Raw genomic sequence first — 84,906 nt, forward strand, 5'->3', positions numbered from 1 at the left:
CCCCCTGGACACGGCCGAAAACCGTGACGGAAACCCTGATATTCATACGGTATCCCCCTTGGATACTGAACAGATCCCAACCGATCCACAGGACAATCCCATGGTGCAACAACCAACGAAAACGGCCGCGGACAAGACGGCCATGCCGGACATGCAGAAACGTCCCGACCACCGCAGGATACCCATCGCCAAGGTCGGCGTCAAGGACATCTCCTACCCCATCGTGGTGATGGACAAGAACCATTCGCTCCAGCATACCGTGGCGCGGATCAACATGTACGTGGACCTGCCCCACCACTTCAAGGGGACCCACATGAGCCGCTTCGTGGAGATCCTCAACCGCCACCGTGAGCATATCGGCCTGGACAAGCTCGAACCGATCCTGGACGAGGTGAAGGCCCGGCTCGGCTCCGCCAGTGCCCACGTGGAGATCCAGTTTCCCTATTTCATCGAAAAAAAGGCGCCGGTCTCGGGCGCCAAAAGCCTGATGGAATACAGCTGCGAGTTCAAGGCGTCCATGACCGATATTCTGGATTTCGTGCTGGTAGTCAAGGTCCCGCTCACCTCGCTCTGCCCGTGCAGCAAGGAGCTTTCCCGCGCCGGCGCCCACAACCAGCGCAGCGTCATGACCGTGCGGGTGCGCTACCGGGAGTTCATCTGGATCGAGGATCTGGTGGAGTTGATCGAGCAATGCGGCAGCAGTCCGCTCTACTCCCTGCTCAAGCGGGAGGACGAGAAGTACGTCACCGAGCAGGCCTACGACAATCCGCGTTTTGTGGAGGACATGGTCCGGGAGGCCTATTCCCGGCTGGCAGCCGTGGAAAACATCACCTGGTTCTCGGTGGAGGCGGAAAACTTCGAGTCGATCCACAACCATTCGGCCTATGCTGCCGTGGAGCTCGACCGCCGGGCATGACCAGAGGACTAATCATCTTTGCCCGGGAACCGCTCGTCGGCACGGTAAAAACCCGGCTGGCCCAGGATCTGGGCAGCCATCGGAGCGCAACGGACCTGTATGCAGCCATGCTGGCCGATGTGCTGGCCACCGCCGCCACCCTGGACGACACTCGTCTACTGATCTTCTGGGCGTTGAAAAACGGATCTGCTCCCTCTGTTCCGGCCCTGCCCCAGGCGGTGATGTTCGAACAGCAGGGGGGAGACCTGGGCGAACGCATGGCCAACGCCTTTGAAAAGGCCCTGGCGAGCGGTTGCGAAACATGCTGCATCATCGGCAGCGATGCGCCCGACCTTCCCCCGGAGTACATCCGCCGGGCGTTTGCCATCCTGGAGCAGGGGGAAGCCGAGGCGGTTTTCGGTCCGGCCGAGGACGGGGGCTATTATCTGCTCGGCCTGCGGTGCTTCCAGAAGCGGCTGTTCGAGGAGATTGCCTGGAGCAGTTCGGAGGTTCTGCAAACCAGCCTGGAACGGGCCCGGCTCTGCGGGATCGGGACCGCCCTCCTGCCGCCGTGGCGGGATATCGACACACGTGAGGACCTGAAGGCGTTTCTGGAGCGGCCGACGCGGGATACTGCGCCCCGGACCCTGGCCTTGGCGCAACGCCTAAAAGGAAGTGCGACCTTATGTCCGACTATCTGATGGCAATACTGGTCGAGTTTACCGGCGGGGACTTTGCACCCGATCATTTCGTTCGCCTCGGCACGGCTGCCCTGTTCTGGGGCCTACTCATCTGGGCGGCCATGCGCCAGCGCCGCCACGACCCACAGCGCAACAGGCTGCTGCTGATTGGCTTCACCCTCGGTCTGGTGCGGGAACTCTTCATGTTCGCCGTCCTGTCCCTCTCCTTCAGCAAGACGATTCCAAACGCGCTCATGCAGCCGTTCACCAAACCGGTGGAACAGCTTTTGACCGGTGTTTCCCTGGTATGGATCGCCTCCGCCTATCTGGACAGCCTGCTCGACGCCCGCCTGGCGGGGCGCTACCTCAAAGGAGGGGTGGCCTGTCTGCTTGCCGCCTATCTGGCAACCTTCCGGGGCTGGGCATCCTTCAGCGGCAGCCTTCCAGAGGCGAACTTCCATGCCAGCGGATATGGCGTAACATTCCACCTCGCCGGGGCCATGGTGCTGGCTGCCGCCCTCGTCTTCCTCTGGCGTGTATCGGGATGGCGCCGAACGGCGCTCCTGGTCGCCTTCGGCGTTTTTTTTCTGGATGACGCCCTGGGCCTGGCATACGGCATCTCATCCGAAAGCGCCATCACCGTTCTCGGGTCGATCCGCCACGGCCTGCACATGTTCGGCATCCCGGTCTTCGGCTATATCTACGGCCGCGAATTGTGGGAACATCACCTGACAGCGGAACGGGAGGCGCTCCGCTCCCGGGAACGCTACCAGAAACTGGTGGATACGATCGAGGGGATCGTCTGGGAGGCGACCGCGGATACCCTCCGTTTCACGTTTGTCAGCGCCCAGGCCGAACGGCTGCTGGGCTACCCGGTGTCGGCCTGGCTGTCCGATCCGGACTTCTGCCATGACCGCATCCACCCGGAGGATCGCGGCTGGGTGCTGAATATCTGCCGCGGAATGGGGTACGACGGCGCATCACGACAGTTCGAATTCCGTATGATCGATGCCGGCGGCGGCACCCTGTGGCTGCGCAATGCCGTCTCGGTGATTGCCGAGGAGGGCCAGCCGCCGATCCTGCGAGGGCAGATGTTCGATATTACCGAACGGCGAAAAATGATTGACTCCCTGCGGGAAAGCGAGGCCAAGTTCCGTTCGTATATCGAGTTTGCGCCCATCGGCGCATTCGTTGTCGACCATTTGGGACGGTACGTCGAAACAAACCGCACCGGGGCCGCGATGCTGGGGTATGCCGAAGCCGAACTGCTCGACATGTCCATCGCGGATGTGCTGCCCCCCGAATACCGGGAAACGGGACGGCAAAATTTCGAGCGGCTGAAGGAAGTGGGTTCTGCCAGCCGGGAGTCGCTCCTGGTGCGGAAAGACGGGGGCTTGCTCTGGGTCTCCCTCCAGGCCGTCAAGCTCGGCCACGACCGCTACATCGGTTTTTTTCAGGACATTACCGAACGGAAAGAGACGGAACAGGCCCTGATCTCGGCCAAGGACGCAGCCGATGCGGCCAATGCCGCCAAGAGCCAGTTTCTGGCCAACATGAGCCACGAACTCCGCACGCCCTTGAACGGTATCATCGGCATGAGCGGGCTTCTGATGGATACGGATCTGACCCCCGAGCAGCTCGAATACGCCGGGATCGCCCTCAAAAGCAGCAAGGATCTGCTGGACCTCATCGATGAACTTCTCGACTTCGCCCGCATCGAGGCAGGAAAACTCCTGTTTGAAAAACGCGACTTCAATCTCCAGACCGTCCTCAAGGACACCATACAGATACTGTCACTGCAGGCCGAGGAAAAGAGGCTGCAGTTGGACTGGGAGGTGGAACCGGATGTGCCGCTGCACCTCAAGGGCGATCCGGGCCGCTTGGCCCAGATCATCAGGAACATCGTGGGCAACGCTATCAAATTCACCCGGCAGGGTGGTGTGGCGGTCCACGTATCCCGCGAGGCGGAGGAGGGGGGGCTGGTGACGCTCCAGCTTGCCGTAACCGATACCGGCATCGGCATCCCCCAGGAGTACCTGGGCCGCATCTTCACCCCCTTCGTCCAGGTCGACGGCTCAAGCACGCGCAAATACAGCGGCACGGGACTGGGACTGGCCATCAGCAACCAACTGGCCGAACTCATGGGCGGCTCCATCAATGTGGTAAGCGCTGTGGGCTCGGGCTCAATCTTCCGCATCGTCCTGCCGTTCGAGAAACAGGAGCAGAAGCCAATGAAGAATCAGGAAGGCGAAAACCGGACCGTCTTCTTCAACCGTGACGCCGACGCCCCCCAACGCGCCCGCATCCTGCTGGCCGAGGACCATACGACCAACCGGCGGGTGATCAGGATGATGCTCAACAAGCTGGGCTACGAGGCCGACGCCGTGGCCAACGGCCGCGACGCGATCAAGGCCCTGGAAAGCACCTCCTACGACTTGGTGTTGATGGACTGCCAGATGCCGGAAATGAACGGCTACGACGCCACCGCCGTCATCCGTGACCCCGCATCCCACGTCCTCGATCATGCAACGCCGGTGATCGCCCTGACGGCCAACGCCATGGCCGGCGAACGGGATAAGTGCATCGAAGCGGGCATGAACGATTACCTCTCAAAACCGGTGCTGGTCCAGGACCTGGAAACGGTCCTGAGCAAATGGCTTGAAAAGCGATAGACCAGTAAACAGAGAAAGGCTACTCCCATAGATATGCAACCGATTCTCATCATGACGGCAGTGCCGCAGGAAATGGCCCTGCTGGAACACGCCCTGACCAACGCAGTCCGACAGACAGCAACCGCTTTCGAGTATGCCGAGGGGACCATCGGTACGCTCCCCGTACTACTCTGCGCGGGTGGCGTCGGCAAGATCAACGCCGCTGCCGCCACGGCTACCCTGATCGAACGCTGCCGGCCTCACCTGGTGATCAATACCGGCTGCGCGGGCGCCTATCCCGGGAGCGGGCTTTCCATCGGCCACCTCGCCGTTGCCAGCAACGAAATTCTGGGGGATGAGGGGGTCCTGACGACCGGCGGGTGGAGGGATCTGCGCTTCATGGAGTTACCATCCTTCATGCAGGGCAAGCGGGCCTATCACAATGAAATCCCCCTGTCCAAGCACGCCGCCGAAAAGGCCATGCAGCTTGCCGATTATTATGGAGTGTTCCTGATGCGGGGGCGGTTCGTGACCGTTTCCACCTGTAGCGGGACGCGTCAGCGCGGCGAGACCTTGGCGCGGCACTTCAACGCCATTGCCGAAAGCATGGAGGGGGCGGCCGTGGCCCAGATATGCCTGCGATCGGGCGTGGACTGCCTGGAGATCCGCGGCATCAGCAATCTGGTGGTCGACCGGGATATGAGCGCCTGGGATATCCCGCGGGCTGCGGAATCGGCACAACGCTTCGTGCTCAAATACCTGGAAGACCTGGACCGGCCGGAGTTGAGCGCTTTTATGCAGGTGGCGCCCGAACGGTAAGACAAAAGCCGGCTCATGTACACAACAAAGGCCCTGGAGGGATACTCCCAAGGGCCTTTGTTTATTGTGGTGTATTCATGTGGCCGTCAGGGGACCATTTCCGCAAAACGTTTGCTGCGCCGGGGAAACCCGGAACGGTCCACGGAAGGGACGCCCGCCTCGCGCACATTTTCGAGGCGCTCGTCGGTTCCGGGATGGGTGGCCAGGATGCCCCCCTTCGACCCTCTGCCCGCCTCCTGAAGCCGATCCAGATACCCCACCAGCCCCTGGGGGTCGTAGCCGGCGGCGACAAGATACCCGAGGGCGGCCAGGTCGGCCTTTTTCTCCTGATCCCGGCCGTAGCCGTTCACCACGAGGGTCTTGACCACATCGTCGATGGAGCCCTGGAACAGGGAGACCAGTTGCGCGGTATCCTTGGAACTGAACTCCCGGGCCGCCTGGCTGCCGATGATCAGCAGCGCCTGGCTCCAGCGGGAGGACTGGATGGCCGCAATGCCGTCGCGATGGATGACATGACCCAATTCGTGGGCCAGTACGGCGGCCAGTTCATCCTCGTTCTTCACCGAGGCGACCATCCCACGGGTGATCAGGACGGTGCCGCCGGGACAGGCGAAGGCGTTGATCTCCGGGGTGTCCAGAACGGCAAAATGGTAGCCGCCGAAGGTTGTCGGTTGTTCGGTGTGGAGCGCCAGCGTCTGCCCCACAAGGTTCAGGTACTCAGTGAGGCGCTTGTTGCGGTAGAGGGGATAGGTGGCGGTGAGTTGGGCCGCCACGGCCCGGCCGATGTAGTATTCCTCTTCGTCGGAGACGGGGCGCGACGCCTTGCCGATGGTCTGCACCGACGAGGCGATCATGCCGATCTGCTGGGGGGTGAGATCCTCCAGCCGGCAGCCGGCCAGGGAAAGGCAGGCCAGCAGGAGGCAGATCATACGGCGGGCGGCCGATGGCGACGGGAACATCATGGCTGGAGCAATCCTCCCTGCTGGATGAACGTCTCCAGGCTCTTCTCGCCCACGGCGAGGCGCTCGATCTCGTCCACCGTCCCGTAGTTCAGCTTTTTGTTGGCGTTGCGATACCCCGCCTCGACCTGGGGATTGAACCCCTTGCCGGCCAGGGAGACCTCGTCGGCGGACACCCCGCCCGCGGAGCGCCCCCGGCCGGATACCGAGTAGGAGCGGGACTCCACGGCGCTCTTGTGGACCCAGCCGTTCACCCCCTTGGCACTCACCTGGTACCAATCCCCTTTGCGGCCCGTAACGGTCAAGCGGTCGCCGTAACGCACCTTGGCCCTGACCGGGGCGAAGAAACGACTCTCGGAACGGATGGCGTTGTCCCGGGTGACCACGCTCACCGTCTCGGCGGCGGCATCCACGGTCCAAAGCAGGCAGATCAGCAGTATGTAACGGGCTAATGGTCTCATTTCTCTTTCATATGTATCACATTCCAGTCATCAGTCAATGGGGGAGTTTCAAGGCAGCGCCGGCACCAGTCCAGGTAAAAGAGGGCCGGGCCGTCCTGGGGCCGTTGAGAGAGGGCCTCCTCGAACAGCGCTGCGGCGGCCTGCCACTCCCGGTGGTGAAAGGCGTCAACCGCCCGGCCGTACAATGCCACCCACGCCGCCAGTTCTACCGGAGCGCCGTCCCGTTCCGCCAGCAGTTCATGGATGCGCACCGGCAACTCCTTCCCCTTGACGGCGATCAGCCCCAGTTCCCGCGCCAGGAAGCCATCCCCGGCCTCCCGCAGGGTGGCTTCGCTGAGCATGATGCGCGTGGCAAAGAATTTGTTGGCCGACTCCAGCCGGGAAGCCAGGTTGACCGTATCCCCCACCACGGTGTAGTCGAAGAGCCGGTCGCTCCCCAGGTTGCCCACGATGGCGTCGCCCGTATGGAGCCCGATGCGCAGGGAGATCGTCCCCAACCCGCGGTTTTTGAATGAGGCGTTGACCCGTTCCAGGGCGGTCTGGGCGGCCAGGGCCGCGCGGCAGGCGTTACGTCCCACATCCGGCCGGGCCAGGGGCGCCCCCCAGAAGGCCATCACGCAGTCGCCGATATACTTGTCGATCACCCCCTCGTGGCCGATGACCTCTTCGCTCACCGCGTTCAGCACATCGTGCAGCATGAGGGCCGTCTCCTCCGGCGGAAACTGTTCAGCAATAGTGGTAAAACCGGCGATATCGGCAAAGAAGACCGTCACCCGCCGGCGTTGCCCACCCGGCTTGATCAGGTCGGGATGCTTCAGCAGGTGGGCCACGACGGTCTCGTCCATGTACTGGGAGAAGGCGCGCCGCACGAAGCGGCGCTCCCGCCCCTCGGTGGCATAGCTGTAGGTGGAGGCGGCGGCAAAGGCAACCGCCAGGGCGGCCAGGGGAGGGATGAGCGGCAGGTAGAACCCCTGGCTGAACAGGAGCGCCGGCACCCCCAGGGAGGCCAGCAGCAGGCCGGCCAGCAATGCCAGGTTCGCGGCGATGGAGGTGTGGGTCAGGATGAAGGCGCAGGCCGCCGCCGCGATGGCGGCCATGAAGACGATGGAGAGGGCGTCCGGCACCCGCTGGAGAAACGCGCCGTGCAGCAGGGCGTCCAGGGTGGCGGCGTGGACCTGCACGCCGGAGGTTACCGCCGATACGGCCGTGGGCTTCAAGTCATAGAGGCCGGCAGCGGTCAGCCCGAGAAAGACCTTTTTCCCCTTGAACCATGAGGCCGGATAGGCGCTCCGGCCATCGTCCCGGATCAGCTCCTGGATCGATACGGCCCGGTACGGTTGCGGGCCGCGGGGGAAACGGGGCAGCAGGGCACCCCCATCCAGGGGGAGCGGTGCAGTGCCGCGCACCAGCCGGCCCTCGCGCACGGAGACCACCCGACGTTCCAGAAGATGCCCCAGCACGAAATGCGGCAGGGTGCGGCCGGCGGCCTGGAACAGGAGCGGCAGGCGGCGGTAGACGCCGTCCCGGTCCGGCTTGATCATGACGTTGCCGCCGCCGTGGGCGCCACGGGCCAGGGGTGCGATGGGGGTGATGGCCGACGGCAGGGCCGGGGCCGGGGCCGGCACCCCGTTGACGGTCATGCGGTCGAGGAACGCCTGTCCCGCAGCGTCGTTTTCCCGCCGGTTGGCGGTGGCGAAGACCGGGAGGATGACGTTGCCGGCCCTGGCCACGGCGGCAGCCAGGAGTTGGTCGTCCTCCTCGCCGTAGGAGGAGGGCTCGGTGAACAGGATATCCACGAAGACCGCATCGGCCTGGGCGAGCCGTTCGAAGACCGGGGCGTAGACCTGGCGCGGCCAGGGCCAGGTGACCCCCTCGGCGGCCAGGGCGTCCAGGCTCGGCTGGTCCACCTGGACGATGACGATATCGGAGCCTCCCCGGTCAGGGTTGAGCAGGCGCGACAACAGGTCGTAGGATTTCAGTTCAAAGGAGGAAAAAAGCGGGGTAAGGGTAAGGCTGGCGAGGAGGAGCGCCGCCAACGACAGAAGGACGATCCGCAGGGATTTCGCCGAGACGGTTCGGGGCGCCGGGGCGGGCATCAGCGTTTACCGAAGATGGCGGTGCCGACCCGCACCAGGGTCGCCCCTTCCTGGATGGCGGCCTCGAAGTCGCCGGACATGCCCATGGAAAGCTCCGCCATCTCCACCCCCGGAATGGCTGCGGCGGCGATCAGTTCCGACAACCGCTTCAGCTCCGCGAAATAGGGGCGAGCTCCCTCGGGGTCGTCGAAGAGGGGGGGCATGGTCATCAAGCCCCGCACCCTAACGTTGGGGAGTTGGGCGATGGCACGCACCAGGTGGAGCGCCCCGGCCTCGGTCGTTCCCGACTTCGTGGCCTCGCCGGCGATGTTCACCTGCACCAGCACGTCGCACGAGCGCCCCAACCGGCCCCACTGGCGGCTGATCTCCTCGGCCAGGGAGAGGCGGTCGACCGAGTGGATGAGCGTCACCAGCCCGGCTAGGTATTTGGCCTTGTTGCTCTGGAGATGGCCGATGAAGTGCCATTCCAAGGGTTCCGTTATCGCGGCCGTCTTGGCGGTCAGTTCCTGGACGTAGTTCTCGCCGAAGACGACCTGCCCGGCCCGGTAAGCGGCCAAAAGGTCCTCCGGGGGGCGGGTCTTGGAGACCGCCACCAGGCGCACCGTCTGCGGGTCACGGCCGGCCTTGACGGCCGCATCCGTGATCCGCGACCGTATCTGATTGAGGCGTTCTGCAATGGACATTGTGGTTTTTCCCGTTCTTGATGGTGTTCTGCCGGGGCGGGCGTCAGGGGAGCGCCTCGACCGTCTGCAGCACCTCGTACAGCTCCGCCATGGGCAGACCGACCACATTGGTGTACGACCCGCTGATGGAGCGGACGAAATGCACGGCCCCCCCCTGGATGGCGTAGGCCCCGGCCTTGTCCCTGGGGCAGCCGCTGGCGATGTAGTCCCGGATCTCTTTCTCGCTGATGGTGCGGAAGGTCACGTCGGTATGCACGCTCCGGCTGAGATGGATGCCGCTCACCGCGTCAAAGACCGTAAAGCCGGTAATCACCTCGTGGTTCCTGCCGGACAGGGCGGTCAGCATGCGGAAGGCATCGGCATCGTCGGCGGGTTTCCCCATGATGGTGTCGTCCAGGACCACCACGGTGTCGGCACCGATGAAAAACCGTCCGGCAGTCTTGTGCGCCACGGCGTCGGCCTTCTCCCGCGACAGGCGGATGACATGCTCGGACGGTTTCTCGCCGGGCAGCGCATCCTCGCAGATATCCGCCGCAACCACCGTGAATTCGATGCCTGCCAGGGCCATCAGCTCGGTGCGGCGCGGCGAGGCAGAGGCCAGAACGATTGCTCCATGTTTCATATCAATCACTTCTCCCGAGGCGGGTCTGAAGGGGGATTTTTCTGACCGCCGTGGGCCTTCTGCTCCGCCTCCAGATCCTGCCAATGTTTTTGCCAATCCTTCTTGCGGACCTTCATCAGGATGAAAACGCCGGGGATGATGACGACCCCCCAGAGGATGCTGGTCTCCACGCCGTTGACGATGCCGTAGACGAGCGATGCCACCCCCATGAGGAGCAGCATGGTCTCCAGCGACAGGATCCGCCCGACGAGCGAGACCTCCTGGCGTCCCTTACCGCTATCCTGCTGCATGCGTCCCCTCCCCCCCGGGAAACATCTTGCCCGGATTCAGGATGTTGTTCGGATCGAGGGCGTGCTTGACGGCCTTCATGGCCCCGATCTGGTCCGGTGACAGCTCCAGCTCGATATAGGGTGCCTTGGAAAGCCCCACGCCGTGCTCACCCGACATGGTCCCCCCCAGATTCAGGGCGGCCTGGAAGATCTCCTTCACCGCCCCCTCGGCCCGCTCCGGCATGCCGGGAATCTGCTTGTCGATCATGACGTTGACGTGGATGTTGCCGTCCCCGGCATGGCCGAAATTGACGATGGGCACGTCGTACTTCTGCTGGATGGCCTCGATCCGCCTGATCACATCCGGGACCTTGCTGCGGGGCACGACGATGTCCTCGTTGGTCTTGTCGGGATTGATGTCCCGCAGGGACGGCGACACCAGACGGCGTACCTTCCAGAGCTGCTCCGACTCGGCGGCGTTCTCGGCGGCGCGGAACTGGACCAACCCCAGCGGCTTGATGATCGCGTGGATCTGCCCGGCCTGTTTCTCGATCAGATCGCGATCCCCGTCCACTTCGATCAGCAGCACGGCACGCCCTTCGGGGGGGATGCCCAGGTTGAAACGGCGCTCGACGCATTGCAGGGTGGCGTAATCCATGAACTCCAGGGTGGTGGGGATGATCTTGCCGCCGATGATGGCCGAAACCGCCTTGGCCGCCCCATCGATGGAGTCGAAGATGGTCAGCATCGTCTTCTTGGCGTCGGGATAAGGGAGCAGCTTGAAGATGATGCGGGTGATGATCCCCAGGGTCCCTTCACTGCCGCACAGGAGCTTGGTCAGATCATACCCGACCACCCCCTTGTAGGTCTCGCCGCCGGTGCGGATGATGGCGCCGCTCGGCAGGACCACCTCCAGCCCCATGACGAAATCCTTGGTGCAGCCGTACTTCACGGCCCGGGGTCCGCCGGCGTTCTCGGCCACGTTCCCCCCCAGGGTGGAGAACTTGAGGGAGGCCGGGTCGGGCGGGTAGAACAGGCCCAGCTTTTCCACCTCCTGCTGAAACAGTTCCGTGACGACTCCCGGCTCCACCTCGGCTATCAGGTTTTCGGTATCGATGCGCAGGATGCGGTTCATGCGGGTGGTGACCAGCACGATACCGCCCGCCTTGGGAAGCGCACCGCCCGAGAACCCGCTGCCGGCGCCGCGGGGGAACACCGGGAAGCCTTCGCGGTTGGCCAGCTTGAGCACGGCGGACACCTCCTGGGCATTCGCCGGGTGGACAACGGCAGAAGGAAGGAACTCCATCTGGGTGGCATCGTAGGAGTAGCAGAGCATATCTTGTTTTTCGGTCAGGACGTTGTCAGCCCCGACTATGGCGGCGAGTTCGCCGAGAATCCGTGAATCGAGCATCGGCATACCTTTCGAGTTAGTTTCCATCCGGGGTCTACGATACATGATTACCCCGGTCCGGCGCAAGGCACATTTGCGGCGCTACGGCCAACAATCATGTTGATTACGCATAGTTCATGCCGTAGAATGGATTCTATTTACCGTTATTGGAGGAAACCTACGTGACCGACCTGCTGCTGATAACCGATGTACCGCGCCTCAGGAAGATCTTCAACCGGCTCGCGGACGACAAGGGCATCACGCTGCGTACGGCATCCAGCCTTGAAAAAGGGGTCGAGGAGCTGATCGCCAGGAAACCGGCCATGGTCTTTGTCCAGACCCATCTCTCCGGGCTTTCCGCCGACATCCTGCTGATGCACCTCAAAAAACAGCTCGGCAGGAAGCGCAGCCGCTTCGTGCTGCTCTGCACCCCCACCCAGGTCAGCCCCGAAACCATCAAGCTCTACCAGGGGCATATCGATACCTCGCTGGACGAAAAGGCGCTGTTGGACGCTATCCGAAGCACGATCGCCACCCCCGCCCGGAAAGGCCAAAACAGCCTGGAAGCGGCCCTGACGGTGGAGGACATCGTTTCAACCACGGCCGCAGCACAACCGCCCCCACCCCCGGAACCGGCAGCCGCCGAACCGGAACAGGAACCGGCCGTTGCGCCGGTCACTCGGGACATCCTGGCCATCGCCGCACCACTGACCGCCCCCCCCGAACCGTCACTGGAGGATCAGGGCATCACCTATGCCCCCCGCTCACGGGTCACGGTCTACTCGGAGTTTACCAGTTCCTTCGACAGCGCCGTGGAGAGCATGCAGGAGCAGGAGCCGCCCGTGGAACCGGTGCGGCAACAGTTCTCCGGATGGGATGTGGAACAGCTGGAGACCATCGAACCGGAAAAGAAGCTCTCCAAGCGCTCCTCCTTCCTGCTCTGGCTGGCGCCGGTCCTGATCGCCGCCGTGGTCGTTACGGTGATCCAGAACCGCAAGCCGGAGGAGCAGAAACAGGTCGCGATCATCACCGAACCGCCGGTGCAGCAGGCGAAGCCGGCCCCCCAAACGGCCGCCCCTGCACGGCCCCCGGTTGCCGCCGTACCGAAGCCGGCCGCTGCGCCCGCCCCCCCGGTTGCCGCCGCGCCTCCCACGGCGGGTGGCGGGGCCACGCCCCAATTGAGCGACAAGGCCATCCTGTCCGACATCGCCGGGAACCGCGGCCCCAAGGAGCAGTCCGCCCCGGCCCGGGCAGGCGCGCGCCCCAGCAAGTTGCCGGACTTCATCCCCCGCTACGGCGCGGACAAGACCTTTGGTGCCGCCAATCCGGGCTGGGAACGCTACAAAGGGCAGGTTACCGAGTTCAAGGTGTTCCGGGAAAAGGAGACTATCAAGGCCATTCAGGTGATCGACCGGGGCGGGCAGGGGGTCCCCGAATCTTTCATGAAGGGGGTGCTCCACCAGGTGGTTAAGAAACCTGCCTTTGTCCTCGAAGCGACCGAGAAAAAGGATGGCTACGAGATCCAGCGCGGCCGCATAGCCGACAATCTCAAGGTGGTCTATTACCGGGACGAACGTGGGGGCCGCTTGCGCGCCTTCGTCATGACGTGGCAGTAATATACGTTTGAATTAGTACATTGGGCTGGGATCAAAAAAACCGCCGCCGGCAAGGGAGCCGACGGCGGTTTTGTATTGTTCCATGAGTGACGCTGCTACTGGCTGGAGAGCTTCAGATAACACTCCGCCTTGTAGAGGCTGGCATCGGCCGCCAGGGGTGAGTCGGGGTTCTTTGCCAGGAAGCGGTCGAACAGTTCCAGGGCCCCGCGAAAGTCGTCCTGGCGGTAGGCCTTGACCGCTTGGGCAAACAGCTTCTGACCGGCGTCCTCGCCCGTTGCCGCCGGGACAGATGCCGCCGGGGCGTTTGTGATAACCCGCTCCTCGCCAACCGGCTGTTTGGCCTTCTGCCGCCCTTCCACACCACGCTTACGCGCCTCGGGCGCGGCCTTTTTCCGTACCTCAGCCTTCTTCTCCCGGCCGCTGTCCAACCGTTTCAGGTCGCTGGGGGAAAGCTCCATGGAGTGGTCGCCAGGGGCCTTGCCGGTTGCCGACTGTTGCTTGCGCTTGGCAGGCACTGCGGCGGACGGGGGCTGAACAGCGCGCGGCGCCTTTTTCCCGGCATGCCGGACGCTCTTTTTCCGGGCCGCGGGGACCGGCTGTGCCCCGGAAGGCTCTGCAGCTGCCGCCTGCCCCGCGCTCACCGGGACCCTGAGGGTCGAACCGGCGTAGATGAGGTTCGGGTTTTTCACATCGTTGAAGAGCAGTATCTGGGGATAGTAGGAACCATGGCCGCTGAACCTGCGGGAAATGCCGGAGAGCGTATCCCCCTTCTCCACCGGCACCTCGCGGACCAGGATGCCGTCCTTTCCCTGCCCCTGTTCCTCCGGGCCAACCGGCTTGGGCGTATAGAGGTACTGCTGTTCACCCCACGCCGGTACGACGGCAAGTGAAAAAATCAGCGCTGCTGCGGCAGTTCTCCAGGGGCGTCGCGCCATATCAGTACCTGTTCCCAAGTTGATCTTCATAGGTCATGATGTTCTTGACCTGAATATTCGTGCCGACCCCGATGCCGTGCTTGACCCTGAACGAGACCTTGATGGCCTTCTTCTCTCCGGCGCCCAGTTCCTTGAACTTCCAGAGGATATTCCCGTTAGCGGCGGAACTGTTGGCGGGATCGGCGCCGACCAGTTCAAGCTGCTCGGGCCAGCTGCTCTGGAGTTCCACGATCCGGGCCAGATTGGAGCCGCCATTGGTGATGACCAGGTCGAAGGACGCCACCTCTCCCGGCTTGAGCCGGCCGTCCCGGGCTGCGATAGCCAGCTTCAGCACCGGACGCGAGTAGAACAGGCGGGCGGAGGCCACGGCCGGGCGGGCCGCATCCCCTTCGGGGGTGAAGGTGAGTTGCACGCTGTCTTCCGTCCCGTCGCCGATGCTCCGCGGGGTCTTGACCTCCACAATGATGGCGGCCTCTTCCTTGGGCGCCAGCGGGCCGATCTCGGTGATGGCCGGTTCGTTCGCCTGGCGGATGCCGTCGCGGTTGATGTCGTGGTAGATGACCATGTCCGGGGCCGACTTCAGATTCGAGGTAATCCGGTATTTCTCGCTCACGTTGCCGGTATTGGCCACCACGAACGGAATCGTCGTGGTCTGGCCCGGGATGACCACCAGCCGCTCGGAAGCGGTGTGGACCTTGATGCCGTGCTGCGGATCGACGGAGGCCAGATTGGAGACGAACACCGCCGTGGTCTGGAGCGGGTTGTTCACCAACTCGGCACGGGTGATCAATTCCTGACCGGCCAGGGAATCGTCCTTCAAACGGAAGGCGACGCTGAACTCCCTGCTTTCCCCGGACTTGATCTGCAGCCCGTCGGTGACCATCACGGACTTCATCCCCTGTTTGAATCCGGTGGCGGAATAATCGAGCGGCTCAAGCTGCGGGGGATAGTTCAGATTGAGAGTGACGTCCTTGGCGGCCATGGTCCCGATGTTGAGGACGACGATACGGTAGACGACCTGTCCGCCCGGCAGGAGGTGCGTCTTGTCGGCCTTCAGCACGGCCCGCAGAAGCGGGGCCGAGGCGGTCATGGCGACCTCGCGCGACTGGCTCGCCTCGGCCATGAGGGTAGAGGCTGCCTTGACGGGATGCGTGATCTTCAAGCCGTCGATACTGGCGGCGGGGATCTCGAAACTCACCACACCCCGGAACACCTCGCCCGGAGCCAGTTTCGGCGTTTCCCTGATACCCTTTTCGGGGGCGCCGGCTGCGGCGAACTCGGCCTTGAATTCAGCCGGGAAGGCCGATTCCAGCACAAAGGAATCGCTGCCGTTGCCCCGGTTGATGACCTCGAACGGTATACTGGCCCGGTGAGCTACCTCGTATGCCTTGGGTTGGGCCAAGAGGTTGAATTCGAAACCGACGTACTGCCCCACTTCAAATTTCAGGACCTGCGCGTTTTCCTGGCGCTCAACCGCAGCAGCCTGGGGCGGCAGAGCGACCGCGACCCCCAAACCTTTCAGCTTGGCCGCTGCCGTGACGGCCGCGCTGCTGCCGGGATAGGTCTCGATGATTGATTTGTACTGGGCTATGGCCTTTTCACGCAGCAGCGCCTTTTCGGCACGTGCCTTTTCCTCTGCCTGGCGAGTCTGGGTTTGGCGCTGCTCTTCCGCTCTGGCCGCCGCCTGCTGCTGCGCCGCACCCGCCTCGGCAGCGGCCCGCTCTTCCCCGGCCTTCTTCACCGCCAACCGTTCACGCTCGGCCTGTACCGCCGCCTGACGCTGCTGGGCAGCCTGCTCGGCGGTTTTGCTCTCTTCCTCGGCCTTGAGAATCGCCTGGCGTTTCTGCTCGGCCTTTTCACGGGCAAGGCGCATTATTTCAGCCTGTTCGGCTACCTGTTTTTCCTGGACAGCCTGTGCCTGAACATTCTTTTCCTGCGCCAGTTTTTCCTCTTCGGCCTTTTCGATCGCCATGCGTTCCTGGTCGGCCTTCTGCTTCGCAAGACGTTCCATCCCGGCCTGCTGTTTGGCAAGCTCGGCCTTGGCAGCCTGTTCCTTGGCCAAACGTTCCTGCTCGGCCTTCTCGGCTACCAGGCGTTCCTGTTCGACCTTCAGCTTGGCGAGACGTTCCTGTTCAGCCTGCTGCTTGGCAATCTCGGCCTTGGCAGCCTGCTCTTTTGCCAGCCGCTCCTGCTCCGCCTTCTCGGCGGTCAGGCGCTCCTGCTCGGCCTTCAGCTTGGCGAGACGTTGCTGTTCTGCCTGCTGCTTGGCAAGCTCGGCCTTGGCAGCCTGTTCTTTTGCCAGCCGCTCCTGCTCCACCTTCTCGGCGGCCTGGCGTTCCTGATCCGCCTGCTGTTTGGCGAGACGTTCCTGTTCTGCCTGCTGCTTGGCAAGCCCGGCCTTGGCGGCCTGCTCTTGTGCCAGCCGCTCCTGCTCCGCCTTCTCGGCGGCCTGGCGTTCCTGATCCGCCTGCTGTTTGGCGATGCGTTCCTTTTCAGTCTGCTGCTTGGCAAGCTCGGCCTTGGCGGCCTGCACTTGCGCCGGTTGTTCCTGCTCGGCCTGCTGTCGGACCGGCGGGGCAACTACCGGCTTCACCTGCGGTGCCTGGGCCTGTTTTGCAGGCGCCTCGCCGGCCGCTATCGTTTCACCCTTGTCATAGCGGGCCGTCAAGGCCAGGAGCTCATCCTCCACGGTCGCCCTGAGGGGGTTATCGGGATATTCCTTAGCGAACCGGGACATGTTGCGGGCGGCGTCCTGAAGATTGCCGTTCTTGTAGTAGGAGCGGGAGAGCCAGAATATGGCCATGTCACGCAGGGGAGAGTCGGGGTACTTTTGCAGCACCTCGTTCATCCTCTTGATGGCGGCGGGGTAGTTTTTCTGCTGGTAGGCGTTGAAGCCCGACATGAAGATCTGGGAGTCTTCAGTTTCCTGACAGAATCCGGGAGGGACAATGAGCGTTGAAATTATTGCCACTACGAGGAAAAACCGAAACAGAATATTGCGGCAAAATTTCATTGAAATCACGGCAAGTAACCTCTTCTTGGCCAGGACGCGGCGCTAAGGCGCACGGAGAGCTGCGAAATGTCAGGTAAAATGCTTTTTAGATAGCATCTCTCCGTGGCCTTGTCAACGAAAGAAAAGGTTATTTCCATGTGTTAGACGGCCCCGTGCGGGAAAGCCGAGCGCGTTCCGGCGATCACCGGACATGGTCCTCCGGGTAGGCGCCGATACTATGGATGGACAGGTCGGCCCCGGCATACTCCTGTTCCTGACTGAGGCGGATACCCACGGTCTTGCCGAGGATGCCGTAGACCACAAAGCCGCTGACCAGGGCAAAGACGATGGCCGAAAGGCTGCCGGCAAGCTGGGAGACAAAGGTCACCCCACCCATGCCGCCCAAGGCCTTTTGCCCGAAGATGCCGGCGGCGATGCCGCCCCACGAGCCGATCACGCCGTGCAGCGGCCAGACCCCCAGGACGTCGTCGATCTTCAGTACCTCCTGCTCGTAGTGAAAACCGTACACAAAGATGACCGAAGCGACACATCCCACCACAAAGGCAGCCAGGGGGTGCATGATGTCGCTGCCGGCACAGACGGCGATCAGGCCGGCCAGGGCGCCGTTGTGCACGAAGCCGGGGTCGTTTTTGCCCGCCACCAGGGCCGCCAGCACGCCGCCCACCATGGCCATCAGGGAATTGACCGCCACCAGGCCGGAGATCTTCTCCAGGTTGCCGGCGCTCATGACGTTGAAGCCGAACCACCCCACCGCCAGTATCCAGGAGCCCAGAGCCAGAAAGGGAATATTGCTGATCGGCAGCGGATGGGACTTGCCCTGAATGTAACGCCCCATGCGCGGCCCGAGAACGAGTACGGCAGGCAGGGCGATCCAGCCCCCGATGGAGTGCACCACCACCGATCCGGCGTAATCATGGAACTCGGCACCGCCGATGCCCTTAAAAATCCCTTGCAGCAGGGAACTGTTTTTGCCCCAGATGAGCGATTCGAACAGCGGGTAGGAAAGCCCGGCGAAGACCGCGCCGGCGAAGACCTGGGGCCAGAACTTGGCCCGTTCGGCAATGCCGCCGGAGATGATGGCCGGGATGCAGGCGGCGAAACAGAGCAAAAAGAAGTAATGCACCAGGTCGTACCCCTGGGTCTTGCCCAGCAACTCTTCGGCCGGTTTCAGAAAGGAGATGCCGTAGGCGATCGGAAAACCGATCACGAAATAGACGATCGTGGAAACCGACCAGTCGGTGAGAATCTTGACAAAGGCGTTGACCTGGTTCTTTTTGCGCACCGAGCCCACCTCAAGGAAGGCAAACCCGGCATGCATGGCAAAGACCATCACCGCCCCCAACATCAGAAAAAGTACATCGCCGCTACTCTTCAAGCCAGTCACCGTTGACATGGTCTCCATGCTCGACTACCCCCATTGGTATTCGTGAAATATGCCCGCCGTTGGGCAAACTGTGTGGCGCATGCAAAATAGCGACCATGCCGTTTCACATCGTAACATGCTGTAATAATTGTACTCGCCTACACACACCCCCTCACCAAATGCCTATTTAATAGGCTGTATGCATAATATTTATGCATACAGTTCGTCAAACGAGGGGCTTTTCATTCCGGGCATAAGCCGGTACTATTGCCGCATGAGCCTTGAGGACAAAATACGGCAGCTGCCCACCTCGCCCGGCGTGTACCTGATGCGCGACGGGAAGGGTGTGATCATCTATATCGGCAAGGCCCGCAACCTGCGCCAACGGGTGCGCACCTATTTCGGCGCAACCGGCGACGGTCGCTACCACGTCAGGTTTCTGGTGGCCAAGGTAGCCGACATCGAGGTGATGCTCACCGACACCGAGAAAGAGGCGCTGCTCCTGGAGAACACCCTCATCAAGCAGCACCACCCCCGCTACAACCTGGACCTGAAGGACGACAAGACCTACTTCTCCCTGCGCCTCGACCCGCGGGAGGAATTCCCCCGCTTCAGTATCGTGCGCAAGGTGCCCCGCGACGGCGCCCGCTATTTCGGCCCCTATGCATCGGCCTCGTCGGCGCGGGAGGTGCTGCGCCAGATCACCCGCATGTTTCCGCTGCGCCATTACCCGCTCAAGACCTGCATGGCCCGCAAGCGCCCCTGCCTCTATCATCAGATCGGCCAGTGCAGCGCCCCCTGCCACGGCTTGATCTCCGTGGCCGACTATGCCGCCCTCGTGGAGGGGGCCGCCCTGTTCCTGGAGGGGAAGGGCAAACAGCTGGTGGCGGAATTCAAGCGGCGCATGGCCGAGGCCGCCGAGGCGCTGCGTTACGAGGAGGCGGCCCGCTGGCGCAACCTGTTGCGCTCCATCGAGGTCACCGTGGAAAAGCAGAAGGTGGTCGTACGGGGGGGCGGGGACAGCGACGTGGTGGGGTATTTCCGCGACGGGACCCGGCTGGAGGTGGCGCTCCTGTTCATCCGGGGCGGGCTGCTGAGCGGCAGTCGCCTGTTCAGCCTGACCTGGGAGTTGGACGATGCCGAGGGTTTATCCTCGTTCCTGCACCAGTTCTATGGCGGCGAAACGTTCATCCCCGAAGAGATCCTGCTGCCGCTGGCGATCGAGGAGGCCGGGACGCTGGCCGAACTGCTGGGTGAGACCAAGGGGAAAAAGGTCGCCATCGCCTATCCCCAGCGGGGCCTCAAACGGGAGTTGGTGGAACTGGCCGGCAAGAATGCCGCGGCCGCCCTGCGCGAACGGGACGAGGCCGCCGCGTCGGCCGAGGCGGTGCTGGAGGAGTTGCGGCAACGCCTGCACCTGGCGCGCCTCCCCCACCGGATCGAGTGTTACGACATCTCCACCATCCAGGGACGCCACTCCGTGGGGAGCGGCGTCGCCTTCACCGACGCCAGGCCGGACAAGGCCCATTACCGCCGCTACCGCATCCGCGACGTGCTGGGGCAGGACGATTTCGCCATGCTGGCCGAGGTCTTTTCCCGCCGCTTCCGCGAAGAGAAGGTGGCAGAGGCGGGGCTCCCGGACCTGGTGGTGGTGGATGGCGGCATCGGCCAGTTGAACGCGGCCCAGGAGATCGTCGCCGGCCTGGGGCTGACCGGGCGCTTCGACCTGGTATCCCTGGCCAAGAGCCGCACCGCCCGGGACGCGGAATCGGCCACCATCAGCAAGAGCGACGAGCGGGTCTTCCTGCCGGGACGCAAAAACCCGGTGGTGCTGCGCCAGAACTCGGCTCCGCTGCTGCTCCTGGCGGCCATCCGCGACGAGGCGCACCGCTTTGCCATCGGCTACCACCGTACCCTGCGCGGCAAGGAGGGGCTCGCCTCGGGCGTCGAACAGATCCCCGGCATCGGCGCCAAGCGGCGCACCGCCCTGCTCAAGCAGTTCGGCAGCATGCAGCGGCTCAAGGAGGCGAGCGTGGCGGAGATCGCCGCGGTGGCGGGGATGAACCCCACCATCGCCGCAACGGTATTCGCCGGGCTGCACGGGGAGGACCCACCCAATGACTGACGCCCCTTTTCCCGGCAACCTTTCGAAAAACCCAGGTTGTTCAAAAATAGCCGGATCGTCGCACCCGCAGAATGCCCCGAGGAGGCGTAGCAGCGCTACGCCGCACGAAAGGGCGTTCGAGGATGAAGGCCTGATGGCTGTTTTTCAACAACCTCCCTTCAACCTCCTCACCATCCTCGGCCCCACCGCCTCGGGCAAGACCCGCCTGGCCGTGGCCCTGGCGGGGGAAATGAATGGCGAGATCATCTCGGCCGATTCGCGCCAGGTATTCCGCGGCATGGATATCGGCTCCGGCAAGGACCTGCACGAGTACGGCGCGATCCCCTGCCACCTGATCGACATCCTGGATGCCGGCGAGGAGTTCAGCGTCTTCGCCTTCCAGCGCCTCTTTATCGAGGCGTTCGAGTCGATCACGGCCCGCGGCCGCCTGCCGCTTTTGTGCGGCGGCACCGGCATGTACCTGGACGCGGCCCTGCGCGGCTACCGGTTGGTGGAGGTGCCCGAGGACCCGGCTCTGCGAACGGAACTGGGCACCAGAAGCGATGCCGAACTGGCGGCCATGCTGCGGGAACTGCGGCCGGAGCAGCACAACAGCACCGACCTGGCGGACCGGCAGCGCACCATCCGCGCCATCGAGATCGCCCGCCACGAGCAGAACCGGCCAACCGAAACGGAGCCGTTTCCCCCTGTCCGCCCCCTGGTGATCGGCATCCGCTGGGAGCGGTCCGAATTGCGGCGAAGGATTACGGAACGCCTGCGACAGAGGCTGGACAACGGCATGATCGAGGAGGTGCAAGGACTCCACAACCAGGGGATCACCTGGGAGCGGCTCAGCTACTACGGGTTGGAATACCGCTTCGTGGGCGCCTTTCTGCGAGGAGAACTGACGCGAAACGACCTGTTCCAGAAACTGAACAGCGCCATCCACGACTTTGCCAAGCGCCAGGAAACCTGGTTCCGCAGGATGGAGAAGAACGGGGTGACCATCCACTGGGTGGACGGGGCGGGCGACCCGCTGGCCGAGGCGCGGCGGATCGTCGGGGAGAGGCGTGAATGGTGAATCGTGAAGGTCTGTGTTTTTATTCACCATTCACGATTCACAAAAAGAAAAGGCCCTCCAAACGAAGGGCCTTTTCCGGTCGATCTCAGAAAAAAGGTATTACACCAGCTCGAATGCGTTGAAAAAGTAGGGGATCTCGAAGGCGGCCGTTTCGGGGGCATCGGAACCGTGGGCCGAGTTTTCCTCGATGTTGATGGCGAAATCCTTGCGGATGGTGCCCGCCTCGGCGTTGGCCGGGTTGGTGGCGCCCATCAGGGTGCGCCAATCGGCGATGGCGTTGTCCTTCTCCAGGCAGAGCACGATCACCGGGCTGCGGGACATGAAGGCGCACAGGTCGTTGAAGAAGGGGCGTTCTTTGTGCACGTAGTAGAAACCTTCGGCCTGCTCCCTGGTCATCTTGATCTTCTTCATGCCGCGAATGGCGAAGCCGTTGGCCTCGATCCTGTCCAGAATCTTTCCGGCCAGCTTGCGCTCGACGGCGTCCGGCTTGATGATGGCGAATGTACGTTCCATTGTTTCCTCCAATAGTCTCAAAATGTGATCGAGTTAAATAGCATCGCCACGACCCACTTGTCAAGTTTATTTAGCCGGTTAGGCCCTCAACGCCCGCCCTCCCCTTGCGCTTTTCGGCGGCAATGTTTATGATGATGGGGACAGATCTGTTCTGCTTATTTTGAACGTTGCGAGGTACTCTGATGAATATGCTGAAGACAACACTGCTCATGGGACTCCTGACCGTCCTCCTGGTGACCATCGGGGCCGCCATTGGTGGCAGGGGGGGCATGACCATGGCCTTTCTGCTGGCCGCCGGCATGAACTTCTTTTCCTACTGGTTCTCGGACAAGGTAGTCCTCTCCATGTACGGCGCCCGCCAGATCGAGGAGGCGGGTGACCCGCGCTTTTACGGGATCGTGCGCCGCCTGGCCCAGCGGGCCAACCTGCCCATGCCCAAGGTGTACCTGATCGATTCCGAAACCCCCAACGCCTTTGCCACCGGCCGTAATCCGGAGCACGCCGCCGTGGCTGCAACCACCGGCATCATGCGCATCCTGGGGGACGATGAACTGGCCGGGGTCATGGCCCATGAACTGGCCCACGTCAAGAACAGGGACATCCTCATCTCCACCATTGCCGCCACCTTTGCCGGGGCGATCACCTACCTGGCCCACATGGCCCAATGGGCCGCCATCTTCGGCGGCGGCCGGCGCGACGACGACGAGGGGGGCGGCGGCGTCTTCGGCATGATCCTCATGGCCATCCTGGCCCCCATCGCCGCCATGCTGGTGCAGATGGCCATCTCCCGGTCGCGGGAATTCGGCGCCGATGCCGGCGGGGCCAGCATCTCCGGCAATCCGCTCTCCCTGGCCAACGCCTTGCAAAAACTGGAGATGGCCAACCAGCGCATCCCCATGGAGGCCAATACGGCCACGGCCCACATGTTCATCGTCAACCCCCTGACCGGCGGCGGCCTGACGACCCTCTTCTCCACCCATCCCCCCATCCCTGAGCGGGTGGCGCGCCTGCAGGACATGTCGCGGACGCACAGCTATTGAGCGCCTTGGCCCCCAGCACCGCCAACCCCCGCCAAGCCGCCTGCCAGGTCCTGCTCCGCATTGCCAAGGAGGGGGGCTTCGCCGACCGGCTCATCGACCACGAACTGGAGAAGGGACACCTGATCGGCCCGGACCGGGGACTGTTCCCGGAACTGGTCTTCGGCGTACTCCGCCGCCGGGGCAGCCTCGACCACATCCTGGCGCAACTCGTGGACAAACCCCTTGATACGCTCCAGCCCCAGGCCCTGACGATCCTGCGCCTGGGGCTGTACCAACTGGCCTACCTGGACCGGATTCCCGAATCAGCCGCCGTCAACGAGTCGGTCAACCTGGCCAGGGAGACGGTGCCCCGCGCCGGCGGCCTGATCAACGCCGTGCTGCGCAATTACCTGCGCCGCAAGGACGGCCTCACCTTTCCCGATCCCGCCGCCAACCCGGCCGCCTCCATCGCCGCCCGTCACTCCCAGCCGGAATGGCTCGTGGCCCAGTGGCTGGGCCAGCTCGACTTCCCGGAAGCGGAGGCCCTGGCCGAGGCGTCGTCCCGGCAACCGCCCCTGACCCTGCGCGCCAACACCCTGCGGACGACACGGGACGAGTTGCTGCGCCTTTTCACCGAGAGCGGCGTGTCCGCCGTCCCCTGTTGCCACTCCCCCCACGGCATCCAGGTGGAGGGGCGGCACCAGATCCCCACCCTGCCCGGCTACCGGGAGGGCCTGTTCTGCGTGCAGGACGAAGCATCCCAGATGGTCGCCCTGTTCCTGGCCCCGCAGCCGGGGGAGCGGGTGCTGGACTGCTGCGCCGCGCCGGGCGGCAAGGCGACCCACCTGGCGCAGTTGCTGGCAAACCGCGGTGAACTGCTGGCCACGGACATCTCCCGTACCAAGCTTCCGGTGATCCGGGAGGCGGCCCAGCGGCTCGGCATCGACTGCCTCGCCGTCGCCACCGTTGACCTGCACCGCCCCGAGACCTTTCCCACCGGGGGCTTCGACCGGGTTCTCCTGGACGCTCCCTGTTCCGGCCTGGGGGTCATCCGCCGCAATCCCGAGGCAAAGTGGCGGCTCACGCCGGACGATATTCAGCGCCTGGCCGCCGCCCAGAAAGCCATGTGCGCCAATGCCGCGACCATGGTGAAAAACGGCGGTATTCTCGTCTATTCCACCTGTTCCACCTCCCGGGAGGAGAACGAACAGGTGGTGCAGGATTTCCTTTCGCGCCACCCCGATTATGTGCTAGAAGACCTGAACGGACTTTTCCCGGACCATCGGGAGCTGTTCACGGCCGAGGGGATGTTCCGCGCCTGGCCCCACCGCCACAACATGGACGGTTTCTTCGCGGCACGGCTGCGCAAGTTATAACCATTGAAATGCAATCTGCCACGGCAAAATATTTCTGAGGTCTCAAACACATGAAAAAAATCGCCCCTTCGATCCTCTCGGCCGACTTTTCCCGTCTCGGCGATGAAATCCGCGCCCTGGAGGCCGCCGGCGCCGATTACATCCATATCGACGTCATGGACGGCCACTTTGTCCCCAACATCACCATCGGCCCGTTGATCGTGGAGGCGGCCCGCCGGGTGACCAGCCTGCCGCTGGACGTGCACCTGATGATCGAAAACCCCGACCGCTACATCCCGGACTTTGCCGCCGCCGGTGCCGACATCATCGTGGTGCACGCCGAGGCGGTCCACCACCTGCACCGCACCGTGCAGTTGATCCGGTCCCTGGGCAAGAGGGCCGGTGTATCCCTCAACCCGGCTACACCCCTCAACGCCCTGGAGTACGTGCTTGGCGACCTGGACCTGGTGTTGTTGATGACCGTCAACCCCGGCTTCGGCGGCCAGAGCTTCATCGAGGCGTGCCTGCCCAAGATTCAGGCCCTGCGCGCCATGCTCGACCGGCGCGGCGGCGAGGCGGAGTTGGAGGTGGACGGCGGCGTCAAGACCTCCAATATCGCCCGCATCGCCCATGCCGGCGCGGATGTCTTCGTGGCCGGCAGCGCCGTGTTCGGCAGCCCGGACTACGCCGCCACCATCGCTGAGATGAAGCGCCTGGCCAGGGAGACGCTGCTCTGAACCTGCCGGAGCGCGTCCGCGCAACCCTGGCGGCTCGCAGCCGCAGGACCATGGAGGCGGGACCGGTACCCGCCGCGGTGCTGCTGCCGCTCTTCCTGCGCAACAACGACTACCACCTGCTCTTCACCAAACGGACCGGCCATCTGTTGCACCACGGCGGGGAGATCTCCTTTCCCGGCGGCGCCCTCAACCCGGAGGAGGAGCCGGAGCAGGGCGCCCTGCGCGAAACCTGGGAGGAGGTCGGCATCCATCCCTCCCACGTGGAGATCCTGGGGGCCTTGGACGATTTCTACTCCATCCACCACTATTTGGTTACCCCTCTCGTGGGGGTCATCCCGGGAGACTACCCCTACGCCATCAATCCGGACGAGATCGACCGCCTCATCGAAGCGCCGGTTGCCCATTTCCTCGACCCTACGGTCCTGCGCATGGAGCCGCGCCAGTGGCAGGGGGAGTCCCTCATGCTGCGCCACTACGACTTTCGCGGGGACGACATCTGGGGCTTGACCGCGGCCATTCTGGCCCAGTTTTTAGAAATTGTGTTTGATGGTAAATTGGAGTAAATATACCCGCATGTCCAACAGCGTTTTGATCATAGACGATTCGGATACCGTTCGCGAACGGATCATCCACACGCTGGAGTCGTATGAGCTGTTCTCCCGCTACCACGAGGCGGACGATGGCTTGGAGGGCTTCAAAAAGCTGCTCTCGTCCCCGGTGGATGTCATTCTCTGCGACCTGGAGATGCCCCGCATCGATGGTTTCAAATTCTTGAATATGATCAAGGCGCGCCCCGACCTGCAGGATGTGCCGGTCATCATCCTGACCGGGATGAACGATCGTGAATTGAAGCTCAAGGGGCTCGAACAGGGTGCCAGCGACTACATCACCAAGCCTTTCGACCCCGAGGAACTGGTGGCGCGGGTCAAGGTCCATCTCAAGATCAAGCACCTGCAGGACGACCTCAAACGGACCAACGAGCTCCTCCTGGAACTGTCCAACACCGACCACCTGACCGGTCTCTTCAACCGCCGCTACCTGATGGAAGCCCTTGAGAAGGAGTTCCAGCGCAGCCTCCGCAAGGGTGGCAATCTCTCCCTGATCATCCTCGACATCGACCACTTCAAAAAGGTCAACGACACCTACGGCCACCTGCAGGGCGATATCGTACTGAACAAGGTGGCGCTCCAACTCCAGAAAGAGCTCCGCAGCTACGACATCGCCGCACGCTACGGCGGCGAGGAGTTCGTCGCCCTCCTGCCGGACGCCATGCTCAAGGAGGCCCTGTTCGTTGCCGAGCGGGTTCGCCAGGCGGTCCAGGGGACAAAGTTCAACGGGGCGCTCTCTTCCCTGGCGATCACCGTCAGCATGGGGATCGCCACGCTGCCGACCCCCGAAGGCGCAACGGTCGACAACTTCATCAAGATGGCCGACGACGCCCTCTACCGGGCCAAGGCCAACGGCAGAAACCGGGTGGAATACCTCACCAACACCCTCTGAACAGGCTTTATTCGTGTCCAGTGCGCTCAGGTCACCGGCAGGGCACACCAACCACTGCGGCACCCGGGCAGCAGACCCTACACGATCAAGAAGGAGAGCGGGACATGGATCTGACCATCGACGAACAACGGCTGATTGCCGAATACCGCAGATTGACCGCCACGGGCAGGGACGACCTGCTGGCCTACGCATCGTCGTTGGTGCGCCAAGCCGGGACCGAAAAGAGCAGCGATAACGACACCGCGACGAATCAGTGCCGGCTGAAGCGTGCCGAGCCACATCCGGAAGCGGAGAAAACACCCTTTTTTACCGAATAGCATCCGGGCGGCCAGACATACGCCGGCCGCGGGGCACAACGCCGGAATGCGGAAAAGTATCCACTTTTTTGAACGACCCGCCGATCTGCTGTAACCGAATGCCAATTTCTTCCGTCTTTCCTGCATTCCCTGCGGCGAACATGCAGCCATCACCCGTGGCGCAGCATCGGCAGCCCCAACAGCACCATCTGCCCCACCCCTTCTCGAAAAAAGGAGCATTCATGAAAATAGCCCTCCGTGTACTCATTGCCCTGGCCTTCACCCTGACCGCCGTATTCCCTGCCGCGGCCGCCCCGTTCAAAAAACTGGACAAACCGCCGCTTTCGGAACGCTGGTTCGGGATCTATGTGGACAACGAGCGGGTCGGTTTCTATCGCCAGGTGATCTCCGAGGCCCCCGATGGCTACCGGATCGAGGGTGACGGCAGTGTGCGCATGAAGGTCATGGGCTTTTCCAAGGAATCGTCGATGCGCGAGACCTATCTGGTAGGCAAAGGCCTCGCCCTGCGCTCCTTCGAGGTGGAGCAGGCCATCAACGGCAGCGCCTCGCGCATCTCCGGCAAGGTTGCGAGCAACATCATGCGCATCACCAGCGTGGCCAATGGCAAGAAAACGGAAAAACAGCTCAAATACAAGGGCGAGGTCTATCCCGGACCAGTGCTCAACCTCTATCCCCTGATGCGCGACCCCTCTCCCGGCAAATCCTTCACCACCCTGACCTTTGATCCCGAGGAGGTCAAGGTCAAGGAGGTCAAAATCAGCGTCCTGGGGCAGGAGAAGACGCCCGACTCCCAGCCGGCCCTCAAGTTGCGCAACAACCTGTACCCCTTCGTCAACAACGATATCTGGGTGGACGACCAGGGGAACACCCTTCTGGAATCGGTGCGGGAGGGGCTGGTGATCACCAGGGCCGAGGAGCCCACGCAGCTCGGCTCGTTTGTGGGAGGGCTGGCCCTGGCCAAGAAGGATCTGATCTACGATTTCAGCCTGGTGCGTGCCGAACCGCCCATCAAGGATTCCAAGAAGCTGACCGGCCTCAGTGTGGAAATCAGCGGCTGGAACGACAATCTGCCGCTTCGGCAGGATGGCGGCCAGACGGTCGAGAAGAGCGGCGAGGGCAGGATCGCCATCAAAACCGGGGGGGCCGTTCCGGAAACGGCGGCCCAGGGCAAACCGGCGACTCCACAGGATAGCTACCTGAAACCGGCCGAGAAGATCGAATCCGATGCGCCGGAGATCGCGGCCAAGGCCAAGGAGCTTGCAACCGGCAAGAAGGAACCGCTGGAGATCGCCAGGACCCTGGCCTCATGGACCTCCGACTGGCTGCATGACACGGTGGAAGACGGGGGGGGCGCACTTGCCAGCTTCAAATCCCGCAACGGCAATTGCCAGACCCATGCCCGCCTCTACACGGCCCTGGCCCGGGCGGCCGGCATCCCGACCCGTTTCGTGTCGGGGCTGATCTACCTGGACGGCAAGGGCTTCCTCTACCACAGTTGGGCCGAAAGCCTGCTGAACGGGCGCTGGGTGGCCATCGATCCGACCTATGACCAAGTGCCGGCCGATCCGACCCACCTGAAGTTCTTGGAAGGTCACCTACCGGAGGATATGGCGCCGATCATCACCATCATCGGCAGGATTCACATCAAGGTGCTGGAAGCCAAGTATTAGCACCTGTCGCGGCGTGCCGAGGGGAGATGCAAGGGGCCGGGGCACCGGGATTGCCCAGCTGGGCGAGCCGTTGGCGTCGCCCCTACGGAACCCGTGAAAAAAACGGCAGGCAGCGCCCCGGATATGTCCGTAGGGGCGATCCCGACGGGTCGCCCGTTTTTTGATCTGCCGCATCCTCATCTTTTTAACACGCGCTCCCAACCCGTGATCACAGATCAAAGCCGCTGTAGGAGAGATTGAAGCTCTTGTTGCAGACGGGAAAATCGGATATCTGCCCGCCACGCAGCGCCATGGCCAAGCCGCTCCAGTTGTGGAACGAGGGGTCCGTGACCTTGTAGCGCAGGAATTTTCCCGCCCCATCGGTAATGGCCACGTGACAGACCTCGCCACGCCATCCCTCGACCAGCGCCACGGCCAGGCGCCCCTTCCCCACCTTTCCGCAGACCGCCATGCTGTCACCGCCCGGCAGCGAACCGAGCCGGTCAAGGCTGAACTCCATCGAAACCTGGGACTCCTTCCAGCGCACCAGGGCCCGGGCCAGGACATCTCCCTCCGGTTCTACGCACACGGGCGGATGAAACGACCGGTAGAGGCCGAATGGGTGGTCGTGGCGCACGTCCCGCACGATGCCGCAGGCCCGTGCCGCCGGTCCGACCAGCCCGAGGGCCAGGGCATCGTCGCTACCGACCCGGCCGGTCTTTTCAAACCGCGCCATGACCGAGGGTGAGTCCCACAGCAGCTCCACCGCCCCGCCGTAGTCCCGTCTCGCCTCCTCCAGACGTCGCGCCAGCTCGGCCGCCTGGCCCGGCTCGCAACCGAAGTACGTACCGCCCGGCCGCACCAGCCCCCGCCCGAAGCGACTGCCGCACAACAGGGCGGTCATGTTGAGAAAATCCCCCCTGATCCTGCCGCAGAAGGACATGGTCGGCAGAAAGCCCACATCCCCGGCCAGCGCCCCCATGTCGCCGCAATGGTTGGCCAAGCGCTCCAGTTCCAGGGCAACGGCCCGGATGGCCTCGGCCTGGGGAGGCGGCGCCATGCCGGCCAGCCCTTCCCGGATCATGGCATAGGCCGTGGCATGGCCGATGGTGGTGTCACCGGCAATGGTCTCCATCTGGGCCATGGAGGCGGCCTGGGGGCCATTGACCAGCGCCCGTTCGATGCCCCGGTGCTGATATCCCAGGGCGATCTCCAGGTGGAATACCGTCTCGCCGTGGCACTGGAAACGGAAATGCCCCGGCTCGATGATGCCGGCATGCACCGGTCCCACGGCAACCTCGTGGACCTCCTCCCCGCCGACGCGGTAGAAGTCCCCAACGCCGGGCGGGATCGGCTCGTCCTTTCCCCGTCCCCAGGCATCCCGGGCCCGGTCGAGCGACCGTTGGTAACGCACCGGCTTGAACCAGGGGTGGTCGTCCACCGGGATGCCGCACTGTTCGGCGATCTCCCGTTCGAACAGATGCGCTTCGGGGCAGACCGGGGTTATGCTGGGCAGGCGCCCTTCCACCCACGAGCGGAAGACACCCAGGCGCCCCAGGCTCCCCGCCAGGATGCACCACAGGTCAACCCCCTCCCGTTCAGGCACGCCGAAGTAGGAGGCGATGCGCCATCCCATGCCGGTAAGATCCACGATCCCCTGGAGAAAGACCTCCAGCGCCGTCTCCGGCACATCCTTCACCGGGATGCTCTCACCGTTTGCCAGGATATTCAGCATGCTGTCGTTGCTCATCGGGCCACCTCCAGGAGCGCCGCAGCGGCGTTCACCAGCCGGTACAGCGGCTGCGGCAGCCAGACCCCCACCACGCCCAGGATCGTCAGCAGCGCCAGGGGCGGGCCGACCAGCAGGGGTGCATCATGGTATTTCGTCCGCTCCCGGTTCTTGGGAGGTTCGCCGAAGACCACCGGCAGCACGGTCATGGCCATGCCCAGGAAGGCCACCATCAGCAGCACCGCCAGCAGGCCCCCCACCAGCGGGTGCCCTTGCGTGAATGCGGCGACAAAGAAGGAGTATTCGCTGGAGAAGATAAGAAAGGGGGGCGAACCGGTCATGGCGAGAAACCCGGCCAGGAACAGGGCGCCGCTCCATGGGGCGCGCCTGAGGGCTCCGCGGGCGCTGTCCCGGCTCTTGGAGGCAAAGGCCCGGTGGATATTGCCGGCCGCCAGAAAGAGGACCCCCTTGGCCAGGCCGTTGCCGATCAGGTGCAGCATGGCGCCGTAGAGCGCTTTGCCCCCCAGGCCCAGCGCCACGGCGAACAGCCCCATGTGTTCGACGCTGGAATAGGCCAGCATGCGCTTGAAGTCGGTCTGGTGCACCAGAAAGGCGGCAGCCGTGAAGAGCGACAGGAGCCCGATCCCCAGCAGCGCGGCGCGGTAAAAATGCACATCACCCGAGGCCATGCAGATCTGGTAGATGCGGATCAGCCCGATAAAACCGCAGTTGGCCAGGCCTCCGGCCAGCATGGCCCCCACCAGCCCCGGCGCCTCGCCGTAGGCATCCGGTTTCCAGGTGTGCAGCGGCGCCAGCCCCATCTTGGTCCCATACCCCACCAGCAGGAAGACAAAGGCCGCATTGAGCCATCCGGCCGGCAGGCGGGGCGCATACCCCTGGAGCGGTTCCAGCAGGAGCGACGGCGGGAGTCCGGCCACCACCGTGGAATAGGCCAGGAAGAAGATGCCCAGAAGCGCCAGGGCGATGCCGACCGAGCAGATCAGCATGTACTTCCAGGTCGCCTCGATGGAGCGGGCGTTGCGGTTGAAGTAGACCAGAGGGGCCATGGAGAGGGTGGTGGTCTCGATGGCCAGCCACAAAAGCCCCATGTGGTGGACCCCCGCCGCCAGGGACATGGCGGCGAGGCAGACCTGCATCCCCATGCAGAGCACCCGGTTGTTCCGTTCCCGGCGGTAGTGCAGGTAACTGACCGAATAGAAGGCGCAGGCCGCGAACAAGGCCGACACCTCAAGCAGGAACAGCAGGCCTATGGCGTCCAGATCGATCCATTCGTTGCGGGACTGGAGCGGCGGGGCGGCGACGATGGCCACGACGAGGGCCAGGTGCAGGCAGGCCGTCACCGGCATCACCCAAGGGCGCTTCACGTTGGAGGGGATCAGCCAGGCGATCAGGGCTCCCGCCACCGGGATGAGGACCAGGAGGGTAAACAGCGCCATTACTCTTCCTCCCGCAGGGCGGTCATGCGGCTGGTGTCGATGGATGAGAATTCACGGCCGATCTGGTTGATGATGATCCCCATGACGAAGATGCCGGCGATCAGGTCCAGGAGCGCCCCCGCCTCCACCATCAGCGGCATGGCTTCCGTCAGGAGCAGGCCGAAGATGAAGATGCCGTTCTCCAGCATCAGGTAGCCGATGACCTGGTTGATGGCCTTGCGGCGGCTGGCAAGGGCGATGAACCCGGCCAGAATGGTGGCCAACGCCGCCGGCACGGTCAACAGCTCCTGATGGTGGGGGGCCAATGGGAGCCGTGCGGCGAAGACGAACGCCATCACGGTGGCCACGGCGCCGGCGATGACATTGCCGGCATAACCGAGAAACGGTGGCAGGTCCTCGCTGAATTCGATCTTGCTGAGAGCGCCGAAGAGCAGCCAGGGGATGCAGACCCCCTTTGCCAGCACCACAAACAGAGTGATCAACAGGATATGCCCCTGCACCGGGTGGATCAGGAGCGGCATCATCCCTAGGACGACCCCCTGGAGGGCAATGGCGCGGATGGCGACGCGGGCCCGGTGGGTCCCCAGGATAAGGATGTTGATCAGCAGCACCAGCACCAGTAATTGGTCGGCAAAGGAACTCATAACCTCACCTTACTACCAGGACCATGGCAAAAGCCGCCATGACGCAGGCCGCCAGGAGCATCTGGGGCACGCGGGTCAGCCGGAGGCGGGCCATGCAGGATTCCACCACGCCGATGGCAACCGCCAGAAGGATCATGGAGATCACGAAGACGAGCCAGTCCAGGTACGGATCGGCATTCCGCAACGGCAGGGCCACGTGAAGAAAAAGGGCGGAAAGGATCGAGAGCTTGAGCGCCGCACCATAGGTGATCATGCCGAAGGCGGGGCCGCTGTGGTCCAGCACCAGCACCTCGTGGATCATGGTCAGTTCCAGGTGGGTGGTGGGGTCGTCGAAGGGGATGCGGCAGTTCTCGGCCAGGAGGACCATGAACAGACCCGCCACTAAGAGGATCAGTGAGGCGCCGGAGGCCAGCCAGAGCGTGGTGGAGCTATGGGTCAGGATGCCGGCCAGGGAAAGCGAGCCGGACAGGCGCGACAGCACGAGGAGGGTGATCAGCACCACCGGCTCGGCCAAGCAGGAGAAGGTCACCTCGCGGGCGGCGCCCATCCCCTCGAAGCTGGAACCGGTGTCCAGGGCCGCGGCCGTGGTGAAGAAACGCCCCAGGGCCAGCAGGTACACGAACAGGATCATGTCGCCGTTGAACGAGAGGGGGGGAGCGTGGTTGCCGAGGGGAATAAACAGGGCGGCGGCCAGGGTTGCGGCCAGGGTCACTATCGGGCCGGCCCGGAACACCCAGGTGGTGGTGCGGCTGAAGACCGTGCCCTTGCGCAGCAGTCGGTAGAGGTCGTAATAGGGTTGGAGCAGCGGCGCACCGGTGCGACCCGCAAAGGCGGCCTTGGTGCGGTTGATCACCCCCGGCAGCAGGGGGGGGATGAGGATGATCAGTACGAGATGGATCAGGAGATCAATCACCCGAATGTGTTCCTCCCGTTGCGATGCTGGTGCCCTGTGCGGCCGGTCTTCAGGGTACTAACGGCGGCCGCGGCGCTTGCCGCCCCCCTCCTGGGCATGACGGAACTCCCAGGGCGGTTGCGGGTTGGCGTCCCGCCAGAGCCCTTTATGCCGGGCGCGGGCCAACTCCTCCACGCCGATATACTCCGAGGCGTACGGCCCCTGCAGATACTGGCGGTAGGCCCAGGCCATGCCTTCAGCCACCATGTCCCGGTTGATGTCACGGTCGGCATAGCGGATGACCGCCACCGTGCGGTGGTACTGGTCGATATCCATGACCTCCACGGAAACCTGGCGGCCCATGATCTTGTACATCAGGGTCCGCCGGGAGATCTCCCCGAAGGGTTGCCCGGGGCTGTCCGGCTTGGTGGTTTCAGGGGCATCGATGCCGTACAGGCGCACCTTGAGCCGGCTATCCTCCCGCGTGGCCAGCAACACCGTATCGCCATCGTAGACCGCCCGCACCATCCCGTCGATGATGCGGCCCGCATGGGCATCGGCACCGACCGACAGGAGCAGCGCAAGGACGATGAAAAACGTTTTCATCGAAATCACACCAGTTCCGCAGCGTAGTTGAACTCCGTCGTGCCGGGGATCTCGCGCCCCGCCTTGAAGGCCGCCAGAATCTCGTTCCAACTCTCCCGGGACGCCTGGCGCAGGTCGATCACATAGGAGCCGCACCCTGCCCGGCGCAGCTCGCCGTGACGGGCGGTCAGGGAATAGGGTGTGGCGGCGGAGATGGTTTGGAGGCCGTCCCGGCTGGTGACACTATACGCCTCTCCCCGGTCCGAGTGAAGCGGAATGTTGCTGTGCACGTCCTTGATGCGGATCTTGGTGGTCATGACCGGCAGCGGCGCATAGGCGATCACCCGCCGCTCCACGTCGATCCCTGCGGCCAGAAGCTCCGCCAGATTGGCGGCGTCGTCCTCGATATAGAGGGTGCAGGTCTCGGCCCCCAACTCCTGCCAGGCGGCCAGGGCCTGGCTGTTGAGGGAAAAACAGCGGTGCCAGGTGGAGATGCGCAGCTCCGCCAGCCCCTTGAACAGATGGAAGTGGGAGAGGTTCGCCGCCTCGAAGCGCCGGAATCCGGTCTGGTGCAACTGGCGCAGGGTATCGCGGTACAGGGGCATGTCCCGGTCGAAGATCATGAAGGGGAGTTGCCAGATCACGCGCTCCTCACAGCCGCGCATGCGGGGGATAACCCCGGGGAGCTGGTGGATGGCCGCCCGGGAGAGCGGCAGGATCGTGGCATCGGCGCCGTTTTGCAGCGGGAAACGCCACTCCTTGGGCTGGTCCATGACCACCGCCAGGGTTTCCTTGGGAGCGGCATGGGGAGAACCGGCGCGAAACGCCGCCACATCACGCAGGGCCGCCGCCCGGGCCGCGGCGATCCGCTCCCGGAACCCGGTGGAAAGTGCCTCGTCCAGCTGCCGGTAGAACTGCCGCCGTAGCTCCTTGAAGGTGGCCGACGGTATCAGCACCGCCGGAAAGTCGGGGGCCTCCAGCGCTTCCAGAAGGAAGGGGGTCTCGCCGGTTCTGGCGAACTGCCCCTGGAGCACCGCCTGCATGTCGCCGCTGCGGGCCGGCTCCAACGGGCCGAGGGGGAATTGGAACGGGTACTGCACGCCGCCGACCTCGGCGTCGATGTGCATGACGCCGTCATGCAGGGCGACCCGCAACCGGCACGGCACCTTGTCCCGCTGCACCGACTCCAGCCGCCGCAAACAGGCATTTTCGCTCAGGGTGAAGGCCTCGCGGGAGGAGACCTTGTAGACCGCATCCCCGGCTGTGAAACGGAAAGGTGTTTCCACCTCCACCACGCTCCCCGCCTTGGCCTCCATCACCTTTTTGCGCCCCACGAACAACTCGCGCACGGTCCACGCCTGGCCGGCCATATCGCTCTTGGGCTGGGCCCGCAGCCGGTCCCCCACATACAGGGCGTCCCGGCTCTCGAAGGTCAGGCGGTTGCCCTTGACAGACTTGATCTGGCCGACGAAACGCCCGGTCCCCCCCTTCTGCCAGGGGTTGGCGATATCGTCCGGCTGCTGGGAGGCCAGAAAGCCCTTGGTCGGGGTGCGGCCGAAGGAGTATTTCAGGATCTCCTTGGCGGCGCCCAGCGCCTCCTTGCGGGACCGTTCCGGCGCATCCAGCACCAGGCGGTAGGCCTCCACCACGCTGGCCACGTACTCGGCCGATTTCATGCGTCCCTCGATCTTGAGGGATTTCACCCCGGCCCGGGCCAGTTCCGGCAGCATGTCGATGGCCGACAGGTCGCTGGTGGAAAAGTAATGCCCCTCTTTGCCGCGATGGTTGTACAGGCGGCGGCAGGGCTGGGCGCAGCGCCCCCGGTTGCCGCTGTGCCCCCCCAGGTAGGAGGAGAAGAAGCACTGCCCCGAGACGGAGAAGCAGAGGGCGCCATGGATAAAGGTCTCGATCTCCACCGGCGTGGCCGCGGCAATGGCCGCCACCTCGTCCAGGGCCAGTTCGCGGGCCAGTACCGCCCGCTGGAACCCCAGCTCCTCCAGCATCTTGACGCCGGCCGTGTTGTGGATGGTCAGCTGGGTCGAGGCGTGGAGCGGTATGGTGGGAAAGTGGCGACGGATCAGCCGGGCCACGGCCAGGTCCTGGAGGATCACCCCGTCCACCCGCATCCCTGCCAGGGCGGCCAGGGTATCCACCAACTGGGGCAGTTCCTTCTCATTCACCAGGGTGTTGAGGGTGATATAGATCCGCCGGCCGTGGCCATGGGCATAGGCCAGCATCCGTTCCATCTGCCCCAGGGTGAAGTTCTTGGCCCGGGCCCGGGCGGAAAAATCGCGCATGCCGGCATAGACCGCGTCGGCACCTTTTTCCATGGCGGCAAAGAAGGATTCCAGGGACCCGGCCGGGGCCAGGAGTTCAGGTTTTTGTGGTGAAATAGACATTTGGTTCCTTAGACCTGAGAGAATAGTTTACCACAAAGACACAAAGTACACAAAGTTACACAAATAATGATTCCAGCCAGTTATACAACAATTTCAAAATTGGCTGGACTCTCCTTTTGTGTGGGTACCTTTTCGCCGCTAACTTTGTGAATCCTTTGTGCTCTTTGTGCCTTTGTGGTGAATAACTACCGTCTTTAGGTTAAACAGAAAACGCCCCATGAAGGGGCGCTCCGACGTTACCTGAAAAACGTGATTTTTGTGCAAGGTCAAGGCTGCCCGAAGACTTGCTCAAGGCTTGCGCAAAAGGCACGTTCTCATTCATTGCTTCTCAACGAGGATTCGCAACATGCGCCGCAGCGGCTCCGCCGCCCCCCACAGGAGCTGATCGCCGCAGGTAAAGGCCTGCAGGTAGTGGGGTCCCATCCGCATCTTGCGCACGCGGCCGACCGGAACCGTCAGAGTGCCGGAGACCGCAGCCGGGGTGAGCTGGGCCAGGGTGTCGGCCTTGGTGTTGGGCACCAGTTTGGCCCACTGGTTGTCGTTGGCGATCAACTGCTCGATGTCGGCCAGCGGCACGTCCTTATTCAGCTTGATGGTCAACGCCTGGCTGTGGCAGCGCATGGCGCCGACCCGCACGCAGATGCCGTCCACCGGGATCGGCGCGGTCGTGCCCAGGATTTTGTTGGTTTCGGCAAACCCTTTCCACTCCTCGCGGCTCTGGCCGTCCTCCACCTCCTTGTCGATCCAGGGGAGCACGCTCCCGGCCAGGGGGTAGCCGAACTCCTTCTTGGGCAGGGCGTCGCTGCGCATGGTGGCGGTCACCTTCCGGTCGATCTCCAGAATGGCCGACGAGGGGTCCTTGAGCAGGTGCGCGACCGAATCGTGCAGGGCTCCCTTCTGGGCAAGCAGTTCGCGCATGTTGGGAGCGCCGGCGCCGGAAGCCGCCTGGTAGGTCATGGAGGTGAGCCATTCCACCAGCCCGGCCCGGAACAGCCCCCCCAGCCCCATGAGCATCAGGCTGACGGTGCAGTTGCCGCCGATGAAGTCCTTCTGCCCCTTGGCCAGGGCGCTATCGATGACGTTGCGGTTGACCGGGTCGAGGACGATGACCGCCTCCGGCTCCATACGCAGGGTGCTGGCCGCGTCGATCCAGTAGCCGTTCCACCCCTGCCTGCGCAACTCCGGGTGGACCGCCTTGGTGTAGTCGCCCCCCTGGCAGGTGAGGATGACGTCGAGCTTCTTCAACTCTGCCATATCGTCGGCGCTCTTGAGGGTGCCGGCGTTCATGGGGGCCGGCTGCCCGGCCTGGGATGTGGAGAAGAACACCGGTTCGATACCGGTAGCGAAATCACCTTCCTCCTGCATCCGCTGCATGAGGACCGAACCGACCATACCGCGCCAACCGACGATTCCGACTTTCATAGTCTGTTCCTTTTTTCCGAAGATGTGATTAGTTACACCTGAATCCGTGACGACTGAACGGTGGAACGAGCGACGTGCCGGAGCCCAACGCCGCCCACTCAGCGTCATGCCTGCTTTGCCGTGCGGCCTCCGCTACGGCGGAGATACGGCCGGCAATGCCTGGGCTGAGGCATGGTAAACGAGAGGAGCCGTTCAGGCGTCACGGATTTAGGTTATAGTGCCGCGATGATGGCGTCGCCGATCTCCTTCGTGTTCACCAGCTTTTCGCCTTCCTTCTTCTGGTAGATGTCGCGGGTGCGGAAGCCCTGGTCCAGCACCGTGGCCACGGCGTTGTCGATGGCGTCGGCCGCCTCGACCATGCCGAAGGAGAAGCGGAGCAGCATGCCCGCCGAAAGGATCTGGGCGATGGGGTTGGCGATCCCCTGGCCGGCGATGTCCGGGGCAGAACCGCCGGACGGCTCGTACATGCCGAAGGTACCCTCGGCCAGAGACGCGGACGGCAGCATGCCCAGGGAGCCGGTCAGCATGGCGGCCTCATCGGAGAGGATGTCGCCGAACATGTTCTCGCACAGGATCACGTCGAACTGCTTGGGCCAGCGCACCAGCTGCATGGCGGCGTTGTCCACATACATGTGGGACAACTCCACGTCCGGGTATTCCTTGGCAACGGTCGTGACGATCTCGCGCCACAGCACCGAACTGGAGAGGACATTGGCCTTATCGATGGAGCAGACCTTCTTGCCCCGCTTGCGGGCCGCCTGGAAGGCCACGTGGGCGATGCGCTCGATCTCCGGCACGGAGTAGCGCATGGTATCCACGCCGATCCGGTCCCGGCCGTTTCCTTCGATACCCTTGGGCTGGGAGAAGTAGATGCCGCCGGTCAACTCGCGGATGACCAGGACGTTGAAGCCCCCCCCGATGACCTCTTCCTTGAGCGACGATGCGCCGGTCAGGGACGGGAAGATGATGGCCGGCCGCAGGTTGGCGTAGAGGCCGAAGATCTTGCGCAGGGGGAGCAGCGCCCCCCGCTCCGGCTGTTCGTCGGGCGGCAGGGTCTCCCACTTCGGACCACCCACCGAGCCGAACAGGATGGCATCGCTGGCCCGGCAGATATTCACCGTGGTCTCGGGCAGGGCCTTGCCCTCATTGTCGATGCCGGCCCCGCCCACATTGGCGTGGGTCCGCTCGAAGGTCACCTGATATCTCTTTTCAATGGCGTCCAAAACCCGCAGCGCCTCGGCCATCACCTCCGGTCCGATGCCGTCACCCGGCAGAACCGCTATCTTATACGCCTGTGCCATGTAAATCTCCTCTGAGGTATTCATAGTATACTAATTTCCATACCCCTGTTTTGTCAACAGCGGGTATCAGTTTTCGGGCACACTGATGGGTTGTCAAAAAATTCAGGTCGTTCAAAAATAGTCAGATCGTCGCACCCGCAGAAAGCCCCGCGGAGGTGTAGCAGCGCTACGCCGCACAATTTCACTTGTGAAATTGGACCGCGAAGGCGCCCGAAGGGTGAGGCCGCAGGCCGAAGTCACAAGGCGGTTTTCGAGGACGGCGGCGAGATGGCTGTTTTTCAACAACCTGCTAACAGAACGGGGCGGTTTCGCAACCGCCCCGGCCTTGACCATCCACTCGTCAGGATGTATGCAACGCTGTGCGGCTCGGGCCCTTAAATGCCCGCCTTGGTCTTGAGAATCGCAGCCTTGTCAGTCTTCTCCCAGGTGAATTCGGGCAGTTCACGGCCGAAGTGGCCATAGGCGGCGGTCTTCTTGTAGATCGGGCGGAGCAGGTCGAGCTGTTCGATGATGGCGCGGGGGCGCATGTCGAATACCTCGCGCACCAGTTCGGCCAAACGGTCTTCGCTCACCTTGCCGGTGCCGAAGGTATGCACCATGATGGAGACCGGCTGGGCCACGCCGATGGCATAGGCCACCTGCACCTCGCACCGTTCGCACAGGCCGGCGGCCACCAGGTTCTTGGCCACGTAGCGCCCCATGTAGGCCGCCGAGCGGTCCACCTTGGAAGGGTCCTTGCCGGAGAAGGCGCCGCCGCCGTGACGCCCCATGCCGCCATAGGTGTCGACGATGATCTTGCGGCCGGTCAGGCCGCAGTCGCCCATGGGGCCGCCCACCACGAAACGGCCGGTGGGGTTGATGAAGTAGCGGGTATCGGCATCCAGCAGCTCGGCCGGGATGACCTTCTTGACCACCTCGGCGATCACCCGCTCCTCGATCTCCTTGTGGGTCACGTCGGGGGTATGCTGGGTGGAGATGACCACCGTGTCGATGCGGCTCGGCTTGCCGTCCACGTATTCGACCGAAACCTGGGATTTTGAGTCGGGGCGGAGGAAGCTCAACTGGCCGGATTTGCGCACCTCGGCCAGCTTGGCCACCAGTTCGTGGGCCAGTTGGATCGGCATCGGCATCAGTTCCGGGGTTTCGTTGCAGGCGTAGCCGAACATCAGCCCCTGGTCGCCGGCGCCCTGTTCCTTGTGCAGGCCGTCGCCCTCGTTGACCCCCTGGGCGATGTCGGGCGACTGCCGGTCGACGGAAACCAGCACCGCGCAGGTGTCGGCGTCGAAGCCCATTTCGGAGTCGGTGTAGCCGATCTCCTTGATGGTGTTGCGCACGATCTCGGAGTAGTTGATGGCGGCGTTGGTGGTAATCTCTCCGGCGATAACCGCCATGCCGGTGGTCACCAGGGTTTCACAGGCCACGCGGGCCGTCTTGTCCTGGGCAAGGATGGCATCGAGGATGGCATCGGAGACCTGATCGGCGACCTTATCGGGATGACCTTCGGATACCGACTCTGAGGTGAATATGAATTTTTCGGACATGAAACGGAACTCCTCTCTGATGGCAATTATTGCTCTCTAAAGCCCTGGAACCGACGGATCGGAACCCATACTGAAATACTCGTCGAATGAACCTGTTAATTTATAAATATGTATCTGTTTTGTCAAGTAAAGATAGTCCGGCTTCATTCCGTTTGACTCGCACCTGCAACTTACTGCACAATAGCGCGTATTTTGGGAGTTCACCCCTTTCGGAGCGGCCCTATGCCCGCCGGTTTCAACCTCATACTCGCCGTGGTCGTCTGCCTGTTCCTGGGCGGTGCGGCCGTAGCCGCCGCGAAACGGCCGAGTGGTGCCTGGAATTATTACCATTTCGACGGAAGCCGCTTTGTCGCCGGCCTGGCGGCAGACGGGAAGCGCGCCGTGGCGGTGCGGGACGGGGTTCGGCCGGTGGTCGCGCTCCCTGGTGCGAGGATCGAGGCGGTCGCCCTGCCGGCAGGCACGGGGGCCGTGGCCGGCATCTGCTACATCCAGAGTGCGGGCGGCAAACTGGCCGGCGGGGCCGGGTACCTGGCCGCCCCTGCCATGCGTCTGCCGATCTCATCGGGCGCCAACGTCGTGACAACGGTACAGACCGACGAGCAGGGGTATTTCATCGCCGTGCTCCCAGCGGGGCGGTATGTCGTCGGAGAGGGCCCTCTGGCCAGGGACGTGCGGGTAGAAAGCGATCAAACGTCGCTCATAGCATTGCGCGTGGGCAAAAGGATGGTGGATTGATGACAATGGCGTTCACACGGTTTGCGGTGGCGTTTGCTTGCGTGCTTGGCCTCTCCCTGCCGGGGGCTGCCGGACCGCTCGACGACTATTACCTGGCCGCCTTCAATGAGCAGGGCGGCAGCGCCCTGGAGAAGGCGATTCTGTCCACGACAGCGGAGACGGCCGGGGCCACCCAATGCGGAACGCCGCTCAAACACGAGCTCAGCCGAGACTGGAGCCTGCTGGAACCGGCAACCAGGAAGACGCTGGCCAAACAACTGGCCGCACCGGCGCTGACGGGCGAGGCGACCCTCCTCTCCAGCGGAGGGCACTTCCTGATCCACTATGCCACATCGGGCAGCGATGTCCCGACGCCGGCAGCCGGGTATACCGTCCCATCCTGGGTGCAGGCCGTGGCCGACACCTTCGAGAGCGTCTACGCGACCTACATGACCGCCGACGGCTACCACCCGCCGCCGGGCACCCCGTACCACATCTACCTGCGCAGCCTGGCTGCGTTGAAGATATACGGCCAGACGACATCGACCTCTTCGTCGCCCTCCCCCGGCTTTACCAACGCCTACGGGAGCTACATCGAGATCGACAAGGATTTCACCAGTCCGATCTTCCACCCCCAGATCTACACGCCCCTGCAAAGCCTCCAGATCACCGCAGCCCATGAGTATCACCACGCCATCCAGTACGGCTACAACTTTTTCTTCGATATCTGGTACGCCGAGGCGACCTCCACCTGGTACGAGGATGAGGTGTACGACAACGTCAACCAGCTCTACGCCTATCTCGACGCGGCGCTGCTGAACACGAACCTGAGCATCGATATCGCCCCCAGCATCACCACGGGAGGCGGATACGGCCGTTGGCTGTTCAACCGCCATCTTGCCGAGGCCCATGGCGGGCAGAGCATCGTGCGCAGCTTCTGGGAACGCCTGGCGACAACGGCGCCAGGCGGACAGGGCGATATCCCCATGATACCCATAATCGACACCTTATTGCAGGCCAGCGGCTCCAGCCTGAGCACGGACTTCCTCGGGTATGCCGGCAAGCTGTACACCGGCGCCTGGAGTACCCACCTGTCGGAGATACCGCTGATCCCAGCGGCGGACATGACGGGGACCTTTACATCCTACCCTGTTGCGGGTACCTCTACCCCCTCCCCATCCGTAATCCTGCCCCATTACTCGTTTGCTTTTTTCCGCATGGTGCCGTCGGCAACCTCGCCCGCCACACTGACCATTACCCTCACCGCCGATACCGGCATTTCTGCGGTCGCGTTCAGCAAAACAGGGAACAGCATCAACTCCTTCACCGCCGGCGTCGGCAGCAACCAGATAACGATACCCGGTTTCGGCGCGACCACCGAGGTTGTGCTCCTCCTGGCAAACACCACCGGCAGCGACAACCTCTTTGCCGGGTTCAGCAGCGACGGGAGCCAAGTCACGCGCACACCCTCCGGCGGTGGTGGTGGTGGTGGCGGCTGCTTCATCGCCACCGCCGCTTACGGCAGCTACCTTCATCCCCAGGTTCGGGTGCTGCGCGAGTTCCGCGACCATTATCTGTTGACCAACGCCCCCGGCCGGGCCTTTGTGGAGTTCTACTACCGCTTCAGCCCGCCGCTGGCGGACCTCATCGCCCGCCATGAAGGACTACGGACCATCACGAGGCTGATCCTGACCCCGGTCGTCGTGGCCGTTGCCCACCCCGCAGCCATGGCCGCCGCGCTGATGATGGCGGCTGGCCTGTATATCCCGCTCCGTCGGCGACGCAGGACCATGGTCCAGACCGTTTGACACCGGCGGGGGCGCGTGCCTTCGCCCGTCCCCGTGGTACACTTGAAACCAGGTACACCCATTGAACAGAACAGCTGGGGGAGGCCCTTGATGCACTGGAAGAAGATGATTATCGCCGCCGTCATTGTCGTTGTGCTGGCAATGACGGTATTTTTCGTCATGCGCCACAGACCGGAGGAGTCAGGCACGCTCAAGGTTTCCGGCACCATGGAGGTCACTTCGGTCGAGCTGTCGTTCAAGGTCGGCGGCCGTCTGGCCCAACGCCTGGTGGACGAGGGGGAGATGGTCACGGCGGGTCAGTTGGTGGCGCGCCTGGAGGATGACGAGCTGAAAGAGGACAAAAACGCCCGGGCAGCCGAAAAGCGGGCCGCCCAGGCGGCCCTGGCCGACCTGCAGGCCGGCAGCCGCCGGGAGGAGATCGCCCAGGCCGAGGCGGCACTGGCGCGGATGCGGGCCGATGCCGAACGCTTGAGGAAGGATGCCCTCCGCTCGGAGGCGCTCTTCAAGCGCGAGGTGATCCCCCTGAAAGACCTGGATGCCGCCCGGGCCGGGCGCGACACTTCGGCCGCCGCGGTGCGCGAGGCCGAGCAGCACCTGAAACTCCTGCGGATCGGCCCCCGGCCGGATGCGGTACGACAGGCAAAGTCGCATGTCGAAGCGGCCGAGGCCGGATTGGCCCTGACCGAAACACGCCTCTCCCAGAGCACGCTCACCGCCCCCCTGGCGGGGCTGGTGCTGGCCAAACATGCCGAGCAGGGGGAGATGCTGGCCGTGGGCGCCCCGGTCGTCACCATCGGCAAGATGGACGACGTCTGGCTGCGGGCCTATATCCCGGAAACCGAGATGGGGCGGGTCAAGGTGGGACAGCGGGCGCGGGTCACGGTGGACACCTGGCCGGGACGGGTCTTCGAGGGAACGGTATCCTTCATCTCCCCCGAGGCGGAGTTCACCCCCAAGAACGTCCAGACCGAAAAGGAGCGGGTCAAGCTGGTCTACCGCATCAAGATCACCATGGCCAACCCCAGGATGGAGCTGAAGCCAGGCATGCCGGCCGATGCGGTGATCGAGACGGGCAATGGGAAGAGCTTGCCACAGGGGCCAAAGCGGTGATGCCGCTCGCGACAGGCGAAGCCCGTACCACCCCCTTGCCCCTTCGGGCGGGGCGCGGCCAAGGCGGACCGGCATGGCCATAGTCGCCACAGATCTTACCCGCCGCTTCGGCGGCCTGACCGCCGTGGACGGCCTGACCCTTTCCGTGCCCCCCGGCGAACTGTTCGGGCTGGTGGGCTCGGACGGCGCGGGCAAGACCACCACCATCCGCATGCTGACCGGGGTGATGGACCCCACCACCGGCGAGGCCCGGGTGCTGGACTGCCCCTGCCACGACCTGGAACCGGTGCGGGGCGATATCGGCTACATGAGCCAGCGCTTCGGCCTCTACCCGGACCTGACCGTGGCCGAGAACATCCGCTTCTATGCCGACATCTTCGGCGTGGCGCGCCGCGAGCGCCTGGAGCGGACCGAGCACCTGCTCGCCTTCAGCAACCTGGCCCCGTTCCGGGACCGCAAGGCCGCCAACCTTTCCGGCGGCATGAAGCAGAAACTGGGGCTGGCCTGCGCCCTGATCCACACTCCCAAGGTGCTGTTCCTGGACGAGCCGACCAACGGGGTCGATCCAGTCTCGCGCCGGGACTTCTGGCGCATCCTCTACGGCCTGTTGCGGGACGGGGTGACCATCTTCGTGGCCACCGCCTACCTGGACGAGGCGGACCGCTGCCACCGGGTCGGCCTGATCCACAAGGGGCGGCTTCTGGCCTGCGACAAACCGGTTGTCCTGCGGCGGCTGGCCGGCGGGAGCGTCCTGGAACTGGTCACCCCCGATGCGCGCACCGCGGCCCAGATGCTGCGGCAGAAACGCCCCGATCTCGCCGTCGCCCTGTTCGGCGACCGGCTCCACCTGACCAGCGAGGCGCCGGAACGGGCCGACCGGGAGTTGCGGGAACTGTTTCGCCAGGCCGGCATGGAATTGCAGGCCCTGGAGCGGGTCGAGCCGTCCCTGGAGGATGTCTTCGTCGCCATGATCGGCGAGGCGGACGGGCAGCAGCAGCCGTCGGCTTCCCCCCCTACCAGGTTTTCGGAAAATTCAGGTTGTTCAAAAATAACCAGATCGTCGCACCCGCAGGAAGACCCGCGGAGGCGTAGCAGCGCTACGCCGCACGAAAGGGCTTTCGAGGACGAAGGCCTGATGGCTGTTTTTCAACAACCTCCCGCCGGGGAACCGGCCGTGTCGGTGCGGGGTCTGACCCGCCGCTTCGGCGACTTCATTGCCGTCAACGCCATCGACCTGGAGGTGACCCAGGGGGAGATCTTCGGCTTCCTCGGCCCCAACGGCGCCGGCAAATCCACCACCATCCGCATGCTGTGCGGCATCCTGGAGCCCTCCGCCGGCGAAGGCCGGGTGGCCGGCTGCGACGTGATGCGCCAGCCGGAACAGATCAAGACGCGGATCGGCTACATGAGCCAGAAATTCTCCCTGTACGAAGACCTGACCGTGGAGGAGAACATCGCCTTCTACGGCGGCATCTACCGCATCCCCCCCAAAAAACTGGCCCAGCGCGCGGAGTGGGTGATCGCCATGGCCGGGCTGGAGGAGCGGCGCCGCTCCAAGGCGGGCGAACTGTCCGGCGGCTGGAAACAGCGCCTGGCCCTGGGATGCGCCATGCTGCACGAGCCGCCGGTGATCTTCCTGGACGAGCCGACCTCGGGGGTGGACCCCATCAGCCGCCGTTCCTTCTGGGATCTGATCAACCGCCTGGCGGCAAACGGTGTGACCGTATTCGTCACAACTCATTACATGGACGAGGCCGAATACTGCGACCGCCTGGCCATGATCTACCGGGGGGAACTGGTGGCCCTGGGGAGCCCGTCGGAATTAAAACGGGGACACATGGCCGAAGAGGTTCTGGAAGCGGCCTGCGAACGCCCCCAGGACCTGTTGGAGGAACTGGAGCGGCTCCCCGGCGTGCGTCATGCCGCCCTGTTCGGCCGGGGCGCCCATGTGGTGACCGAGGACAGCGCCGCCACCGAAACGGCCCTGGCCGCCTCTCCCCTGGCCGGGCAGGTGCGCCTGCGCCGAGTACTTCCCTCCCTGGAGGATGTGTTCGTATCCCTGATCGAGGCGCGGGACCGGGACGAAGGATCGAGCCGGCTGCAGAGGGAGACCCCATGACGGACCATATCGCCATAAAACTGCGCCGCACCTTGGCCGTGGCCCACAAGGAGACCCTGCACCTGCTGCGCGACCCCCGCAGCCTGATCATGGGGCTGGCCATCCCCATGCTGATGCTGTTCCTGTTCGGCTACGCCCTCAACCTGGACATCGAAAAGGTCCAGCTGGCGGTCTGGGACCGGAGCGATACGGTGGCCAGCCGGGATTTCGTCGCCAGCTTCGCCTCTTCCCGCTACTTCCAGCTGGTGGAACGCGCCTCGTCCTACGGCGAGATCGAGCGGGCCATCGACAGCCGCCGCGCCATCATCGCCCTGGTGGTGCCGGAAGGCTTCAGCCGCACCCTGGAGGGACGCGGCCGGGCCGATGTGCAGGCCATCCTGGACGGCAGCGACGCCAATACCGCCACCCTGGTGCTGGCCTATGCCGAAGCGGTGGCGCGCACCTTCTCGACCGAGATCATGGTGCAACGCCTCCACCGGGCCGGCCGCTCCCCGACACCGCCGCCGGTGGACCTGCGCCCCCGGGTCTGGTTCAACACCGACCTGGTGTCGCGCTACTACATCTTTCCCGGCCTGATCGCGGTGATCATGATGGTCATCGCGGCCCTGCTCACCTCCCTGACCGTGGCGCGGGAATGGGAGACCGGCACCATGGAGCAACTCATCGCCACGCCGCTCACCGGCGGGGAGATCGTTGCCGGCAAGCTGCTCCCCTACTTCATGATCGGGATCATCGACCTGGTCCTGTGCGTGCTGGTGGGGTACTTTGCCTTCGGTGTGCCGTTCAGGGGGAACCTGGTGCTCCTGTTCGCCCTGTCCCTGGTCTTCCTGGTGGGGGCGCTGGCCCTGGGAATCCTGATCAGCATCCTGGTCAAAAGCCAGCTCCTGGCCAGCCAGTTCGCCCTGGTGACCACCATGCTGCCGGCCTTCCTGCTCTCCGGGTTCATGTTCCCCATCGACAACATGCCCCAGGTGATCCAGATCGCCACCAACGTGGTCACGGCGCGCCATTTCGTCCACATCCTGCGCGGCATCTATCTCAAGGATGCGGGTATGGGGGAGCTGGCCCCCCAGGTGCTGGTGCTGGCCCTCTTCGGCGTGGCGGTGCTGACGTTGGCGGTGAAGAAATTCCGAAAAAAGATCGATTGAGTTGAGGTTGTTGAAAAACAGCCATCTCGCCGCCGTCCTCGAAAGCCCCTTCGTGCGGCGTAGCGCTGCTACGCCTCCTCGGGGCTCTCTGCGGGTGCGACGATCTGACTATTTTTGAACAACCTGAGTTTTAGCAGCCTGCTATGAACGCCCTGTGAAGGTGACAACGCATATGTTCGAACGGCTGAAGGCCATGTTGATAAAGGAGTTCATCCAGGTGCTGCGGGACCCGCGCACCCGGTTCGTGATATTCGTCTTTCCGGTGTTCCAGGTGGTGGTCTTCGGCTATGCGGTCAACACCGACGTGCGCAACAGCCGCACCGCGGTGCTGGATCGTGATAACAGCCGCGAGAGCCGCGGAATCGTGGAGCGCTTCCAACGCTCCGGGTACTTCGACATCACCGAGCGGGTCGCGGACGAGCGCCGCATCCGGTATCTGCTGGACCGGGGCCAGGTGCGGGCGGTACTGGTCTTTGACCACGGTTTCGAAGGGCGGCTGAAAAAGGAGGGGGCGGCCCCCCTGGCCCTGATCCTGGACGGCAGCGACGCCAACTCGGCCGGGATCGTGCTGGGCTACGCCTCCTCGATCATCGGCGCCTACAACGCCGAAGAGCTGGCCCTTCGCCTGGCCCGCAACGGGGTTGCCGCCCAGACGGAGGGGGTGACGCTCCGCTCCCGGGCCTGGTTCAACCCCAACCTGGAAAGCCGGGTCTATTTCGTACCGGCGGTCATCGCCATGCTGGTGATGGTGGTGACCATGCTCCTCTCCAGCATGGCTGTGGTTCGGGAGAAAGAGATCGGCACCATCGAACAGGTGGTGGTCACCCCCATCACCAAAGGCGAGTTCATCCTCGGCAAGACGATTCCCTTCATCCTGATGGGCTACGCCAATGTGATCATCGTGGCCTTCGTGGCGGTGCGCTGGTTCGATATCCCCATCCGGGGGAGCCTGGGGCTTCTGGCCTTCAGCACCGGCCTGTTCCTCATGAGTTCCCTGGGGGCGGGACTGTTGATCTCCACCGTCAGCAGCACCCAGCAGCAGGCCATGATGACCGCCTTCTTCGTCATCTTTCCCTGCATGCTGCTCTCCGGCTTCTCCTTCCCCATCGACAACATGCCGGTTGCGGTGCAGTACATCACCTTGATCAATCCCCTGCGCTACTACATGATCATCCTGCGTTCCATCTTTCTCAAGGGCGTGGGGATCGTGGTGCTCTGGCGGGAGTTGGTGGCCCTTACGGCCATCGGCGTCGTGGTGCTCATGGTGGCGGTGGGACGTTTCAGAAAGACGGTGGGGTAAGGGGCGGGCGGATGCCCGCCCCTTATTCTTCCGCTTTTTCCTTGCGGTAGAACCTGATCAGAAACTCCCCATCCCGAGGGGAGAGGTCGAACTTGAAGACCGCCTCCTGGAGAAGCGGCGCCAGCGGCTGGCCGGGGTTCTCCAGGAGGTTGCCGGATATCCATTTGATTGCGCGCCGCAGCTCTTCTCCATCCGGTAACAGGTCATGCATAGCAATAACGCTCCTTTACACAATATGTCATCCCTGCTCCCCCTGCTCTTCAGGGGCCTGCTTGAGCGGCAGGATGACGCTGAAGATCGTGCCCTGGCCCGGCTCGCTCAACACCTCGATCTCGCCCCCGTGGTCCCTGACGATGCCGTAGGATACCGCTAATCCCAGGCCGGTTCCATGGGACTTGGTGGTATAGAAAGGGGTGAACAGTTTCTCCACCTGCTCTTCGCTGAGGCCCGGTCCGGTATCCGCGACCGCTACCCGGCACAATCCGGCCTCCGGGTCGGCTCCGATGTCCACGAAGAGCGTCCCGCCCCCCTCCATGGCCTGCAGACCGTTCACGATCAGGTTGGTGAAGACCTGCCGCAACTGGTCTTCGTCCGCCTCGATCATGATCTTCTTGCCGCGATAATGTCGGGTGACGGTATAGGGATCGAGCAACACCTGATGTCCCACCTGGTCCAGGATATCCTCCAGCACCTCCGCGAGGGAAAACCGGCTGAGCTGCTTGGCGCTGCCACGCGAGAAGGCCCGGAGATTTTTGACGATCCGCTCGATCCGTGCCACCTGGCGCATGATGGTATCCAGCTCTTCGGGGCCGTGATCGCCGGCAGCGCTATTCATCTCCAAAAGCTCCACATTGCCCCGGATGATGGCCAGGGGATTGTTGATCTCATGGGCCACGCCGGAGGCCAGAAGCCCGATGGCCGCCAACCGTTCGGCCTGGGCCAACTCCTTTTGGGCAAGCAGCAGTTGCTCGTTCTTTTCCTCCAACTGGGTGGTGCGTTCCGTCACCTTCTCTTCCAGGGTATGGTTGAGGGACAGAATCTCCCGTTCCCGTTCCTTCAGGCGACGCTTCATGATGTTGAACTCGCCGGCCAGCGAGGCGATCTCGTCATGGCTGTCCACGGTGATATCGGACTGCTGTTCACCGGCGGCGATCCTCCGGGCCCCCTCTTCCAGCGCCTTGATCGGCCGGGCCATGTTAGAGCCGAGCCAAGCCGAAAGCGGGACGCCGAACAGAGTGACGAAGGCCAGGACCCCGGAGAAGATGGTGTTGATCTGGGAGCGCAACTCAGCATAGGGCTGCTCCGACATTCCCACATAGAGCGCGCCGACCACGGTTCCCCGGTAATCCCTGAGCGGTTCGTAGGCGGTAAAGTTCCATCTGTCCACAACGAATGCCTTGCCGTTCCATTTTTCCCCCCGGCTGACGGCGTTATACACCTCGGCTGACATCACGCTGCCGATGGCCCGCTCGCCCCGCTCATCCATCACGCTGGTGGCGATGCGCACATCATCCAGGAATATCGTCGCGCTGCCCACCGGCTGGCCGGCATTTTCCCGCGGTTGGAAAATGACCCGCGTGATGCGGTCAACGAGCCTGTTTTCGCCATTGAGCAACATGCCGCCGTAGATCACGCCGGCAACGGTGCCGTCGGCCGCAATGACCGGGGCAGCGGCAATCAGGAACAACCCGCGGTTTTCGACCTGTTTCGTGTAGGTCCGGGCATGGGGGGTAGGTTTGAGGGGGATGTTCATCAGCGAAGGGAGCTGGGGATTTTCACGAATGACCTGCTCGGGCCGCAACAGGAAAATGCCGCTGCAGACGATCCCCTTGGCGGCATCGGCGAGGATTTTTTCCGATCGCAGCGCATCGCCCGTACTGCCGGGGTTGGCGGCCCGGTAGCGGACAAAACCGTAACGGTCCACCAGGGTCAGGAAACTGAGGCGATCGTTCCTGAGTATGGACTGAAGGGGGATAACGGCCGGCAGGTTTTTGTTGTCGCGCAGGGCGGCCGACAATTCCGGGGAGAGGCCGGCCAAGCGGATGATGTCGCTCAGACGCGCCATCTCCCCCAGAAAGATCTCGTTAGCCGAACTGAGATTGCTCTCCACCGTCTGTTGCGCCTCGCTGATGAAGCGCGTGATGATGATCGAGGAGCCGATGACCCAACAGACGGCAATGGCCGCAACCAACGGCACCATGGTGCCCACCGTCAGCTTGAAGCGTATGGAGGTCCGCAAGAATTTCATGCCGCCTCGCGTCCATGAGGGTCACGGCCCGGCATTACTCGGCTCGGCCGGCACTGAGGCCGAATTCGACGATCTTGCGGTCCAGCGTCTTGCGCGAGATGCCGAGGATCTCGGCCGTGCGGCTCTTGTGGAAGCCGGTGCGCTTCAACACCGCCTTGATATGTTGCCGCTCCACCTCATCCAGCGCCACCAGGGGGGCCGCCCCATGGGGGGCGGCCACGGTCTCGCGGCGCCTCCCGATGGGGAGCAGGGCGGCGGTGATGGTGTTGGAACGGGCCAGGATCACGGCGCGCTCCATGACGTTCTCCAACTCGCGCACATTGCCGGGCCAATCGTAGTCCATCAGCATCGCCAGGGCTTCATCCTCGAAATCGTGCACCTCTTTCTTCATCTTGGCGGTATAGATATCCAGGAAGTGGCGCGCCAGCGGTTCGATGTCCTCGCGCCGCTCGCGCAGGGAGGGGAGATTCACGGTTATGACGTTCAGGCGGTAATAGAGGTCCTCGCGGAAACGGCCGTCCCGAACCTCATTGACCAGGTCCTTGTTGGTAGCGGCGACAAAACGTACATCCACCTTGCGGGGCCGGGTCGAGCCGACGGCGATGAAGTCCTTTTCCTGGATGACCCGCAGCAGCTTGGCCTGCACCGTCGGGCTGACATCGCCGATCTCGTCCAGAAAAAGCGTCCCGCCGTCCGCCTCCTCCACCAGCCCCTTCTGGTTGATTACGGCGCCGGTAAAGGCCCCGCGCACATGCCCGAAGAGCTGGCTTTCCAGAAGGGTATCCGAGAGGGCGGCGCAGTTGAGGGAGATATACGGCTTGCCGGCACGCGGACTGTTGGCGTGGATGGTGCTGGCGATCAACTCCTTGCCGGTGCCCGATTCCCCCAGGATCAGGATATTGGCATCGCTGGAGGCGACCTGAAGGGTCAGGTCGTACACCTCGCGAAAACAGGCGCTCCTGAAAACCATTGTTTCGGAACGGCCCGTTCCCCGCTGCAACTCCTTGCGCAACATGAGATTTTCATTGGCCAGCCGGTGATGGTCGAGCAGTCGGTCCAGCACCGTGAGCAGCTTCTCTTTGGGAAACGGTTTGGTGATATAGTCGTAGGCCCCCAGCTTGATGGCCTGGACCGCGTCGTCGATCGTGCCGTGGGCCGTCATGATGACCACCGGCACGTCCGGGCGTTCGCTACGGAGATGCTTGAGAACCTGGAGGCCGTCCATGTCGGGCATGCGCACGTCCTGGAGGATCACATCGCACTCCGCGGCATCCGACGCCTTTACCCGCTTCAGAAGCTCATTGCCGCGCAAAAAGGTCTCGACCTGATAGCCGTTCGCACTCAGGAGCTTATCAAGATAGCGGAGAATATCCGCTTCATCATCACATACAAACACAGTTGGCATAGGACATGCTCCTTATTCACGCGGGTGGCGTCGCTCCCCCTTTGCCCCCTGCGAGACCGGCGGACAGACAAGCTCGTAATCTCTCTGTTGAACTATGGAGTGGCTGTTTTTCCCCCTGTGAGAACAGAGGGAAACGGAGAGGGCTGCCCGGGACAAAAAGATACATCATGTGCCAAAAAGACGCAACCGTTGTTTTGTTTTGTCGTCTACCCGCCGAGTCGTAAACGCAACGAATCCAGCAATTATAAACAGTTGCAGCAAGTCATTCCAAACAGCAAGATTGGCACGCCTGTTGCCGTATACTACAAGGTTTTTAACCAGCCACATATCAAGTACATGACAGCGGAGGATGCAATGACAAAAGAGGGCCTTTTCCCCGGCGTTACCCGTCGAGACTTCATGAAGACCTGCATGACCGTATCAGCCATGCTGGGGCTTCCCTACGGGATGGTTACCAAAGTTGCCCAAGCGGCCCAGAAGAGCGACAACAGGCCAGCAGTAATCTGGCTCCATTTCCAAGAGTGCACCGGTTGTTCGGAATCCCTGCTGCGTTCGACGCATCCGACCGTCTCCAACCTGATCCTCGACATGATCTCCCTGGACTACCATGAGACCCTCATGGTCGGCTCCGGACATCAGGCCGAAAAATCCCTGACCGACTCCTTGCTGGCCAACAAAGGGAAGTACATCCTGGTCGTCGAGGGCGCCATCCCCACCAAGGACAACGGCATCTACTGCAAGGTCCACGGCAAAACGGCCCTGGATTCGCTGAAGCATGCCGCCGAGGGCGCCGCCGCCATCATCTCCATGGGCACCTGCGCCAGCTACGGTGGCATCCAGTCCGTCGGCCCCAACCCCACCGGCGCCGTAGGGGTACGCGACATCGTCAAGGACAAACCGATCATCAACATCCCCGGCTGTCCCCCCAACCCTTACAACTTCCTTTCGACCGTTCTCTACTACGTAACGTTCAAAAAGCTGCCCGAGCTGGATCAGATGGGCCGCCCCAAATTTGCTTTCGGCCGCAGGATCCACGAGCACTGCGAGCGCCGTCCCCACTTCGACGCCGGCCGTTTCGCCCGCGCCTTCGGCGACGAGGGTCACAGCCAGGGCTACTGCCTCTACAAACTGGGCTGCAAGGGACCGGCCACCTATGCCAACTGTTCGGTGCTGCGTTTCAACGACGTGGGTGCCTGGCCGGTTTCCATCGGGCATCCTTGCATCGGCTGCACCGAGCCGGACCTGCTTTTCAAAACCGCCATCGCCGACAAGGTTCAGATTCACGAGCCGACGCCGTTCGATAGTTATGCTCCGATCGACCTGAAAGAAAAAGGCAAGGGTCCTGATCCTCTGACCACCGGCGTCATCGGTCTTGCTGCCGGCGCCGCCATCGGTGCGGGTGTCATGATGGCCAAGAAGCTGCCGGATGGTCCGGAGAAGGGAGATGACCATGGGAAAACCGAGTAGACGCCAGTTCCTCAAAATCATGGGCGCCACCGGCGCAGCCCTGCTGGCCGGCAAGAAAGCTGCCGTGGCCAATGAGGGGCACAAGATCAACAATGAAACCATCGGCATGCTGTACGACGCCACCAAGTGCGTCGGCTGCAAGGCCTGTATGTCCGCCTGCAAGCGGGTCAACGGCGATTACGGCAGCCTCTCGTACGAGCGCGCCAAATTCGACACCGATGGCCTGTGGGACGCCCCCGAAGACCTGTCGGGCAGCACCCGTACCCTGATCAAACTCTTCAAACAGTCCGAGCAGGAATGGTCCTACGTCAAATACTCCTGCATGCACTGCCAGAAGCCGTCCTGCGTTTCGGTCTGCCCGGTTGCCGCCATGACGCGCGACCCGGAAACCGGCATCGTGGATTACAACAAGAATACCTGCATCGGCTGCCGTTACTGCCAGGTGGCCTGCGCCTTCAACATCCCCAAGTTCCAGTGGGAGAAGGCGATCCCCCAGATCGTCAAATGCGACCTGTGTAAAAACACCAACCTGCCGAAGAAGGGGATCAGCGCCTGCGCCGAGGTATGCCCGGCCGGCGCGATCATGTTCGGCAAACGCAAAGACCTCCTGGAAGAGGCCGAAAAACGGCTGCGGGAGAATCCGGGTAAGTACATCAACCACATCTATGGCGCAAACGAGCTCGGCGGTACCAACCACCTCTACCTCGCCAGTATGCAGTTCAACAAACTGGGTCTGCCGACGCTCAAGGACGAGGCGCCCGCCGAATTTTCGGAAAAGATCCAGCACACCATCTACAAGGGCTTCATCGCCCCGGTGGCGCTCTACAGCACACTCTGCTTCATCGCGTTGAAAAACATAAAAAAACACGGCGGGGAAGAGGGCGGGCATGACACCAATACCGACAAGGGGGGCCATCACTGATGGGACACGATGAGTACCAGGTACATGAAGCGAAGATCTTGACCCCCTCGTTTATCGTTCTTCTGACCTTGACCCTGATCGGGTTCGCCCTAATCGCGCTCCGTTTCATCAAGGGGATCGGCGCCGTATCCAACATGAGCGACGGCTACCCCTGGGGCATCTGGATCACCTACGACGTCGCCACCGGCACGGCCATCGCCTGCGGCGGCTACGCCATGGCGATCCTGATCTACATCCGCAACCGCATGCACTACCACCCCATGATCCGCTCCGCCATCCTGACCAGTATGTTCGGATACGGGCTGGCCGGTTTTTCGGTCATGGTGGACGTGGGGCGCCCCTGGAACGCCTACAACTTCTTCGTCCCTTCCAAATGGCAGGTCAACTCCGCCATGTTCGAAGTCGCCGTCTGCGTCATGGCCTACACCACGGTTCTGATCATGGAATTTCTGCCCGCCATCCTGACGACGCTGGAAAAGACCGAATGGAAGACCCTGCAGCATATGCTGGATCTGGTATACGGCCGCCTCGGCATGGAACGGCCTGAACGGATCGGCGACCGGCTCGACAAGGTCAAGGAACTGGCGGCCTGGGCCCGCCCCCGGCTCGATAAGGTTCTGATTTTCATCATCGTCCTGGGCATCACCCTGCCGACCATGCACCAGTCGTCGCTCGGCTCGCTCCTTTTGATCGCGTCAACCAAGCTGCACCCGCTGTGGCATACCGGCTTCCTGCCGCTCCTGTTCCTGATCAACTGCATGTATATCGGCTACTCCATCGCCATCCTGGAGTCGGTCCTCTCATGCTACGCCTTCAAACGCCCCTTCGAGACCAAGGAGCTTTCGGGACTGGCACGCATCATCCCCTTTCTGACGGTCATCTGGCTCTGCGTCGTCATCGGCGACCTGGCATGGCGCGGTCAACTGGGCAAAGCGCTCTCCTTCGACTTCTACTCGCGTTTCTTCCTGCTCGAGTTCTGCCTGATCGCCTGCGGCTCCCTGCTGTTGTTCAGCAAACGCAAACGGGAATCCGTCCGCTGGCTGTTCGTTTCAGCCGCCCTGATCGTGCTGGGCGGGGCGCTGTACCGTTTCAACGTCTATCTGATCGGTTTCAATCCCGGCAAGGGGTGGCATTACTTCCCGGCGTTGGCCGAAGTGATGATCACGGTCGGCATCGTTGCCTTCGAGATCCTGGGCTACCAGGTGCTGGTTAAAATTCTGCCGGTCCTGCCGAAACTGCACACCCGTGAACAGCAAGCAGCAGGGCACCCCATGGGTGAAAAGGCGTAAACCAAGATACAAACACTCTATCTTTTGAATCTTATCAATAAAAACCGATAACGGAGGAAATACATGGCCCGCATTACCCTTGACCCGATCACCCGTATCGAAGGTCACCTGAGAATTGATGCTGAAGTAAACGGTGGCGTCGTCACCAATGCTTGGTCGTCCGCCCAGATGTGGCGTGGTATCGAAACCATTCTGAAAGACCGCCCCCCCCAGGATGCCTGGATTTACGCCCAGCGTTTCTGCGGCGTTTGCACCACGGTCCACGCCATCTCCTCGATCCGCTCGGTGGAGCACGCCCTCAAGGTCGATGTCCCGATGAACGCCCAGTACATCAGGAACATCATCATGGCCCAGCACTCGGTGCAGGACCATATCGTCCACTTCTACCACCTGTCCGCCCTGGACTGGGTGGACGTGGTCTCGGCCCTCAAGGCCGACCCCAAGAAGACCGCTCAGCTGGCCCAGTCCATCTCCAGCTGGCCGGGTAACAGTGAAACCGAATTCAAGGCCGTCCAGCAGAAACTGAAATCCTTCGTCGAAACCGGCCGTCTCGGCATCTTCGCCTCCGGTTACTGGGGTCACCCGGCCATGAAACTGCCGCCCGAGGCCAACCTCATGGCGGTTGCCCATTACCTCAACGCCCTGGATTACCAGCGCAAAGCCGCCCAGGCCATCGCCATTCTGGGGGGCAAGAACCCCCACATCCAGAACCTGTGCGTCGGCGGTGTTGCTACCGCCATCAACATGGAAAACCTGGCCACCCTCAACATGGAGAAGATCGCCGCCTTGAAGAGCCTGATGACGGAGACCCGCGAATTCGTCCAGCAGGTCTACTATCCGGACATGGTGGCCATCGCCTCCATCTACAAGGATTGGTTCAAATACGGCCGCGGCGTGGTCAACTACCTGGCCGTGCCGGAGATGCCCGAGGACACCAAGAACACCAAGTTCGCCCTGCCGGGAGCCATCATCAACGGCGGCGACATCAAGAAGGCACGCATCATCACCAACCACCAGGACCTGGACCTGATCGCCAACATCAAGGAAAACGTGTCCCACGCCTGGTACGAAGGAAACGGCACCCTGCACCCCTGGGATGGCGAGACCAAACCCAATTACACCGACTTCCAGGATAACGGCAAATACACGTGGTGCAAGGCTCCCCGCCTGGACGGCAAACCGGTTCAGGTCGGTCCGCCGGCTCAGTTGTTTGCCGCCTATGCCGGCGGCAACGAAAAGGTCAGGAAACTGGTGGACGCAAGCTGCGCCAAGATCGGTGTCGGCGTGAACGACCTGCACTCCACCATGGGCCGTCTCGGCGCCCGCGCCATCCGTGCCCACCTGATGGCCGACTACTCTCTGGAGTATCTGGACAAGCTGGTGGAAAACGTGGGCAAAGGCGACAAGGTCTACGCCAATCCCACCGAGATCCCCAAAGGCGAGTACAAGGGCGTCGGTTTCCACGAAGCGCCGCGCGGTACCCTGTCTCACTGGATCGTGATCGAAAACCGCAAGATCAAGAACTACCAGGCCGTTGTCCCCTCGACCTGGAACGCCTCGCCGCGTGACGACAAAGGCCAGCTCGGCCCGTATGAGGCTTCGTTGGTCGGCAACCCCGTGGCGCAGGCCGACAAGCCGTTGGAAGTGCTGCGGACCATCCACTCCTTCGACCCCTGTATCGCCTGTGCGGTGCATACCATCGATCCGGAAGGGAAAGAGATCACGAACGTCAAGGTAATGTAGTCGTCACGGAGCAACTCTCGCAACAGAAGCACAATGGGCGCTGACAACAGTGAAGAGACTTAGAGCAAACGAGTCGCATGTCCCTGTTGTCAGTCGCCTTTGTGCTCTTTGTGTCTTTGGCAGGGGTTGTAACGTGCTGTAAGCGATTGAAGCGCATCCCAGTCCGTAGTAGTTTGAAACGACCTCTTAGTGATGGAAAAGGACAATACGATGAAAACACTTATCTTCGGCGCCGGCAACCTGCTCCTCTCCGATGAAGGCTTTGGGGTCCACTTTATTGAGTACCTGCAGAAACACTACGTTTTCCCCGACGACGTCACCCTGTACGACGGCGGAACGCTCGGCATCATGGTCTGCCACATGCTGGAGGAAGCCGACCAGGTCTTTCTGGTGGACGTCATCGAGGCCAAGGGCGAGCCGGGAGATATCTACCGCTACGAGAAGGAGGACTTCATGCTGGGCAAACTGCCCATCAAGATGTCGCCCCACCAGATCGGCATCCAAGAGGTGCTGGCACTCTCCGAGATCCGTGATCGCTGTCCCGAGAAGGTAACCCTGTTCGGCATCATCCCTGCTTCCTACGAGGCGGGTGCCGAGTTGTCGCCCTTGTTGGCTGGGAAGCTTCCGGGCCTGGCCGAACTGGTTGTCGCCGAGATTACGGCCGCAGGGAGCCCCGTTGAAAAGTGCTGATTGCTCACCTCGGCGGACTGACAGCCGCCGAGGTGAGTTCTTTCATCGCGGAGACAAAAGGGCTTTAGCAATCCTGTCCATGTAAAACACCCGCGCCTCATGTCCATCCCGCCGCAGCCGGATGCTCCGGAAACGTGTCCCGGTCGGTCGATTCACCGGCCACGTCGGTGGCGCAGCGATCCCAGAATCTCTCGCACGTTGCCGACAGACCGGCACATGAGTGCGGTTCCCTGCACGAATCGATCAGCTCCCTCAGCGGTGCGGCCACCGCCGAGACCGCCCATGAGGCATGCGGCATTGCCGACCGGCTCTGACCACGACACAAAGGAGGCGCCATGCCAACCCTCAAACCAAAACTCGCCATGTACTGGGCCGCATCCTGCGGGGGTTGCGAGATCGCCCTGGCAAACATCAACGAGGCGCTCCTTGAGGTCGATGCCCACTTCGACTTCATGTTCTGCCCCTGTCTCCTGGACACCAAACGGGCGGATATCGAGGCGTTGCCCGACAAGGCGATCTTCCTGACCCTGTTCAATGGCGCCCTGCGGACCGAGGAAAACCTGGAGATGGCCGAACTGCTGCGCCGCAAGTCCCAACTGTTCGTCGCCTTCGGCGCCTGCGCCGCCAGCGGCGGCATCCCGGCCCTGGCCAACCAGCACGGCATCGGCCATGTGCTCGAAACCGTTTTCCGTACCTCGGCAAGCGCCGATAACCCGCAGGAGTTGATCCCGGGGGCAACCTCCCCCGTACCGGGCGGTGAGCTGGAGTTGCCGGCATTCCTCCAACGGGTGCTGGCCGTGCACGAGGCCGTGACGGTTGACTACACCATGCCGGGCTGCCCGCCCGAGCCGGAACAGATCGTCGCCGTCATCCGCCACATCGCCTCGGGCAAACCGCTGCTCGGCTGCACGGCCCGGGCCGTCTGCGACCAATGCAGCCGCGAAAAGCGCGGCTCCCTGGCCGCCCGCCTGATACGCCCTTTTGAGGCGCTTCCCGAGGCTGGCTGGTGCCTGGCCGAACAGGGATTTTCGTGCATCGGTACGGCCACCCATGGCGGGTGCGGTGCCCTCTGCCCCGCCGTCGCCATGCCCTGTACCGGCTGCTACGGCGCCCTCGACCGGGATGCCGATCCCGGCGCAGCCGCGCTGTCCGCCCTGGCCGCGGTCGTCGATCCCGGAGAGTCCAGCGGCAAGGCGGAAGCCGACATCCACACCCATCTGCACAGCGCCCTGGCCGGCGTGGCCGATCCGCTCGGGACCTTTTATCGCTACACCCTGGCAACGACCGTGGTTGCCGACCGTAGCCCGGAGGTTGACCAATGAACCAACGCATCACCATCGACCCCATCACCCGCCTTGAGGGGCACGGCAGGATCGAGATCTTTCTGGACGACGCCGGCGAGGTGGTTTCCGCCTACTTTCAGGTTCCCGAGCTGCGCGGCTTCGAGTCGTTCTGCGTCGGCCGCCAGGCCGAGGAGATGCCCAACATCACCAACCGCATCTGCGGCGTATGTCCCGAAGCCCACCACATCGCCGCGGCCAAGGCCCTCGACGAACTGTTCGGGACCCCCTGTCTCCCTGCGGCGGCCCGAATCCGGGAGTTGATCTACAGCGCGTTTTTCGTCACCGACCATACTACCCATTTCTACTGCCTCGGCGGACCCGATTTCATCGTCGGCCCCGATGCCCCCAAGGAAGAACGCAATATCCTCGGTGTGATCCGCAAGGTCGGCCTGGATGCCGGCAAGGCGGTCATCGCCTGCCGGGCGCGTAATCACGAGCTGATCAAAAAACTCGGCGGCCGGGGTGTCCATCTCTGCGGAGCCCTGCCCGGAGGCTGGAGCGTGGCGGTCACCCCGGAGATCGCCGATGAGGCCCGGCAGATCGCCCGGCAGAACATCGAATTCGCCCTGTTCTCCCTGGAAACCTTCCATAGGATCGTCCTGGGCAACGCGGCCTATCGCGACCTGGTGCAGGGCGACCTCTACGCCCACCAGACCTATTCCATGGGCACCGTGGACGCCCATAACGCCCCAAACTTCTATGACGGCACCATCCGGGTCGTGGACCCGGCCGGCAACGAGTTCACTCGCTACCGCCCCCAGGAGTACCTGGACCATATTGCCGAGCACGTGGAGCCTTGGACCTACGTCAAGTTCCCCTACCTGAAGAAGATCGGCTGGAAGGGGTTCGTGGACGGTCCCGAGAGCGGCGTCTACCAGGCAACGCCCCTGGCGCGGCTCAACGTGGCCGACCGGATGGCGACGCCCCGCGCCCAGGCGGAATTCGAGCGATTCTTCGATGCCTTCGGCTGCCGCGGCACCGGCCCGGGTGGCCGCAATAGCCCGGTTCATCATCGGCTCGCCACCCACTGGGCGCGTCTGATAGAGCTGCTCTATGCGGCGGAACGGATGCAGGAGCTGGCCGACCACCCCGACCTGTGCGACCCTAATGTGCGACAGGCCGTGTCATGCCGTGCCGGTGTCGGCATCGGTTCCGTGGAGGCCCCACGCGGGACCCTGACGCATCATTTCACTTGCGATGAGCACGGCATCCTCACCAGCGTCAACCTGGTGGTCGGGACAACCAACAACAACGCCCCCATCGGCATGTCCATCGCCAAGGCCGCCAAGGGGCTGATCCACAAGGGTGTAGTCAGCGACGGCATCCTCAACCGGGTCGAGATGGCGTTCCGCCTTTACGATCCCTGTTGTTCCTGCGCAACCCACGCCATCGGCACCGCGCCGCTGGAGGTCACGGTTCGCCGCTCCAACGACGGCACCATTCTCGACCGGATCAGCCGGGGCTGATGATGGTGGTTATCGGCCTGGGATCGCCGTTTCTCGCGGATGACAGTGTCGGCCCCCGGGTCGTCCGGGAACTTGCCGGAGAGGAGCACCCCGGCGTCCGTTTTGTGGAGGCCCATGCCGGCGGCCTGTTGCTATTGGAGGAGTTGTCCGGCACCCGGGGTGCCATCATCATCGATGCACTGCTCGACGAGAACCTCTCCCCGGGCGAGGTGGTCGTGAGCGGCATCCAAAGGGCATCCCACAATGCGGCATGCAGCCACGATTGCGATCTTCCCGAGGCGCTCGACATCGGCCGGGCCATGGGGATGCCGCTCCCCGACGACTCGGACATCAGCCTGGTTGCCGTGGTCGCCAGGGATGTCACCACATTCAGCGAAGCTCTTACTCCCGAGGTTGAAGCGGCGGTGCAACATGCCTGCACCGCCGTCCGTTCCATCCTCGCCCGGAAAAATGCGGGGTCACCCGCGGAGGCGCCATGAACAAGCAACCCAAAACCGCCATCATCCTGTGTACCTGCAGCGGCATCATCACCGAGAAGATCGATTGGGACACGGTACGGGCCCAACTGGCCGAACACCCGGACAAGCCGGTCGTCACGACCGATGAGTTGGCCTGTGGTGCCGAGAACCTGGAAAAACTGGCCACCTGGCTGAAGGAAGAAAAGCCGGAGCGGGTCGTGGTTGCGGCCTGTTCGCCGCGGGAGCACGAGAGGACCTTTCGCACCCTCCTGGCCTCAGCCGGCATCAACCCCTATTACCTCCAGATGATCAACGTCCGCGAACAGGTGGCGTGGGTTACCGCCGATCCCGCCCAGGCGACGCGCAAGGCGGCACGCCTGATCGGCGCAGCCCTGAAGCGGGTCCGGCACCACCGGCCGCTCGTGGAGCGCCACGTCCCGGTACGGACCGACGTGGCCGTCATCGGCGCCGGCCCGGCCGGCATCCAGGCGGCCCTGACCCTGGCCCGGGCCGGCCGCATGGTGACGCTGATCGAAAGGGAACCCTTTTTCGGCGGCATGCCGGTGCGCTTCGAAGAGTTGTTCCCCAACCTGGAGTGCGGTCCCTGCCTGCTTGAGCCGGGCATGGGCGAACTGCTCCACGGACCGGAAAGCGAGCATATCAAGCTCCTCACCCTGGCGGAGGTAACCGAGGTCAAGGGAAGCTTCGGCAACTGGCAGCTCTCCCTGCGTCAACAGCCCCGGTACGTCGATCCCGAACTCTGCATCGGCTGCATGGTCTGCGCCGCCGTCTGCCCGGAGCGCCGGGAAAACCCCTGGAACTGCGGCGGCGAACTGGCTGCCGTGGATGGCCCGTTTGTCGGCGCGCTCCCCAACCTTCCCCATGTGGATGCCGCCCACTGCCTGAAGCTGAACGGCCAGGAGTGCGGGGCCTGTCTGGCCGAATGCCCGGTGGAGGGCGCCCTTGACTTCAACGACACAATCCATGATAGTGTGGTGGAGGCCGGAGCCATCATCGTGGCCACCGGGGCCGAGGAGTTGCCGGTCGTCCCGCCCGCTTTCGCGGGTAAGGACAACGTCTTCTCCGCCTATGCTTTCGAGCGGCTGCTGGCCATGACCGGCCCCAGCGGCGGCGAACTTGTCAAAGGGGACGGTTCCGCCCCCGCTTCCCTCGCCATCGTGCAGTGCGCAGGGTCGTTCGACGACGCCGTCACCTACTGTTCGGGCACCTGCTGCCAGGCGGCCCTGAAATATGCCCATATCGCCGCCGCGAAACAGGAGGGGCTGACCGTTACCCGCCTGATCAGGGAGCAGGTGGTTCCCGGGATCAACGCCGCCCGCCTCTTCGGCCACGATCACAGTCATGTGGTCCGCTATGGCGGGCTCGGTGACCTGACGGTGGTCGAAACGCCGAATGGGCGTGTTATCGTCTGCGGGTCGAACGGCGCCGAGGTCCCCGCGGACATGATCGTGCTCTGCGGGCCCACGGTCCCCGGCTCCGGGACGACGCAAACGGCACGCCTCCTGGAACTGGGCCTGGACGACGCCGGTTTCATCGCCCCGATTCATGCCCTCTCCGGCTCCTTTCTCAGTCCGCTCAAGGGTGTCTATCTGGCCGGCACCTGCCGCGGGCCGGGAGACATACGCGAGGCCTTTGCCTCGGGTACCGCAGCGGCGGGCGTTGCGCTCTCTGAGTTGGTAGAGGGGCGCGACCTGACGGTCGATCCCCAGGTGGCGGTCGTGGATGCGGAGCAATGCGCCGGGTGCAAGAGTTGCATCAGGGTCTGTCCCTACAAGGCCATCTCTTGGGATGAGGCCACCAAAACGGCCGATATATCGGATATTCTCTGCCGGGGCTGCGGGACCTGCGTGGCGGTTTGCCCGGCGGGCGCCATTACGGCCCAAGGGTTTTCCCGCGCCATGCTGCGCGCCGAGATTGAGGGGGTGGTATCATGAGTTGCCAAACAATGCCGAACGCAGCACCACACCCCACCACGAAGGAGGCGGGCGCGGGCGCCCTGGGCGAGGTCAGGATTGTGGCCTTTCTCTGCAACTGGTGCTCCTATGCCGGGGCGGACAAGACCGGCATGAACCAACTGCCCGTCCCTGCCGAACTGTCGGTCGTGCGCGTCATGTGCTCCGGCCGGGTCGAACCGACCCTGATTCTGGAAACGTTCCAGAAGGGTGCCGACGGGGTGATGGTGCTGGCCTGCCACCCGGGCGACTGCCACTACAAGGAGGGAAACCTGCGGGCCTTCTGTCGCGCCGAACTGTTGGAACGAATGATGCCCCAACTCGGCGTCGATCCGGCGCGCTTCTATTTCGATTACGTTTCCGCGGCAGAGGCGGAGAAATTTTCCCAGGTGACGAACGACTTCGTCGCCTCCATTCGCGCGCTGGGCGGCACGGCTCCAGGACGATAAGAAAAGTGATTGCAGCATGAACCACCCCGCAGACGAATCCACATATCCCGCTTAATTGGGTTTGGTAACACATCACACATAGGGAGGTTAACAATGGCGACACAAACACTTGACTGCTTGGGCATGAAATGCCCCCAGCCAACCCTGAAGGTCAGCATTCTGGCAACGAAGATGAAGCCCGGCGATATCCTGGAAGTCGTCGCCGACTGCTCCACATTCGAAAACGACGTCCGGGAATGGTGCAACCGCTCGAAGAAGACTCTCCTCTGGGTCAAGGATGAAGGTGGCGGCAAGAAACGCGTTCAGATAAAATTCTGATCCGCGGCAGTTCCATTTCACACGCAAAAGGCCGGTTCTCAATGGAGAGCCGGCCTTTTTGCCGTATGGGCGTGCGCCTTGGATGGGGCGCTATTCCAAAACCCTTTTCGGCCTTTCCACCTTTACCACATTGGGACGGTCCTGTTCGCCGGTAGAGAAAACCACCAGCCGGGCCGGCCCATTGCCCACGGTCCTGACGTTCTGGGCAAGATTCTGCACCCCCACGATGGCGTCCCCCTGCCGGAAGACATAACTCCTGCCGTCGGCCATCTCCACGTCCAGGGAACCGGACAGCACATAGGCGTAGACCGGCGCGGTGTGCAGATGCCAGCCGGTCTCGCCGCCGGGGGGGAGTTCCACCACCAGCGCCGTGACCTCCGGCTGGTCGGTGGCCAGATAGGAGATCTTCTGGCCATTGCTGGCCGTAGAGGTGGTCAAAAGCTTACGGCTCGTAACGCCGGCATAGTCGTCGGCCCGACAGGTACCGGCAACCGCTGTTCCCCACAACGCAATCAGGATGATTGTTACGAATCGAGTCTTCATGCTGTCGCTCCTTTCGTGGCGGTCGTTCCCGGCCGCAGGTCAATCCCTATACCGGGGCCTCCGCCAACCCGGCGGCCGCCTCGTCACCGATCCCGCCGAACTGTTCATTGATATCCTCGGCCCGGTGCAGGGCCGAACTGATGTTGGGCAGGATATTACGCGCCCCCAGGAGATGGGGCAGGTTCGAGGTGTAGATCAGTTTTTTGGGCTGGCCCCGGGTGCCGCACAGGAGCAGCGTCCGCCCCGATTCGCGGAGCTTTTCGTTGAATTGTTCGATGGCATACAGGCCGGTGGCGTCGATGGCGGTCATATAGCGCAGCCTCAGGATAACGATCGGTTGCAGACGTTCCACCGAATTGGCCATGCGGGCCAGTTTTTCCGCCGCGCCGAACAAAAGCGGCCCCTGCACGTGAAACATGCTGATGTAATGGGGGATACTGTGATCCTGCACGATGTGAGCCTTGGCCTTTTCGATGGCCTCGGCCGTCAGGGGCGCCACCACGGTGGTGCGCGAGACCTGGTAGATGTACAGGAGCGCCGCCAGGGTCATGCCCACTTCCACGGCAATGGTGAGGTCGGCCACCACGGTCAGGACGAAGGTGATCAGCCAGACGGATATCTCTTTCCGGTTGAGGCGCAGGATCATGGGTATCTCGTGCCACTCGCCCATGTTGTAGGCCACGACGAACAGCACCGCAGCCAGGGTGGCAAGGGGGATGAAGCGGGCCAGCGGCGCGGCGAACATGATGATGCAGAGCAGGGTCAGGGCGTGGATAATACCGGAGAAGGGAGAGCGCGCCCCGGAACGAATGTTGGTGGCGGTGCGGGCAATGGCGCCAGTTACCGGAATGCCGCCGAACAGCGGCACCGTCAGGTTGGCGACCCCCTGGGCCACCAGTTCCACATTGGAGTTGTGGCGGTCGCCGCTCATGGAATCGGCCACCACCGCCGAGAGCAGACTCTCGATAGCCGCCAGGAGCGCCACGGTAAGGGCCGAGGGAAGCAGTGGAATAATCAACTCCTGGCGAAACTGGGGAATCTGCAGATGGGGCAAGCCGGTGGGGATGCCGCCGAATTTGCTGCCGATGGTCTCCACCGGGAGGTCCAACAGGGCGACACAGGCCGTGGCCCCCAGCAGGGCGACGATCGAACCGGGTATGCGGCGGGTTAAACGCGGTACGATCAGGATGACGGCCAGGGAGGCCACGGCCAGCACAATGGCGGCCAGATCAGCCCTATCCAGGTTCAGGACGATGAAACGCATCCGCTCGATGAACTCGCTGGGCACCTTGGCGGCCACCCGCAGTCCCAGGAAATCCTTGAACTGGGTAGAGGCAATCAGGATGGCGATACCGTTGGTAAAACCGATGACAACCGGCCTGGGTATGAATTTGACCGCATTCCCCAAGCCGGTCAGCCCCAGGAAGATCAGGATTACGCCGGCCATCATGGTGACCATCAGCAGGCCCGAAAGGCCGTGCCTGGCGATGATGGCGGCAATTACCACCACAAACGCCCCGGTCGGACCGCCGATCTGGGTCCGCGAGCCGCCCAGGGCCGAGATCAGGAAACCGGCGATGACCGCCGTATAGATGCCGGCCTGGGGCGTGACGCCGGAGGAGATACCGAAGGCCATGGCCAACGGCAGGGCCACCAGACCGACCGTGATGCCGCTGGTCGTGTCGGCCGCCAGATCGGCCCTCGTATAGCCCTTGAGCGCCTGGACGGACTTGGGCAGCCATTGCGACAGCTTGCTCTGCTTCATGATGTTTTTCTTACCATTCCTTTCCCGATACTGATTACAGAAACACCAATATGCCTATCGTCTGATTATGAGTGCCGCACCGGCAGCCAAAAGGACGATGCCGAGAAACCGCTGAGGGGTGAGCGGCATCTGGCGCAGCCCGAACAGCCCGAAGTGATCCAGGAACGCCCCGGCGGCCAATTGCCCGGTGATGATCGCTGCCATGACGGCTGCCGTCCCCAGGCGCGGCACGGTAATGATCGTCAGAGTGACGAAAAAGGCACCCAGGAGGCCGCCGGTCAACTCCCACCAACTGGCGGCAGTGACGCCACGCCACGTCCCGCGACCGGTCAGCATGACCACCGCCAACAGGGCCAGCGTTCCCACGGCAAATGAGATCATGGAACTTTCATAACTACCGACCTTCTGGGCCAGTCGGGCATTGATCGATGGCTGTACCGCAACCGCCACGCCACCGCAGACCATCAATGCAACAAGTAAAATGTTGCTCACCGTTTATCCCCTCCATCGCTCTCGCCGTTCTCCACGCCGTCCTCCCGCCGATCACTATCCATTCGGGCCAAAATCACCGCAGCACATGCATAGGTACTAGTATGAGAAAACGCCGAATGTCAACAATTTTGGCTCACCATGGCCGGAAAAGTTGACAAGAGCAACACGGAGGCTTTAGAGTTACATGCGTTTGGAGTACCAATGTTCAATAAGAAAAAACTCATACAACGGTTCAAGGCCCTCCTGTCGCTGGACGGTCATCCCGCTCATATTGCGGCCGGCTTTGCGGTCGGTGTTTTCATCAGCTTCACCCCCTTCTTCGGTCTCCACACCCCCCTGGCCATCGCCCTGGCCTTCTTTTTTCGCCTCAACAAGGTCAGTTGCATCAGCGGCGCCTGGGTCAACACGCCGTTTACCGTGGTACCGACCTTGGCGCTCAGCTACAAGCTCGGCAGATACCTGCGGGGAAAGCCGGTTAATGAACTGGCGCTCAAGGGGTTGGAATGGCAGTATATCAAGCCCTACGCCAAGTCCTTGCTGTTGGGGTGCTCCATCATCGGGTTCATTTCGGCAGTGGCGGCCTATTTTCTCTGCTATTGGCTGGTGGTCGTCTTCCGACGCCGGGATGCCTCAATGACGGAGATAACGAGGGAGATGGAAGAGGTGGGAGAAGATTTGGAATAGGGTGAGCAGGCGGGCAGGCGGCCCGCCTTTTTTGTACATACCGTGAGAACCCCTGTCGCAAAGGAGCGGCCTCTACCTACCGAGCAGCGGACTCAGTACCTGATAGGCCAGATAGGCCATCAACCCCGAAGCCGGGATGGTCAGTACCCAGGCCAGCACGATACGCTGCGCCACCTTCCAGTTGACCGCCGTGAGCCGTTTGGAAAGCCCTACCCCCAGGATGGTGGACGTGATGACATGGGTCGTGCTGGTGGGCATGCCCAGGGCCGACGCCCCCAGGATAACCCCGGCCGAAGCGGTTTCCACGCAGAAGCCGTGCACCGGCTGGAGCTTGACGAAATCACGCCCCACTGTCTTGATGATACGCCAGCCCCCGAGAGCCGTTCCACAGGCCATGGCGGTGGCGCAGGCCACCATCACCTCCCAGGGGACCGCGAAGGTTTTCAGGAAACCGTAACTGACCAGCGCCATGGTAATGACCCCCATGGATTTCTGGGCATCGGCCGTCCCATGGGAGAAGGCCATGAAGGCCGCCGAAAGGACCTGCAAACGGCGAAAATGTTTGTTGAGCGCACTTGGAGCGCTGTTGTGGAATACGCGGTAGAGGAACAACATGAAGGCAAATCCAACGATGGTCCCCAGTATGGGCGAGATCAGCAGGGCGAGGACGATCTTTTCCAGTCCGCCCCATTTGAGCGCGCCGAGACCGGCATGGGCATACACCGAACCCATGAGGCCGCCGATGATGGCATGGGAGGACGAAGAAGGAAGCCCGTAATACCAAGTGATCAGGTTCCAGATGATCGCACCGAGGATACCGGCCAGAACCACCATCTGGGTGATGTTGGCGCTGTCCACAATCCCTTTGCCGATGGTGGAGGCCACCTTGGTGGAAATCATGGCGCCGGCAAAGTTGAGCACCGCTGCCATGCAGATGGCGGCCTTTACCGAGAGCGCCCGGGTCGAGACACAGGTTGCGATGGCATTGGCCGTGTCGTGAAACCCGTTGATATAGTCGAACAGAAGCGCCGCCAGGATGACCAGGCAAAGCATCACCAAGACCGGATCAAGCATTTTTCACCACCACGCTCTCAAGGATGTTGGCAGCGTCTTCGCACTTGTCGGTGGCTTTTTCCAGCGTTTCGAAGATTTCCTTCCATTTGATCAGTTGGATCGGGTCCTTTTCCTCATCGAACAGGCGGCTGATAGCCTCGCGGGATACCCGGTCGGCCTCGTTTTCCAAGGCGTTGATCTCCACACACGCCTCGAAGATATGCTCGTTCGACTGTTTGCCCAACATGGCGACTGCCTTGTCCACGACCTGGCACGACTGGAGGATGATGAAACCGAGCGACTTGGCCTCATGGGGAATGGTCTCCGCGTTATACATGATGATCCGCTGGGCCGAGGCGTCGATCAGATCGAGAATATCGTCCAAGGCACTGGACAAGGCATATATATCCTCCCGGTCAAAGGGGGTAACAAAGGTTTTGTTCAGCTTCTGGATAATCTCGTGGGTGAGCGAGTCGCCGTTGTGTTCGATATCCTTGATTTTGCGCTGGCTGGCAGCGGGGTTCTCAAAATTGTCGAGCATATCCTTGAGGGCCAGGGCGCCCTCGATGGTGTTTTCCGTCATCTGCTTGAATAGTTGGAAAAATTTTTCTTCCTTGGGGATCAATCCGAACATTCCGCCTCCCGTCGTTGTAGAGCCGTTGCGATTAATGTAAAAAAACCTATCGTATATACCATGTTTTTATGCCGCTTCCCACAGAAATGTCACGGTGGTGTGACGAGGTTGTCACGCAGCGGTTTAGGCGGTTGCCTTTGGGGCTGTCTTGCAGTATTCTGCCCCTTTCGAGGGGTACGGGCGGGTGGGCAGCCATCCCGGGCCCCTTGCCAGAAAGGAATTCGTTCATGAACATGTTGCACGCCGTCGTCCTCGGCGCCCTCCAGGGATTTTGCGAAGTACTCCCCATCAGCAGTTCCGCCCACCTGATCCTGGTGCCCTGGTTTCTGAAATGGCCCGAATCGGGCCTGACCTTCGATGTGGCCCTGCATCTCGGCACATTGATCGCCCTGGCGGTCTATTTCCGCCAGGACATCGTCCAACTGGTGGTCTCCGCCCTTGACGCCATCGCAACACGCTCCCTGGACACGCTGGCCAAACGGCTGCCGTTTTTGCTCCTGGCTGCCACGGTGCCGGCCGGTGTGATCGGAAAGCTTTTCGAACAGACCATGGAGGAGGTCTTCCGTGAGAGCCCCTTGCTGATCGCCATCTTCCTGATCGTCTTCGGCATCATCCTGGGCCTTGCCGACCGCTGGGGACGCAAACGATACGGCCTGAGCGACGTCAAAACCGGCAGCGCCCTTACCATCGGCCTGTTCCAGTGCCTGGCACTGATCCCCGGCGTCTCCCGCTCTGGCATCACCATCACCGCCGGCCTGATGCTGGGCTTTACCCGCGAGAGCGCGGCCCGGTTTTCCTTCCTGCTCTCGCTCCCCATCGTGGCCGGAGCGGCACTGCTCAAAACGCTGCACGTGGCCAAACACGGCATCCCTGCCGGCGAAGGACTTCCCATGCTGGTCGGCATCGCCGTGTCGGCGGTCACCGGCTACATCAGCGTGGCTTTCCTGTTGCGCATGGTCCAAAAACGGAGTATCGCGCCGTTTGTCTGGTATCGCCTGCTGGCGGGTGGTGTCGTGATCGCCCTCATCATGGCAAGATAACCCCTTCCCCTGAAGGGAAAGTGACACATCCAAGTGCGGGAGGTGATCATGAGCGGCGGGATCAAGGAATGGCCCCAGGATGAACGTCCTCGGGAAAAGATGCTCAAACAGGGGGCGGCCGGCCTGACCGACGCCGAACTCCTGGCCCTTATCCTCAGGAGCGGCGACCCGACCACCGGCCAGAGCGCCATCGACCTGGGGCGCAAGCTGATCGGCCACTTCGGCAGCAACCTGCGGGAACTGGGCAGCGCCGAAATCACCGAAATCACCGCCATCAAGGGCATGGGGCTGGCCAAGGCGGCCGGCGTCAAGGCCGCCTTCACCCTGGCTTCGCGCTTTCAGGCCCGCAAGCTGGAGAGCTTCGACCGCTTCACCTCCCCCCAGCAGGTCTTCGACTACTTCCACCACGAATTCCGCGATAGCCGCAAGGAGTATTTCCTGGCACTGCTTCTGGACGGCAAGAACCGCATCATCCGTCGCGTTCAGATCTCGGAGGGCTCCCTCAACCAAAGCATCGTCCACCCCCGCGAGGTATTCAACCCGGCCGTCAAGGAATCCGCCGCCGCCATGATCCTGGTCCACAACCATCCCACCGGCGACCCGGCCCCCAGCGGGGAGGACATGGCCGTCACCCGCCGTCTGCGCGAGGCCGGCGACATCATGGGGATCAAGGTGCTGGACCATATCGTCATCGGCGATGGCGAGTACGTGAGCTTCGTGGAGCGGGGACTGCTGTAATCGCAAGCAAGACAACATGATCGGAGAGAGGGTGACCATGGAGGAGAGAAACGTGGAGGCAAAGGGAGCCGCCCGAACGGCAGATGGGCTGAATGCGCCCGGGGCCGGTGCCGTTATCCGCTGCGCCTGGGCCGGCAGCGACCCGCTCTACCAGGAGTACCACGACCGGGAATGGGGCGTGCCGGTGCACGACGACCGGGCGCTGTTCGAGTTCCTGACGCTGGAAGGCGCCCAGGCCGGGCTCTCCTGGATCACAATTCTGCGCAAACGGGAGGCTTACCGGGCCGCCTTTGCGGGGTTCGATCCCGAGGTGGTGGCCCGTTTCGATGAAAATGATGTGGCGAAACTGCTGGGCAATCCCGGCATAGTCCGTAACCGTCTCAAGGTGGAATCCACCATCACCAATGCCCGCGCCTTCCTGAAGGTCCAGGAAGAGTTCGGCTCGTTCGCAACCTACCAGTGGGATTTCGTAGACGGCAGGCAGGTCCGGAACGCCTGGAGCAGCATACGGGATGTGCCGGCCAGCACGCCGCAGTCCGACGCTCTGAGCCGCGACCTGAAGCGGCGCGGCTTCCGCTTTGTCGGTACGACCATCTGCTACGCCCACATGCAGGCGGTCGGCATGGTCAACGACCACACCGTGGATTGCTTTCGCTGGCGGGAATTGCGGGAAGAGGAGTCATAGCGGACGCGCTGAGGCAATATCGGGCGGTTGATCGAGTAGCTGATAATCAGGTTCCGCACCAGCAACGCCTTCATCTCCCTCGGTAGGGCGGACAGGTTGAGGTTATGACCGGCAGTATTGACTCTCATCTCCCATGGGACCCCTGCCACTGCTTCTATTTGATCGCCGGATCTTTCCGCGGCACCACCACGATGCCCGATTCGGTTACGGTGTAGCCCCGCCGCAGGTCCGCCTCGCGGTCGTAGCCGATGATCGTCCCGTCCGGGATGACCACCCCCTTGTCGATGATCGTCTTTCTGATCTTGGCATGCCGGCCGATGTTCACGTTTTCGAACAGGATGGAATCCTCCACCAGGCTGAAACTATTGATCTTGCACAGCGGCCCGATGATCGACCTGCGGACCGTACCGCCGCTGGTGATGCAGCCGGCGCAGACGTACGAGTCGATGTTCTGGCCCCGGCGGTCGTCGTCGTCGAAGACCGTCTTGGCCGGCGGCAGGTTCCCCTGGTTGGTGAGGATGGGCCACTTGTAGTTGTAGAGATTGAGCTGGGGCGACACATGGATCAGATCCATGTTGGCCTCGTAGTAGGAGTCGATGGTGCCCACATCCTTCCAGTAGCCCCGCTCCTCGCTCTTCATGCCGGGGATCTGGTTGTCGTTGAAGTTATAGGCGAACACCCGGTCCCCCTTTTCCAGCATCATGGGGATCACGTGCTTGCCGAAATCCAGGTCTTCATGCTGCTTCTTCCCTTCCAGCAGCACCTCGATCAGCTTCTTGGTGGGAAAGATGTAGTTGCCCATGGACGCAAAGCAGGTTGCCCTTCCGGGGATGGTTTCCGGGGTGGCCGGTTTTTCCGCGAAGGCGGTCACCCGGGAATCGTCGTCCACGGAAAAGACGCCGAACCGCCTGGCCTCTTCCACCGGCACCTCAAGGGCGGCGATCGTGATGTCGGCCCGGTTCATGCGGTGGTAGTTGATCATCTGGCTGATATCCATCTTGTAGATGTGGTCGCCGCCGAAGACGGCCACGTAATCCGCATCCGAGGACTCCACGAACCGCAGGTACTGCAGGATGGCATCGGCGGTCCCCTTGAACCACTCCTCGCTCTCGCTGCTGGTTTCCGGCGAGATGGCCACGTAGAACTCCCCCAGGCCGGTCCACTTGCCCCAGGATTCCCGGATATGCTTGTTGAGTGAGTAGGCCCGGTACTGGGTCAGGATATAGACCTTCTTGATGCCCGAGTTGAACAGGTTGGAGAGCACGAAATCGATGATCTTGTATTTGCCGCCGAAGGAAACGCTCGGCTTTGCCCGGCGCATGGTCAGCGGATTCAGCCGCTCTCCCCTGCCTCCGGCCAGTACCATTGCGATCGTGTTCCTGCCGACGTTGTCAGAGCTGTACATGGGGCGCCTCCTTTGGAGCTTATGGGGTTGTTATGGGTAAGGGCTCGGTGCATCTCCGGGGCGGATACATGGTGACGGGGAGCGCCCGGCCAACAAAAAAGCCGCCCAATCAGCAATCTGCTGACCTGAGCGGCTTTTCATCCGGCCTATAGGGCTTCATCCCGTGAAACCATCTCCTCACCCCATGAGAGCGAATCGTAACGCAACTGCCCACAAATTACGCCGGAGAGGCCGGGCTGTCAAGGAGCGCTACGATATTTCCGCGAGAAAGGCGGCCCGGTGATGGAACACCATGGCGGCCCCCCCGCAAACGCTCGGAGAAAATCCTCTTCCCGTGCCGTGGCGGCAGTGATCTACAGCAGTTCCAACGCCTCGTCCGAGGCCCGTTGGGCTGCGGCCACGCAGTCGTTGAGGCCGATGCCCCGGTAGGAGTTGCCGGTCAGGATCAGGCCGGGATGGGCCGATAGTCCCGCCCCCAACGCCTCCAGACGTTTGCCGTGCCCCGCCGTATACTGGGGGATGGCCTGTTCGTGGCGGAAGATCCGCACGAACGACGGATCGACGTCTATCCCCATCGTATCCTTGAGGTCCCGCTTGACCCGCGCCGTCACCTCGTCGTCGCTCAGTTTGACATACTCCGGGAAACAGGCCCCGCCCATCATGCTGCGCAGGAGCACCTTGCCTTCCGGCGCGCGGTTCTCGAACATGCTGGAATCCCACAGGGTGCCCAGGATGCTGCGCCCCTCCTTCTTGGGGACCAGGTAGCCGAAGCCGTCCAGGGGATGAGCGATACGGTCGCGCTCGTAGCCGAAGCAGATCACCGTCATCGTGGCGTAGGGGATCTGGCGCAACACACCGGAAAGCCCCGCATCCAGGCCGGTGAGCATATCGGCCGTGGCAAAGGCGGGAGCGGCGACGATGACCACGTCCGCTTCTCGTTCGCTGCCGTCGGCGCAGCGCACGCGGTAGGGGACGCTCTGCCCCTTCTCCACCGCCACCACCGGGCTGGCCGGCTTGACCGCGTCCCCCAGGGATGCGGACAGGGCGTCGGTCAGGTACTGGATGCCTTCGCGGAACGAGGTCAGGACGCCACCCGGGCCGGCGGCGCTGGAGACCGCCTTGCCCTCGGCCCGTTCCCGTTTTTTCTTCCTGGCCAGCATGATCATGGCCCGGACCAGCCCGCCGTACTCCCGCTCCAGTTCCGCAATGCGCGGAAAGCAGGAGACGAGCGACATGGTTTCCGGGTCGCCGGCAAAGATACCCGACACCATGGGGGCAATCAGCTTGTCCAACGCCTCCTTGCCCAGCCTGCGGCGGCCGAAGGCGGCCAGGGTCTCGTCCACCCCCTGGGGGGCCTTGGCGATGAACGGCGTCGGCTCCAGGGCCAGGCGCAGCTTGCCGGGCCAGGAGATCAGACGGCTCTTCAGGAAGGATGCACCGTTCTCCGGCAGTTGGTGCAGTTCGCCGCCGGAGAAGATAAAGCGCTTGCGGGCGTTGTCGTTGCTGCGGTGCAGGTTGTCGTTGACGCCGATGGCCGAGCAGAGTTCTAGGGTCTGGGGCTTGCTGTCGAGAAAGCCGTTGGGGCCCCATTCGCAGGTATAGCCGTCTGCCTTGATGCTCCAGATCTTGCCGCCGACCCGTTCCTCCTTCTCCAGCAAGGCCAAGTCCAGTTCCACCCCCGCCGTGCGCGCCTTGTCCCGCAGCAACCAGGCCGTCGCCAGCCCCGAAATGCCGCCACCTATCACGATCACCTTTTTCATCACTGCCTCCTTCTTACCGTCAAAGTCGGTACCTACCCTATTCCAGCTTGCCAAGAATCTCCGCCAGGTTTTCAAAGGCGACCACCAGCCGCTCCTGATCCCGAGGCGGCAGCCGGTCCAGCAAGGTACGATAATTCTCCACGATCCCCCGGCGTAATTCCCGGATCAACTCCTCGCCCTTTTCCGTGGTGTAGATCATCACCTGGCGGCGATTATCCTCATCCACGGTCCGGTACACGAACCCCAGGTTGACCAGCCGGTCCACCATCTCACTGGCCGAACTCATGGCGATCTGGAGCTCCTTGGCCAGCACGTTCAGGGTGCAGTTGCCCTTGTCGTAAATGGTCAGCAGCATCTTGTACTGGTTGTAGGTCAGGTCCATCCCTTCATGGACAATGCTCCTGATCCTCCCCATGACCCGCATGATGACCGGGTAGAGCTGGGCTATCCGTTCGATCTGTTCCATGACCCGTCTCTTATAATAGTTTTCCGAACTGTTCGGATAACTAAATGTTAGTTACATTAATTGAGATTGTCAAGCAAGAAACCATTTTTTTGGAGACCGGACTGGGATACGAAAAGGGCCGCAACCCTTTCAGGTGGCGGCCCTTTTCTCTGCTCGAAGCCCTGCGGTTATACCGCCTCTTTCAGCTTGATCTCGATCTCATCCTTGCCTTCGGACGCTTTGCGAAAGTTCCGGATGGTCTTGCCCAAAGCGCCGCCGAGCTCCGGCAGGCGGCTGACTCCGAAGACCACCATGACTATGGCGAGAACGATGAGTAATTCCGGTACGCCGAATCCGAACATGGCAAACTCCTCTCCTTGATTTCAATTGGTACTCCCGCAGACAGATACAGAGACATCCGAGGTCGTCAAGGCCTCGGATGTCCCTGTATTCAGCACTTTTTACAACCGGTTATATACCGGCCACAGCGGCGAAATAGCTGTTGTAGTTGAGGACCGCCCAGACGGTCTTGGTGGCCGTGTCGATACCGTAGGTGCCCAGGGCGTAGCCGGATTTCCACGGTCCCTGAACGAACTTCTTGGCGCCGCCCAGGTTCTGGTCCACGGCATTGATCCAATTGCCGTTGCCGTCCGGGGTGCCCAGGACGGGTGAACCGCTCGAATAGCTCAAGGACAGCGTAAACGTGTCGGTCTGGTCGCTTCCCAGGGTATGTCCCATGCCCCAAAGAGCAAGGATGTCGCTGACGGTGCTGCTCGTTTTGGTGTACCAGCCGGTGTTCACATCGTTGTAGAATTTCCGGCCGCTCAGGTCAGAATTCGGATTATTGTTGGCCCCACTCAGGATCGCTACAGTCGTGCCCGAGGGGCCCGTGTCGGCAACCGTGGTAAAGGAGTCGCCATTGCCCAGCACGAATTGTTTTCCGTTCAGACTGTATCCAAAGGTCTCCCGTTTGGTAAAATTGAGCGTTGGGGTGGTGGTGATAAGATTCTCAGTCGGCGAGCCGTAGGAGGGATAGGCAGGCGCAGAATAGTAATCTACCGACACAGTAGCACCATCGACCGTGACGATGTAGTAGCCGACTGCGTAGACTTCCTGGCTGAGCTGGGTTTGACGCTTGCCGCCGCAGAAAAAGGCGTCGTTCGACGTAGCCGCAGGGACGTTCGAGTTCCCGAAGGTGTCATTTTCATTGGGGGTATAGAACTTGGAACTGACGGATTGACAGAGGACATGCGTCACCTGCGCGGCACTGCCGGTGTCGGTGGTTTTTACGACACTTCTGTTGTGGATGTGGTCGTGGCCGCAGAAGTACAGGCGGGCGCTATTGCTGGACATACTTCTGATGAAGGCGTTCAATCCCGTGGAGCCGACGTAGGTTTTGGCGGCGGCACCGGTGGTGGTATTGGCCGCGGCGGCAAAATCGGCATCGGCGGGGCAAGCTCCGAAAAGAACGTCTATGTGTTGCTGGGTGATCAGACCTTTATGGGAAAAGACAAAGGCGTGGCCGCCGGTGGGTTTGCCTGCAAGGGTGTTGGTGATCCAGGTTTGTTGTAACTTAGCCGTCGTGTTCATCGAATATGCGCTGCCGTTACCATCGACGCCTGTCGCATCAACGGCATTGGGTGTAAACTGGTCGATAAAGACGAAGCGGGCGTTGTTGTAGTCAAAGCCGTAGGAGAGGCCCTTCAGGTTGTTGCTAGGGCTGCCGATGGTGCTGAAATTGGAGCCAATGGTGAAGGAGGAACCTGACTGTGCCGGAAGAGGCTGGTTGGCGGTGTCGGGGTAGGGAGCGCCGCTTACGGCAGTAAATGTAGCTGTCGGTGTGGCGTTCATCTTGCCGTTCTGGGTCTGCGGGAAGATGTTCGCAAATTCTGCGGCAGTAGCTGCGGTGTCGTCATGATTGCCGCGGCAGACAAAGAAACCGATCCCGTTGTTGTAAAGTGATTGCGCAAAAACCGCCCTCGTGTCCTCGCAGACCAAAGCGGTGGTGGCGTAGCCCGCCTCCGTTGAGGCGCCGTACGCCTGGTCCGCCAAGTCACCCACCTGCACGGCAAATTTGACGCCTTGGGCGATGAACTGTTGGTTGAGCTGGGTGATGAGGCCAATGGCGGAGGTATTCGGGTTCTTGCCGTCGTCGGCTGCCAACCACTGGGTATCGGCCATGACGGCGAACTTCCAGGCGGTTGGAGACTTTGTGCCGACCGCTGCGGCAACGGGCGGGACGGACGAGGCAGAAGAACTCCCCCCGCAGCCCCCTGTGACCATGGTTGCCGCGACGGCCCCAGCGCCGATTGCGGTGCGTTTTATGAACTCGCGCCGGTCAATACCCTTTGTCGCACCTGGTTCGAGACCATCGTTCTTGTCGTCGTTCTGTGACATGCGTACGTTTCCTCCTTCATCTGGTATTAGGTTGTGAACTGCCGTCCAAAGCCTCCGGGAAGCGCAGTTGCGCAGTGACGCCCCGACGGATTTAGTACCAGAAAATCTCAGTTGTTGGCGTTAAGGTCCGGTTAAGAGTGCGTGAATTTTTCCGGGGCTGGTGGGAAAATGTGGGGGCGGTCCCAAAGGGATTCATTGACAGAAGGGCGTCCAGCAATTACATTTCGCTGAGACGACGCACGACAAAGGATGGAAACAACCATGGCACAGACGGATTATTACAAAGCACTGGGAGTCGATAAGAACGCCACCCCGGAGGAGATCAAGAAGGCCTTCCGCAAGCTGGCGGTCAAGTACCATCCCGACCGCAACCCGGGGGACAAGGCGTCCGAGGATAAATTCAAGGAGATCAATGAGGCCTATGCCGTGCTCTCCGATGCCAAGAAAAAGGAAGAGTACGACACCTTCGGCTCAAGCGGGTTCCACCGGCAGTACAGCCAGGAGGACATCTTCCGCGGTTTCGACTTCGGCAACGCCTACAAGGATATGGGGGCGGGAGGCGGCGAAGACATCTTCTCGCGCCTGTTCGGTGGTGCCTTTGGCCGCGGCGGGCGGAACGGCTTCCGGGCGGCGCCCCAAAAGGGTGCTGACCATGAGATGGAGACCGACGTCAGTTTCCGCGATGCCGCCCTGGGCGCTGAAAAGCTGGTGGCCTTCCGCAGGAACGGCAAGCGGGAGGAACTCAAGGTAAAAATCCCGGCCGGCGTGGAAAACGGCAGCAAGATCCGCATTGCCGGCAAGGGTGGGCAAGGGGAAGGCGGCGGGCCACAGGGGGACCTCTACCTGATCATCCGCGTGCTGGCCGATCCGGTCTTTACCCGCGAGGGAGGCGACCTGTTTGTGGAGCGCTCCATACCGTTCAGCGCCGCCTGCCTGGGAACTTCGCTGGATGTGCCTACCCTGGAGGGGGATAAGCGCATCAAGGTGCCGGCCGGCATTCAGGCAGGTACGAAGATCCGCCTGAAGGGGTGCGGCGTAAAACCGTTGGGATCGAACACCAAGGGTGATCTCTATGTCAAGGTCACCATCCAGGTACCGGGGTCCCTGAGCGCGGAGCAGAAAAGGCTGGTGGAGGAATTGGCCGGGAACGGCCTGTAAGACAACGGCCAGACGACAGAAATGTCAACAGCCAAAAACCGTTCTTGGTCCACTAACTGTCACGAACAAAGCAAACGGATGCCGGTAGTCAACCGTTCGCCCAAAAGGTCTGCTGATTTCTATCTCTAATAAGGTCGATTTTGCGAGTGTATTTCGTGCTTTTCGTGGACGGTTGTTTTTGAGGACCACTACCCTTCAACGACGAAGGTCACGGTAAAGGTCGTCCCCTCCCCTTCCGTGCTCCGCACCCCGATACTCCCCCCCAGATTTTCCACCAGCGTCTTGGTGACGAACAGCCCCAGCCCGGTGCCTTCACCCGGCTTTTTGGTGGTGAAATAGGGGTTGAATATCTTGGTCAGGGCTGCGGCCGGGATTCCGGGCCCGGTATCGGCGATGACGATGCTCACCTTTCCCGGCTCCGGCGCCAGGGTTTCGACCATCAGGCTGCCCCCATCCTGTTCCATGGCCTGCAGGGCATTCATGATGATGTTGAGCAGGACCTGTTTCAGCAGGTTGGCGCCGACCTCCACCACCGGCAGATGGTAATCCAGTTTCCGCAGCAGGGTCACTCCGCGCCGAGCCGCTTCGTAGTCGAGAAAGTCCAGCACGAACCCCACCGTAAGATTGACGTCCGCCTCCCCGCCCGATTCCGTTTCCTCCTGGCTGCTGAAATTGAGCAACCCGCGCGTCATGTGGGAAAGACGCAGGGCCTCGGAGCTGATCCGGGCAACCATCTCCCGGACGAACTCCGGCACATCGGCTTCCCGCATGATCAACTGGGAGGCCGAGATGATGACGGAAAGCGGCGCGTTCAGTTCATGTACCACACCCGCGGATATCCTGCCGAGTTCGGACATCTTCTCGTTGTATGCCAATTGTTTGAGAAGCTCTTGACTGATGGCTCCGTCGATGTGCCTGTCTGCCGGGGTTTCCATACTGATTGATCTCCGGGAGGATCGTCAGAGTGAATGACAAGGGCGGAAGCCGTCCCGGGGGACGGCTTCCGCTTCTTCGGTTGCTGCGGAGGTTGAAAGGGCTGTTACATATTGTAGCCGGACTCGGAGTGCTGCGTCTGGTCGAGGCCCATGATTTCGTCTTCCTTATCTACCCGCAGGCCGATGGTCTTATTCAGAACAAAGGCGATGATCAGGGTGACGATGAAGGCATAGCCCCCGGCCGCCAGAACCGCGATCAACTGGATCATGAGCTGCTTGGCGTTGCCGGCAAGAAGGCCGGTTGCGCCGACGGTGGCGAAGACGCCGGTCAAGATGGCGCCAAAGGTACCGCCGATGCCGTGCACGCCAAAGGCATCCAGGGAGTCGTCATATTTCAGCTTGGCTTTCATCAACACGCCCAGGTAGCAGACGATACCGGCGGCAAAACCCATGAGCAGGGCAGCACCCGGCTGTACGAAACCGGCTGCCGGGGTGATGACGACCAGACCGGCCACGATACCCGAGCCGAAACCGAGGGCGCTGGGCTTGCCGGCGTGGAACCATTCGGCGAACATCCAGGAGAGTCCGGCGGCAGCCGGAGCGATGGCGGTAGTGGTAAAAGCAAGACCGGCCAGGCCGCCTGCCGCATCGGAGGTGTTGACGCCCACAACCGCCGAACCGGCGTTGAATCCGAACCAACCGAACCAGAGCAGGCCAACGCCCAACAGAGTCAGCGGAAGGCTATGGGGAGCCATGCGCTCGGTCGGGAAACCGCGGCGCTTGCCGAGAAACACTAGGAACGCCAGGGCCGAAATACCGGAGGAGAGATGGACGACCGTACCGCCGGCGAAGTCCAGAGCGCCTTTTTTAAAGAGCCAGCCGTCGGTCATCCAGACCCAGTGGGCCAGGGGGTCATAGACCAGGGTGGTCCAGAGCAGCACGAACAGGCAGAAGGCAGAAAACTTGACGCGTTCCGCCAGGGCGCCGGAGATGAGGGCTACGGTAATCATGGCGAACATGGCCTGGTACATGGCGAATACCAACTCAGGGATCGCGCCGGGCTCCTTGGCGTAATTCTGGAACAGGGCCCAGTCCACCGTGCCGGTGGCGGCATCCTTCATGATGATCAGCCCGTTCAGCATGAACTTGCTGCAGTTGCCCAGCAAGCCGCCTCCCAGGTCGGGGGCAAAAGCGAGTGAGTAGCCGATGACCGCCCACTGAACACCGACGATGCCCATGGCCACAAACGAATGCATCATGGTGGAGAGGACGTTTTTCTGACGGACCATACCGCCGTAGAAAAAGGCCAGACCGGGGGTCATCAACAGCACCAGGGCGCAACAAACCAGCATCCAGGCGGTATCGCCGGTGTTGAGCACCGGCTTGACGTCGGGCGGCGTAGCCGGGGCGGCGGGTGTCGCGGCAACGGGCGCAGCGGCCGGTGCCGTCGCCGATGGGGCGGATGTGGTTGCTGCCGGCGACGTCGGCGGTGCTTTTGCCTCTTCTGCCGAGACCGCAAGTGGCGTGAGTAGGGCGAATGATGACAGGACGACGGTCGCTAGAAAATGCTTCATTGAACGTCGCAAGGTGGATGACTTACTAAGGGCTTCGTTACCGATACGGGAAACGATACAACTTTGTACCATGGCAAACCTCCGATGTGTATATGATCCGCAGATGGGATTCTTGAATAGCTGCATACTGCCTAGACCGCGTCGTTCCCCTTTTCACCGGTCCTGATTCTCATGGCTTCATCCAGGGAGAGGACAAAAATCTTCCCATCCCCAATTCTGCCTGTCCGCGCCGATGTCTCAATGACCTCGACCACCTTGGCGACCAGATCGTCCGCAATCGCAATCTCAAGTTTGATCTTGGGGATGAAGTCAACAACGTATTCGGCACCACGATACAACTCGGTATGACCCTTCTGGCGGCCGAAACCCTTGACTTCCGAGACAGTAATTCCCTCGATGCCTATTTCGTTGAGTGCGTCCTTGACTTCGTCCAGCTTGAATGGCTTTATGATCGCTTCGACAAGCTTCATTGCTTACCTCCAAATTTTTAATTTTGTTAGTAATTCTCCCGTTACCCATTAGCTTTTGCACATGCCGTGCCAGATAAATCCGCGGGGTAATCGACCTATTTCAGGCCACTTTCTCGGGAACAGCCCTTCTCTCTGCCTCAGTTTTGAGCAGGACGCTAAAAAAAACGGCTCCTTTACCTGCTGCTGAGCATAACCGAGGACTCACTTTCCCTCCGAATACAGAAATAGATTTGGATCTAACCGCGCCCGGCCTGAATCACCACACCTCCAACAACGATAATTGCGAGGCCGATCCAGGTAGAGGGAGGAATTGTCTCCTTGAAGACGAAACGGCCGGCCAAGACACTCACCAGGGCAAAGATGGCAACGTAGACCCCTAGCAGCCGGGAGAAGTCCCATTTAAGCGTATTCACCACCACGCCGTAGCAACCCAACATCAGAAAACCGGAGATAATGAACCAGATGGCGCTGCCACGAAGCCCCTTCCTGATAACGGCATCTCCACCCACCTCCAGGATGGCCGCTGCAATGAAAACAACCCAAGCTACTGCGGTCATGTCATGTTTCCATCCATTTCATCGGCATCTTCCTAAATTGAATACGTGAACACTTGTGAATAACTCACTACCGTTCTCAATCCTGAACTGCCTATTTTCGTCTACATCTCAACACGGGTAATGACCCCTTGCAGCTTGGCTGCGGGGAGTTTGTTGAACTGCACGAAGTTTGGGGTCAGCTTCTTGATGGCGGAGAAGATCTTCCAGACCGGGTTGGCGGTGGCGATGTCCTCGATGCCGTAGAAGATGACCTTTTCCAGGATGCCCTTATCCTTGAGCAACTGTTCGATGTCGAACATCTCCATGTAGCCGGCGATGACTTCAAAGGCGTCCAGGCCGGTTCCCAGGCCGGTGGTCAGGTTGCTTTTCAGGCCATAGGGTTCATCCGTGCGGATGATGGAGATCAGCACATTGCGCTCGTAGATGATATTGCTGCGGATGGTGCAGTGCACGAGGTACGGCGGGATGGTGTTGTACTCCTTGACGAAGAACAGGCCGGTTCCGGCTATGTGCCCCTTGTGGTAGATCTGCTCGTAACTCATCAGGTAGGTTTCCAGGTCCAGCGGCTTCAGGGCGCGGTACAGGGCCCGCTGTCCCTTGGTCCAGATGAGGATGGCCCCCAGAGGGATGGATGCCAGAATCAGCGACCAGTAGCCGCCGGCAGGGAGTTTGTGGAGATTCGACGTCAGGAAGGCGGCGTCGATCAGGGTCACGAACAGGGCCACCGGCACCTTCCACTTCTTCTTGGTGCGGGAGAAGATCATGACCATCATGATGCCGGTGATGGTCATGGTGCCGGTCACCGCCAGGCCGTAGGCCGCCGCCAGGTTGTCGGACTTCTTGAAGATCAGCATGATCATGATCACCAGGGCCAGCAAGAGCCAGTTGACGGCGCCGATGTAGATCTGCGATTTGAGGTAATGGGAGGTGTAATCCACCTTTAACAGCGGCAGGATACGGGTGGTGATACCCTGGTAGACGATGGAGAATACCCCGCTGATCAAGGCCTGGGAGGCGATCACCGTGGCCATGATGGTCAGTACCAGAAAGGGGACATACAGCAGCGCCGACTGGGACTGGACCATGCCGAACAGGATGTTCTTGGCATCGGGATGGGTGATGATGAAGGCGCCCTGCCCCAGGTAATTGATCACCAGGGCGACAAAGACCAGATACCAGGCCCGCTTGACCGGCTTGCGCCCCAGGTGCCCCATGTCGGCATAGAGCGCCTCGCCGCCGGTGGCGCAGAGGATGACCTCCGACAGGACAAAGAAACCGGCCAGGCCGTTCTTGGCCAGGAACGCGATGGCGTAGTGGGGGCTAATGGCGGCGATGATGCCGGGAAAAGAGGTCAGGGAGAGGGTGCCTGAAAGGGTCAGGGAGGCGAACCAGACCAGCATGATCGGCCCGAAGGCCTTGGCCACCTTGTCGGTTCCCTTGAACTGGAAGATGAACAGGATTATGGCGATGACGGCGGCGGCAAATATGATGGCGCCCTGGGAGAGACCGCTCAGGGCGGGGATCAGCAGAGCCCCTTCCACGGCCGAGAGGATACTGATGGCCGGTGTGATGACACCGTCCCCCAGGAGCAGGGCCACGCCCAGGTAGGAGAGAAAGGTCACGAAGACCATCTGGCGCCCCGGCTTGATCATGCGCACCAGGATCTCGCGCAGCACGATGGTCCCCCCCTCGCCTTTGCGGGAGAGGCTCATGGCCAGGAGGGCGTACTCGATGTTGACCAGGATCATCAGGGTCCAGACGATCAGGGAGATGATGCCGAAGACATTCTCCTGGGTCGGCTTGGTCAAGGCGATGATGACGGTCAGGGTATAAATGGGGCTGGTACCGATGTCGCCGAACACCAGCCCCATTGATTTGATGATGCCGCCCCAGTAGGAGTCGGC

General features: G+C 62.4%; 76 protein-coding genes and 1 pseudogene (1 of these 77 only partly in view). 38 read left to right on the top strand and 39 right to left on the bottom strand.

Annotated features, from left to right (window positions below; all coding sequences use genetic code 11):
- On the bottom strand, nt 1-46 hold the 5' end (the start) of the coding sequence (locus ET418_RS08580; protein ID WP_149307180.1) for an acylphosphatase. Its footprint begins 230 nt before the window's first position; 46 of the gene's 276 nt are visible here — the first part of the coding sequence; it begins with the start codon at nt 44-46; its stop codon lies beyond the left edge, outside the window.
- 96 nt (nt 47-142) lie between these two features.
- On the opposite strand from ET418_RS08580, the gene folE2 reads away from it, so the two are divergent.
- Genes folE2 through mqnB form a run of 4 tightly spaced genes read left to right on the top strand, consistent with a single transcriptional unit; the run spans nt 143 to nt 5,045 of the window.
- Nucleotides 143-916: a GTP cyclohydrolase FolE2 gene (gene folE2, locus ET418_RS08585; RefSeq protein WP_149307267.1), complete on the top strand. Its 774-nt coding sequence runs from the start codon at nt 143-145 to the stop codon at nt 914-916.
- Nucleotides 913-1,596 carry a TIGR04282 family arsenosugar biosynthesis glycosyltransferase gene (locus ET418_RS08590; RefSeq protein WP_149307181.1) on the top strand — a complete coding sequence of 228 codons (684 nt, stop codon included), beginning with the start codon at nt 913-915 and terminating at the stop codon, nt 1,594-1,596. Before folE2 ends, ET418_RS08590 begins: the two co-directional genes overlap by 4 nt.
- The gene (locus tag ET418_RS08595) at nt 1,581-4,247 is read left to right on the top strand and encodes a PAS domain-containing hybrid sensor histidine kinase/response regulator (RefSeq protein WP_149307182.1); all 2,667 of its coding nucleotides are present in this window, start codon (nt 1,581-1,583) and stop codon (nt 4,245-4,247) included. Before ET418_RS08590 ends, ET418_RS08595 begins: the two co-directional genes overlap by 16 nt.
- 33 nt (nt 4,248-4,280) lie before the next feature.
- A complete protein-coding gene (gene mqnB, locus ET418_RS08600) occupies nt 4,281-5,045 on the top strand; it encodes a futalosine hydrolase (RefSeq protein WP_149307183.1) in 765 nt (254 codons plus the stop codon).
- An 86-nt stretch (nt 5,046-5,131) separates the two neighbouring features.
- Here mqnB and ET418_RS08605 read toward each other — a convergent pair whose 3' ends face one another.
- The 7 genes from ET418_RS08605 to ET418_RS08635 are packed head-to-tail and all read right to left on the bottom strand — an operon-like array spanning nt 5,132 to nt 11,546.
- Nucleotides 5,132-6,007: a M48 family metalloprotease gene (locus ET418_RS08605; protein WP_246152996.1), complete on the bottom strand. Its 876-nt coding sequence runs from the start codon at nt 6,005-6,007 to the stop codon at nt 5,132-5,134.
- Nucleotides 6,004-6,465, bottom strand: a complete 462-nt coding sequence (locus ET418_RS08610; RefSeq protein WP_149307184.1) for an SH3 domain-containing protein — start codon at nt 6,463-6,465, stop codon at nt 6,004-6,006. The genes ET418_RS08605 and ET418_RS08610 overlap by 4 nt, the downstream gene beginning before the upstream one ends.
- Nucleotides 6,462-8,561: a CHASE2 domain-containing protein gene (locus ET418_RS08615; protein ID WP_149307185.1), complete on the bottom strand. Its 2,100-nt coding sequence runs from the start codon at nt 8,559-8,561 to the stop codon at nt 6,462-6,464. The genes ET418_RS08610 and ET418_RS08615 overlap by 4 nt, the downstream gene beginning before the upstream one ends.
- On the bottom strand, nt 8,561-9,244 hold the full coding sequence (locus ET418_RS08620; protein ID WP_149307186.1) for a YggS family pyridoxal phosphate-dependent enzyme: 684 nt from the start codon (nt 9,242-9,244) through the stop codon (nt 8,561-8,563). Before ET418_RS08620 ends, ET418_RS08615 begins: the two co-directional genes overlap by 1 nt.
- Before the next feature lie 43 nt (nt 9,245-9,287).
- A complete protein-coding gene (locus ET418_RS08625) occupies nt 9,288-9,866 on the bottom strand; it encodes a Maf family nucleotide pyrophosphatase (protein WP_149307187.1) in 579 nt (192 codons plus the stop codon).
- Nucleotides 9,867-9,871: 5 nt separating this feature from the next.
- On the bottom strand, nt 9,872-10,156 hold the full coding sequence (locus ET418_RS08630) for a hypothetical protein (protein WP_149307188.1): 285 nt from the start codon (nt 10,154-10,156) through the stop codon (nt 9,872-9,874).
- A complete protein-coding gene (locus tag ET418_RS08635; RefSeq protein ID WP_149307189.1) occupies nt 10,143-11,546 on the bottom strand; it encodes an FAD-binding oxidoreductase in 1,404 nt (467 codons plus the stop codon). Before ET418_RS08635 ends, ET418_RS08630 begins: the two co-directional genes overlap by 14 nt.
- 161 nt (nt 11,547-11,707) lie before the next feature.
- Between ET418_RS08635 and ET418_RS08640 the strand changes: the two genes are divergently transcribed.
- On the top strand, nt 11,708-13,141 hold the full coding sequence (locus ET418_RS08640) for a hypothetical protein (RefSeq protein ID WP_149307190.1): 1,434 nt from the start codon (nt 11,708-11,710) through the stop codon (nt 13,139-13,141).
- A gap of 95 nt (nt 13,142-13,236) precedes the next feature.
- Here ET418_RS08640 and ET418_RS08645 read toward each other — a convergent pair whose 3' ends face one another.
- The 3 genes from ET418_RS08645 to ET418_RS08655 form a co-directional block, all read right to left on the bottom strand.
- A complete protein-coding gene (locus ET418_RS08645; RefSeq protein ID WP_188055431.1) occupies nt 13,237-14,076 on the bottom strand; it encodes a LysM peptidoglycan-binding domain-containing protein in 840 nt (279 codons plus the stop codon).
- Between the two features lies 1 nt (nt 14,077).
- Nucleotides 14,078-17,047, bottom strand: a complete 2,970-nt coding sequence (locus ET418_RS08650) for a tetratricopeptide repeat protein (protein ID WP_246152998.1) — start codon at nt 17,045-17,047, stop codon at nt 14,078-14,080.
- Nucleotides 17,048-17,270: 223 nt separating this feature from the next.
- The gene (locus ET418_RS08655) at nt 17,271-18,491 is read right to left on the bottom strand and encodes an ammonium transporter (protein ID WP_149307193.1); all 1,221 of its coding nucleotides are present in this window, start codon (nt 18,489-18,491) and stop codon (nt 17,271-17,273) included.
- 235 nt (nt 18,492-18,726) lie between these two features.
- Between ET418_RS08655 and uvrC the strand changes: the two genes are divergently transcribed.
- Nucleotides 18,727-20,577, top strand: coding sequence for an excinuclease ABC subunit UvrC (uvrC, locus tag ET418_RS08660; protein ID WP_149307194.1), 1,851 nt, complete (start codon nt 18,727-18,729; stop codon nt 20,575-20,577).
- A 133-nt stretch (nt 20,578-20,710) separates the two neighbouring features.
- Nucleotides 20,711-21,637, top strand: coding sequence for a tRNA (adenosine(37)-N6)-dimethylallyltransferase MiaA (miaA, locus tag ET418_RS08665; RefSeq protein ID WP_149307195.1), 927 nt, complete (start codon nt 20,711-20,713; stop codon nt 21,635-21,637).
- A gap of 99 nt (nt 21,638-21,736) precedes the next feature.
- Here miaA and ndk read toward each other — a convergent pair whose 3' ends face one another.
- On the bottom strand, nt 21,737-22,150 hold the full coding sequence (ndk, locus tag ET418_RS08670; protein WP_149307196.1) for a nucleoside-diphosphate kinase: 414 nt from the start codon (nt 22,148-22,150) through the stop codon (nt 21,737-21,739).
- Between the two features lie 182 nt (nt 22,151-22,332).
- On the opposite strand from ndk, the gene htpX reads away from it, so the two are divergent.
- The 7 genes from htpX to ET418_RS08705 all read left to right on the top strand — a co-directional run bounded on the left by htpX (nt 22,333) and on the right by ET418_RS08705 (nt 28,748).
- Nucleotides 22,333-23,190, top strand: a complete 858-nt coding sequence (gene htpX / locus ET418_RS08675) for a zinc metalloprotease HtpX (protein ID WP_149307197.1) — start codon at nt 22,333-22,335, stop codon at nt 23,188-23,190.
- On the top strand, nt 23,187-24,545 hold the full coding sequence (gene rsmB, locus ET418_RS08680) for a 16S rRNA (cytosine(967)-C(5))-methyltransferase RsmB (RefSeq protein ID WP_338045079.1): 1,359 nt from the start codon (nt 23,187-23,189) through the stop codon (nt 24,543-24,545). Before htpX ends, rsmB begins: the two co-directional genes overlap by 4 nt.
- Before the next feature lie 50 nt (nt 24,546-24,595).
- Entirely contained in the window at nt 24,596-25,261 is a 666-nt protein-coding gene (gene rpe / locus ET418_RS08685) for a ribulose-phosphate 3-epimerase (protein ID WP_149307198.1), read from the top strand.
- 50 nt (nt 25,262-25,311) lie between these two features.
- Nucleotides 25,312-25,824, top strand: a complete 513-nt coding sequence (locus tag ET418_RS08690) for an NUDIX hydrolase (protein ID WP_149307199.1) — start codon at nt 25,312-25,314, stop codon at nt 25,822-25,824.
- A gap of 10 nt (nt 25,825-25,834) precedes the next feature.
- A complete protein-coding gene (locus ET418_RS08695; protein WP_149307200.1) occupies nt 25,835-26,761 on the top strand; it encodes a diguanylate cyclase in 927 nt (308 codons plus the stop codon).
- 104 nt (nt 26,762-26,865) lie between these two features.
- A complete protein-coding gene (locus ET418_RS08700) occupies nt 26,866-27,078 on the top strand; it encodes a hypothetical protein (RefSeq protein ID WP_149307201.1) in 213 nt (70 codons plus the stop codon).
- Between the two features lie 221 nt (nt 27,079-27,299).
- Entirely contained in the window at nt 27,300-28,748 is a 1,449-nt protein-coding gene (locus ET418_RS08705; RefSeq protein WP_188055434.1) for a transglutaminase-like domain-containing protein, read from the top strand.
- 208 nt (nt 28,749-28,956) lie between these two features.
- Here the strand turns inward: ET418_RS08705 and ET418_RS08710 are convergent, their stop codons facing one another.
- The 9 genes from ET418_RS08710 to metK form a co-directional block, all read right to left on the bottom strand.
- Entirely contained in the window at nt 28,957-30,477 is a 1,521-nt protein-coding gene (locus ET418_RS08710; RefSeq protein WP_149307203.1) for a hydrogenase large subunit, read from the bottom strand.
- Nucleotides 30,474-31,907 (bottom strand): proton-conducting transporter transmembrane domain-containing protein, encoded by a 1,434-nt coding sequence (locus ET418_RS08715; protein WP_149307270.1) that lies wholly within the window; start codon nt 31,905-31,907, stop codon nt 30,474-30,476. The genes ET418_RS08710 and ET418_RS08715 overlap by 4 nt, the downstream gene beginning before the upstream one ends.
- Before the next feature lie 5 nt (nt 31,908-31,912).
- Nucleotides 31,913-32,557, bottom strand: a complete 645-nt coding sequence (locus ET418_RS08720; RefSeq protein WP_149307204.1) for a hydrogenase — start codon at nt 32,555-32,557, stop codon at nt 31,913-31,915.
- A gap of 4 nt (nt 32,558-32,561) precedes the next feature.
- Nucleotides 32,562-33,470, bottom strand: coding sequence for a respiratory chain complex I subunit 1 family protein (locus tag ET418_RS08725; protein WP_149307205.1), 909 nt, complete (start codon nt 33,468-33,470; stop codon nt 32,562-32,564).
- A gap of 57 nt (nt 33,471-33,527) precedes the next feature.
- Nucleotides 33,528-34,055, bottom strand: coding sequence for a thermonuclease family protein (locus ET418_RS08730; protein WP_149307206.1), 528 nt, complete (start codon nt 34,053-34,055; stop codon nt 33,528-33,530).
- A gap of 5 nt (nt 34,056-34,060) precedes the next feature.
- Nucleotides 34,061-36,433 carry a peptidase U32 family protein gene (locus ET418_RS08735; RefSeq protein WP_149307207.1) on the bottom strand — a complete coding sequence of 791 codons (2,373 nt, stop codon included), beginning with the start codon at nt 36,431-36,433 and terminating at the stop codon, nt 34,061-34,063.
- 318 nt (nt 36,434-36,751) lie between these two features.
- Entirely contained in the window at nt 36,752-37,855 is a 1,104-nt protein-coding gene (gene asd, locus ET418_RS08740; RefSeq protein WP_149307208.1) for an aspartate-semialdehyde dehydrogenase, read from the bottom strand.
- A 212-nt stretch (nt 37,856-38,067) separates the two neighbouring features.
- A complete protein-coding gene (gene leuB, locus ET418_RS08745) occupies nt 38,068-39,156 on the bottom strand; it encodes a 3-isopropylmalate dehydrogenase (RefSeq protein WP_149307209.1) in 1,089 nt (362 codons plus the stop codon).
- 374 nt (nt 39,157-39,530) lie between these two features.
- Nucleotides 39,531-40,697 carry a methionine adenosyltransferase gene (metK, locus tag ET418_RS08750; protein ID WP_149307210.1) on the bottom strand — a complete coding sequence of 389 codons (1,167 nt, stop codon included), beginning with the start codon at nt 40,695-40,697 and terminating at the stop codon, nt 39,531-39,533.
- Between the two features lie 222 nt (nt 40,698-40,919).
- Here metK and ET418_RS08755 point away from each other — a divergent pair, with 222 nt between their 5' ends.
- From ET418_RS08755 to ET418_RS08780, 7 genes and pseudogenes are all read left to right on the top strand, one after another.
- Nucleotides 40,920-41,432: a hypothetical protein gene (locus ET418_RS08755; protein WP_149307211.1), complete on the top strand. Its 513-nt coding sequence runs from the start codon at nt 40,920-40,922 to the stop codon at nt 41,430-41,432.
- On the top strand, nt 41,432-43,219 hold the full coding sequence (locus tag ET418_RS08760) for an MXAN_6640 family putative metalloprotease (protein WP_246152999.1): 1,788 nt from the start codon (nt 41,432-41,434) through the stop codon (nt 43,217-43,219). Before ET418_RS08755 ends, ET418_RS08760 begins: the two co-directional genes overlap by 1 nt.
- Nucleotides 43,220-43,309: 90 nt before the next feature.
- Nucleotides 43,310-44,329, top strand: a complete 1,020-nt coding sequence (locus ET418_RS08765; RefSeq protein WP_149307212.1) for a beta-barrel domain-containing protein — start codon at nt 43,310-43,312, stop codon at nt 44,327-44,329.
- Between the two features lie 73 nt (nt 44,330-44,402).
- Nucleotides 44,403-44,873 (top strand): annotated as a pseudogene (locus ET418_RS18615) (ABC transporter ATP-binding protein); the annotation flags it as partial.
- 591 nt (nt 44,874-45,464) lie between these two features.
- Complete coding sequence (locus tag ET418_RS18295; protein ID WP_218043383.1) at nt 45,465-46,448, top strand: ABC transporter ATP-binding protein; 984 nt, start codon at nt 45,465-45,467, stop codon at nt 46,446-46,448.
- A gap of 14 nt (nt 46,449-46,462) precedes the next feature.
- Nucleotides 46,463-47,596, top strand: a complete 1,134-nt coding sequence (locus ET418_RS08775; RefSeq protein ID WP_149307272.1) for an ABC transporter permease — start codon at nt 46,463-46,465, stop codon at nt 47,594-47,596.
- 172 nt (nt 47,597-47,768) lie between these two features.
- On the top strand, nt 47,769-48,896 hold the full coding sequence (locus ET418_RS08780) for an ABC transporter permease (protein WP_149307214.1): 1,128 nt from the start codon (nt 47,769-47,771) through the stop codon (nt 48,894-48,896).
- A gap of 22 nt (nt 48,897-48,918) precedes the next feature.
- Here the strand turns inward: ET418_RS08780 and ET418_RS08785 are convergent, their stop codons facing one another.
- The 3 genes from ET418_RS08785 to ET418_RS08795 are packed head-to-tail and all read right to left on the bottom strand — an operon-like array spanning nt 48,919 to nt 52,549.
- Nucleotides 48,919-49,107, bottom strand: a complete 189-nt coding sequence (locus ET418_RS08785) for a hypothetical protein (RefSeq protein WP_149307215.1) — start codon at nt 49,105-49,107, stop codon at nt 48,919-48,921.
- A 27-nt stretch (nt 49,108-49,134) separates the two neighbouring features.
- Nucleotides 49,135-51,144, bottom strand: coding sequence for a cache domain-containing protein (locus ET418_RS08790; protein ID WP_149307216.1), 2,010 nt, complete (start codon nt 51,142-51,144; stop codon nt 49,135-49,137).
- Nucleotides 51,145-51,178: 34 nt separating this feature from the next.
- Nucleotides 51,179-52,549, bottom strand: coding sequence for a sigma-54-dependent transcriptional regulator (locus tag ET418_RS08795; RefSeq protein WP_149307217.1), 1,371 nt, complete (start codon nt 52,547-52,549; stop codon nt 51,179-51,181).
- A gap of 354 nt (nt 52,550-52,903) precedes the next feature.
- Between ET418_RS08795 and ET418_RS08800 the strand changes: the two genes are divergently transcribed.
- From ET418_RS08800 to ET418_RS08855, 12 genes are all read left to right on the top strand, one after another.
- Complete coding sequence (locus ET418_RS08800; protein ID WP_149307218.1) at nt 52,904-54,016, top strand: hydrogenase small subunit; 1,113 nt, start codon at nt 52,904-52,906, stop codon at nt 54,014-54,016.
- On the top strand, nt 54,000-54,938 hold the full coding sequence (hybA, locus tag ET418_RS08805) for a hydrogenase 2 operon protein HybA (protein WP_149307219.1): 939 nt from the start codon (nt 54,000-54,002) through the stop codon (nt 54,936-54,938). Before ET418_RS08800 ends, hybA begins: the two co-directional genes overlap by 17 nt.
- On the top strand, nt 54,938-56,227 hold the full coding sequence (gene hybB, locus ET418_RS08810) for a Ni/Fe-hydrogenase cytochrome b subunit (RefSeq protein WP_149307220.1): 1,290 nt from the start codon (nt 54,938-54,940) through the stop codon (nt 56,225-56,227). Before hybA ends, hybB begins: the two co-directional genes overlap by 1 nt.
- A 63-nt stretch (nt 56,228-56,290) precedes the next feature.
- Nucleotides 56,291-57,970, top strand: coding sequence for a nickel-dependent hydrogenase large subunit (locus tag ET418_RS08815; protein ID WP_149307221.1), 1,680 nt, complete (start codon nt 56,291-56,293; stop codon nt 57,968-57,970).
- A gap of 210 nt (nt 57,971-58,180) precedes the next feature.
- The gene (locus ET418_RS08820; RefSeq protein ID WP_149307222.1) at nt 58,181-58,660 is read left to right on the top strand and encodes a HyaD/HybD family hydrogenase maturation endopeptidase; all 480 of its coding nucleotides are present in this window, start codon (nt 58,181-58,183) and stop codon (nt 58,658-58,660) included.
- A 134-nt stretch (nt 58,661-58,794) separates the two neighbouring features.
- A complete protein-coding gene (locus ET418_RS08825; protein WP_149307223.1) occupies nt 58,795-58,974 on the top strand; it encodes a hypothetical protein in 180 nt (59 codons plus the stop codon).
- A 21-nt stretch (nt 58,975-58,995) separates the two neighbouring features.
- Entirely contained in the window at nt 58,996-59,982 is a 987-nt protein-coding gene (locus ET418_RS08830; RefSeq protein WP_149307224.1) for an NADH-quinone oxidoreductase subunit B family protein, read from the top strand.
- Nucleotides 59,979-61,469 (top strand): Ni/Fe hydrogenase subunit alpha, encoded by a 1,491-nt coding sequence (locus ET418_RS08835; protein WP_149307225.1) that lies wholly within the window; start codon nt 59,979-59,981, stop codon nt 61,467-61,469. The genes ET418_RS08830 and ET418_RS08835 overlap by 4 nt, the downstream gene beginning before the upstream one ends.
- Complete coding sequence (locus tag ET418_RS08840; protein ID WP_149307226.1) at nt 61,469-61,948, top strand: hydrogenase maturation protease; 480 nt, start codon at nt 61,469-61,471, stop codon at nt 61,946-61,948. Before ET418_RS08835 ends, ET418_RS08840 begins: the two co-directional genes overlap by 1 nt.
- On the top strand, nt 61,945-63,882 hold the full coding sequence (locus tag ET418_RS08845; protein WP_149307227.1) for a CoB--CoM heterodisulfide reductase iron-sulfur subunit A family protein: 1,938 nt from the start codon (nt 61,945-61,947) through the stop codon (nt 63,880-63,882). The genes ET418_RS08840 and ET418_RS08845 overlap by 4 nt, the downstream gene beginning before the upstream one ends.
- Nucleotides 63,879-64,349 (top strand): hydrogenase iron-sulfur subunit, encoded by a 471-nt coding sequence (locus ET418_RS08850; RefSeq protein WP_149307228.1) that lies wholly within the window; start codon nt 63,879-63,881, stop codon nt 64,347-64,349. The genes ET418_RS08845 and ET418_RS08850 overlap by 4 nt, the downstream gene beginning before the upstream one ends.
- Before the next feature lie 93 nt (nt 64,350-64,442).
- On the top strand, nt 64,443-64,667 hold the full coding sequence (locus tag ET418_RS08855; protein WP_149307229.1) for a sulfurtransferase TusA family protein: 225 nt from the start codon (nt 64,443-64,445) through the stop codon (nt 64,665-64,667).
- A 90-nt stretch (nt 64,668-64,757) separates the two neighbouring features.
- Here the strand turns inward: ET418_RS08855 and ET418_RS08860 are convergent, their stop codons facing one another.
- The 3 genes from ET418_RS08860 to ET418_RS08870 are packed head-to-tail and all read right to left on the bottom strand — an operon-like array spanning nt 64,758 to nt 67,467.
- Nucleotides 64,758-65,210 (bottom strand): cupin domain-containing protein, encoded by a 453-nt coding sequence (locus ET418_RS08860; RefSeq protein ID WP_149307230.1) that lies wholly within the window; start codon nt 65,208-65,210, stop codon nt 64,758-64,760.
- A 46-nt stretch (nt 65,211-65,256) separates the two neighbouring features.
- Nucleotides 65,257-66,975 carry a SulP family inorganic anion transporter gene (locus ET418_RS08865; RefSeq protein ID WP_149307231.1) on the bottom strand — a complete coding sequence of 573 codons (1,719 nt, stop codon included), beginning with the start codon at nt 66,973-66,975 and terminating at the stop codon, nt 65,257-65,259.
- Nucleotides 66,976-67,029: 54 nt separating this feature from the next.
- Nucleotides 67,030-67,467 (bottom strand): DMT family transporter, encoded by a 438-nt coding sequence (locus ET418_RS08870; RefSeq protein ID WP_149307232.1) that lies wholly within the window; start codon nt 67,465-67,467, stop codon nt 67,030-67,032.
- 201 nt (nt 67,468-67,668) lie between these two features.
- On the opposite strand from ET418_RS08870, the gene ET418_RS08875 reads away from it, so the two are divergent.
- Nucleotides 67,669-68,151, top strand: a complete 483-nt coding sequence (locus ET418_RS08875) for a DUF2062 domain-containing protein (RefSeq protein ID WP_149307233.1) — start codon at nt 67,669-67,671, stop codon at nt 68,149-68,151.
- 72 nt (nt 68,152-68,223) lie between these two features.
- Here ET418_RS08875 and ET418_RS08880 read toward each other — a convergent pair whose 3' ends face one another.
- Both ET418_RS08880 and ET418_RS08885 read right to left on the bottom strand, forming a co-directional pair.
- Nucleotides 68,224-69,225 (bottom strand): inorganic phosphate transporter, encoded by a 1,002-nt coding sequence (locus tag ET418_RS08880; RefSeq protein WP_149307234.1) that lies wholly within the window; start codon nt 69,223-69,225, stop codon nt 68,224-68,226.
- Complete coding sequence (locus ET418_RS08885; protein WP_149307235.1) at nt 69,218-69,838, bottom strand: DUF47 domain-containing protein; 621 nt, start codon at nt 69,836-69,838, stop codon at nt 69,218-69,220. The genes ET418_RS08880 and ET418_RS08885 overlap by 8 nt, the downstream gene beginning before the upstream one ends.
- 227 nt (nt 69,839-70,065) lie before the next feature.
- Between ET418_RS08885 and uppP the strand changes: the two genes are divergently transcribed.
- Genes uppP through ET418_RS08900 form a run of 3 tightly spaced genes read left to right on the top strand, consistent with a single transcriptional unit; the run spans nt 70,066 to nt 72,301 of the window.
- Nucleotides 70,066-70,878 (top strand): undecaprenyl-diphosphatase UppP, encoded by an 813-nt coding sequence (gene uppP, locus ET418_RS08890; RefSeq protein ID WP_149307236.1) that lies wholly within the window; start codon nt 70,066-70,068, stop codon nt 70,876-70,878.
- 48 nt (nt 70,879-70,926) lie between these two features.
- Nucleotides 70,927-71,616, top strand: coding sequence for a RadC family protein (gene radC, locus ET418_RS08895; RefSeq protein WP_149307237.1), 690 nt, complete (start codon nt 70,927-70,929; stop codon nt 71,614-71,616).
- A 16-nt stretch (nt 71,617-71,632) separates the two neighbouring features.
- Nucleotides 71,633-72,301: a DNA-3-methyladenine glycosylase I gene (locus ET418_RS08900; protein WP_246153000.1), complete on the top strand. Its 669-nt coding sequence runs from the start codon at nt 71,633-71,635 to the stop codon at nt 72,299-72,301.
- Nucleotides 72,302-72,455: 154 nt separating this feature from the next.
- Here the strand turns inward: ET418_RS08900 and glgC are convergent, their stop codons facing one another.
- The 5 genes from glgC to ET418_RS08925 all read right to left on the bottom strand — a co-directional run bounded on the left by glgC (nt 72,456) and on the right by ET418_RS08925 (nt 78,308).
- The gene (gene glgC, locus ET418_RS08905; RefSeq protein WP_149307238.1) at nt 72,456-73,706 is read right to left on the bottom strand and encodes a glucose-1-phosphate adenylyltransferase; all 1,251 of its coding nucleotides are present in this window, start codon (nt 73,704-73,706) and stop codon (nt 72,456-72,458) included.
- A gap of 353 nt (nt 73,707-74,059) precedes the next feature.
- Complete coding sequence (gene hemG / locus ET418_RS08910) at nt 74,060-75,466, bottom strand: protoporphyrinogen oxidase (protein ID WP_149307239.1); 1,407 nt, start codon at nt 75,464-75,466, stop codon at nt 74,060-74,062.
- A gap of 37 nt (nt 75,467-75,503) precedes the next feature.
- A complete protein-coding gene (locus ET418_RS08915; RefSeq protein ID WP_149307240.1) occupies nt 75,504-75,932 on the bottom strand; it encodes a MarR family winged helix-turn-helix transcriptional regulator in 429 nt (142 codons plus the stop codon).
- A 167-nt stretch (nt 75,933-76,099) separates the two neighbouring features.
- The gene (locus ET418_RS08920) at nt 76,100-76,273 is read right to left on the bottom strand and encodes a twin-arginine translocase TatA/TatE family subunit (protein ID WP_149307241.1); all 174 of its coding nucleotides are present in this window, start codon (nt 76,271-76,273) and stop codon (nt 76,100-76,102) included.
- 109 nt (nt 76,274-76,382) lie between these two features.
- On the bottom strand, nt 76,383-78,308 hold the full coding sequence (locus tag ET418_RS08925; protein ID WP_149307242.1) for a metallophosphoesterase family protein: 1,926 nt from the start codon (nt 78,306-78,308) through the stop codon (nt 76,383-76,385).
- A 261-nt stretch (nt 78,309-78,569) separates the two neighbouring features.
- Here ET418_RS08925 and ET418_RS08930 point away from each other — a divergent pair, with 261 nt between their 5' ends.
- Complete coding sequence (locus tag ET418_RS08930) at nt 78,570-79,466, top strand: DnaJ C-terminal domain-containing protein (RefSeq protein WP_149307243.1); 897 nt, start codon at nt 78,570-78,572, stop codon at nt 79,464-79,466.
- Nucleotides 79,467-79,654: 188 nt separating this feature from the next.
- Here the strand turns inward: ET418_RS08930 and ET418_RS08935 are convergent, their stop codons facing one another.
- The 5 genes from ET418_RS08935 to ET418_RS08955 all read right to left on the bottom strand — a co-directional run.
- A complete protein-coding gene (locus tag ET418_RS08935; RefSeq protein ID WP_149307244.1) occupies nt 79,655-80,401 on the bottom strand; it encodes a sensor histidine kinase in 747 nt (248 codons plus the stop codon).
- 104 nt (nt 80,402-80,505) lie between these two features.
- On the bottom strand, nt 80,506-81,975 hold the full coding sequence (locus ET418_RS08940) for an ammonium transporter (RefSeq protein ID WP_149307274.1): 1,470 nt from the start codon (nt 81,973-81,975) through the stop codon (nt 80,506-80,508).
- Nucleotides 81,976-82,106: 131 nt separating this feature from the next.
- Nucleotides 82,107-82,445: a P-II family nitrogen regulator gene (locus ET418_RS08945; RefSeq protein ID WP_149307245.1), complete on the bottom strand. Its 339-nt coding sequence runs from the start codon at nt 82,443-82,445 to the stop codon at nt 82,107-82,109.
- A 236-nt stretch (nt 82,446-82,681) separates the two neighbouring features.
- The gene (locus tag ET418_RS08950; protein ID WP_149307246.1) at nt 82,682-83,002 is read right to left on the bottom strand and encodes a hypothetical protein; all 321 of its coding nucleotides are present in this window, start codon (nt 83,000-83,002) and stop codon (nt 82,682-82,684) included.
- A gap of 101 nt (nt 83,003-83,103) precedes the next feature.
- On the bottom strand, nt 83,104-84,906 hold a 1,803-nt coding region (locus ET418_RS08955), incomplete at its 5' end, for a KUP/HAK/KT family potassium transporter (protein ID WP_149307247.1).

The sequence above is a fragment of the Oryzomonas rubra genome (genome assembly GCF_008369015.1).
In the GTDB taxonomy this organism is placed as follows: domain Bacteria; phylum Desulfobacterota; class Desulfuromonadia; order Geobacterales; family Pseudopelobacteraceae; genus Oryzomonas; species Oryzomonas japonica.

What these genes read in the sequence shown, in the direction of transcription:
- ET418_RS08880 (WP_149307234.1), bottom strand. Translation starts at nt 69,225, where the DNA reads ATGCTTGATCCGGTCTTGGTGATGCTTTGCCTGGTCATCCTGGCGGCG.
- ET418_RS08845 (WP_149307227.1), top strand. Translation starts at nt 61,945, where the DNA reads ATGAACAAGCAACCCAAAACCGCCATCATCCTGTGTACCTGCAGCGGC.
- ET418_RS08720 (WP_149307204.1), bottom strand. Translation starts at nt 32,557, where the DNA reads ATGAGTTCCTTTGCCGACCAATTACTGGTGCTGGTGCTGCTGATCAAC.
- ET418_RS08945 (WP_149307245.1), bottom strand. Translation starts at nt 82,445, where the DNA reads ATGAAGCTTGTCGAAGCGATCATAAAGCCATTCAAGCTGGACGAAGTC.
- ET418_RS08900 (WP_246153000.1), top strand. Translation starts at nt 71,633, where the DNA reads ATGATCGGAGAGAGGGTGACCATGGAGGAGAGAAACGTGGAGGCAAAG.
- ET418_RS08865 (WP_149307231.1), bottom strand. Translation starts at nt 66,975, where the DNA reads ATGAAGCAGAGCAAGCTGTCGCAATGGCTGCCCAAGTCCGTCCAGGCG.
- leuB (WP_149307209.1), bottom strand. Translation starts at nt 39,156, where the DNA reads ATGGCACAGGCGTATAAGATAGCGGTTCTGCCGGGTGACGGCATCGGA.
- mqnB (WP_149307183.1), top strand. Translation starts at nt 4,281, where the DNA reads ATGCAACCGATTCTCATCATGACGGCAGTGCCGCAGGAAATGGCCCTG.
- ET418_RS08710 (WP_149307203.1), bottom strand. Translation starts at nt 30,477, where the DNA reads ATGAGCAACGACAGCATGCTGAATATCCTGGCAAACGGTGAGAGCATC.
- ET418_RS08950 (WP_149307246.1), bottom strand. Translation starts at nt 83,002, where the DNA reads ATGACCGCAGTAGCTTGGGTTGTTTTCATTGCAGCGGCCATCCTGGAG.
- ET418_RS08730 (WP_149307206.1), bottom strand. Translation starts at nt 34,055, where the DNA reads ATGAAAACGTTTTTCATCGTCCTTGCGCTGCTCCTGTCGGTCGGTGCC.
- ET418_RS08615 (WP_149307185.1), bottom strand. Translation starts at nt 8,561, where the DNA reads ATGCCCGCCCCGGCGCCCCGAACCGTCTCGGCGAAATCCCTGCGGATC.
- ET418_RS08875 (WP_149307233.1), top strand. Translation starts at nt 67,669, where the DNA reads ATGTTCAATAAGAAAAAACTCATACAACGGTTCAAGGCCCTCCTGTCG.
- ET418_RS08700 (WP_149307201.1), top strand. Translation starts at nt 26,866, where the DNA reads ATGGATCTGACCATCGACGAACAACGGCTGATTGCCGAATACCGCAGA.
- ET418_RS08610 (WP_149307184.1), bottom strand. Translation starts at nt 6,465, where the DNA reads ATGAGACCATTAGCCCGTTACATACTGCTGATCTGCCTGCTTTGGACC.
- ET418_RS08855 (WP_149307229.1), top strand. Translation starts at nt 64,443, where the DNA reads ATGGCGACACAAACACTTGACTGCTTGGGCATGAAATGCCCCCAGCCA.
- ndk (WP_149307196.1), bottom strand. Translation starts at nt 22,150, where the DNA reads ATGGAACGTACATTCGCCATCATCAAGCCGGACGCCGTCGAGCGCAAG.
- ET418_RS08860 (WP_149307230.1), bottom strand. Translation starts at nt 65,210, where the DNA reads ATGAAGACTCGATTCGTAACAATCATCCTGATTGCGTTGTGGGGAACA.
- ET418_RS08655 (WP_149307193.1), bottom strand. Translation starts at nt 18,491, where the DNA reads ATGGAGACCATGTCAACGGTGACTGGCTTGAAGAGTAGCGGCGATGTA.
- ET418_RS08625 (WP_149307187.1), bottom strand. Translation starts at nt 9,866, where the DNA reads ATGAAACATGGAGCAATCGTTCTGGCCTCTGCCTCGCCGCGCCGCACC.
- ET418_RS08790 (WP_149307216.1), bottom strand. Translation starts at nt 51,144, where the DNA reads ATGAAATTCTTGCGGACCTCCATACGCTTCAAGCTGACGGTGGGCACC.
- ET418_RS08590 (WP_149307181.1), top strand. Translation starts at nt 913, where the DNA reads ATGACCAGAGGACTAATCATCTTTGCCCGGGAACCGCTCGTCGGCACG.
- ET418_RS08785 (WP_149307215.1), bottom strand. Translation starts at nt 49,107, where the DNA reads ATGCATGACCTGTTACCGGATGGAGAAGAGCTGCGGCGCGCAATCAAA.
- ET418_RS08765 (WP_149307212.1), top strand. Translation starts at nt 43,310, where the DNA reads ATGCACTGGAAGAAGATGATTATCGCCGCCGTCATTGTCGTTGTGCTG.
- ET418_RS08835 (WP_149307225.1), top strand. Translation starts at nt 59,979, where the DNA reads ATGAACCAACGCATCACCATCGACCCCATCACCCGCCTTGAGGGGCAC.
- asd (WP_149307208.1), bottom strand. Translation starts at nt 37,855, where the DNA reads ATGAAAGTCGGAATCGTCGGTTGGCGCGGTATGGTCGGTTCGGTCCTC.
- ET418_RS08595 (WP_149307182.1), top strand. Translation starts at nt 1,581, where the DNA reads ATGTCCGACTATCTGATGGCAATACTGGTCGAGTTTACCGGCGGGGAC.
- ET418_RS08820 (WP_149307222.1), top strand. Translation starts at nt 58,181, where the DNA reads ATGAAAACACTTATCTTCGGCGCCGGCAACCTGCTCCTCTCCGATGAA.
- ET418_RS08690 (WP_149307199.1), top strand. Translation starts at nt 25,312, where the DNA reads ATGGAGGCGGGACCGGTACCCGCCGCGGTGCTGCTGCCGCTCTTCCTG.
- glgC (WP_149307238.1), bottom strand. Translation starts at nt 73,706, where the DNA reads ATGTACAGCTCTGACAACGTCGGCAGGAACACGATCGCAATGGTACTG.
- ET418_RS08850 (WP_149307228.1), top strand. Translation starts at nt 63,879, where the DNA reads ATGAGTTGCCAAACAATGCCGAACGCAGCACCACACCCCACCACGAAG.
- ET418_RS08830 (WP_149307224.1), top strand. Translation starts at nt 58,996, where the DNA reads ATGCCAACCCTCAAACCAAAACTCGCCATGTACTGGGCCGCATCCTGC.
- ET418_RS08815 (WP_149307221.1), top strand. Translation starts at nt 56,291, where the DNA reads ATGGCCCGCATTACCCTTGACCCGATCACCCGTATCGAAGGTCACCTG.
- htpX (WP_149307197.1), top strand. Translation starts at nt 22,333, where the DNA reads ATGAATATGCTGAAGACAACACTGCTCATGGGACTCCTGACCGTCCTC.
- ET418_RS08800 (WP_149307218.1), top strand. Translation starts at nt 52,904, where the DNA reads ATGACAAAAGAGGGCCTTTTCCCCGGCGTTACCCGTCGAGACTTCATG.
- hemG (WP_149307239.1), bottom strand. Translation starts at nt 75,466, where the DNA reads ATGAAAAAGGTGATCGTGATAGGTGGCGGCATTTCGGGGCTGGCGACG.
- ET418_RS08605 (WP_246152996.1), bottom strand. Translation starts at nt 6,007, where the DNA reads ATGATGTTCCCGTCGCCATCGGCCGCCCGCCGTATGATCTGCCTCCTG.
- hybB (WP_149307220.1), top strand. Translation starts at nt 54,938, where the DNA reads ATGGGACACGATGAGTACCAGGTACATGAAGCGAAGATCTTGACCCCC.
- ET418_RS08915 (WP_149307240.1), bottom strand. Translation starts at nt 75,932, where the DNA reads ATGGAACAGATCGAACGGATAGCCCAGCTCTACCCGGTCATCATGCGG.
- folE2 (WP_149307267.1), top strand. Translation starts at nt 143, where the DNA reads ATGCCGGACATGCAGAAACGTCCCGACCACCGCAGGATACCCATCGCC.
- ET418_RS08940 (WP_149307274.1), bottom strand. Translation starts at nt 81,975, where the DNA reads ATGAAGCATTTTCTAGCGACCGTCGTCCTGTCATCATTCGCCCTACTC.
- rpe (WP_149307198.1), top strand. Translation starts at nt 24,596, where the DNA reads ATGAAAAAAATCGCCCCTTCGATCCTCTCGGCCGACTTTTCCCGTCTC.
- ET418_RS08760 (WP_246152999.1), top strand. Translation starts at nt 41,432, where the DNA reads ATGACAATGGCGTTCACACGGTTTGCGGTGGCGTTTGCTTGCGTGCTT.
- ET418_RS08935 (WP_149307244.1), bottom strand. Translation starts at nt 80,401, where the DNA reads ATGGAAACCCCGGCAGACAGGCACATCGACGGAGCCATCAGTCAAGAG.
- ET418_RS08795 (WP_149307217.1), bottom strand. Translation starts at nt 52,549, where the DNA reads ATGCCAACTGTGTTTGTATGTGATGATGAAGCGGATATTCTCCGCTAT.
- ET418_RS08930 (WP_149307243.1), top strand. Translation starts at nt 78,570, where the DNA reads ATGGCACAGACGGATTATTACAAAGCACTGGGAGTCGATAAGAACGCC.
- uvrC (WP_149307194.1), top strand. Translation starts at nt 18,727, where the DNA reads ATGAGCCTTGAGGACAAAATACGGCAGCTGCCCACCTCGCCCGGCGTG.
- ET418_RS08755 (WP_149307211.1), top strand. Translation starts at nt 40,920, where the DNA reads ATGCCCGCCGGTTTCAACCTCATACTCGCCGTGGTCGTCTGCCTGTTC.
- radC (WP_149307237.1), top strand. Translation starts at nt 70,927, where the DNA reads ATGAGCGGCGGGATCAAGGAATGGCCCCAGGATGAACGTCCTCGGGAA.
- metK (WP_149307210.1), bottom strand. Translation starts at nt 40,697, where the DNA reads ATGTCCGAAAAATTCATATTCACCTCAGAGTCGGTATCCGAAGGTCAT.
- ET418_RS08925 (WP_149307242.1), bottom strand. Translation starts at nt 78,308, where the DNA reads ATGTCACAGAACGACGACAAGAACGATGGTCTCGAACCAGGTGCGACA.
- ET418_RS08630 (WP_149307188.1), bottom strand. Translation starts at nt 10,156, where the DNA reads ATGCAGCAGGATAGCGGTAAGGGACGCCAGGAGGTCTCGCTCGTCGGG.
- ET418_RS08695 (WP_149307200.1), top strand. Translation starts at nt 25,835, where the DNA reads ATGTCCAACAGCGTTTTGATCATAGACGATTCGGATACCGTTCGCGAA.
- ET418_RS08735 (WP_149307207.1), bottom strand. Translation starts at nt 36,433, where the DNA reads ATGTCTATTTCACCACAAAAACCTGAACTCCTGGCCCCGGCCGGGTCC.
- ET418_RS18295 (WP_218043383.1), top strand. Translation starts at nt 45,465, where the DNA reads ATGGCTGTTTTTCAACAACCTCCCGCCGGGGAACCGGCCGTGTCGGTG.
- ET418_RS08645 (WP_188055431.1), bottom strand. Translation starts at nt 14,076, where the DNA reads ATGGCGCGACGCCCCTGGAGAACTGCCGCAGCAGCGCTGATTTTTTCA.
- uppP (WP_149307236.1), top strand. Translation starts at nt 70,066, where the DNA reads ATGAACATGTTGCACGCCGTCGTCCTCGGCGCCCTCCAGGGATTTTGC.
- miaA (WP_149307195.1), top strand. Translation starts at nt 20,711, where the DNA reads ATGGCTGTTTTTCAACAACCTCCCTTCAACCTCCTCACCATCCTCGGC.
- ET418_RS08635 (WP_149307189.1), bottom strand. Translation starts at nt 11,546, where the DNA reads ATGCTCGATTCACGGATTCTCGGCGAACTCGCCGCCATAGTCGGGGCT.
- ET418_RS08920 (WP_149307241.1), bottom strand. Translation starts at nt 76,273, where the DNA reads ATGTTCGGATTCGGCGTACCGGAATTACTCATCGTTCTCGCCATAGTC.
- ET418_RS08780 (WP_149307214.1), top strand. Translation starts at nt 47,769, where the DNA reads ATGTTCGAACGGCTGAAGGCCATGTTGATAAAGGAGTTCATCCAGGTG.
- ET418_RS08620 (WP_149307186.1), bottom strand. Translation starts at nt 9,244, where the DNA reads ATGTCCATTGCAGAACGCCTCAATCAGATACGGTCGCGGATCACGGAT.
- ET418_RS08885 (WP_149307235.1), bottom strand. Translation starts at nt 69,838, where the DNA reads ATGTTCGGATTGATCCCCAAGGAAGAAAAATTTTTCCAACTATTCAAG.
- ET418_RS08705 (WP_188055434.1), top strand. Translation starts at nt 27,300, where the DNA reads ATGAAAATAGCCCTCCGTGTACTCATTGCCCTGGCCTTCACCCTGACC.
- ET418_RS08840 (WP_149307226.1), top strand. Translation starts at nt 61,469, where the DNA reads ATGATGGTGGTTATCGGCCTGGGATCGCCGTTTCTCGCGGATGACAGT.
- hybA (WP_149307219.1), top strand. Translation starts at nt 54,000, where the DNA reads ATGGGAAAACCGAGTAGACGCCAGTTCCTCAAAATCATGGGCGCCACC.